Annotated in this window: 110 protein-coding genes, 1 tRNA gene and 1 pseudogene (1 of these 112 only partly in view); 48 read left to right on the forward strand and 64 right to left on the reverse strand. The window is 68.2% G+C overall.

What is annotated here, in order from left to right; all coding sequences use genetic code 11:
- The first annotated feature begins 53 nt into the window (after positions 1-53).
- Positions 54-539 carry an ArsI/CadI family heavy metal resistance metalloenzyme gene (locus B1818_RS00540; RefSeq protein ID WP_058251414.1) on the forward strand — a complete coding sequence of 162 codons (486 nt, stop codon included), beginning with the start codon at positions 54-56 and terminating at the stop codon, positions 537-539.
- Between the two features lie 61 nt (positions 540-600).
- Here B1818_RS00540 and B1818_RS00545 read toward each other — a convergent pair whose 3' ends face one another.
- Genes B1818_RS00545 through B1818_RS00560 form a run of 4 tightly spaced genes read right to left on the reverse strand, consistent with a single transcriptional unit; the run spans position 601 to position 3,699 of the window.
- Positions 601-1,011, reverse strand: coding sequence for a low molecular weight phosphatase family protein (locus B1818_RS00545; RefSeq protein ID WP_058251242.1), 411 nt, complete (start codon positions 1,009-1,011; stop codon positions 601-603).
- Positions 1,004-2,092 (reverse strand): ACR3 family arsenite efflux transporter, encoded by a 1,089-nt coding sequence (arsB, locus tag B1818_RS00550; protein ID WP_058251243.1) that lies wholly within the window; start codon positions 2,090-2,092, stop codon positions 1,004-1,006. The genes B1818_RS00545 and arsB overlap by 8 nt, the downstream gene beginning before the upstream one ends.
- Positions 2,089-2,451 (reverse strand): helix-turn-helix transcriptional regulator, encoded by a 363-nt coding sequence (locus tag B1818_RS00555; RefSeq protein WP_058251244.1) that lies wholly within the window; start codon positions 2,449-2,451, stop codon positions 2,089-2,091. Before B1818_RS00555 ends, arsB begins: the two co-directional genes overlap by 4 nt.
- A gap of 42 nt (positions 2,452-2,493) precedes the next feature.
- Complete coding sequence (locus B1818_RS00560) at positions 2,494-3,699, reverse strand: winged helix DNA-binding domain-containing protein (protein ID WP_078111680.1); 1,206 nt, start codon at positions 3,697-3,699, stop codon at positions 2,494-2,496.
- A gap of 499 nt (positions 3,700-4,198) precedes the next feature.
- On the opposite strand from B1818_RS00560, the gene B1818_RS00565 reads away from it, so the two are divergent.
- Positions 4,199-7,972 carry a PD40 domain-containing protein gene (locus tag B1818_RS00565; protein WP_078111681.1) on the forward strand — a complete coding sequence of 1,258 codons (3,774 nt, stop codon included), beginning with the start codon at positions 4,199-4,201 and terminating at the stop codon, positions 7,970-7,972.
- A 241-nt stretch (positions 7,973-8,213) separates the two neighbouring features.
- On the opposite strand, the gene B1818_RS00570 is transcribed toward B1818_RS00565, so the two are convergent.
- Positions 8,214-9,851 (reverse strand): carboxylesterase/lipase family protein, encoded by a 1,638-nt coding sequence (locus B1818_RS00570; protein ID WP_175401152.1) that lies wholly within the window; start codon positions 9,849-9,851, stop codon positions 8,214-8,216.
- A 72-nt stretch (positions 9,852-9,923) separates the two neighbouring features.
- On the opposite strand from B1818_RS00570, the gene B1818_RS00575 reads away from it, so the two are divergent.
- On the forward strand, positions 9,924-10,277 hold the full coding sequence (locus B1818_RS00575) for a Fe-S protein (RefSeq protein ID WP_065631513.1): 354 nt from the start codon (positions 9,924-9,926) through the stop codon (positions 10,275-10,277).
- A 71-nt stretch (positions 10,278-10,348) separates the two neighbouring features.
- On the opposite strand, the gene B1818_RS00580 is transcribed toward B1818_RS00575, so the two are convergent.
- Positions 10,349-10,423: transfer RNA gene (locus tag B1818_RS00580), tRNA-Thr, on the reverse strand.
- A gap of 69 nt (positions 10,424-10,492) precedes the next feature.
- Entirely contained in the window at positions 10,493-10,879 is a 387-nt protein-coding gene (locus B1818_RS00585; protein WP_078111682.1) for a RidA family protein, read from the reverse strand.
- A 190-nt stretch (positions 10,880-11,069) separates the two neighbouring features.
- Between B1818_RS00585 and B1818_RS00590 the strand changes: the two genes are divergently transcribed.
- From B1818_RS00590 to otsB, 4 genes are all read left to right on the forward strand, one after another.
- The gene (locus tag B1818_RS00590) at positions 11,070-12,566 is read left to right on the forward strand and encodes a threonine/serine exporter ThrE family protein (protein WP_078111683.1); all 1,497 of its coding nucleotides are present in this window, start codon (positions 11,070-11,072) and stop codon (positions 12,564-12,566) included.
- 164 nt (positions 12,567-12,730) lie between these two features.
- Positions 12,731-12,901 carry a hypothetical protein gene (locus tag B1818_RS24120; protein ID WP_165630609.1) on the forward strand — a complete coding sequence of 57 codons (171 nt, stop codon included), beginning with the start codon at positions 12,731-12,733 and terminating at the stop codon, positions 12,899-12,901.
- Between the two features lie 46 nt (positions 12,902-12,947).
- Positions 12,948-14,435, forward strand: coding sequence for a trehalose-6-phosphate synthase (locus tag B1818_RS00600; RefSeq protein WP_058251252.1), 1,488 nt, complete (start codon positions 12,948-12,950; stop codon positions 14,433-14,435).
- On the forward strand, positions 14,432-15,220 hold the full coding sequence (otsB, locus tag B1818_RS00605; RefSeq protein WP_058251253.1) for a trehalose-phosphatase: 789 nt from the start codon (positions 14,432-14,434) through the stop codon (positions 15,218-15,220). Before B1818_RS00600 ends, otsB begins: the two co-directional genes overlap by 4 nt.
- On the opposite strand, the gene B1818_RS00610 is transcribed toward otsB, so the two are convergent.
- Genes B1818_RS00610 through B1818_RS00620 form a run of 3 tightly spaced genes read right to left on the reverse strand, consistent with a single transcriptional unit; the run spans position 15,217 to position 18,332 of the window.
- Complete coding sequence (locus tag B1818_RS00610; RefSeq protein WP_078111685.1) at positions 15,217-16,332, reverse strand: putative zinc-binding metallopeptidase; 1,116 nt, start codon at positions 16,330-16,332, stop codon at positions 15,217-15,219. The two genes, otsB and B1818_RS00610, sit on opposite strands and share 4 nt — an antisense overlap.
- A gap of 4 nt (positions 16,333-16,336) precedes the next feature.
- Positions 16,337-17,146 carry a transglutaminase family protein gene (locus tag B1818_RS00615; protein WP_078111686.1) on the reverse strand — a complete coding sequence of 270 codons (810 nt, stop codon included), beginning with the start codon at positions 17,144-17,146 and terminating at the stop codon, positions 16,337-16,339.
- 58 nt (positions 17,147-17,204) lie between these two features.
- The gene (locus B1818_RS00620) at positions 17,205-18,332 is read right to left on the reverse strand and encodes an ROK family transcriptional regulator (RefSeq protein WP_078111687.1); all 1,128 of its coding nucleotides are present in this window, start codon (positions 18,330-18,332) and stop codon (positions 17,205-17,207) included.
- A gap of 38 nt (positions 18,333-18,370) precedes the next feature.
- Here B1818_RS00620 and B1818_RS00625 point away from each other — a divergent pair, with 38 nt between their 5' ends.
- Positions 18,371-19,135 carry an SDR family NAD(P)-dependent oxidoreductase gene (locus B1818_RS00625; RefSeq protein ID WP_078111688.1) on the forward strand — a complete coding sequence of 255 codons (765 nt, stop codon included), beginning with the start codon at positions 18,371-18,373 and terminating at the stop codon, positions 19,133-19,135.
- A 3-nt stretch (positions 19,136-19,138) separates the two neighbouring features.
- Here the strand turns inward: B1818_RS00625 and B1818_RS00630 are convergent, their stop codons facing one another.
- Positions 19,139-20,395 carry an Ig-like domain-containing protein gene (locus tag B1818_RS00630; RefSeq protein WP_068972262.1) on the reverse strand — a complete coding sequence of 419 codons (1,257 nt, stop codon included), beginning with the start codon at positions 20,393-20,395 and terminating at the stop codon, positions 19,139-19,141.
- A 63-nt stretch (positions 20,396-20,458) separates the two neighbouring features.
- Positions 20,459-21,061, reverse strand: a complete 603-nt coding sequence (locus tag B1818_RS00635) for a helix-turn-helix domain-containing protein (RefSeq protein WP_078111689.1) — start codon at positions 21,059-21,061, stop codon at positions 20,459-20,461.
- A 47-nt stretch (positions 21,062-21,108) separates the two neighbouring features.
- Here B1818_RS00635 and B1818_RS00640 point away from each other — a divergent pair, with 47 nt between their 5' ends.
- The gene (locus B1818_RS00640; RefSeq protein WP_078111690.1) at positions 21,109-22,002 is read left to right on the forward strand and encodes a trans-aconitate 2-methyltransferase; all 894 of its coding nucleotides are present in this window, start codon (positions 21,109-21,111) and stop codon (positions 22,000-22,002) included.
- Positions 21,999-22,976, forward strand: coding sequence for an NAD(P)/FAD-dependent oxidoreductase (locus B1818_RS00645; protein WP_065631523.1), 978 nt, complete (start codon positions 21,999-22,001; stop codon positions 22,974-22,976). The genes B1818_RS00640 and B1818_RS00645 overlap by 4 nt, the downstream gene beginning before the upstream one ends.
- Positions 22,977-23,008: 32 nt before the next feature.
- Here the strand turns inward: B1818_RS00645 and deoC are convergent, their stop codons facing one another.
- Positions 23,009-23,686 carry a deoxyribose-phosphate aldolase gene (deoC, locus tag B1818_RS00650; RefSeq protein ID WP_176455860.1) on the reverse strand — a complete coding sequence of 226 codons (678 nt, stop codon included), beginning with the start codon at positions 23,684-23,686 and terminating at the stop codon, positions 23,009-23,011.
- A 27-nt stretch (positions 23,687-23,713) separates the two neighbouring features.
- On the opposite strand from deoC, the gene purU reads away from it, so the two are divergent.
- Positions 23,714-24,610 carry a formyltetrahydrofolate deformylase gene (purU, locus tag B1818_RS00655; RefSeq protein ID WP_078111691.1) on the forward strand — a complete coding sequence of 299 codons (897 nt, stop codon included), beginning with the start codon at positions 23,714-23,716 and terminating at the stop codon, positions 24,608-24,610.
- A 516-nt stretch (positions 24,611-25,126) separates the two neighbouring features.
- Here purU and B1818_RS24645 read toward each other — a convergent pair.
- Positions 25,127-25,255, reverse strand: coding sequence for a hypothetical protein (locus B1818_RS24645; RefSeq protein WP_264186680.1), 129 nt, complete (start codon positions 25,253-25,255; stop codon positions 25,127-25,129).
- 221 nt (positions 25,256-25,476) lie between these two features.
- Here B1818_RS24645 and B1818_RS00660 point away from each other — a divergent pair, with 221 nt between their 5' ends.
- Positions 25,477-26,100 carry a hypothetical protein gene (locus B1818_RS00660; RefSeq protein ID WP_078111692.1) on the forward strand — a complete coding sequence of 208 codons (624 nt, stop codon included), beginning with the start codon at positions 25,477-25,479 and terminating at the stop codon, positions 26,098-26,100.
- A 7-nt stretch (positions 26,101-26,107) separates the two neighbouring features.
- Here the strand turns inward: B1818_RS00660 and B1818_RS00665 are convergent, their stop codons facing one another.
- From B1818_RS00665 to B1818_RS00685, 5 genes are all read right to left on the reverse strand, one after another.
- On the reverse strand, positions 26,108-27,289 hold the full coding sequence (locus tag B1818_RS00665; protein WP_078111693.1) for a DUF2993 domain-containing protein: 1,182 nt from the start codon (positions 27,287-27,289) through the stop codon (positions 26,108-26,110).
- Complete coding sequence (locus B1818_RS00670; protein ID WP_078111963.1) at positions 27,286-28,161, reverse strand: carbon-nitrogen hydrolase family protein; 876 nt, start codon at positions 28,159-28,161, stop codon at positions 27,286-27,288. The genes B1818_RS00665 and B1818_RS00670 overlap by 4 nt, the downstream gene beginning before the upstream one ends.
- A 10-nt stretch (positions 28,162-28,171) precedes the next feature.
- Positions 28,172-28,870 carry a class I SAM-dependent methyltransferase gene (locus tag B1818_RS00675; protein WP_249145276.1) on the reverse strand — a complete coding sequence of 233 codons (699 nt, stop codon included), beginning with the start codon at positions 28,868-28,870 and terminating at the stop codon, positions 28,172-28,174.
- Positions 28,871-28,980: 110 nt separating this feature from the next.
- Positions 28,981-29,493, reverse strand: a complete 513-nt coding sequence (locus B1818_RS00680) for a DUF2505 domain-containing protein (protein WP_058251265.1) — start codon at positions 29,491-29,493, stop codon at positions 28,981-28,983.
- A 10-nt stretch (positions 29,494-29,503) separates the two neighbouring features.
- Positions 29,504-30,010: a DUF2505 domain-containing protein gene (locus B1818_RS00685; protein ID WP_078111694.1), complete on the reverse strand. Its 507-nt coding sequence runs from the start codon at positions 30,008-30,010 to the stop codon at positions 29,504-29,506.
- A gap of 38 nt (positions 30,011-30,048) precedes the next feature.
- On the opposite strand from B1818_RS00685, the gene B1818_RS00690 reads away from it, so the two are divergent.
- Positions 30,049-31,143 carry a UDP-N-acetylmuramate dehydrogenase gene (locus B1818_RS00690; protein WP_078111695.1) on the forward strand — a complete coding sequence of 365 codons (1,095 nt, stop codon included), beginning with the start codon at positions 30,049-30,051 and terminating at the stop codon, positions 31,141-31,143.
- A gap of 13 nt (positions 31,144-31,156) precedes the next feature.
- Here B1818_RS00690 and B1818_RS00695 read toward each other — a convergent pair whose 3' ends face one another.
- The 6 genes from B1818_RS00695 to B1818_RS00720 all read right to left on the reverse strand — a co-directional run bounded on the left by B1818_RS00695 (position 31,157) and on the right by B1818_RS00720 (position 36,751).
- A complete protein-coding gene (locus B1818_RS00695; RefSeq protein ID WP_078111696.1) occupies positions 31,157-32,272 on the reverse strand; it encodes an alpha/beta fold hydrolase in 1,116 nt (371 codons plus the stop codon).
- Positions 32,273-32,330: 58 nt separating this feature from the next.
- Entirely contained in the window at positions 32,331-33,149 is an 819-nt protein-coding gene (locus tag B1818_RS00700) for a MerR family transcriptional regulator (RefSeq protein ID WP_058251269.1), read from the reverse strand.
- A 6-nt stretch (positions 33,150-33,155) separates the two neighbouring features.
- Complete coding sequence (locus B1818_RS00705) at positions 33,156-33,479, reverse strand: DUF2516 family protein (protein WP_058251270.1); 324 nt, start codon at positions 33,477-33,479, stop codon at positions 33,156-33,158.
- A gap of 68 nt (positions 33,480-33,547) precedes the next feature.
- The gene (locus B1818_RS00710) at positions 33,548-34,750 is read right to left on the reverse strand and encodes a heparin-binding hemagglutinin (RefSeq protein WP_078111697.1); all 1,203 of its coding nucleotides are present in this window, start codon (positions 34,748-34,750) and stop codon (positions 33,548-33,550) included.
- Positions 34,751-34,753: 3 nt separating this feature from the next.
- Positions 34,754-35,275, reverse strand: a complete 522-nt coding sequence (locus B1818_RS00715; protein ID WP_078111698.1) for a helix-turn-helix domain-containing protein — start codon at positions 35,273-35,275, stop codon at positions 34,754-34,756.
- A 135-nt stretch (positions 35,276-35,410) separates the two neighbouring features.
- Positions 35,411-36,751 (reverse strand): DUF445 domain-containing protein, encoded by a 1,341-nt coding sequence (locus tag B1818_RS00720; protein WP_078111699.1) that lies wholly within the window; start codon positions 36,749-36,751, stop codon positions 35,411-35,413.
- A 41-nt stretch (positions 36,752-36,792) separates the two neighbouring features.
- Here B1818_RS00720 and B1818_RS00725 point away from each other — a divergent pair, with 41 nt between their 5' ends.
- Genes B1818_RS00725 through B1818_RS00735 form a run of 3 tightly spaced genes read left to right on the forward strand, consistent with a single transcriptional unit; the run spans position 36,793 to position 39,292 of the window.
- The gene (locus tag B1818_RS00725; protein ID WP_176455861.1) at positions 36,793-37,620 is read left to right on the forward strand and encodes a TetR/AcrR family transcriptional regulator; all 828 of its coding nucleotides are present in this window, start codon (positions 36,793-36,795) and stop codon (positions 37,618-37,620) included.
- Positions 37,620-38,444, forward strand: a complete 825-nt coding sequence (locus B1818_RS00730) for an SDR family NAD(P)-dependent oxidoreductase (protein WP_058251275.1) — start codon at positions 37,620-37,622, stop codon at positions 38,442-38,444. Before B1818_RS00725 ends, B1818_RS00730 begins: the two co-directional genes overlap by 1 nt.
- Positions 38,441-39,292 (forward strand): PPK2 family polyphosphate kinase, encoded by an 852-nt coding sequence (locus B1818_RS00735; protein ID WP_058251276.1) that lies wholly within the window; start codon positions 38,441-38,443, stop codon positions 39,290-39,292. Before B1818_RS00730 ends, B1818_RS00735 begins: the two co-directional genes overlap by 4 nt.
- 195 nt (positions 39,293-39,487) lie before the next feature.
- On the opposite strand, the gene B1818_RS00740 is transcribed toward B1818_RS00735, so the two are convergent.
- A complete protein-coding gene (locus B1818_RS00740; RefSeq protein ID WP_058251277.1) occupies positions 39,488-40,681 on the reverse strand; it encodes a benzoate/H(+) symporter BenE family transporter in 1,194 nt (397 codons plus the stop codon).
- A gap of 73 nt (positions 40,682-40,754) precedes the next feature.
- Here B1818_RS00740 and B1818_RS00745 point away from each other — a divergent pair, with 73 nt between their 5' ends.
- Entirely contained in the window at positions 40,755-41,279 is a 525-nt protein-coding gene (locus tag B1818_RS00745) for a helix-turn-helix domain-containing protein (protein ID WP_058251418.1), read from the forward strand.
- 142 nt (positions 41,280-41,421) lie between these two features.
- On the forward strand, positions 41,422-42,360 hold the full coding sequence (locus B1818_RS00750) for a hypothetical protein (RefSeq protein WP_058251278.1): 939 nt from the start codon (positions 41,422-41,424) through the stop codon (positions 42,358-42,360).
- A 177-nt stretch (positions 42,361-42,537) separates the two neighbouring features.
- Here the strand turns inward: B1818_RS00750 and B1818_RS00755 are convergent, their stop codons facing one another.
- The 4 genes from B1818_RS00755 to B1818_RS00770 all read right to left on the reverse strand — a co-directional run bounded on the left by B1818_RS00755 (position 42,538) and on the right by B1818_RS00770 (position 47,174).
- Positions 42,538-43,323, reverse strand: a complete 786-nt coding sequence (locus tag B1818_RS00755; RefSeq protein ID WP_058251419.1) for a hypothetical protein — start codon at positions 43,321-43,323, stop codon at positions 42,538-42,540.
- Positions 43,324-43,611: 288 nt separating this feature from the next.
- The gene (locus tag B1818_RS00760; protein ID WP_058251279.1) at positions 43,612-44,478 is read right to left on the reverse strand and encodes a 3-hydroxybutyryl-CoA dehydrogenase; all 867 of its coding nucleotides are present in this window, start codon (positions 44,476-44,478) and stop codon (positions 43,612-43,614) included.
- Positions 44,479-44,640: 162 nt separating this feature from the next.
- Positions 44,641-45,936 (reverse strand): isocitrate lyase, encoded by a 1,296-nt coding sequence (aceA, locus tag B1818_RS00765; RefSeq protein ID WP_058251280.1) that lies wholly within the window; start codon positions 45,934-45,936, stop codon positions 44,641-44,643.
- A gap of 467 nt (positions 45,937-46,403) precedes the next feature.
- Entirely contained in the window at positions 46,404-47,174 is a 771-nt protein-coding gene (locus B1818_RS00770; RefSeq protein ID WP_058251420.1) for a hypothetical protein, read from the reverse strand.
- Between the two features lie 60 nt (positions 47,175-47,234).
- Here B1818_RS00770 and ramB point away from each other — a divergent pair, with 60 nt between their 5' ends.
- Positions 47,235-48,677: an acetate metabolism transcriptional regulator RamB gene (gene ramB, locus B1818_RS00775; protein ID WP_058251281.1), complete on the forward strand. Its 1,443-nt coding sequence runs from the start codon at positions 47,235-47,237 to the stop codon at positions 48,675-48,677.
- Between the two features lie 68 nt (positions 48,678-48,745).
- Here ramB and B1818_RS00780 read toward each other — a convergent pair whose 3' ends face one another.
- Positions 48,746-50,158 carry a lipase family protein gene (locus B1818_RS00780; protein WP_078111701.1) on the reverse strand — a complete coding sequence of 471 codons (1,413 nt, stop codon included), beginning with the start codon at positions 50,156-50,158 and terminating at the stop codon, positions 48,746-48,748.
- Between the two features lie 296 nt (positions 50,159-50,454).
- Here B1818_RS00780 and B1818_RS00785 point away from each other — a divergent pair, with 296 nt between their 5' ends.
- Positions 50,455-51,861: a lipase family protein gene (locus tag B1818_RS00785; RefSeq protein WP_078111702.1), complete on the forward strand. Its 1,407-nt coding sequence runs from the start codon at positions 50,455-50,457 to the stop codon at positions 51,859-51,861.
- 20 nt (positions 51,862-51,881) lie between these two features.
- On the opposite strand, the gene B1818_RS00790 is transcribed toward B1818_RS00785, so the two are convergent.
- Positions 51,882-52,346: a MaoC family dehydratase gene (locus B1818_RS00790; protein WP_058251282.1), complete on the reverse strand. Its 465-nt coding sequence runs from the start codon at positions 52,344-52,346 to the stop codon at positions 51,882-51,884.
- 25 nt (positions 52,347-52,371) lie between these two features.
- Between B1818_RS00790 and B1818_RS00795 the strand changes: the two genes are divergently transcribed.
- Together B1818_RS00795 and B1818_RS00800 are read left to right on the forward strand one after the other, a co-directional pair.
- The gene (locus B1818_RS00795; RefSeq protein WP_058251283.1) at positions 52,372-52,908 is read left to right on the forward strand and encodes a carboxymuconolactone decarboxylase family protein; all 537 of its coding nucleotides are present in this window, start codon (positions 52,372-52,374) and stop codon (positions 52,906-52,908) included.
- Position 52,909: 1 nt separating this feature from the next.
- Entirely contained in the window at positions 52,910-53,554 is a 645-nt protein-coding gene (locus B1818_RS00800; protein ID WP_058251284.1) for a class I SAM-dependent methyltransferase, read from the forward strand.
- A gap of 15 nt (positions 53,555-53,569) precedes the next feature.
- Here the strand turns inward: B1818_RS00800 and B1818_RS00805 are convergent, their stop codons facing one another.
- Together B1818_RS00805 and lpdA are read right to left on the reverse strand one after the other, a co-directional pair.
- The gene (locus B1818_RS00805) at positions 53,570-54,454 is read right to left on the reverse strand and encodes a DNA-3-methyladenine glycosylase (protein ID WP_058251285.1); all 885 of its coding nucleotides are present in this window, start codon (positions 54,452-54,454) and stop codon (positions 53,570-53,572) included.
- A 4-nt stretch (positions 54,455-54,458) separates the two neighbouring features.
- A complete protein-coding gene (lpdA, locus tag B1818_RS00810; protein WP_058251286.1) occupies positions 54,459-55,844 on the reverse strand; it encodes a dihydrolipoyl dehydrogenase in 1,386 nt (461 codons plus the stop codon).
- Positions 55,845-55,962: 118 nt separating this feature from the next.
- Here lpdA and B1818_RS00815 point away from each other — a divergent pair, with 118 nt between their 5' ends.
- The 3 genes from B1818_RS00815 to B1818_RS00825 are packed head-to-tail and all read left to right on the forward strand — an operon-like array spanning position 55,963 to position 58,346.
- Positions 55,963-56,565 carry a TetR/AcrR family transcriptional regulator gene (locus B1818_RS00815; protein ID WP_058251287.1) on the forward strand — a complete coding sequence of 201 codons (603 nt, stop codon included), beginning with the start codon at positions 55,963-55,965 and terminating at the stop codon, positions 56,563-56,565.
- A 22-nt stretch (positions 56,566-56,587) separates the two neighbouring features.
- The gene (locus B1818_RS00820; protein WP_078111703.1) at positions 56,588-57,847 is read left to right on the forward strand and encodes an NADH:flavin oxidoreductase; all 1,260 of its coding nucleotides are present in this window, start codon (positions 56,588-56,590) and stop codon (positions 57,845-57,847) included.
- A 10-nt stretch (positions 57,848-57,857) separates the two neighbouring features.
- Positions 57,858-58,346, forward strand: a complete 489-nt coding sequence (locus tag B1818_RS00825; RefSeq protein ID WP_058251289.1) for a DinB family protein — start codon at positions 57,858-57,860, stop codon at positions 58,344-58,346.
- A gap of 3 nt (positions 58,347-58,349) precedes the next feature.
- On the opposite strand, the gene B1818_RS00830 is transcribed toward B1818_RS00825, so the two are convergent.
- Positions 58,350-59,927 (reverse strand): serine hydrolase, encoded by a 1,578-nt coding sequence (locus tag B1818_RS00830; protein WP_058251290.1) that lies wholly within the window; start codon positions 59,925-59,927, stop codon positions 58,350-58,352.
- A gap of 212 nt (positions 59,928-60,139) precedes the next feature.
- Between B1818_RS00830 and B1818_RS00835 the strand changes: the two genes are divergently transcribed.
- Positions 60,140-62,194 (forward strand): prolyl oligopeptidase family protein, encoded by a 2,055-nt coding sequence (locus tag B1818_RS00835; protein WP_058251291.1) that lies wholly within the window; start codon positions 60,140-60,142, stop codon positions 62,192-62,194.
- Here B1818_RS00835 and grpE read toward each other — a convergent pair.
- Positions 62,155-62,664 (reverse strand): nucleotide exchange factor GrpE, encoded by a 510-nt coding sequence (gene grpE, locus B1818_RS00840; protein ID WP_058251292.1) that lies wholly within the window; start codon positions 62,662-62,664, stop codon positions 62,155-62,157. The two genes, B1818_RS00835 and grpE, sit on opposite strands and share 40 nt — an antisense overlap.
- 76 nt (positions 62,665-62,740) lie before the next feature.
- Here grpE and B1818_RS00845 point away from each other — a divergent pair, with 76 nt between their 5' ends.
- From B1818_RS00845 to B1818_RS00865, 5 genes are all read left to right on the forward strand, one after another.
- Positions 62,741-64,417, forward strand: a complete 1,677-nt coding sequence (locus B1818_RS00845; protein ID WP_058251293.1) for an Hsp70 family protein — start codon at positions 62,741-62,743, stop codon at positions 64,415-64,417.
- A 27-nt stretch (positions 64,418-64,444) separates the two neighbouring features.
- Positions 64,445-66,622: a hypothetical protein gene (locus tag B1818_RS00850; protein ID WP_078111704.1), complete on the forward strand. Its 2,178-nt coding sequence runs from the start codon at positions 64,445-64,447 to the stop codon at positions 66,620-66,622.
- Between the two features lie 104 nt (positions 66,623-66,726).
- Positions 66,727-67,461, forward strand: a complete 735-nt coding sequence (locus tag B1818_RS00855) for a tellurium resistance protein (protein WP_078111705.1) — start codon at positions 66,727-66,729, stop codon at positions 67,459-67,461.
- Positions 67,461-68,252, forward strand: coding sequence for a cyclase family protein (locus B1818_RS00860; protein WP_078111706.1), 792 nt, complete (start codon positions 67,461-67,463; stop codon positions 68,250-68,252). Before B1818_RS00855 ends, B1818_RS00860 begins: the two co-directional genes overlap by 1 nt.
- Positions 68,252-69,922, forward strand: coding sequence for a thiamine pyrophosphate-binding protein (locus B1818_RS00865; protein WP_078111707.1), 1,671 nt, complete (start codon positions 68,252-68,254; stop codon positions 69,920-69,922). The genes B1818_RS00860 and B1818_RS00865 overlap by 1 nt, the downstream gene beginning before the upstream one ends.
- A 94-nt stretch (positions 69,923-70,016) precedes the next feature.
- Here the strand turns inward: B1818_RS00865 and B1818_RS00870 are convergent, their stop codons facing one another.
- The 7 genes from B1818_RS00870 to B1818_RS00900 all read right to left on the reverse strand — a co-directional run bounded on the left by B1818_RS00870 (position 70,017) and on the right by B1818_RS00900 (position 76,492).
- A complete protein-coding gene (locus B1818_RS00870; protein WP_078111708.1) occupies positions 70,017-71,261 on the reverse strand; it encodes an HNH endonuclease signature motif containing protein in 1,245 nt (414 codons plus the stop codon).
- Positions 71,262-71,989: 728 nt separating this feature from the next.
- Entirely contained in the window at positions 71,990-72,802 is an 813-nt protein-coding gene (locus tag B1818_RS00875) for a hypothetical protein (protein WP_078111709.1), read from the reverse strand.
- A 26-nt stretch (positions 72,803-72,828) separates the two neighbouring features.
- Entirely contained in the window at positions 72,829-73,779 is a 951-nt protein-coding gene (gene ppk2 / locus B1818_RS00880) for a polyphosphate kinase 2 (protein WP_058251299.1), read from the reverse strand.
- 102 nt (positions 73,780-73,881) lie between these two features.
- Positions 73,882-74,403 (reverse strand): DUF6764 family protein, encoded by a 522-nt coding sequence (locus B1818_RS00885; protein ID WP_058251300.1) that lies wholly within the window; start codon positions 74,401-74,403, stop codon positions 73,882-73,884.
- A gap of 109 nt (positions 74,404-74,512) precedes the next feature.
- Positions 74,513-74,953: an SRPBCC family protein gene (locus B1818_RS00890; RefSeq protein ID WP_058251301.1), complete on the reverse strand. Its 441-nt coding sequence runs from the start codon at positions 74,951-74,953 to the stop codon at positions 74,513-74,515.
- A gap of 114 nt (positions 74,954-75,067) precedes the next feature.
- Positions 75,068-75,745, reverse strand: coding sequence for a DUF4166 domain-containing protein (locus B1818_RS00895; RefSeq protein ID WP_058251302.1), 678 nt, complete (start codon positions 75,743-75,745; stop codon positions 75,068-75,070).
- Positions 75,746-75,883: 138 nt separating this feature from the next.
- A complete protein-coding gene (locus tag B1818_RS00900) occupies positions 75,884-76,492 on the reverse strand; it encodes a TetR/AcrR family transcriptional regulator (RefSeq protein WP_078111710.1) in 609 nt (202 codons plus the stop codon).
- A gap of 126 nt (positions 76,493-76,618) precedes the next feature.
- Here B1818_RS00900 and B1818_RS00905 point away from each other — a divergent pair, with 126 nt between their 5' ends.
- Positions 76,619-77,101: a PaaI family thioesterase gene (locus B1818_RS00905; RefSeq protein ID WP_058251304.1), complete on the forward strand. Its 483-nt coding sequence runs from the start codon at positions 76,619-76,621 to the stop codon at positions 77,099-77,101.
- Positions 77,102-77,122: 21 nt separating this feature from the next.
- On the opposite strand, the gene B1818_RS00910 is transcribed toward B1818_RS00905, so the two are convergent.
- From B1818_RS00910 to urtA, 7 genes are all read right to left on the reverse strand, one after another.
- Positions 77,123-77,824: an urease accessory protein UreF gene (locus B1818_RS00910; protein WP_238995009.1), complete on the reverse strand. Its 702-nt coding sequence runs from the start codon at positions 77,822-77,824 to the stop codon at positions 77,123-77,125.
- A gap of 61 nt (positions 77,825-77,885) precedes the next feature.
- A complete protein-coding gene (locus tag B1818_RS00915; RefSeq protein ID WP_078111712.1) occupies positions 77,886-78,407 on the reverse strand; it encodes a hypothetical protein in 522 nt (173 codons plus the stop codon).
- Between the two features lie 11 nt (positions 78,408-78,418).
- The gene (locus tag B1818_RS00920) at positions 78,419-79,261 is read right to left on the reverse strand and encodes an urease accessory protein UreD (protein WP_078111713.1); all 843 of its coding nucleotides are present in this window, start codon (positions 79,259-79,261) and stop codon (positions 78,419-78,421) included.
- Complete coding sequence (ureG, locus tag B1818_RS00925) at positions 79,258-79,884, reverse strand: urease accessory protein UreG (RefSeq protein ID WP_078111714.1); 627 nt, start codon at positions 79,882-79,884, stop codon at positions 79,258-79,260. Before ureG ends, B1818_RS00920 begins: the two co-directional genes overlap by 4 nt.
- A gap of 9 nt (positions 79,885-79,893) precedes the next feature.
- Entirely contained in the window at positions 79,894-81,609 is a 1,716-nt protein-coding gene (gene ureC, locus B1818_RS00930) for an urease subunit alpha (protein WP_058251309.1), read from the reverse strand.
- Positions 81,587-82,357 carry an urease subunit beta gene (gene ureB / locus B1818_RS00935; protein ID WP_078111715.1) on the reverse strand — a complete coding sequence of 257 codons (771 nt, stop codon included), beginning with the start codon at positions 82,355-82,357 and terminating at the stop codon, positions 81,587-81,589. The genes ureC and ureB overlap by 23 nt, the downstream gene beginning before the upstream one ends.
- Positions 82,358-82,400: 43 nt before the next feature.
- Complete coding sequence (urtA, locus tag B1818_RS00940; RefSeq protein ID WP_368275323.1) at positions 82,401-83,633, reverse strand: urea ABC transporter substrate-binding protein; 1,233 nt, start codon at positions 83,631-83,633, stop codon at positions 82,401-82,403.
- 323 nt (positions 83,634-83,956) lie between these two features.
- On the opposite strand from urtA, the gene B1818_RS00945 reads away from it, so the two are divergent.
- Positions 83,957-84,934, forward strand: coding sequence for a LuxR C-terminal-related transcriptional regulator (locus tag B1818_RS00945; RefSeq protein WP_058251311.1), 978 nt, complete (start codon positions 83,957-83,959; stop codon positions 84,932-84,934).
- A 33-nt stretch (positions 84,935-84,967) separates the two neighbouring features.
- Here the strand turns inward: B1818_RS00945 and B1818_RS00950 are convergent, their stop codons facing one another.
- From B1818_RS00950 to B1818_RS00980, 7 genes are all read right to left on the reverse strand, one after another.
- Positions 84,968-87,166 carry a glycoside hydrolase family 3 C-terminal domain-containing protein gene (locus tag B1818_RS00950; RefSeq protein ID WP_078111716.1) on the reverse strand — a complete coding sequence of 733 codons (2,199 nt, stop codon included), beginning with the start codon at positions 87,164-87,166 and terminating at the stop codon, positions 84,968-84,970.
- A 30-nt stretch (positions 87,167-87,196) separates the two neighbouring features.
- On the reverse strand, positions 87,197-87,718 hold the full coding sequence (locus tag B1818_RS00955) for a hypothetical protein (protein ID WP_078111717.1): 522 nt from the start codon (positions 87,716-87,718) through the stop codon (positions 87,197-87,199).
- Positions 87,719-87,872: 154 nt separating this feature from the next.
- Positions 87,873-88,676 carry a tyrosine-protein phosphatase gene (locus B1818_RS00960; RefSeq protein ID WP_176455862.1) on the reverse strand — a complete coding sequence of 268 codons (804 nt, stop codon included), beginning with the start codon at positions 88,674-88,676 and terminating at the stop codon, positions 87,873-87,875.
- A gap of 28 nt (positions 88,677-88,704) precedes the next feature.
- Positions 88,705-89,730 carry an alpha/beta hydrolase family protein gene (locus tag B1818_RS00965; protein ID WP_078111719.1) on the reverse strand — a complete coding sequence of 342 codons (1,026 nt, stop codon included), beginning with the start codon at positions 89,728-89,730 and terminating at the stop codon, positions 88,705-88,707.
- 362 nt (positions 89,731-90,092) lie between these two features.
- Complete coding sequence (locus tag B1818_RS00970; protein ID WP_078111720.1) at positions 90,093-91,019, reverse strand: MSMEG_6728 family protein; 927 nt, start codon at positions 91,017-91,019, stop codon at positions 90,093-90,095.
- A 329-nt stretch (positions 91,020-91,348) separates the two neighbouring features.
- Positions 91,349-92,008, reverse strand: coding sequence for a DsbA family protein (locus B1818_RS00975; RefSeq protein ID WP_058251316.1), 660 nt, complete (start codon positions 92,006-92,008; stop codon positions 91,349-91,351).
- Between the two features lie 44 nt (positions 92,009-92,052).
- Positions 92,053-92,451, reverse strand: coding sequence for a helix-turn-helix domain-containing protein (locus B1818_RS00980; protein ID WP_078111721.1), 399 nt, complete (start codon positions 92,449-92,451; stop codon positions 92,053-92,055).
- Positions 92,452-92,477: 26 nt separating this feature from the next.
- Here B1818_RS00980 and B1818_RS00985 point away from each other — a divergent pair, with 26 nt between their 5' ends.
- Positions 92,478-92,879, forward strand: a complete 402-nt coding sequence (locus B1818_RS00985; protein ID WP_078111722.1) for a VOC family protein — start codon at positions 92,478-92,480, stop codon at positions 92,877-92,879.
- A 51-nt stretch (positions 92,880-92,930) separates the two neighbouring features.
- On the opposite strand, the gene groL is transcribed toward B1818_RS00985, so the two are convergent.
- Entirely contained in the window at positions 92,931-94,556 is a 1,626-nt protein-coding gene (gene groL, locus B1818_RS00990) for a chaperonin GroEL (RefSeq protein WP_058251318.1), read from the reverse strand.
- A gap of 232 nt (positions 94,557-94,788) precedes the next feature.
- Between groL and B1818_RS00995 the strand changes: the two genes are divergently transcribed.
- The 6 genes from B1818_RS00995 to B1818_RS01020 all read left to right on the forward strand — a co-directional run bounded on the left by B1818_RS00995 (position 94,789) and on the right by B1818_RS01020 (position 99,652).
- The gene (locus B1818_RS00995) at positions 94,789-95,694 is read left to right on the forward strand and encodes a TIGR03621 family F420-dependent LLM class oxidoreductase (protein WP_058251426.1); all 906 of its coding nucleotides are present in this window, start codon (positions 94,789-94,791) and stop codon (positions 95,692-95,694) included.
- Positions 95,695-95,765: 71 nt separating this feature from the next.
- Entirely contained in the window at positions 95,766-96,401 is a 636-nt protein-coding gene (locus tag B1818_RS01000) for a DUF4178 domain-containing protein (RefSeq protein ID WP_058251319.1), read from the forward strand.
- Positions 96,402-96,460: 59 nt separating this feature from the next.
- Positions 96,461-97,009 (forward strand): DUF2617 family protein, encoded by a 549-nt coding sequence (locus tag B1818_RS01005; protein WP_058251320.1) that lies wholly within the window; start codon positions 96,461-96,463, stop codon positions 97,007-97,009.
- A complete protein-coding gene (locus B1818_RS01010; RefSeq protein WP_058251321.1) occupies positions 97,006-97,539 on the forward strand; it encodes a DUF4247 domain-containing protein in 534 nt (177 codons plus the stop codon). The genes B1818_RS01005 and B1818_RS01010 overlap by 4 nt, the downstream gene beginning before the upstream one ends.
- A 57-nt stretch (positions 97,540-97,596) precedes the next feature.
- Positions 97,597-98,022 (forward strand): DUF350 domain-containing protein, encoded by a 426-nt coding sequence (locus B1818_RS01015; protein WP_058251322.1) that lies wholly within the window; start codon positions 97,597-97,599, stop codon positions 98,020-98,022.
- 100 nt (positions 98,023-98,122) lie between these two features.
- Positions 98,123-99,652, forward strand: coding sequence for a polyamine aminopropyltransferase (locus B1818_RS01020; protein ID WP_058251427.1), 1,530 nt, complete (start codon positions 98,123-98,125; stop codon positions 99,650-99,652).
- Positions 99,653-99,851: 199 nt separating this feature from the next.
- On the opposite strand, the gene B1818_RS01025 is transcribed toward B1818_RS01020, so the two are convergent.
- Positions 99,852-100,592 carry an SDR family NAD(P)-dependent oxidoreductase gene (locus tag B1818_RS01025; protein ID WP_247451216.1) on the reverse strand — a complete coding sequence of 247 codons (741 nt, stop codon included), beginning with the start codon at positions 100,590-100,592 and terminating at the stop codon, positions 99,852-99,854.
- Between the two features lie 81 nt (positions 100,593-100,673).
- On the opposite strand from B1818_RS01025, the gene B1818_RS01030 reads away from it, so the two are divergent.
- The 7 genes from B1818_RS01030 to B1818_RS01060 all read left to right on the forward strand — a co-directional run bounded on the left by B1818_RS01030 (position 100,674) and on the right by B1818_RS01060 (position 107,678).
- Positions 100,674-101,267 (forward strand): TetR/AcrR family transcriptional regulator, encoded by a 594-nt coding sequence (locus B1818_RS01030; protein WP_058251324.1) that lies wholly within the window; start codon positions 100,674-100,676, stop codon positions 101,265-101,267.
- Positions 101,260-102,450, forward strand: a complete 1,191-nt coding sequence (locus B1818_RS01035) for a sensor histidine kinase (protein ID WP_078111723.1) — start codon at positions 101,260-101,262, stop codon at positions 102,448-102,450. The genes B1818_RS01030 and B1818_RS01035 overlap by 8 nt, the downstream gene beginning before the upstream one ends.
- Positions 102,451-102,529: 79 nt before the next feature.
- Positions 102,530-103,345 (forward strand): LytTR family DNA-binding domain-containing protein, encoded by an 816-nt coding sequence (locus B1818_RS01040; RefSeq protein WP_065630124.1) that lies wholly within the window; start codon positions 102,530-102,532, stop codon positions 103,343-103,345.
- Positions 103,338-103,736: a hypothetical protein gene (locus tag B1818_RS01045; RefSeq protein WP_058251327.1), complete on the forward strand. Its 399-nt coding sequence runs from the start codon at positions 103,338-103,340 to the stop codon at positions 103,734-103,736. Before B1818_RS01040 ends, B1818_RS01045 begins: the two co-directional genes overlap by 8 nt.
- Positions 103,733-105,496 (forward strand): cation acetate symporter, encoded by a 1,764-nt coding sequence (locus B1818_RS01050; protein ID WP_078111724.1) that lies wholly within the window; start codon positions 103,733-103,735, stop codon positions 105,494-105,496. The genes B1818_RS01045 and B1818_RS01050 overlap by 4 nt, the downstream gene beginning before the upstream one ends.
- Before the next feature lie 173 nt (positions 105,497-105,669).
- Positions 105,670-106,026 (forward strand): DUF485 domain-containing protein, encoded by a 357-nt coding sequence (locus B1818_RS01055; RefSeq protein ID WP_068970521.1) that lies wholly within the window; start codon positions 105,670-105,672, stop codon positions 106,024-106,026.
- Positions 106,027-106,052: 26 nt separating this feature from the next.
- Positions 106,053-107,678, forward strand: a complete 1,626-nt coding sequence (locus B1818_RS01060; RefSeq protein ID WP_058251428.1) for a cation acetate symporter — start codon at positions 106,053-106,055, stop codon at positions 107,676-107,678.
- 89 nt (positions 107,679-107,767) lie between these two features.
- On the opposite strand, the gene B1818_RS24325 is transcribed toward B1818_RS01060, so the two are convergent.
- The 4 genes and pseudogenes from B1818_RS24325 to B1818_RS01075 all read right to left on the reverse strand — a co-directional run bounded on the left by B1818_RS24325 (position 107,768) and on the right by B1818_RS01075 (position 111,789).
- A complete protein-coding gene (locus B1818_RS24325) occupies positions 107,768-108,166 on the reverse strand; it encodes a hypothetical protein (protein WP_254859510.1) in 399 nt (132 codons plus the stop codon).
- 243 nt (positions 108,167-108,409) lie between these two features.
- A pseudogene (locus B1818_RS24695) lies at positions 108,410-109,588 on the reverse strand (PQQ-binding-like beta-propeller repeat protein); the annotation flags it as partial.
- 150 nt (positions 109,589-109,738) lie between these two features.
- The gene (locus B1818_RS01070) at positions 109,739-111,151 is read right to left on the reverse strand and encodes an amidase (protein WP_058251331.1); all 1,413 of its coding nucleotides are present in this window, start codon (positions 111,149-111,151) and stop codon (positions 109,739-109,741) included.
- Positions 111,152-111,174: 23 nt separating this feature from the next.
- Positions 111,175-111,789, reverse strand: coding sequence for a TetR/AcrR family transcriptional regulator (locus tag B1818_RS01075; RefSeq protein WP_068970598.1), 615 nt, complete (start codon positions 111,787-111,789; stop codon positions 111,175-111,177).
- 87 nt (positions 111,790-111,876) lie between these two features.
- Here B1818_RS01075 and B1818_RS01080 point away from each other — a divergent pair, with 87 nt between their 5' ends.
- Positions 111,877-113,130 carry an MFS transporter gene (locus tag B1818_RS01080; protein WP_058251333.1) on the forward strand — a complete coding sequence of 418 codons (1,254 nt, stop codon included), beginning with the start codon at positions 111,877-111,879 and terminating at the stop codon, positions 113,128-113,130.
- Position 113,131: 1 nt separating this feature from the next.
- Here B1818_RS01080 and B1818_RS01085 read toward each other — a convergent pair whose 3' ends face one another.
- Positions 113,132-113,647: the 3' portion of a TetR/AcrR family transcriptional regulator gene (locus B1818_RS01085; protein WP_058251334.1), read on the reverse strand. Its footprint extends 111 nt past the window's final position; the window shows 516 of its 627 coding nt (coding positions 112-627); the start codon falls outside the window, past its right edge; it ends in the stop codon at positions 113,132-113,134.

Below are 113,647 nucleotides of genomic sequence, written 5' to 3' on the forward strand. Positions count from 1 at the left end.
TGCAAGAACCAATGTTTTCGACATATGTCTCACAGGTGAAGGTGGTTCCCCTCATGTCCCGCATGCAACTCGCACTCAATGTCGATGACCTCGATACCGCGATCGAGTTCTACTCCAAGCTGTTCGACACCCCGCCGGCCAAGCGAAAGCCCGGATACGCGAACTTCGCGATCGTCGAACCGCCGCTGAAACTGGTGCTCCTGGAGAACCCGGGCCGGGGCGGCACGATCAACCATCTCGGAGTGGAGGTCGAATCGAGCGAGACGGTGCATGCCGAGATCGCCCGACTGTCCGGCGAAGGCATGTTCACACAGCAGGAGATCAACTCCACCTGTTGTTTCGCAACGCAAGACAAGGTGTGGGTCACCGGTCCGAGCGACGAAAAGTGGGAGATCTACACCGTGCTCGCGGATTCCGACACCTTCGGAACCAGCCCGAAGCTGTTGGCCGAGAGCGGTGTCGACGAATCCACCGAGGGGTCGGTGTGCTGCGGCGGTAGCGCCACCGACCCCGCCGACGCTCGCACAGCCTGCTGCTGACCGAGCGTCGTCGTTCTTGTCGGTGGGTGGAACGCCACCGACCCACCACCGTTCTGAACGCTCACCCCTCCAAGCTGTCGGCGAGGTCGCGGATACGAGTTGTGATGTCGTCGCGGATCAACCGCATCCGTTCGAGGCCGTCGATGCCTCGATCGGAGGGTTCGTCGGTGTTCCACACCTCGACACGGACCCCGTCGGGCGGGGTGACCTCGGCAGTGCCGACGACCACGACCAGGTCCGCGGCTCGCATCATCTCGTCCGTGAGCTGTCGTGGCCGGTGTCCGCCGGCGTCGGCTCCGACCTCGGCGAGCACCTGCGCGGACAGTTCGTTGACCTGCCCACCGATCTTCGCACTGGTTCCGGCGGACGACGCCGCGATCCGGTCGGTGACCGTCACCGAGAGACGTTCGGCCATCACGGATTTGCCACGGTTGCTCACGCACACGAACAGCACATTGATGAGGTCAGACATGGCGCGCGGGCTCCCCGGTCGAGTCGGGTGTTGCAGAGAACCGTTTCCGCAACGCGAGGGACACGTACACGAGGGCGACGAGGACCGGCACTTCGATGAGCGGTCCGATGACCCCGGCCAGGGCCTGGCCGGAGGTCGCACCGTAGGTGGCGATCGCGACGGCGATGGCGAGCTCGAAGTTGTTGCCGGCGGCGGTGAACGCGAGCGTGGTGGTGCGCGCATACCTCAGACCCATCGCGGCGCCGAGCACGAACCCACCGCCCCACATCACCGCGAAGTAGATCAGCAGCGGCAGAGCGATACGCGCGACGTCCCAGGGCTGCGACATGATCTGCTCACCCTGCAACGCGAACAGGATGACGATGGTGAACAGCAACCCGTAGAGGGCCCATGGTCCGAGGCGCGGCAGGAACGCGGACTCGTACCACTCACGCCCCCTGGTCCGTTCACCGATCCGGCGGGTCAGGTACCCGGCGACCAGCGGGATGCCGAGGAAGATCAGGACCGACTTCGCGATCTGCCACGGCGAGGCGTCGATGGTCGTCTGTTCGAGGCCGAGCCAGCCAGGTAACACGGAAAGGTAGAACCAGCCCAGCACGGCGAACATGATCACCTGGAATACCGAGTTCAGCGCGACCAGGACGGCAGCGGCTTCGCGGTCACCGCACGCCAGGTCGTTCCATATGATGACCATCGCGATGCACCGCGCCAGCCCGACGATGATCAGTCCGGTCCGGTACTCCGGCAGGTCCGGGAGCAGGAGCCAGGCCAGCGCGAACATCAACGCCGGTCCGATGATCCAGTTCAATGCCAGTGACCCGAGCAGCAGGCGACGGTCGGCGGTGACCGAGTCGAGCCGGTCATAGCGCACCTTGGCCAGCACCGGATACATCATGATCAGCAACCCGAGTGCGATCGGCAACGAGATGCCGTCGAGTTCGACGGCCGCCAGCGCGTTGCCCACGCCGGGAACGATGCGACCCAGAAGCAGACCCACCACCATCGCGGCACCGATCCACACCGGCAGGAACCGGTCGAGCATCGACAGCCTGCCCGCGACGGCGGTTTCCGTGACGTTCATCGTCCGGCCTCACACGAACGTGCTTCCCCCAGGACCGTGGCGAGACAGCCGAGCATCCCCGACAATTCTTGTAGCGCACCAGTGTTCACGCGGTAGTACACCCAGGTCGCGCGTCGCTCGCTCGACACCAGACCGGCTTCGCGCAGCACTCTCAGATGGTGCGAGATCGTCGGCTGCGAGAGGTCGAACGGTCCGGAGATGTCGCACACGCACGCCTCACCTCCCGGATGCGCGGCGATCTCGGACAACAACCGCAACCGGACCGGGTCCGCGAGTGCCTTCAACGCCGGAGCGACGGTCTCCGCCTCGTGGGTCGTCATGCCGCGGGAGGCCGTCGCCAGCAGGTTCTGGTTCGACATTCATCAATATTGACAGATGTCGAACCAAGCGAAAGCATCGACCTACAACCCTCGCGCATACGGCGCGGTGTAGCCGGTCTTCAGCGGTTCGTCCCCCAGCCATGCCGCGAGCTCCTCGGCCCGGGCATCGAGAGCCCGACGCGCTTCGGAGGACAACGGTTCGAGCGGAACGACGTCGATCGTCGAGTCGGCGCGGCGATACCAGCCACCGACGATACGACCATCCCACCAGGCGGTCTGGCCCCCGTTGCCCGCGGAGTCGAAGACCTGCGGCGCGTGGCCGCCGAGATAGAAGCCGCGCTCCTTGTAGCCCATGGTGGTCGGGTCGAGCTCCGGAAGGAGCACGGCCTGCGGTTCGACCGGCTCGTCCCCCGTGCCGTCGACCCCGGTGCCGTCGGGTAGATCGTCGGGCAGGACGTGGCCGACTCCGCCACCCTCCAGGTCGACCTGGACGGTCTCGAGTTCGGCGAGGGCCGCGCGGACCGCGGTCTTCGTCGACCCCAGCCACCACACCAGGTCCGTCTCGGTGCCGGGCCCGTAGGTCCGCAACCAGCGTCCGATCAGCGCGCAGTGCCCGTCGTGGACGCTCATCGGCCGCAGATCCTCGCCGAGCCAGAGCGGCATGGACGTCCACGCCGGCCGCGACAGGTGCCAGCGCAGCCGGTTGGGTCCGCGGACGATCGCCCCCTCGGCGTCGAGCATGTTGAGCACGCGCGGCCCCATCGGGGCACGTCCCGCCCATGTGGTGCCCGCGCCGTGGCTGATGTAACCGTCGAGTGCGGGCAGACGTTCGCGGAGTTCGGTGGAGGTCAGCGACTCACCACCGGCGAGTTCGGCCAGGACCGCCTGCCGGGCGGTCTCGATCCAGCCCTCCGGGTCGTCGAAGTCGGGACTGCGCCGGAGGTCGCGCAACATGTTCGTACGTTCCGACGCCGAGATCCGCGGCCCGAGCGCTCCGACGGACTCGGCCAGGATGTCCCGCGGGAAGACGAACAGCGTGCGACGCATCGCGAGGTGCTTGACGAGCGTCCGGTCGTCGTAGAGGGCGGCGTCGACCGACTCACGCGAGAGCTCCGGACCGACCCGTGCCCATGCGGCGAGGTGGACGGTCGACGGTGTGGTGGCGTGCAAACCGACCATCGTGGCGGCGGCTTCTACGGAGTCGGCGGCTCGAGACGAGACATCGAGGTGCTGCCGGCGCATGAGGCGAGTGCGGCGTTGCGAGTCGGAGATCAACAGGCGGCTCATCGCACGGGCACCCGGGGTGGTCGCATGGACAGATCGTAGTGATCGACGCCCACAGCACGGGTGACCCGGCAGGCGAGGAGGGGACGCGGGTGCCGGAAACCGCCGACCCCTGTCGACCCGGTGTCCGGCACCCGCGCGGTCGTGTGGGCCGAACGACACACAGCCCCCGACGGGCAGTGTTTCGCGACACTTTCGGTGTGTCCTTCGACCGACGCAACCTGTGCGCTTCCCGACCCCCGTCGAGTCGCGCCCCACCAGCAGACCCCACGAACGCGAACCACTCCACCCCCGTTCCGGAAACCGGCACATACGCGCAGATCAAGCGGCTAACGGACTATCCGGACCGGACAGAACCGGTTCCGGATCCGCACGCCACGTCCGGCGATCCGCGGTCCGCGGTGTGGCCGTCACCACATCGGATCGCCGATGGTGGCGCGGTGGGTTCGGCTATCGCATGATGGTGCGGTCGATCTGTCGGGGCGAGCACAAGGACAGCTGAGTGGATTTCGGTCAGGCACTCACGCGTCTGTTCGTGCAAGCCGGTCGGCCCACGCTGCGCGCCGCGGCGACACGGGCCCGGGTCTCGGCGCAGCGGATCAGTGACTGGCGCAACGGCCGTCATCTCCCCCGCGACTTCGCGACCGTCGAACCGCTGCTCGTCTGGCTGACCGCACGCGCCGTCGCCGCCGGGGCCGACGACGTCCTGACCATCCCGCAGTGGCGGGAGATGTGGGACCGCCGGACGCCCGACGAGACCCCCACCGCCGAACCGCCCGCACCGCAGCATGCCCGGCCGTTCCCCGGCCTCGCCACCCTGACCGCGGCCGACAGTCAGATGTACTTCGGCCGGGACGACGTCGTCAGCACCCTCGTCGATGCGATCCTGTCGGCCCGCTCCGGACCGCCACCGCTGTCCCCCGCGTCGCGACTGGTGGTGGTCACCGGGGTCTCGGGATCGGGCAAATCATCGCTGCTCCGTGCCGGCCTCGCCCGGGACACGCGATTGTCGTCGCCCCGACTCGGCGAGATCACCCCGAGCGGGCTCGTCATCGCCGACCCGGACGAGCCGGGCGCCACCGATGCGCCGGCCTCGACGACCGGGGACCCGGTCATCGTCATCGACCAGTTCGAGAACGTCTTCTCGCTCGAGGACCCGCTTCGGACCGAGACGCTGCGCGAGGTCGAAGAACTGGCGTCCGACGTCGTGGTCGTGGTCGGCGTGCGAGCCGACTTCTTCAGTCAGTGCGTCGAGCATCCGTTCCTCGCCGATGCGTGGCAGCACCGCTGCGTGATCGTCTCGGAGATGACCCGCACGCAGTTGCGCGAGGTGATCACCGCGCCCGTCCGGCTCGCCGGCGGCCGCATCGAGACCGGACTCGCCGACGTGATGATCACCGAGCTGTACGAGGCGTCGACCGGCGGTGACCGCGCCGGCCGCCTGCCGCTGCTGGCGCACGTTCTCCAGGCGACCTGGGCACGCCGCACCGGCAACCGCATGACGCTGTCCGGGTACCGGGCCACCGGCGGTATCGCCCGCGCGGTCGCCGACACCGCCGAGACGGCCTGGGCGGCGATCGATCCGCGTCATCGGGATCTCGCGCGTGCAGTCCTCCTCGCCCTGGTGCACGTCGGCCCGGCCGGCATCGCGCTGCGCGTGCCGCTGTCCACGGCGACCATCGCGAACCGGTTCCCGCCCGAGGTCGCGACCGTCATCGACGAATTCGCCCAGGCCAGGTTGCTCACGGTGTCCACCGACTCGGTGATGCTCGTGCACGACGTGGTGCTCACCGCCTGGCCGCGTCTGGCCGAGTGGATCGCCGACGACACCGACAACCACCTCTGGCGCCAGCAGGTCGACGCCGACACCGCGGCGTGGCTGGCCAACGGGCGCGGCCGGTCGTTCCTCTACACCGGGTCGCGCCTCGAGGACGCCAAGCGCCGGCGACGAACCCTGCGCAGCGACTACCTGCATCTGCTGAGCAACGAGAACGACGCCTTCCTCGACGCGGCGGTCGCCATGCAGCAGCGGCGCCGCATCACGCGCGTCGGCGCGGTGTCGGTGATCGTCGTGCTGGCCATCGCGGCGTCCATCACCGCCGCCATCGGCTTCCGACAGGCCCACGACCTGCGCGAACAGCGCAACGCCGCCGAACGCTCGGCGCTGTTGTCGCACATCGACAGCATCCAGTACTCCAACCCGTCGCTGGCCGCGCGACTGTTGCTCGTCGCCCACGAGGTCTATCCCGACGACCCGACCGTCCAGAGCCGTCTGCGCGGCGCCGCGACGACGCCCCTGGTGGCCCCGCTGACCGGCCACACCGGCCCGGTCTACGACCTGTCGTTCAACCGGACGGGCACGCAGCTCGCGTCGGCGAGCGGCGACCGGACCGTGCGCGTCTGGGCCCGGTCCGGCTCGTCGGACTATCGGGAGGTCGCGGTCCTGCGCGGCTTCGGCAACTACGTCACCAGCACCGACTTCCACCCGACACGGCAACTGCTGGCGAGCAGCAGCGGGGACGGTTCCGTCCGGATGTGGGACCTGACCGACGCACCGAACCCGCGGCTGGCGACGACGGTGTCCCCGGGCCACGGCACCGTCTACATGGTGCGGTTCGCCGCCGACGGGCGGACCCTGGCCGCATCGTCCGACGACGGCACGATCACGATGTACGCCGTCTCACCGACCGGAGCGATCCGGGAGACGGCCGTCCTGCGCGGCCACACCGCCGCGGCGCGCACCCTCTCCTTCAGCCCCGACGGACGCGTCCTGGCCAGCGGCGGCGACGACCGGACCGTCCGGCTGTGGACGACCGGCGAATCGCCGCAGCCGCTGGGCGGGCCGCTGACCGGCTTCCCCAGCATCACCCATGCCGTCGCGTTCAGCCCGGACAGCCGCTCGCTGGCGATCACCGGCGACAGTCCGAACACCCAGCTGTGGGACGTGGCCGACCCACTCGCACCCCGCCCGCTGAGCACGTCGCTGCCCAACAGCACGGCCGGGTCGTGGTCGATCGCCTTCGACGGTTCGGGTGCGCAGTTGGCCTCCGCCCGGGCCGACGGCCTGGTCCGGGTGTGGAACACCGCGAACCCGGCCTCGCCGATCCTGCAGTGGGCGCTGCAGACGACCTCCGAACAGGGCTCGGTGCGGACCTTCGCGGCCCGGTTCGACCCCAGCGGCCGCCAACTCGTCTCCGGCCGCTCCGACGGCACGATCGACGTCTGGAGCCTGCCCGGCCGAACCGAACCCGACCGCGGCGGGACCATCACCGGCGTGGACACCGACGACGCCCAACGAGTCCTGGCGACGGTCGGCGCCGACACCACCCTGAACCTGTGGACGATGTCCGACGGCCTCACCCTGCGATCGCGCACGCCCATCCAGCGTCGGGTCAACGACCATCCGCGGGTCAGCCTCAACGGCCCCGGCACCCTCGCCGCGACCGCCAACAACAACGGCGGGCTCGTCGAGTTGTGGGACATCACCGACACCGCGGCCCCGCGACGCGCCGCGGCCCTCGACGTCGCCACCCGCTATTCGTTCCCGGTCGCCTTCGCGCCGTCGGGCCATCTGCTCGCGACCGGAGACACCGACACCACCGTGGCCCTGTGGGACACCTCGGTGCCCGGCTCCCCGCGACGCGTGGGCGCACCGCTGCGCGGACCCACCGACCTCATCCGCAACGTCGCCTTCAGCTCCGACGGCTTGCGGCTCGCGGTCACCTCCGACGACAAACGCGTCTACCTGTACGACCTGACGTCGCCGGGCGCGGACCCGGTCGACGTCATCACCACCGAGGCGCCGGCCGCCCAGGCCGTATTCGACGGCGATGTGCTGGTGGTCGCCTCCCGCGACCTCTCCACGTGGCGGCTCCCGCCGGCCGGCACGGACGCCGAACCCGAACTGATCGACCGGGAGGAGGACATGTTCGCCTCGACGGTGTCCGTCGCGCCGAACCGCCTCACGGTGGGTACCGCGACGCACGAGCTGATCAGTTTCGCCCTCGACGACGACGGCCGGCTCACCGACCCGCAACCGGTCGGGACGCTGCTCGCGACCACCGACACGACCACCACCTGGCAACTACCCGCCCGACTCCCCACCGACGAGCGCATCATCTCCGGCGGCGACACCACCGGGAACGTCTACCTGCACACGCTCGATCTCGACGAGGCCCGCGACTGGATCTGCGCCAGCACCGCACCCGTCACCGACGCCCAGCGCGACGCCTATCTCCCGCACATCGACGCTCGCGCGGACTGCCGTCGGGACTGAGGCTTGTTGCGAGACAGGTGACCTCGACACACGGCGTCCTCGCTGCGCTCGGTCCACGCTGCTCGGCCAGCGGAGGGGCCCGACCCCGCTCCGCCTGCGAAAGCCCCCACCCGCTGGTTGAGCCGGCACCGAGCGCAGCCGCCGGGCCGAGCAAGCGACGAAGGAGCGCGTCGAGGTCGAGGAGCCGTGTCGAAGCCACTTGGTGACATCGACGACGCTGCTCGGCCAGCGGAGGGGCCCATCAACGGAAGCCGAGCACCTCGTCGCCCCACGCCTCCCAGATGTCGCCGTCGAGGTTCTGCACGACCCGGTCCTCGGCGTCGATGCGCAACACCGGGCGATGGCCGGTGTCGTAGGTCGGCCAGGGATCCCCGAGCGCCCCGGCGTCCGGCTCCTGACCGTGTGCGAATGCGGTCCATCGTCGGATCATTCTCTCCGACACCGCTTCTCCCTGCTTACGTCCGCCGAGCAAGAACGTGATGTCCTTCGGCCCGTTGCCCAGATTCCCCCACACGTACGGGACCTCGGTCGCATGGGCGGCCCCCAGACCGAGCAGCCGGAACATTCGCGTCGTCCAGTCGTAGCGGTAGACATAGACCGGCGCCGAACGCGCATGCGCCTCCGCGAGCCACAGCGTGGGCATGCGGAACGCCACGTCACGCGCGACGCCGAGTCCGGTGACCTTCGGGCGCAGACCGGAATACGCGGAGAGCACCTGCGCACGTTCGGGCAGGACGACGTCCGGATACTCCTTCGCCATCCCGGCGAACATGCGCTCGATGTCGGCGGTGGTGATCGGCATCAGCGGCGACTTCATGTATTTGAAGAGATTCGCCTCGTCGCGGTTGGTCCCGATGATCAGCGGCACCGGATGCGCCCGACCCGCGCGATATACGTCGAGGGGATGTTCGGGCAGCAGATCGCCGTCGATGACCGGTGCGAACGCGATGGTCCCCGGCACCTCGGTGGGGACCTTCTCGAACAGGGTGGTGGTGATCGCCGAACAGGTCATGCCGTCGAGTTGTTCGAGACGCCCGACGATCTCGCCGGTGTCGAGTCCACCGGCGTCGATGCCGGCGGCCTCGAGCAGTTGGTCGGCGACCCGCGCGGCCCGGTCGGCACCGTACATCGACGTCACGGGCGAACTCTGCGCGATGGCCCGGCCGAAGAGCCCGGCCGCGGCCGGCATGGTGAGCAGCGCGGTGACCAGTCCCGCGCCCGCCGACTCGCCGAACACCGTCACCTTGTCGGGATCACCGCCGAAGGCGGCGATGTGGTCGCGGACCCAGCCTAACGCGGTGAGCACGTCACTGAGGCCGGCATTCGACTCGAACCGCGGGTCGATCGACGACAGGTCGGCGAACCCGAGCACACCGAGCCGATAGTTCAGCGTCACGACAACCACGTCGCCGGTGGCGGCGAGGTTCGAGCCCTCGTAGAACGGCTGGGCCCCCGACCCCAGCACGTAGGCGCCGCCGTGCAGCCACACCATGACCGGGAGTCCGACGGCGTCGTCGGCGTGCTCCGCGGCCCCCGGCGGGGTCCAGACGTTGAGGAACAGGCAGTCCTCGTCCATGACCACATCGGGACCGAGACGTACGGCGGGGTTGAGTTGTTGCGGGCAGACCGCGCCGAAGGTCGAGGCATCCACCACATCCTCGGGCGCATCGGCCTCCTCGAGGGGAATCGCACGGCGCCAGCGCAACTCCCCCACGGGCGGGCGGGCGTACCGGATGCCCCGCCACACGTCGGCCCGTTCCCCGGCGACCCCGCGGAAGGTGCCGACCCGGGTCTGGGCCGTTGGGCGGGTCCCGTCCGGAGCCACGCCGTCGGTCGGGGACGTCGAGTTGGCGGAGGTGCCCGGTTCGTCGTGCTTCATCCGTCCATCGTGCACCGTGAACCCGTTCTCGTAATCCAGAACTCGGCCGTGTCTGCTGGGTATGGTGACCGCATGGAGCTACTACGCAACGTCGTAATCTTCCTGCACATCATCGGCTTCGCCGTGACCTTCGGCGGCTGGGTCACCCAACTCGTGGCTCGCGAGTTCCGGTTCACCCGCGTGATGGACTACGGACTGCTGCTGTCCCTGCTGACCGGGCTCGCGCTCGCGGCGCCGTGGCCGGCCGGTATCGAGCTGAACTACCCGAAGATCGGCATCAAGCTGGTGATCCTGCTCGTCCTCGGCGGAATCCTCGGCATGGGCAGTGCTCGGCAGAAGCGCACCGGCGAACCCGTACCGCGCGCCCTGTTCTGGTCCGTCGGCGCCCTGTCCCTGCTGGCCGCGGGCCTCGCCGTCATCTGGTAGCCCGGGCCCGCGAGCCGAACCCGCGAGACGACAGACGCCGCGCACCGGAACAGGTGCGCGGCGTTCGTGCGTGGAGCCCCCTGTCGGGATTGAACCGACGACCGCTCGCTTACAAGGCGAGTGCTCTACCACTGAGCTAAGGAGGCGCGCGGGGCGAGTATATCGGCCGGACCGCTCCCGCTTCATCCGCACCCGGCGGACCGGCCGTGCCGCGATCAGCCCCGGAGGGCCGCGACCGCTTCGATCTCCACCAGCTGATCGTCGTAGGCGAGGACCGAGACGCCCAGCAGGCTGCCGGCCGGCTTGTGATCGCCGAAGGCCTCGGTCACCGCGTCCCACGCGACCACCAGATCGGCCTGCAGGTGTTCGGCGACGAAGACGGTGACCTTCGCGACGTCGCGCAGCGTCGCGCCGGACTCGATCAGCGCGGCCTCGAGGTTTCTCATGCACTGCACGGCCTGTTCGCGAACGTTCCCGGGTGCGACGGTGGCGCCGTCGTCGTCGATGGGGGCCGCACCGGCGGTGAAGACGAGACTCCCGGGACTCACCGTGGCACTGCGGGTGTGGCCGTCTCGCGGACCGTTGATCTGCACCGAGGACATGCCGCGATCGTAGACGAGTGGTCGCCGTCGTCACCCCGGTCACCGGCGCTCACCGCCGCTCCCGGCTCCTCCGCCGACCCTGCCGGAGTCGTCCGGACGGACGAGGTGTATCCAGTCTCCTGTCAGGGTTGAACCGGCCGGGCCCCGGTCACCCCGCGAGCACCCCACCATCGACCCGAGGAGGCCTGCTGTGCGCGAACAGATCGGCCGTGCTCTACGTCGTCTCACGGGCAGCCGTCAGGCGACGATCGACACGATCGAACCCGGCAGCATCATGGTGTCGCCGCGCAGGCCGATCGAACCGTTCGACGTCGCGGCGATCACGGAGGTGCTCGACCTCGCCACGAAGATCGGTGCGGTCCTGCTCGACTCGGGCACGGGCGCCATCGACACCCAGACGCAGATCAAGTTCGTCGCAGGTGTGTACGGCCTCGAGGACGTCGACGTCGATGTCACCTACAACACGATCGTCGTCAGTGCGCGGCGCGGCGCGACGCTCCCGCCGATCACCACGATGGAGCAGGTCTACTACCGGTCGATGGACTTCACGCGGCTCGCGCAGGTCGACCGGCTCGTCCGCCGCATCCGTGACTCGTTCATCAGTCCGTCGACCGCGCATCAGATGGTCGACGAGATCATCACGGCACCGCACCCCTATCCCCACTGGCTGGCCACGACCGCCTGGGGAATCATGGCGTCGGGCATCTCGGTGCTACTCGGTGGCGAGTACCTCGTCGCCGCGCTCGCCTTCCTGACGACCGTGGTGACGGTCACCGTCAACCGCTGGCTCAACCGCATCGGGACACCGGTCTTCTTCCAGCAGCTGACCGGCGGTTTCATCGCGGTGGTCCCGGCCGCCCTGGTCTTCGCCGCGGCCGAACGACTCGGTGTGCAGATCGCGCCGTCGCAGGTCATCGCGGCCGGCATCGTCGTGTTGCTCTCGGGGTTGTCCCTCGTCGGCTCGGTCCAGGACGCGATCACCGGCGCACCGATCACCGGTGTCGCCCGGTTCTTCGAGTTGCTGCTGATGACCGGCGGCATCATCGCCGGTGTCGGCGTCGCGATCCGAATCCTGGAGGCGGGCGGCATCTTCCTGCCCACGATCACCACGACCACCAGCTTCGAGGTCGTCGAACTGCCGATCCGGGTGGTCGCCGGCGCGGTCGCCGCCTGCGCCTACGCGCTGGCCAGCTACGCCGAGACGCGCGCCCTCGGCGTGGCGTTCCTCGGCGGTTTCATCGGCACCGCGGTCGCGGCGGCCTCGACGTTCACCGACATCGGCGACGTCATCGCCAACGGTCTCGCGGCGGCGTTCGTCGGACTGATCGGCGGCCTGCTGGCACGCCGCGCGTTGACCCCGCCGCTGGTCGTCGCGGTGGCCGGCATCACCCCGCTGCTGCCCGGTCTCGCGGTGTATCGCGGCCTCTACGGCATCCTCGGCGACCAGACGCTCGACGGATTCACCTGGATCGCGAACGCGCTGGCCATCGGCTGCGCCCTCGCTGCGGGGGTCACGCTGGGCGAGTTCGTCGCCCGGTCGCTGCGTCGCCCTCAGCTACCACCCCGTCCGGACTGGCGTCTCCGCCGCCGGATCGCCCTGCGCGAAGCCCGTGAGGCGCGGCAGGCCGACGCGGCCGCACGCCGGGTCCGGGCGAACCGGTGGCGGCCGCCACCGCCACGACGCTGACGCCGGACGGGTGGCCGTGAGCACCACCGATGTCCGGGTAGAATGCGGAGTCGGGCGTGTCATCGGACGGCCGCTCCAGTCAGCAACGGACCGAGACACCGCACGGCTGCGCCTCGTCACCGCGCACCGAACCGCACACCATGCCGCACAACGAGGGGACTCACATGCCCGCGAAGACCACCGACGCGACCGACATCACCGACGACGAACTGGAGCCGGTGGCCGACGAGACCGCCAACTCGGCGCGCCGAGTCGTCGCCGCGTACGCCACCGACGCCGACGAGTGCCGAATGCTGTTCGCCATGCTGGGGATCGCGCCGGGCGAGAACGCCTGAGCAGGTGGCTCCGCGAGCAGGAGAAACCAACCCCGACACCGGCGGAGTGACCGGCACCGACCGGTCCACCCATGACGGGGCCGAGTTCGTGGTCGTCGCGAACCGCCTGCCCGTCGACAAAGAGGTCCTTCCCGACGGCACGGTCAACTGGAAGCAGAGTCCCGGCGGACTCGTGACCGCGCTCGAGCCGATCCTGCGCGCCAACACCGGGGCCTGGGTCGGCTGGTCGGGCATCCCCGACTCCGATGACAACCCCGACATCGAGGGCATCGACATCCACGCGGTCCCGCTGTCGGCGCAAGAGATCGCCGAGTACTACGAGGGCTTCTCCAACGCCACCCTGTGGCCGCTCTACCACGACGTCATCGTCAAGCCCGAGTACCACCGCGAGTGGTGGAACACCTACGTCGAGGTGAACCGGCGCTTCGCCGAGGCGGCCTCGCGAGCCGCGGGCGAGGGGGCCGTCGTCTGGGTGCAGGATTACCAGCTCCAACTGGTGCCGAAGATGCTGCGCATGCTGCGGCCCGACGTCAAGATCGGCTTCTTCCTGCACATCCCGTTCCCGCCGGTCGAGCTGTTCATGCAGATGCCGTGGCGGACCGAGATCGTCGAAGGTCTGCTCGGCGCCGACCTCATCGGATTCCACCTGCCGGGTGGGGCACAGAACTTCCTCTTCCTCGCCCGACGCCTCGCCGGGCAGGCCACCAGCAAGGGCACCGTCGGCGTGCGCTCGCGCTTCGGCGTGGTGCAGGTCGGTTTCCGCACCGTGCGCGTCGGCGCGTTCCCCATCTCGATCGACTCCGGGGAGCTCGACGCACTGTCCAAGACCCGCAAGATCCGGGAGCGCGCCGCCGAGATCCGCCGTGAGCTGGGCAATCCGAAGACGATCATGCTCGGCGTCGACCGGCTCGACTACACCAAGGGCATCGACGTCCGGCTCAAGGCCATCTCCGAGTTGCTGGCCGAGAAGCGACTCGATCCCGCCGACACGGTGATGCTGCAACTCGCGACGCCGAGCCGCGAGCGCGTCGAGAGCTACAAGCAGATGCGCGCCGGTATCGAGCAACTCGTCGGGAACATCAACGGCACCCACGCGACCGTGGGCCAGCCGGTGGTGCAGTACCTGCACCGACCGGTGCCGCGTGAGGAACTCGTCGCCTTCTTCGTCGCGGCCGACGTCATGCTGGTCACGCCCCTGCGCGACGGCATGAACCTCGTCGCCAAGGAGTACGTGGCCTGCCGGGGCGACCTGGGCGGCGCACTCGTCCTCAGCGAGTTCACCGGCGCGGCAGCCGAACTGCGCTCGGCGTACCAGGCCAACCCGTACGACCTCGACGGCGTCAAGGACGCGATCGAGGCCGCGGTCGAACAGAGCGAACACGAGGGCAGGCGGCGCATGCGCGCGCTGCGCAGGCAGGTCCTCGCCCACGACGTCGCGAAGTGGGCGGAAAGCTTCCTCGGCACCCTCGGCGCCGACTCCGACACCGAACTGTCGCCCAACCGGGGTGTTCATCTGGTGGACGAGCCCGAGTGAACCACACCGGGATTCCCGCCGAACTCACCGACGCGCTGGTCCGGGCCGCCGGCGTGGGGGTGCTGCTCGTGGCCAGCGATTACGACGGATGTGTCTCGCCGATCGTCGCGCGTCCCGAGGACGCCGTCCCCGAACCCGCGTCGATCGACGCGCTCGTCGCCGCCGCGGCACTTCCCGACACCGTCGTCGCCGTGGTGTCCGGCCGCGAACGGGCCGTGCTCGCGGAACTGTCCGGCCTCACCGCCCCAGTCGTGCTGGTAGGTAGTCACGGCAGTGAGTTCGAGTCCGGGTTCGCGGTCGAGGTCACCGACGAAGCGCGCGCGCTGTTGACCCGCCTGATCGACGAGTTGCGCGCCATCGCCGCGGAATTCCCGGGCAGCACCGTCGAGGTCAAACCGGCGAGCACGGTGTTGCACGTGCGCAACGCGTCGGCGTCCGACGCCGTCGCCGCGCTCGATCGCGCCCGCACCGGTCCGGCCTCCTGGCCGGGGGTGCACACCACCGAGGGCAAGGCCGTCCTCGAACTCGCGGTGATCGAGACCAGCAAGGGCCACGCCCTCGACACCCTGCGCGCGGCCGTCGGCGCCGACGCGGTCATCTATCTCGGCGACGACGTGACCGACGAGAAGGCCTTCGCGCACCTGCGTCCCCAGACCGGTGACATCGGCATCAAGGTCGGCGAAGGTGACACCGCCGCCGACTATCGCATCGCCGACACCGACGATGTGGCAACGGTTCTCGCGTTCGTGGCCGAGCAGCGGGCGCGGACGGCCTCGGCCGGTTAGGCCGGCTGCGCCGGGGCCGCGACGAGCGGGTCCGTCGTCACCGCCCGCCGGGCGCTCTCCCGAATCACCTCGTGCACGAAGCCGAGTTTGCGCACGACGGGTTCGGGGATGGTGAACGGATAGAGCGGGCGGCGTCCCATGGCCACGTTCACCCGGTTCAGCATGAGCGACAACCACTTCCAGTCGTACAGCAGCCGTTCGATCGGCTCGTCGGCGTACGACCGGAGCGGCACGATGTCACGGTCCATGGTGAACCGGACCTGCTGCGCGTCGAGATTCAGCCCGGATTCCCGGGCGGTGTCGATGGTCCCGGTGATGTGGAGGTAGTGCGCGAAGCACTCCGCGAAGTCCTCCCACGGATGCATCGTGGCGTACTCGGAGATGTACGACTCGCGCCAGTTCTCCGGTGACCCGAACCGATAGTGGCGGTTGATCGCGTCGGCGTAGCTCGCGCGTTCGTCGCCGAACAGGTCCCGACACCGGTCGAGGTAGCGTTCCGCGCCCGGGCCGGTCTCGACGAGGACGTGTTCGTAGTAGTGCCCGGTCTCGTGGCGGAAATGACCCAGCATGGTGCGGTACTGCTCGCCGAGGTCGACCCGGAGGCGCTCCCGATAGGCGTCCTGGGTCTCGGCGAGGTCGATGGTCACCACCCCACCCGCGTGCCCGATCATCACCGGCCGGCCGAGGGTCTGACTCGACAACAGGTCGAAGGCCAGGCCGCCCTCGGTGCGCCAGAACGGCTCCACCGGCAGACCCAGATCGACGAGTTGGTACACCAGCAGCCGCAGGTCGAACGATGCCGGCGCGAGCTTCTCGAGCGCGATGGTGTCCTCGGCGTCGGGCTGACGCCGGATCAGCGACTCGGGGAGACACCGACCCCGCAGGCCGATGCTGTCCTCGGTGACCTCGGCGAGCGTCAGCCAGTTGCAGTGCGTCCGATCCCGATTCACACACCACACCCACAGGGCGCCGTCGATCTCGACCCCCTCCTCGCCGACCGCGTACAGCGACCGCGACGGCAGGTGCACGCCCACGGTCGTCGCACAGTTCGGGCAGGTCTGACGATCGAAGCCCGACAACGCATTGCAGACCGGACAGGTTAGCGCATGCACGCGCTCACCCTATCCGGACGCGCGCATTCCCGTCGTCGATCGGAAGCTCGCCGCGCACCGTCGCCGTCACCTCGTAGGAGTTGAGGTTGATCGACCCGCGATGGTTGTCGAGGAACGCGGTGTCGGCGGCATCGCGGCCGGTCGAGATCCGCACCAGGCTCTGGCGTGGGGCGAGCCCGGTCGCGTCGACCACCACCCACTCACCGTCGACGATCGCCTCGGCGACGGCGTGGAAATCCATCGGCGAACATCCCGGGGCGTACACCGCGACGAGGCGGGCCGGGATGTTCAGCGCCCGCAGCAGCGCGACGACGAGGTGTGCGTAGTCGCGGCACACCCCCGCCCCGGCCAGCAGGGTGTCGGCGGCACCGTCGATGGGATCACTCGTCCCGGGGATGTAGCTGAGCCGGTCCGACACGTACTCCGCGACCTGGGTCAGGATCTCCCCGTCGGGCAGCGACGCGTCGAACTGTCCCGCGGCGAAGCCGAAGAACTTGTCGCACTCGGCATATCGACTCGGGCGCAGATAGGTCGAGCGGTCGGTGATGTCGACGGGCAGCGGATCGGCCGGGGTGAGGACCGACGCCCAGTAGTCGATGTTCAGGACACCCCGCTCCAGCTGGAGCCGGTGAATCCGGGAACCGTGCGGACCGATGATCTCTTCCGGCGTCACCCACTGGCCGTCGAACTCGACCTTGAGTTCTTCCTCCAATTGGAGGCCGGGCAATCGGGCGACGGTGATCTGCATCTCCAGTTCGGTGGGGTCGTCGACCCGCAGCTCGAGCCGTGCGGACACATCGCGGGGCAGCGTCATGGACACACCGTAGGGGATACCGGCGCGGACGGCAGCGGCAGGCGGGCCGACGGCCTGTCTACAGCGTCGCCATCGCCGCGATCGGATCCGCGTAGATGACGCTGAGCGCCACCACCACCGCTGCGCTCTCCTGCACGCGCACACCGAATCTCGACGGCGCGATCTCCAGCGGCCAGGTCAGGGTGGTCGCCTCGTCGAAGGCCGCCTGCACCGGCGCGAGCCCGTGCGGGTGTGCGGCGAAGGCATCACCGGCCACGACGATGGCATCGGGGTTGATCACATCCCGGATGAGCGCGACCGATTCGCCGAGCACGCGGGCCCGTTCGTCGACGATCCGGGCGGCCGTGGGGCTGATCCCCAGCCGACGCGCCGCGGCCTCCGCGGCGTCGTTGCCGATGACGTTCTGCAACCGGACCCGGGTGAGACCGGGAGCGAGGACCGGAGCCGTGACCGGCAGGTGCGCGATGGTGCCGGCCCCGCGTTCGGGTACGTGTATCCGGCCGTCGAGAGTCATTGCCATTCCCGCGGTTTCGCGAGCGTAGAAGAACAACCCGGAGCCCCCGTCGTCACGCGGGTGGGACAGGAGCAGTTCCGCCGCCGCCATCGCCTCGACGTGCTCACAGACCGATACCGGTGTGTCGAGGCGCCCGGCAAGTGTTGCGCCCACGGCGAGTTGATGCCAGCCCAGGACCCGGTGGTTCACCACCCCGGTCTCGGCGTCGACCGCGCCACCGACCGCGACACCTCCCCACAGCACCCGCCGCCCGCTGAACCGGGCGGCGAGTTCGGCGAGCAGTCCGCTGAGGTGCGCGAGCGCGTCCTCCTGATCGCCGGTCGGCGTCAGCACGGCGTGACTGTGCAGTGTGCGGCCGCCGAGGTCGGCGATGACGAGCACGGTCCGGCGGGCGCCGATGTGCATACCCGCGACGCACAGCGAGTCGCGGTCGATGGTCAGCGGATTCTTGGGCCGGCCAATCGCTTTCGGCCCGGCGAGATCGGGGCGTTCGACGACCAGACCGTGAGCGGCCAGCGCGTGCACCTGACGGTTGATGGTGGCCGGCGACAGACCCGTCGTCGCGGCGAGCTGATCCCGCGTCACCGGTCCGCCGACCCGGATCGCGTGCAGTACCGCCGCCGCCGGGGTGGAGGTCAGTTGCAGCGCCGCCGGGATCACTCCCCCACTCATGCGACGAATGTAGCAGCGCGGTCCGTAAGGTTGAGCCCATGAGCACCGACACCGCCTCCCAGTCGACGGACAACCGACCGATCGCCGTGGTCACCGGCGCGAGTTCGGGGATCGGCGCGTCCACCGCGCGTCAGCTCGCCTCGCAGGGCTTCCACGTGGTGCTGGGGGCGCGCCGGGTCGATCGGGTGACCGCGCTGGCCGACGAGATCGGCGGCACCGGAAGACAACTCGACGTCACCGACGAGCAGTCCGTGGCCGCCTTTGTCGACGGCCTCGACACGGTGCACGTGCTGGTGAACAACGCCGGTGGCGCCAAGGGTCTCGACCCGGTGTCGACCGCCGACCTCGACGACTGGCGCTGGATGTGGGAGACCAACGTGCTGGGGAGCCTGCGGGTCACCAAGGCGTTGCTCCCCGCACTCATCGCGTCGGGTGACGGCCTGATCGTCTCCGTCACCTCGATCGCGGCGTTCGAGGCCTACGACAACGGCGCCGGGTACACCTCGGCGAAGCACGCGCAGGGTGTCACCCACCGGACCCTGCGCTATGAACTCCTCGGGAAGCCGGTCCGGCTCACCGAGATCGCGCCGGGCATGGTCGAGACCGACTTCTCCCTCGTCCGCTTCGAAGGCGACCAGGAACGCGCCGACAAGGTCTATGAGGGCCTGACACCGCTCGTCGCCGAGGACGTGGCCGAGGTCATCGGGTTCGTCGCGTCCCGGCCGCCGCACGTCAACCTGGACCAGATCATCCTCAAGCCGCGCGATCAGGCCTCGGCCCGGCGGAACATCAAGACCGGCTAGCGGCTAGCGCGGGGCCGGGGCGTTCGAGGTGGGCGCCCCGCTGGGCGTGGCCGGGACCGAGGTCTCGCGGACCTCGCCCTTGATGGCCGACATGCCCTGCCAGGTCTCCCAGTCGTAGATCCAGTCGTAGATGTCGCCGTCGGCCTCCGACAACGCGATCCGCGTCCCGGTCACCTCCACCGGGTCGCCGTAGACCGCGACCCGGAAGTAGCGTTCGGCGTCGGCCTCCGACAGGTTGATGCATCCGTTGGTGACGTTCGCCGATCCCTGCACGTTCACGGTCGCCGGGTTCGCGTGGATGAACTCGCCGTTGTTGGAGATCCGCACGGCCCAGCGTTCGCGGATGTTGAAGTAACCCGCGGCCGGGTTGCTCATGAAGAACTCTTCGTACTTCTCGGTGACCACGTGGATGCCCGAGCGCGTGACGTTCCGGTCGAGGTCGCCGCCGCCGTAGCTGCACGGCAGCGCCATGAGTTCGACACCGTCGCGGAGCACCACGATCCGGTGCGAGGATTCCTCGGCCTTCACCACCTGGGCCCGCCCGATGGCGAAGTCGCTGGTCACGTCGGCCGCGCCGTACGCGCCGCCGCCGTGGTCGAGGCCGTACAGCTTGGCTGCCATGCTGACCTTCGTGCCGGGTGCGTAGTACTCGCGGGGGCGCCAGTGCACGCGGGAGCCGTTGTCCTCGCCGAGCCACGCCCACGACCCCTCGGTGGGTGGTGTGGTGGTGACGGTCAGCGCCCGCTCCACGGCCTCCTTGTCCTCGACCGTCCCGTTGAACTTCAGGATGATCGGCGCCGCTATGCCGACCTCCTGACCGTCGCCGATGTTCACGACGACGTTCACCTGACTCGACGGCTGCAGCGTGGTGAACGTCCCGGCGACCGGCACGACCTTGCGATCGAGACCCACCGCCGTTCCGCTCCAGGTGTATTCGGTGCCGTAACCGAGGGGCTCGCCGATCGTGTAGGTCGTCCGGTCCTCCGACAACTGACCCTTCACCACGACGCCGCGCGGGTTGGTCAGCTTCACGTCGGGGTTGAGGGAACCGTCGGTCGCCTTGACCGAGAACTCGGCGGTCGGGGTGGCCGGCTCGGCATCGAGGGCCGGGGTGAAAGTCAGGGTGACCGGCGGGTCGGCCGGTGTGTCGTCTCCGGGGCCGAGGCCGGAGCCGGAGCAGGCCGCCACCGCGACCCCGAGCGCTCCGACCCCGGCCGCGGCGAGCACGGAGCGTCGGTTCACCGAGGTCTGGGGAGTCATCACCGCAACAACAGTACCGATGCGCCGCCTCGCATCGGTGGTGTGCGGCCGCGGGGCAGGTGGTCAGGCGTCCGGGGCGTCGTCGTCGCGGGCCGCGCGTCCGGTTCGCACGGACGGCAGGTGCGCGCGCTCGCCGGCGTGGTCCATCATCGACAGCACCTCCGCCGGGCCCTGATACGCGCAGATGGCGTGCGGGATCATCGTCGAGAACTCCGCGGCGTCACCTTCGGGCACGAGGATCGTACGGTCGCCCAGCCACAGCCTCACGGTTCCCGACAGCACCGTGAACCACTCGTAGCCCGGATGGACGCGCAGGTCACCGACGGGTTGCTCGCGGTCGAACCGCATCTTCGCCACGGTGACACCCTGTGGGGCGTTCTCCCGCGAGAGCAGCCACATCGTCATGCCCTCCACCGTGTGCGGCTGGGGCCGGATCACGACATCGGTGTCGTCCGCGGGTTCGACCAGCTGATCCAGGGTCGTGCCCAGCGCGCGGGCGATCGGTACGAGCTGGTCGAGCGCCACCCGCCGATGCCCGGTCTCGATCCGACTCAGTGTGGACGGCGACAGATAGCACCGGGCGGCGAGCGCGTCGAGCGTCCAGCCCCTGGCGATGCGGAGGCCGCGGATGCGCTGGCGGACGACCGCGTCGAGTTCTTGCGTCATTGGCAAGATGCTATGCCATCCGGGCATGGCGGCGCTACCGTGGGGTCATGACCAGCACGCACCATCCCCATCCGACCGCCGGACATCACGAGCACCCGAACCACACCGACCACCACAACCACGCCCGGCTCGCCGCGGTCCTCGACCTCGACGCCGAGCTCATGGCCGACTACCTCGAGGACGCCGCCCGCCTCGTCGCCGAGGTCCTGGGGCGCGTACCCGCGCGCATTGCCGATCTCGGGGCGGGGACCGGGACCGGCACCGAGGCACTCGCCCGCCGCTTCCCGCACGCCTCGATCCTGGCGGTGGACGGGTCGTCCGACATGGTCGCGCTCGTCGAACGACGCGCACGGGAGGGCGGTTTCGACGATCGGGTGACCGCCGTCGTCGCCGATCTCGACGACGGACTGCCGCCGCTCGGAACGCCCGACGTCGTGTGGGCGGCGATGTCGCTGCATCACGTCGCCGATCCGCGGCGCCTGTTGCGGGAGGCCGCGACCTCGCTCGGACCGGAGGGCATCGTCGTGATCACCGAGATGGCGGGCGTCCCGCGTTTCGTCCCCGCCCACGAGGACGCCGAACTGCTCGGGCTGCAGGACCGCTGCCAGACCGCGGCCGCCGGGGCCGGGTGGGAGGCGCTCGTGGACTGGACCGACGCGTTTCACGACGTCGACTACGAGGTACTCCGCGCCGAGACCGTCCACGTCCGGCGCAGCGACCCGAGCCCTTCGGTCGCGCGGTACGCCCGGCACTGGTTCGCCCAGTTCCGGCACCGTTTGGCCGACGCCCTCGATCCCGCCGACCTCGCCCTGCTCGACGACCTGACCGAGGCAGACGCGCGGAATCGTCTCGATGACCTGACCCTCGCCGCCGGACGACTCCTCTGGGTCGCCCGGCCGCGCACCTCCCCCATTCCCACCTCCGAGAGCGAGCAACGATGACCAACTCCTCATCCGCCCAGAAAGACTCCCTCACAACCGAATACGACGTCGCCATCGTCGGCGGCGGAGCTGCCGGACTCAGCGCCGCGACCGTCCTCGCGCGATCACTGCGCAAGGTCGTGGTCATCGACGCGGGGCAACCGCGCAACGCACCGGCGGCCGGCGCCCACAATGTGCTGGGGCAGGACGGGATCGCACCCCTGGAGCTACTCGCCCGCGGTCGGGCGGAGGCGACGGGATACGGCGCCGAGATCCGTTCCGGCACAGTCGTCGACGCGGCCGGCACCGTCGACGACTTCACCCTGCGGCTGTCCTCCGGCGAGGTCGTCGCGGCCCGTCGCCTCATCCTGGCGACCGGCCTGGTCGACGAACTCCCCGACCTCCCCGGCGTCGCGGAGTTGTGGGGACACGATGTGCTGCACTGCCCGTACTGCCACGGCTACGAGGTCCGCGGAACACGCATCGTGCAGATCGCGACGAGCCCGATGTCGGCGCATCAGGCACTGATGTTCCGCCAGCTCAGCGACCGGGTGACCGTGGTCGCGCACGATCCCGACGCCCTGTCGGACGACGACCGGTCGCACTTCGCCGCGGTCGGCATCGACATCGTCGACGCCCGCGTCGAGCGCGTCCGGACGCGCGCGGAGAACGGTTCTGCCCACCTCGACGGCGTGCTCCTGACCGACGGCACCGTGGTCGAGGCCGACGCGGTGGTCGTCTCGCCGCGATTCATCGTCCGCGGCGACCTCTACGAGCGACTCGGCGGCACCCTCGACGACGGCCCGATGGGCGGGTTGGTCGGGACCGGCCCGATGGGCGAGACCGCGTTGCCGGGCGTATGGGCGGTGGGCAACACCACCACCGTGCACGCGATGGTGACCGTCGCCATGGGCGAGGGCGTGTCCGCCGGTGCCGCGGTCAACGCCAGCCTGGTCATGGCCGACCTCGACGCCAAGGTCTCCGCCCTGGCGTGACCGATGCCGGTACGCAGATCCGCGGCCGCCGCCTACTCGGGGAATCCGTCGAGCACGGCGGCCGACGCGGACAGCCCGAGCCGGGTCGCCCCCGCGGCGATGAGCTCAGCGGTCGCCTCGGCGGTCCGGATGCCACCGCTCGCCTTGACTCCCACCCGGTCGCTCACCGCGGCGCGCATCAGTTGCACCGCCTCGACGCTCGCGCCGCCCGCCGGATGGAACCCGGTCGACGTCTTCACCATCGACGCACCGGCCCGCTCGGCGCGGCGGCACACCTCGGTGACGGTGTCAGGCCCGGCGAACTGCAGCAGCGCGGCCGATTCGATGATCACCTTCAGGAGGGTGTCGTCGCCGACGGCCTCCCGGACGGTCAGGACGTCGGCGAACACCTCGTCGAACCGGCCGTCGACGGCCGCACCCACATCGATCACCATGTCGATCTCGTCGGCCCCGGAGTCGACGGCCAGACGCGCCTCGGCCGCCTTGACCAGCGAGTGGTGTTTCCCTGACGGGAACCCGGCCACGACACAGGTCCGCAGTTCCCCGGTGTCGATCGGCAACATCGACGGCGAGAGGCAGACGGCGAGCACCCCGAGTCGTGCGGCCTCGGCGACCGTGGCCTCCGCGTCGGCCCGGGTCGCCTCGGGTTTGAGCAAGGTGTGGTCGATGATGGCGGCGACGTCGCCGCGTCGCAGGTCCTTGTTCGTCACACCGACGAGCTTGGCACACTGACTGTCGTGGCCCCCGCACAGACGATCCCGACAGACCAGACCGAGCGCCGCTACGTGCTGACGCTCGGCTGCCCCGACCGCACCGGCATCGTGGCGCGGATCTCGACCTTCCTCACCGATGTCGGGGGCTGGATCACCGAGGCGGCCTACCACTCCGACGAGGAGACCGGGTGGTTCTTCACCCGCCAGGCCATCCGCGCGGATTCGGTGTCGTCGACCGCGGACGAACTGCGCGCGCGCTTCGCGTCGGAGGTGGCCGCCGAACTCGGACCCGAAACGGATTGGCGCCTCACCGATTCGCGAGAGACGAAGTCCGTGGTCCTCCTGGTGAGCAAGGAGACCCACTGCCTCATCGACCTGCTCGGACGTGCACATCGTGGAGAACTGCCGGCGGCCATCCGGGCGGTCGTCGGCAACCACCGCGAACTGGAAGACCTGGCCACTCGGTTCGGCATCCCGTTCCACCATGTTCCGTTCGAGAGTGAGCGCAAGGCCGAGGCCTTCGGCGAACTGGGGCGGATCGTCGAGGGTTACGACCCCGACGCCGTGGTGCTCGCGCGCTTCATGCAGATCCTGCCGCCGCAGCTCTGTGACGCATGGGCCGGGCGGGCCATCAACATCCACCACAGCTTCCTGCCCAGCTTCGTCGGTGCGCGGCCCTACCACCAGGCCTTCGCGCGCGGGGTCAAGCTGATCGGAGCCACCTGCCACTACGTCACCGCCGACCTGGACGCCGGACCCATCATCGAACAAGACGTCGTCCGCGTGGACCACAGCGACTCGGTCGCCGACATGGTCCGCCAGGGTCGCGACATCGAGACGCTGGTGCTCAGCCGAGGCCTGCGGTGGCATCTCGAGGACCGGGTGCTCGTCCACGGACGTAAGACCGTCGTCTTCAATTGAGGGCCCCACACAGCGAACCGCCCCGCGACTTCCGTCGCGGGGCGGTGCCAAAGTCTGGGCACTCAGCCGGCGGGGGTCTCTTCCTCGCCACCGAGCGAACCGGTGACCAGGTTGCCGATGATCTCCTCGATAGCGCCGGAGATGCCACCCTCGATTGCGTCAGACATATCTGCTCCCTTCGTCATCGGTGAGATTGTTCGTCGATCACCGTCCGCTCTCACCCGTGCGTCGGCTCGACGCCGACGTTACATATACATTTCGGGAATGTCTCCCCTATCAGCGAAACCCGCCTTCGCATATCGCAACAATCGGACCCACGAAAACAGCGTCATCCCAGCTGAAAGCGCAACATTGCCCGAATTGAAATCATGGGAAATCGAATGTGAACACCCTTGAAATGCATCGAAAATGCAACGTGCGGGTGCCTGCGTCGAATCTCGACTCGGCCCAGAAACAGTTCAGCAGTTGATGCCGTCGGGGCCATCAACTGCTGAACCGGTGGTGAGTCGGGCCGATTCAGGTCTCCGAATCGCTGCCGCCGAGCGAACCGCCGCCGATCGAACCCGCGTCACCGAGCCCGCCGATGATCGCCTCGACGGCACCTCCGATCGCACCCGCGAGACCGCCCTCGACTATGCCTGCCATATCCGTCTCCTCTGATGATGGTGAGATGCCAGAGTGTCGGTCGCGCGTCTCACCTGGTCACACGACTCGGGGGCGACGTTACAGACCGATCACGGTATCGTCCTGCGATATGAATAATTCTTGGTTTGGGTTCTCAAATGCCGTTCTAAACAACACATGAATCTCGCGCGGAATTCACCCGACCGGGAACATTCGCGGGGATTTCATGGTGGCATGGATCAATGGTCAGCATTCACGCGACCGGGACTCGATCACGGTCGTTGACGGCCGCCGACCGCCCGCTAGCACTCGACCTTCTCGCGGGGGGAATGCAGGAGGTCCCGGTCTATCGATGGCTTCTGGGCGAGAATTCCCCGCCCGAAGTGTTCCGGTGGTACGGCGACGTCCTCTTCACCGATCTGCTGCCGGGCCTGCGCGGCCTGTTCGCCACCACCGGGGAATTGACCGGACTGATCGCGGTGGCGGGCCCCGATCATCGGACCCAACCGGTCGACGACGAACTGGCGAACCGTACACGCCATTTCGTGGCCGCCCTGGATGGTTTGATTCCACGATTCCGTGAACTCCAGGAGAAATCGCGTGCGCTCGCGATCGATTCCGCCCACAGCATCGTGTTCGCGCTCGTCCACCCGGCCCATCGAAGGAACGGCACTCTCGCGGCAATGCTCGAACCCGTCCTGCAAGAGGCCCTCGGCGCGGGGTCGCCGGTCACCGCCAGCACGGCCGACGCCCACATGGTCGACGTGTACGCACGGAAATGGGGCGGCCGGGTCTACGGCGAGTTCACGCTGACCGACGGTCCGACGGTCTGGTTCCTGACCGTCGACCCGCCGCCGGCGGTCTGAGTCCCGGTCAGACCGAGCAACCGCCCGACTGGCTCTGCGACGAGGTGCCGGTCATCTCACTGGTCAGCTGCACGTCCGAACCGCTGATGGCGAACTCGAGCCCGCTGTCGGTCACCTCGAGCGAGTCGACCTGCACCTCGTCGAAGAACGGGCCGAGCGACGACGTCGTGATCTGGTCGACGATCTGCTGCGCGAAGTCCGGCGGGATGCCGAAGACCAGGGCGCTGGCCTTCACGACCTCGAAGTCGACCCGGCCGTCGTTCAGCACCGGTTTGATGGTCGCCGACACCGGCACCTGGAAGACCATGACCGGGAAGGCGGCCTGCACCTCGAAGGTGCCGTCGGCCGCATTGCCGGTGATCTGCTCGACCGCGCCGACGCCACCGGTCGGGGTGCCGGTGCTCTGACCGGACGCCCCGGCCTGCTCCTTGCTGAGTTCGACGATCCGCTCGTAGGGGATGAAACCCGTGCCGTCGAGACTCTGGATGTCGGTGGAGTTCTCGGTGCCCGAGATTCCGTCCGCACGCATGTGCAGACGGACGCCCCCGGCACTGTCATCGGTGTCGACCTGTACGAACGGGATGTCGCCGCTGCCCTGCAGGAGGATCGGCTTACGGCTGAGCGACACCTCGGTCGGCACGCCGGTCAGCCCGCTGAAGGATTCCTCGAGACAGTTGGTGACCTTGTTGCGCAGGTACAGCTCGCTGCCGACCGCGGCGATGACCGCGAGGAGCAGCACACCGACGACGCTGAGGGCGACGATCTTGCGGGTGCTCCGCTTCTTGCGCGGGGAGGTGAGGACCGGTCCGCTGCCGGTGGAGTCGGCGGGTCCCGGAGGAATCGGTCCCGAGGCGGCCGTCCCGGCCCCGTACGGGTCTTCGCCGGGCGCGAACTGCGAGGTGGGGGGCTTGGCACCGCCGATGGTGCCGGTGTCGGCGTCGGACGGCGGGATGGCCGAGTAGGCCTGTGCTCCCGGGACGATCGGTTCGGTCGCGAACTGCTCGGTCGCGGGCGGCTCGCCCTGTTCGGTGCCGGACACCGGACGCCATTCGTCGCCCTGGCCCGTCGACGTCGGCTCACCGGTCGTACCGGGCTGGGAGGGGTCGCCGGCATGCGGATCGATCTTCGCGGTCTCGTCGGCGTTGTCCCCGGATGAGGAATCGGGGCGGGGCGTGTTGCTGTCGCTCATGGGTTCCGTCCTGGGTCGTCTGACTCGCGGAGCCGCGTGTGGGCCGGCGTCACGTCGTTGTCCGTCTCGCCGCCGACCGGCAGTGGGCGCTCGTTGGCGAGGACTGCCAGTTGCGTACGGGCTTGGTCGACCAGTGCTAGGTCGAGGTCGTGCACGTCCACCCGGATGCTATCCGGATACGCGGCGACCAACGTACCGAATGGGTCTGTGATTTGGCTGTGTCCGATTCCGGTCGGCGCACTCGACGACGCGGCCGCCTCGTCGGTGGGAAACGCCTGGTCGACGGCCACGACGAAGGTCGTCGAGTCCAGCGCTCGGGCCGCGGCGAGCACCTCCCACTGACGCAGTTTGCCCGGTCCTGAGCCCCAGGACGTGGGTACCACGATCACCTGGGCGCCCTTCCGTGCGAGGTGGGTGAACAATGCGGGGAATCGGATGTCGTAGCAGGTGGCCACGCCGACGGTGACGTCGCCGACCGCGAAGGTCAGCGGCTCCGCTCCGGCGGCCACGTTCTTCGACTCGGTGAATCCGAAGGCGTCGTAGAGATGGATCTTGTGGTACCCGCGGCGTGTCCCGTCCGGGTGTGCGACGACGACGGTGTTGCGGACCCGGCCGTCGCCGGCAGGCGTGAACATCCCGGCCACCACCGTGACCCCTGACGCCGCGGCGACGTCGGACACCCCGCGCGCCCACGGACCGTCGAGATCCTCGGCGACGGGCTTCAGCGGCACCCCGAACCGGCACATCGTGGCCTCCGGGAAGACGACGAGCTCGGCGCCGCGCGACGCCGCGTCCGCGGTGACCGCACGCACCGTCTCGAGGTTGGCGGTGGGGTCGTCGGTCGAACTGATCTGGGCCATCGCGACACGCATGACGGCCACACTATCCAGCCGGTGCGACGGTCTCCCACGGAACCGTGAGCACGTTGTCGGACAGGCGGCGCCGCGGCATCTCGCAGTCGACCCCACGGTCGCGCAGCAGACCCAGTGCATGCACCCATCGGGCGCGCGGGCCGTACGGCGCCAACGGCGCGGCGATGTCCCAGCACTGATCGGCCAGGGTCAGCAGGGTGTGGATCCGCTCGCCCGGCACGTTGCGATGGATCAGCGCCTTGGGCAGACGCTCGGCCAGGTCCGACGGACGGTCCGAATGCTCCGGCGCCCAGCTGAGGGTCATGCTCACCGGCCCGTCGACGTCTAGCAGCACCCAGCTGCACCGTCGGCCGATCTCGTCGCACGTCCCCTCGACGATCACTCCGCCCGGCGAGAGTGCACCACGGATCCGGGCCCACGCGTCGTCGACCTCGTTCTCGTCGTACTGACGCAGCACGTTGAACGCGCGCACCACCCGGGGTCGCAGGCCGCCCAGCTCGAAGCCGCCGAGCCCGAACCGCACGCCGGCACGGGGCTCGACCACGCGGGCGGGGTCGATCTCGAGACCGACCATCTCCAGATCCGGGGCGACCGCGCGGAGCCGTTCGGCCATCTCGACGGTCGTGTCCGGACGCGCACCGTAGCCGAGGTCGACGACCAGCGGCCGGGGCACGTCCAGGGCGGCACGCACCCGCGGGGAGTGGACCATCCACCTGTCCACCCGCCGGAGCCGGTTGATGTTCGTCGTGCCCAGGGTGACCCGGCCCTGCGGTCTGTGCTCGATGCGCTCGGACCTGACGGACGGGCGGCCGGCTCGGATCACAAGTTCTTGTCGACCCAGTCCTTGGCGTACTCGGCCTCGGCGCGGAACAGGTCGACGAGGTTGATCAGGATCATCTGCTCGAGCTTGCCGTTGACGAACGGGACGAAGACCTTCGCCTCACTGGTCCGGCGGATCGTGCAGCCACCGTTCTCGGTGGGGAAGAGTTCCTGCCAACCGTTGAGGCTGCCCGGTCCCGCCGGGATCGAGGCGTTGTAGGTGCCCTTGGTGTTGTCCGGGTCGAACGGGCCCAGGGTCTCCTCGCGGGTGATGACCATGTCCTTCTTCATCACCGTCTGCGCGAGCGCGGGCAGCTGGTCGCGCCCGATCGTCTGCTTGAGGACCACCCGGATACCCGTCTCGTCGGAGACGAAGGAGTCGACCTCGCAGTGCGGGGAGATCATCTGGAAGCCCGCCATCATGTCGTCCCAGTACTGCTTGATGCTCTGGGCCTGGTAGAGCTTCTCCGCGGACTGCGTGTACCGAGCGGAGTAGCTGAGCCGTCGTGCCATGCAGACCAGGCTACGTCAGCGGATTCTCGGTCTCCCACTCGACGGTGTGTCCGCGCTCGGCGTCGAGCAGCGCCGACAGCTCGCTGACCACCGCCTTCTCGATCTTCCCGCCGAACAGCGGGAGATTCACCGACACCTCGGCGCGGTTGTCGGTGGTCGCCGGGTCACCCGACGTCACGGTGGTGCCGGTGATGTCGACCGGCACCGGCGCCCCGTCGACCGTGGCATGTGTCTCCCCCTCGATCCGGTCGCCGACCAGGCGGTATGTGTTCTTGCGCGGGATTCGGAGGTCGCCCGGCATGACCTTGGTGACCGCGGACGGCAGCTTGTCGGCGGGAATGCCCTGCTGGATCTCGACGGTGACCGTGTCGCCGGTGATCGTCACCTTCTCGACATGCCCGTGCCCGGAGTTCATGCGCTCGACGAGGTCGTGCCAGTACTTCTCGGTGGTGTAGATCGCCCACAGACGCGCGGTGGAGAAGGGATAGGACACCGTGTGCTGCAGCTTGCTCGCCATGATGAGAACGCTACCGCCCGCCGGTTAACGTTGAGGACGTGACCAACACGCAGGCGCCGCTGAGCGCGCCCCTCGCCGAGCTGACCACCCTGCGTCTGGGTGGGCCCGCGCGCGAGATCATCCGCTGCGAAGACACCCGCACCATCGTGGAGACCATCCTCGACCTCGATGCACGGTCCGAGCCGGTCCTCGTCGTCGGCGGCGGTTCGAACCTCGTCATCGGCGACGCCGGGTTCGACGGGACGGCGGTCGTACTCGGCAGCCGACGCCTCGAGTTCGGATCGGGCCGTGAGTCGGGACGGCCGCACGTGGTCGCCGACGCTGGCGTGGGCTGGGACGAGCTGGTCGCCGCGACGGTCGACGCCGGTTTCGGCGGACTCGAGTGCCTCTCCGGGATCCCCGGCGCGGCCGGGGCGACCCCGGTGCAGAACGTCGGGGCCTACGGCGTCGAGGTGGCCGACATCCTCCGATCGGTTCAGGTCCTCGATCGACGCTCCGGCAACCTGCGGTGGGTCTCCCCCACCGAGCTCGGTCTCGGCTACCGGACCAGCAATCTCAAGCACCGGCACGACTTCGTGGTCGTCGCGGTCTCGTTCTGGCTCAACGACGATCGCGTGAGCCAGCCGATCCGCTACCGCGAACTCGCGACCCGCGTGGGGGTCGAACCGGACGATCGGGTCGACGCCGCCACGGTGCGCGCAGCCGTGCTCGACCTGCGCGCGGGCAAGGGCATGGTGCTCGACGCGACGGACTTCGACACCTGGAGCGCCGGCTCGTTCTTCACCAACCCGATCGTGCCGGGCGATGACGCCCCGGCGGTGCTCGACCGGATCGCGGCGCGCGTCGGCGACGACGTCGCGATCCCCACCTATCGCGCGGGCACCGATGACACCGACGCGGCGATCAAACTGTCGGCCGGGTGGCTGATCGAACGGGCGGGCTTCCGCCGTGGACACCCGGGCCCGGACGCGGCGGTCCGACTCTCGACGAAACACACTCTGGCGCTGACCAATCGGGGCGCCGCGACCACCGCCCAGCTCCTCGATCTGGCTCGCGAGGTCCGCGACGGCGTCGACGAGGCGTTCGGGGTGACATTGCGGCCCGAGCCGGTCCTGGTCAACTGCAGTCTGTGACGGGAAAGACCGGTCAGACCGCCTGGGTGTCCTTCAGATCCGCTGTCTCCCGGGAACTCTCGGCGACGACGTCGTCGAGCAGGGCGTTGAAGCGTTCGGCGGCCTCGATGCTCGACATGTGTCCGACGCCGTCGTAGACGACCATCTCTCGCAGCGAACCGTTGCGGCGCAACACCTCGGCGATCTGCTCGGCGTGTACCTGCGGGGTGAGCCGGTCCTCGGTGCCGACGACCACGGTGGTCGGCACCGTCAACGCCTCGAGTCCGGCGGTCACATCGAGCTTCCCCATCGCCGAACCCCATCCGGCCCGAGCGCGCGGCGGGCACGAGCCGATCATCTCGTCGACGAACTCGACGTGCGCCCGGCGGGCGTGCGGCCCGAGGGCGATGTAGTGCGAGAAGCGGACGCCGTAGGACGTCTTCGGGATCGGAACCGGGACCGAGGTGATCATCTTCGCGGCGGCCGGCGCGAACGGTTTGGCGTACGCCGGCAGATCGACCGGGATCAGCAGGTGGTTGTCCATGACCGCCTTGGCGGCGGTCGAGACCAGCACCACCGACGACACCAGCGACCCGACCTTGTCGGGGTATTGGGCCGCCCACGACATGATGGTCATGCCGCCCATGCTGTGTCCCACCAGGATCGCGCGGCGCCCGGCCGGCACTGCCGCCTCGAGCACCGCGTCGAGGTCCTCACCGAGCATGGCGACGGTCGGTCGGCGGTGGCCGCGCTCACTGCCACCGTGGCCGCGCTGGTCGTAGGTGACGACCCGGCGGGAGCCGCCCTCGGAGGCGGCCAGGTGGTTGATCTGCGGGTACCAGTAGGCGGTGTTGCAGGTCCAGCCGTGGACCATCACGATGACGTCGCCGGTGTCGTCGGCGCCGGGGTCGTCGGGGTCACCGTAGACCTCGACATTGAGCCGGGCCCCGTCCGCGGTCGGGACCTCGAGACGTTGCGGGGCGTTGTCCGGGCGGGTGAGGAGATCGTCCGGGCCGTCGTCGACGGCGAATTCGGCCTGCAGTGCCTCGCGCGCGAGTCGCGCGAAGACGGTTCCGATTCCCAGCGCGACCACGCCCGCCCCGATCGCGGTGGCAACGCTGCCCGCACTGGCCACTGACTTCGTGTTCATCCGGCACTCCTCACCTGTCGAGGACCTCACTGGTCCTCTGCAAGGCACCGAATCCGGCTCAGCGCCCCGTCTCGGGGTTCAATGTACCAACGTCCGTTGTCTCATAGTCCGCCTGTGCCGGCTCCGACTCCTCGCCGGCGGGCAGGACCGGCGGGGGCACCTCGGCGTCGAAGTAGGTCGCCGCCTCCCCGATCGCCTTGGAGATCTGCTCGTCGAGCGCCTTGCGGAACGTCGTCTCGACGATCTCGTGGGCGATGGGCCGAACCGTCTGGATGAGGTCGGCCATCTCGCTGACGCCGGCCTCGCCCAGGTCGGGGAGGTTCTCGTCGAAGTACTTGTCGGTGATGATCGAGACGAAGCTGGTGGCGACATCTTCGAGGTCTTCCTGGACGCGGACCCACCGGTCGAGCAGGACATCGATGTCGACCCCGCTCTTGACCAGGATCTCGGCCCCCTCGAGCAATTCCGGGTTGCGAATCGCGTAGTGCGCGCCGTCCTTCGCCAGCAGTCCGAGCTTCTGGCTGAGCGCGATCGACCGGTCGCTGGCGTTCAGCGTCTTGCGCAACTCGGTGATGGTGATCGTCGCCGCGCGCTTGAAGTTGCGGAACCGGCCGCCCTTCGGTGTGCCGCGCAGGATCTGCTCCACCCGCATGCCGTGATGCGCCGCGTGCAGCAGCTCACTGATGGTGGCGAAGGTGTAACCGCGCTCGAGCATGCGCGAGATCAGGTTCAGCCGGACGAGGTGCTGGTCGGAATACCAACCGGCGCGTCCGCGAATGGTGGGCGGCGGCAACAGTCCGCGGTCCTGATAGACCCGGATGTTGCGAACGCTGACCCCGGATGCCTCCGCCAGGTCGTTGATCCGATACTCCGCCACGATGCGTCAGGCCCTTTTGCTGAACCAGGACTTGCCCTGGATGTCGTCGACCCGTTTGCGTACGTCGACGAGGTAGACGAGCATCGCGACCACTCCGATGATGCCCAGGAAGTTCACCGCACCGAAGAACCAGATGAACAGGGTCGCGGCGGCGAGGATCGAGACCCAGATGACCTTGCTCTGCCGATCCACCGCCGGGAAGGCGTCGGGCCGCTGGATGGCGGCGTGGATGAGCGCGACGGTCGAGGCGATGCCCGCGACCACCGTGAGCGTCAGCATGATCAGACTCTGGCCGTAGGCCATTACGCTGAAGAAGTCCACGTCGAACACTGTAGTCGCGCGAGTGCCGTTTGCTGCGACACCCTACGACGCGGTGCGGTCACCCGGCCCGTCGACGATCATTCGGCGCCGGGTGACGCCTTCTTCGCCGGGGCCTTCTCGGCAGCAGCCTTCTTGGCCGGGGTCTGCTTCGCGGCGGCCTTTTTCGCCGGGGTCTTCTTGGCCGCGGTCTGTGTGGTCGCAGCCTTCTTCGCCGGAGCCTTCTTCGCCGGGGTCTTCTTGGCCGGTGCCTTCTTGGCGGCGGTCTTCGCGGCAGCCCGCTCGGCCGGGCCCTTGACGGCGGCGGCCTTCTTGGCGGGCGCCTTGGCCGGCGCCGCCTTCTTCGTCGCCGACTCCTTTGCCGCCGCCTTCTTCGCCGGAGCGCTCTTGGCCTGCGTCTTCTTGGCCGGCGCACTCTTGGCCGGGACCTTGGTCGCCGAAGTCTTTGTCGCCGGGGCCTTCTTCGCCACTTCTTTCGCCGGCGATGCCTTCTTCGCCGCTTCCTTGGCCGGCGCCGTCGTGACCGCGGCTTTCTCGGCGGGTGCCGCCTTCTTCGCCGGTGCCGCCTTCGTCGCGGCCTTCGCCGGCGGAACGATGTCGCCTTCCGACTTCACCGGCGGCTCGATGCGTGGCTTCTCGTCGCGGGGCGCATCGTCGGCCCGGTTCGCCAGCTTCAGCGCACGTTCGCCGACCGCCCGGGTCTGCTCGGAGATCGTCCCCAGCGCGTCTTCGGTGAGACCGACGGCGTCGTTGTACACCTTCTCGAGCTTCGGCAGGTTCTCGCCGACGAGCGGTTGTGACTTGAGCTTCTCCACCGCCTCGTCGCGTCGTTCCGCCAGCGCGGTCAGCAGTCCCGCGGCCACCGCGAGGTACGCCTCGGCCACCTTGCGCAGCTCCTCCGGGGAGAACCGCGCCTTCAGATCCTCGATCTCGGCGGGCAATTCGACCGGCAGCGCCGACAGTTTGGTCCTCGCGTCCTCGAAGATGGCCAGTGCCGTGGCGAGCGCCTCGTCGATCCGGGCCTGGGCGTCGTCCCGCGAACCGGTGATCCGCGCCTCGAGCTTGGACTGTGTCGAACCGACCGTCTCGGCGAGTTTGGACTGGGTGTTCTCGACGGTCTCGGCGATCTTGGATTGCGCGTCGGCGACCTTCGCCTGGGTCGACCCGACGGTCTCGACGAGCTTCGATTGGGCTTGCTCGCTCGCGGCCTCGCCGCGCTCACGCACGTCTGCGAGCAAGGCAGCCACCTGCCCCACGGCTGTGGTCAACGGGTTCTCGCTCATCAACTACTCCTTGCCGGTCGACTCGATCGTGTTCTCTTTCCGGAACGACTCGTAGATCTCCAGCAACATCTGCTTCTGACGTTCGTTGATGGAGTCATCTGCGATGAGAGCATCACGGACCGGGCTCGCGGGCCGTTCTTCGAGTATCCCCGCCCGCACGTACAGGACCTCGGCCGACACGCGGAGACCCTTGGCGATCTGGGCGAGCACTTCCGCCGACGGTTTCCGCAGGCCGCGTTCGATCTGGCTCAGGTAGGGGTTGCTCACGCCCGCCCGCTCGGCGAGCTGGCGCAGCGAGACCTTGCCCGCGACCCGCTGGGACCGGATGAACGCACCGATGTCCTGGGCCGCGTTGGCGACGGCCTCGACCGCCTCCACCGCGATGGGGGTCGTCGAATCAGGGTCGTCGCCGGCCACCTCGACGCCGGAAACGCGGTCAGCAGTGGAGCTTTCACCCGGTGCGGCGGAGTCGGCGGCCGAGGCGCGGTCCGCGTCGGGGGACGCTTCATCCTTCTCGGACTGCATCAACGCTCCGTTCTCATGGTGGGGCCCGACGTTCGGCGATGTGTCCGACTTTCGGCCCGTTCTCCCAGTATCAACACCAGTGCTAGCCCGTGCAAGCACACAGCAAACTCCCGGTTCGACGCCGCGGACGATGCGTCAGGAGAAGATCAGCACCGAGGTGGAGTAGATGACGAGCCCGGCGAGTGCGCCGACGACGGTGCCGTTGATCCGGATGAACTGCAGGTCGCGGCCGACCTGTAGTTCGATCTTGCGACTCGTGTCATCGGCATCCCAACCACGCACGGTCTCGGTGATGACCGAGATGATCTCCTGTGAGTAGTTCGCGGCGACGTGGTGTGCGACCCGCGCCACCCAACCGTTCATCTTCTCCTGCAGCGGCCGGTCGTCGCGGACACGTTCCGCGAGTTGGATGATGGAGTCCGACAACGTGTTCCGCAGCGTGCTGTTCGGGTCCGACAGCATCTCCTCGATGACGGCCTTGCCGGTCTGCCACGCCGTCGACGCGGCACCGGTCACCTCGTCGCGCCCGACCAGTTCGAGCTTGAGAGCCTCGAACTTGGCGATCATCTCGGGGTCGTGCTGCAGATCATCGGCGAACTTCTCCACGAATTCGTGCATGGCACGCCGCAATTCGTGATCGGGATCCACCCGCACCTTGTAGGTGAAGTCGACGAGCTCGCGATAGATCCGGTCCCCCACCAGACTGTTGACGAACTTCGGCGTCCACTGGGGTCCGTCCCGGTCCACGACCCGATCGATCAGATCCTGGCTGCCGACCGCCCATTCATGAGCCCGGTCACACAGCAGCTGGAACACCGGCTCCAGACGATCCTCGGCGATCAGCTGTTCGAGGATGCGGCCGGTGGGCGGCGCCCACTGGGGTTCGGCCGCCCACTTCAACGCGGCCTGGATGAGTTGTTCGACATCCTCGTCGCGCAGCATCTCCGCGGCGAGCTTGATCGCTCGGGCGGCTTCGCCACTCACCCGCGGCGCGTTGCGCGGGTCGGCCACCCACGTCGACAACCGTCGGGGCAGATCCAGCTGCTCGGCTCGGTACACCACCACATCGGGCGTCATGAAGTTCTCTTCGATGAAGCCGCCGAGTTGTTCGCCGATGTCGTCCTTCTTCTTGCGGATCAGGGCCGTGTGCGGGATCGGGATGCCCAGCGGGTGGCGGAACAGGGCGGTCACCGCGAACCAGTCGGCCAGCGCGCCGACCATCCCGGCTTCGGAGGCCGCGCGGACGTAGCCGACCCAGGCCGCGACGTCGGCGCCGTCGCGATGCTCGAGGTAGCGGGTGAACAGATACACGATCGCGGCGAAGACCAAGAAGCCGGTGGCCACCGCTTTCATCTTGCGAAGGTCCCTGCGTCTGCCCTCGTCGCCGGCGCTGTTCCCGCCGAATCCGGGCGCGGACGCCGTGGCCGGCGGACCGTCGTGCTGAACGGCGACTCCTGGGATGACTGTCGATGCCATGGAACCAGTGTCACCCATCGAGCGACTACGCTGGCTGCGTGATGGCCAACCGCCCGAATCCCGCCGCGGCCGCGCGCGCCGCAGTGGCGGCCGCGGCCAACGTGACGCGCGGGCTGGAACAGGTCCTGACGACGGTCACCGAGTCGGTCGCCGAGACCGGCGCCAAACCCGACGGTCGCAAACAGCGGTGGGAGAAGCACAAGCTCGCCCGACGCACCGAACTCACCGACGGTGTCATCGCCGCGGTCCGTGAACTGGGCGCCGACGTCGGCATGGACGAGATCGCCACCCACATCGGCGTCTCCAAGACCGTCCTGTACCGCTACTTCGCCGACAAGAGCGACCTCGGCGTCGCGACGACGGTGCGGTTCTTCGAGACGACGATCTACCCGCGGCTGACCGAGGCGATCGCCGACGATCTCGACGAGTACACGCTCACCCACACCATCATCGGGGTGTACGTGCACGCCGTCGACGACGAACCGCAGCTGTACCGGTTCGCCCTGGCCAGTTCGCCCACCTCGTCACCGGCGCCCGCCGATTCGGTGCGACTTGTCACCCAGTTGGTGATGGGGAACATCCAGCTGCGGATGGCCGAACGCGGCGCGGACACCACCGGCGCCGAGCTCTGGTCGCACGCGCTCGTGGGCGGTATCCAGCACGTCGTGGACTGGTGGATGACCAAACGCACCCTCAGCGCCGACGAAGTCGTGGATTATCTGACCATGATGGTCTGGAGCGCGGTCGTGGGTGTCTGGCAGGTCAACGGGTCCCGGGAGAAGTTCCTGGCGGCGCCGCCTGCGCTCTTCGATCCCCCACCCGCCGACCCCCTGCCCGCCGATCCCGCCTCCGGGACCCCCGGCGCCTGATGACGCGCGTCGCTCTCGTCACCGGCGGCAGTCGCGGCGTCGGGTACGGCATCGCTCGTGCGCTCATCGACGACGGGTGGACGACGTATGTCACGTCGCGACAGGGAACCGGCCCCGACGGCGCCCGCGCGTTGCCCTGCGATCACACCGACGACGCCGCGGTGGCCGCGGTGTTCGACGAGATCGCCACCGGCGCAGGCGGTCTGGATCTTCTCGTCAACAACGCGTGGGCCGCGCCGAAGGGTTTCGGCGGGTTCTCCGACCCGTTCTGGAAGCGACCGGTCGACGACTGGGACACCCTGATCGGCGTCGGACTGCGAGCGCATTACGTGGCCTCGGTGCACGCGGCCCGGCTCATGACCGACGCCGGCCGCGGTCTCATCGTCAACATCTCGTCGTTCGGCTCGCGCGGTCATCTGCACTCGGTCCTGTACGGGATGAGCAAGACCGCCCTGGACAAGATGGCCGCGGACATGGCGGTGGAGCTGCGGGGCACCGGCGTCAGCTCGATCTCGTTGTGGCTCGGCCTGATCCGCACCGAGCTGTTGCTGTCGCTGGGCGTCGACGAATTCGCCGGTTTCTCGCTCGCCCGCGCGGAGGACCCCGAGTTCGTCGGCCGGGTCATCTCCCGGCTGGCGGGCGATCCCGGGCTGTCCGACCTCAGCGGCCGCACGCTCGTCACCGCCGAACTCGGTTCCGCCTATGGGATCGTGAACAACGATGGCACGCCGCCGGATTCACACCGCACGGCGTTCGGTGGCGGGCCGCTGTTCCCACCCCCGGCCGATCCGGCGCCCGCATCCGACCCCGAGAGGACCCCATGACCGCTGGTTGGACCACTCCCGCCGCCGATGCCCTGCGCGTCGGGGCCATCGGGCCGATCGCGTCGTTCGACCCGGAGACGACGCCGGGCTTCGACGGCGACAAGGCCTCCGGCACGGAGTTGCTCGCGCAGCGCGGCGAGGTTCTCGCCGATCTCCAGGAGTTGTTGTACGCCAACGGGCGGGCCGGTGACCACCGCTCGGTTCTGCTCGTGCTGCAGGGCATGGACACCGCCGGCAAGGGCGGCATCGTGCGCCACGTGGGCGGGATGATGGACCCTCAGGGTCTGTCGATCAAAGGGTTCGGCAAACCCACCAAAGAGGAGTTGCAGCACGACTTCCTGTGGCGTATCCACCGCGCCCTGCCGCCCGCGGGCCGGATCGGGATCTTCGACCGGTCGCACTACGAGGACGTCCTCCCCGTCCGGGTGCACAACCTCGTCCCGCAGTCGGTGTGGGAGAAACGCTACGACCTGATCAACCAGTTCGAGTCCGAACTCGTCGCCGGCGGGACCACCGTCGTCAAGTGTTGCCTCGTGGTGTCGAAGGACGAGCAGAAGAGCCGCCTCGCCGCGCGCCTCGAAAGACCGGACAAGTACTGGAAGTACAACCCGGGCGATGTCGACGAACGCGGCCACTGGGATGACTACCTCGAGGCGTATCAGGCCATCTTCGACCTGACCGATCGTGACTCCGCGCCGTGGTTCGTCATCCCGTCGAACCGCAAGTGGTTCGCGCGCCTCGCGGTGTGCGAACTACTCATCGACGCGCTCACTCGCCTCGACCTCGACTGGCCTGCCGCCGATTTCGACGTCGAGGCCGAGAAGAGACGACTCGCCGCCGCGGACTGAATTTCCGCTCCCCAATCCGAAAGAGCCGCACACCAAGTGGTCCCTGATCCGAAAGAGCCACACACTTATTGGTCCCTGAGGTGCGAGCGAAGCGAGCCACGAAGGGTCTTCGCAACTCGCCTCGCCAGGCCCTTCGTGGCTCGTCGCTTGCGCTCCTCGCACCTCAGGGACCAGGGGTTATGCGGTTCTTTCGGATCAGGGAGCAGGAACCGGGCGCCGACTGAGCACCCCGTGCGCCGCCAGCCCGACGACAAGCGCCCAGAACGCGCCACCGATCCCCCCGAAGGTGACGCCCGCGGCCGCGGTCACGAACGCCAGTGCCGCGGGAATGCGGAACTCCGGCTTCTCGAACGCCCCCATGATCGCGGCCACGAACGTGGCCAGGAGCGCAAGTCCCGCAACGGCTTCGAGCAGTCCGTCCGGCGCGATCGCCGTGACGACGACCAGCGCACCCGACAGCACCGCTAGTACGAGGCTCGTCGACCCCGTCGCCACACCGGCGATCCATCGCCGTGATCGGTCGGCGCCCGCCTCCGGACCCGCGGCCAGTGCCGCGGACAGAGCCGCGAGGTTGATGGCGTGTCCGCCGAGCGGCGCTCCGAGTACGGTTCCCGTGCCGGTCACGAACATCGCCGGACGCCAGGGCGTCTCATAGCCGAAGGACTTGAGCACGGCCACCCCGGGAACGTTCTGCGAGGCCATGGTGACGATGTAGAGCGGGACCGCCAGTCCGACGATCGCCGTCGCGTCGAAAGTCGGTGTCGTCCAGACCAACTGCGGCCACCACGTCTCACCCTCCCAGCCGTCGTATCCGTCGACGGCGAGGTTCACCCCGATCACGACCAGCGCGGTGACCAAGGCCAGTGGCAGCGCCCACCGGGGCAGCCACCGCATTGCGAGGAGCCACACGACGAGGATCGGAAGTGTCGACCACGGTTGTGCGGCCAGCGACGTCATCGGCGCGAGGCAGAGGGTGAGCAGCACGCCGGCCAGCATGGCCTGGGCGATCGGCGTCGGAATCCGGCCGATGAGTTCGCCGAGTGCGGGGACCAGTCCGGTCGCGAGGATCAGCAACCCCACCACCAGGAACGCCCCGACCGCCGCCGCCCACCCGGCGTCGTAGGACGCACCCGCCGACACGAGGAGTGCCGCGCCCGGGGTCGACCACGCCAGTGTCACCGGTCGGCGGGTGCGCAGCGACAGCGCAATCGATCCGAGTCCGAACAGAATCGTCAGCACGAGCAGACCCGACGCGGCTTGTGCCGGACTGGCGCCCACGGCCCGCAAGCCGGTGACCACCACGACGAACGACGAGGTGAAACCGACCAGGGAAGTGACGACTCCGGCGATGATCGGCTCACTGCGAGCCCGCGGCGCGGGACTGGTCATGTCGCGAGCATAGCGGTATCGTTCCGTAAACAGAACAGTGGATGTCGGCAGCGACGCGAACGAGACGAGGACGATGACACCCGGCGAGGATCGACGACGCGCGGTCGGGGCCCGGATCTCCGCCATCCGAAAGCAGCGGGGCCTGAGCTTGTCAGGCCTCGCCCGGGAAGCGCGGATCGGCAAGGGTTCGTTGTCCGAACTCGAAGGTGGACAACGAAATCCGACCCTCGACACGCTGTACGCCATTGCCGGTCCGCTCGGCGTGCCGCTGTCCGCCCTCCTGGGCGAGGAATCCGGAGTCGAGGGCGCCGGCCCCCACCTCGCCGCCCGGGTGCTGCACGTCGAGCATCACGACGACGGCTCGGTCACCGAGGTCTTCTGGTTGCGCGTCAGCCCGGGCGGGACCAGGGAGTCGCCCGCGCACGGGCCCGGCGTCGTCGAGCACGTACATGTCGTCAGCGGCCATCTCCGGGCCGGTCGCGCCGGCGAGGAACGCGCGGCGGGGCCGGGCGAATCCCTGCACTGGCTGTCCGATGTTGCGCACACCTACCGCAGCGACGACGGCGCGCTCGCGGTCCTCACCATCCGGACGCCCTGACCGGCGCCGTCGCGGAGTCTCGCTCCAGCGGTGCTGTTTCCGTCCCGCTGATCGGATCTCATCAGCGGGACGGAAGCGGGACCGCGGGAAGGTTGGGGAAAACCCGATGGAGCCGAGACGCCCTCCGCTGCGTCGAATAGAGATGACCAGCTACCCACTGGACCGCTACGGTCTGATCCGTCGCGGCGCCGCACTCGATGCGGCCTTCTCCGACAACCTGCTTGCTGCAGCGGTATCCGCCGGGGACCTGATCCGGCTCATCCCCGGCGTCTACGTGCCGGCATCCGACGACTTCGCCGGGCACGAAGGCGACCAGGAGTTGCACCGCCTCAAGTCTGTCGCGATCGCCACGTCACAGCCGGCGAGCGCACCACAGTTGCCACTGAGTCACGTCTCGGCCGCCGCGGTGCTCGGCATTCCGCTGCTGAAGCCCGCCACCGAACGCGTTCACGTCACCAACGGCAAGAAGGCCGGCGGATTCATCGCGACGCATCGTCACGTTCACGCCGCCGCCCTGACGGCAGACGAGCTCGCCGTCGTCGACGGAATACCCGTCACCAGAATCGAGCGAACCGCTGTCGATGTAGCGGCCGGGGGCGACTTCGCACAGGCCCTCACCGCCTTCGACCAGGCACTTCGAGCAGGCGCCGATCGTGAGCTCATGGGCCGGATGCTCGCCTCTCGTCGTCGGCGCGGAGGTCGAGTGGCTCGGCGTGCGCTGGCACTGGCCGATGGGGCGGCCGAAAGCGTCGGCGAATCGTGGAGTCGGGCGCAGATGATCGAGGCCGGCCTGCCTGCTCCACGACTGCAACGCGAGTACTGTGCGCGGAGCGGCGTCTACCGTGTCGACTTCGACTGGGGGGCGAAGCTCGTCGGGGAGTTCGACGGCATGGTCAAATACGGCCGCCTTCGGCCATCAGGGATGACGGTGGCCGACGTCGTGCTGCAGGAGAAGCTGCGCGAGGACGAGATCCGCGCGCTGGGCCCCGTCGTCGTGCGCTGGACCTGGTCGATGCTCGAGGACGGGTCCTTCATCGGCCTGCTCCGGCCATGGCTGGAGAAGTTCGAGTTGATGAGCTGAGTCCCGCGGTCCCATTTCCCTCCCGCTGATCAGATCTCATCAGCGGGACGGAAAGACCACCGCGGGACGGAAACACCACCGCAGGTCAGGGACCTCGTCCCGAGTCGAAGGCGCCCCCCACACACGACAACGCCCCCGCCGGAAGCGGGGGCGTTGCCGAATGCGACTGTGTGCGAGTTACTTCGCGGTGGTCGGCTTCTTGACCGGGGCCTTCTTGGCCGGCGCCTTCTTGGCGGCGGTCTTCTTCACGGCCGGCACCGGGGTGTCCTTGGCCTCGGCGACCTTCTTGGCCGGCGAAGCCTTGGCGGCACGGCCCTTGGCCTCGACAGTGCCTGCGGCGCCGTCGATCTCCTTGGCCGCGTCGTCGGCCTGCTCCTTGACGCTGCTGCCGGCCTCTTCGATCGCGACGGCGACGTCCTCGACCTGCTCGCTCGCACGGCCGGCGAGCTTCGCCGCACGATCACCGACGAGGCGGGTCTGGGTCGACACGACGCCGAGGGCGTCCTCGGTCAGGTCGACGGCGTCGTTGTAGACCTTCTCGGCGCGCGACAGGTTCTCCTGGACGAGCGGCTTGGTGCGCAGGCGCTCGAGGGTGGCCTCGCCGCGCTCGGCGAGCGAGGTGTAGAAGCCGTAGGCCTTCTCGACGTAGGGGTCGGCGAGGCGCTTGAGCTCCTCGGCGGTCAGCTTGCCGCGCAGCTCGTCGAGGTCGCTCGGGACCTCCTCGGACAGCGAGCCGATGCGGGTCTTGGCCTCGTCGAAACGCGTCTGGGCGGTCTCGGGCAGATCCGTGATCAGGGTCTTGGTCTCGGCGTAGCGGGCCTCGAGACGCGACTGGGCGGTCTCGGCAGCAGCCTCGGTGCGCTCACGCAGTTCGGTCAGCTTCTCGGTCACCTGGGCGAAGGCGTAGTCGCCGGCGCCGACGGCGGCATAGAGGGGGGCGTAGTTACGTTCGGTGGTGGTCACAGTGGACTCCTTCGGTCGGGTCACCAATCGCGCTGCAGCACATGCGGTCTCGTTGATCTCGGCGACTTCGCCGGGCGCATGTCGGAACAATCCGTCGCCTGCCGCCTCGAAACGGTCGGTGTTGCAAGCCAATTCGATTCGGCTCACACCGCGCGAGATAAGGGAACCGCGGCGCCATCGGTATTGGTGTTTCCGATAACCAGTATCCACGCTGTGCTAACAAATGCAAGCATCTTGCTAACACTCGTGACACACGTCACCCCAGAGGGCCCGCCGGACCGGCGTCGATCAGGCGTACCGGTAGAAGCCGTGGTCGGCCTTCTTGCCCAGTCGCCCCGCCTCGACCATGCGCAAGAGCAGCGGAGGCGGTGCGTAGAGCGGCTCCTTGAACTCCTCGTACATCCGGTCGGCGATGGCCTTGATCGTGTCGAGTCCGACCAGATCGGCCAGCTTGAGGGGACCCATCGGGTGCGCACACCCGAGGACCATGGCCTTGTCGATGTCGTCGACGGTCGCGACACCGCTCTCCACCATCCTGATGGATGAGAGCAGATACGGGATCAGCAAAGCGTTCACGACGAATCCGGATCGATCGGCCGACCGGACCACCTGCTTGCCCAACACGTCGTGGGCGAAGGTCTCGGCGCGCTCGACGATCTCCGGAGCGGTCGTCAGGGTGGTGACGAGTTCGACCAGCGGGAGAACCGGTACGGGGTTGAAGAAGTGCATGCCGATGACGCGGGCGGTGTTCTGGGTTGCCATGCCCAGCTTCATGATCGGGATGGACGATGTGTTCGACGCCAGGACTGCCCCGGGGTCGGTCACGACCTTGTCCAGTTGGGCGAAGATCTCGGTCTTGACCGCCTCGTCTTCGACGACGGCCTCGCACACGAGGTGGCGATCGGCGAAGTCGCCCAGGTCAGTGGTGAAGCGGAGTCGCATCGACGCCTGGTCGCGTTCGCGTTCGGTCAGTTTGCCGCTCGACACACCGCGATCGAGTGACCGGAGAATCCGGGCGCGACCGGCGACGACGAGTTCTCGGCTGTGCTCGTAGACGAGCACGTCGGCGTGGGCCCGCGCGCACACCTCGGCGATCCCCGCGCCCATCTGTCCTGCCCCCACCACGCCGACGCGGGAGATCTTCTGGTTTGTCATGTCGGCTCCTCGGGTGGAAACGTCCTCGGCAAGAACCGATTTCGCAAGAACATGGGTGACCCTCCGGGCACGCGCCGAGCCCGGGATACGCCAACAGGCGGCCCGCAGCGAAAGCCGCGGACCGCCTGCCTGGTTCGCCTAGATCACGACGGTGGCGAGTTCCTAGTGGAACTGGCCTTCCTCGGTCGAGCCCTTGAGAGCAGCGGTCGAGGTGTTGGGGTCGACGGTGGTGGCGATGTTGTCGAAGTAGCCGGCGCCGACCTCACGCTGGTGCTTGACGGCGGTGAAGCCGCGCTCCTCGGCAGCCTTGAACTCGCGGTTCTGCAGGTCGACGAACGCCGACATCTGCTCGCGGGCGTAGCCGTAGGCCAGGTCAAACATGCCGTAGTTCAGCGAGTGGAAGCCGGCCAGCGTGATGAACTGGAAGGTGAAGCCCATGGCGCCCAGCTCGTTCTGGAACTTCGCGATGGTGCTGTCGTCGAGGTGCTTGCTCCAGTTGAACGACGGGCTGCAGTTGTAGGACAGCAGCTGGTCGGGGTACTCGGCCTTGACGGCCTCGGCGAACTTGCGGGCCAGCTCGAGATCCGGGGTACCGGTCTCCATCCAGATCATGTCGGCGTAGGGCGCGTAGGACTTCGCACGCTCAATACACGGCTCGATGCCGTTCTTCACGTGGTAGTAGCCCTCGGCGGTGCGCTCACCGGTGACGAACTGCTTGTCGCGGTCGTCGACGTCGGAGGTGATCAGCGTCGCGGCCTCGGCATCGGTGCGGGCGATCACGACGGTGGGGACACCGGCGACGTCGGCGGCGAGACGAGCCGAGTTCAGGGTGCGGACGTGCTGCTGGGTGGGGATGAGCACCTTGCCACCGAGGTGGCCGCACTTCTTCTCCGACGCGAGCTGATCTTCCCAGTGGGTACCGGCGGCACCCGCGGCGATCATGGCCTTCTGCAGTTCGTAGACGTTGAGGGCGCCGCCGAAGCCGGCCTCACCGTCGGCCACGATCGGCACGACCCAGTTGTCGACCGAGTTGTCACCCTCGACGCGGGCGATCTCGTCGGCACGCAGCAGCGCGTTGTTGATGCGACGCACGACGCTCGGGACCGAGTTGGCCGGGTAGAGCGACTGGTCGGGGTAGGTGTGGCCGGACAGGTTCGCGTCACCGGCGACCTGCCAACCCGAGAGGTACACGGCCTTCAGGCCGGCGCGGACCTGCTGCACGGCCTGGTTACCGGTGAGAGCGCCCAGGGCGTTGATGTAGCTGCCGTCACCCTTGGTCACGCCGTCCCACAGGATCTCGGCGCCGCGGCGGGCGAGGGTGTGCTCCTCGACGACCGAGCCCTGGAGCTCGGCGACCTGCTCGGCGGTGTAATCGCGCTTGATGCCCTTCCAGCGCGGGTTGGTGTCCCAGTCCTGCTGGATCTCCGCGGCGGTACGGGGCTTTCCGACGTTGCTCATTGGCTGCTTCGCTTTCGTTGTCCTGCTCGTCCCGACCGGGGACCGGATCGGGGCGACGGCCCGGCGCGCCGCCGGAACCTCTCTGCTGACAGACAGCCGATGTCCTCGTCTGGGGTGTGTGATCGCGATCGGCGTCAGTCTCGGCCGAGGTTTGCGAACCCGTCGACGTGGTATCGGTGGTGCCTGCAGCAAGGGTGCCACAACACAAACCCGCAGGTCCAACCCTCGAAGCGTGTAAATATGGGTTATTTTTCGCCACCTGTTTGCAAAGTTTGCAAATATAGTTCTGTGAACGCAGGGTCTACTTCCGCCAAAAAGTACGTCCGTACTGGGATTTTCTACTCACGAGTAGTCGAGCCGATCCGTGGTCTCGGAGGCCCTCGGACCCCGACCTCGACGGCCGGATACCCGAAAGTGATGTCCATCACACCAGTGCGGCACGGTCCGCGGACAGCGGACGGCGGCCGTCAGGGTGTGGTGACGCGCTCGACGGCGGTCTCGAAGAGATCCGCGAACACCGACGGTTCGATCGGCTCCACCGGGATGGCCGGCGGATCGCTCGCACGGGTGGTCGCACCCGACACCGTCAGCTGCATCGTCACCGGCCCGGATGCCGGCCGGTCGAGCACGGCGTACCCGGCGAACCCGATCTGCCGCCGGACACCGCCATCGGGCAGGGTCGTCGTGACGTCGGATCGCGTGAGCAGCATCTGCTCCCCTGGCAGCAACCCGCCGTCGATCTCCGGCTGGGGCAGTTCGGTGTACACCGTGAGCACCCGACTGCCCGCGAGGTTGCCGGTGGTGATCTCCGTCGTGGTCCGAGAGCAGCGGCCGGTCGTGGTGAGCCGGTCGGCGTCGATGTCGCGCGATGCGGTGGTGACCAGTTCGACGAGGGTGCCCGTCGCTCCGTCACGGGCGGCCAGCACCGCCGAGTTGTCGGCGGTCAGCTGGTCGTTGAGCGCGGCGTCGGAGGTGGGCCGGCAGTACTCGGGCGTGACGCGCACCGATCGGGAGGCGTCGATGGCGGCCCGGTTCCCGGCGACGAGATCCACCACCGACAGCGGGGCGGAGGTGTACCCCGGCGGCAGCTGGGCTTCGGACAGCACGAGATCGGCGGGACCGCGGGGAGCCGTCGTTTCCCCCGGGTCGCCCGCGCACCCCGCGAGGCCGAGCGCCACTGCCACGATCGACGCGGCCAGCGCTACCGGCGGGCGGCGTCGGCCGAGGAGGGGTAGCACGCGGTCACCGTACCCTGGGAACGACGCGCGACGCGGCAGCACCTGTCCGGGAGGTGGACGATGAGCAGGACCTACGTGGGCTCGCGGTTGCGCCAGTTGCGTTCCGAGCGCGGCCTGTCGCAGGTTGCCCTCGCGCAGACCCTGTCGATCTCGGCGTCGTACCTGAACCAGATCGAACACGATGCCCGTCCGCTGACCGCGTCGGTGCTGTCCAAGATCACCGAGGCCTTCGGCGTCGACGCCGGGTTCTTCGACAGCCAGGACGATGTCCGGCTGGTCGCCGAGCTGCGTGAGGCGCTGCTCGACGACGACCTCGAGGCCTCCCCCGGCGCACTCGACGCCCAAGGGCTCAGCGCGATGGTCGCGTCGCATCCCGAGATGGCCCAGGCGATGGTGAACCTGCACCGCCGCTACCGGGTCGCCACCGATCAGCTCGCGGCGGCGACCGACGAGCGGGGCGACCGCAGCATGCGGGGCACCATCAGCGCGCCGCACGAGGAGGTGCGGGACTATTTCTACCAGCGCCGCAACTACATTCACGAACTCGATGTCGTCGCCGAGGAGATGACGACCCGGATGCGGATGCACTCCGCCGACATCCGGCGCGAGATCATGAACCGCATCGAGAGCGTCCACGGCATCAGCATCGTGCGCCGCGTCGACCTCGGGGACTACACCCTGCACCGGTTCGACCGCGAGGCCCGGCGTCTGGAGTTCTCCGCGTCGCTCTCGGCAGGTCAGCGGACGTTCAAACTCGCCAGCGAGCTCTGCTATCTCGAGTACCAGGACCTCCTGGACAAACTGGTCGACGAGGCGAACTTCAGCGGTGAGGACGCCCGGGCGCTGGGACTTCTCGGTCTGGCGAACTACTTCGCCGCCGCAGTCGTCCTTCCCTACAGCCAATTCCACGGCGCCGCAGAGGATTTCCGGTACGACATCGAACGCCTCTCGGCCTTCTACGCCGTCTCCTACGAGACGATCTGCCACCGCCTCTCGACGCTGCAGCGGCCCAACCTGCGGGGCATCCCCTGGTCGTTCGTGCGCGTGGACCGAGCCGGGAACATGTCGAAACGTCAGTCCGCCACCGGTTTCCACTTCTCTTCCAGTGGCGGCACCTGTCCGCTGTGGAACGTCTACGAGACATTCGCCTACCCCGGCAAGATCATCACCCAGATCGCCGAGATGCCCGACGGCCGGAACTACTTCTGGGTTGCGCGCACCGTCGAACGCCGCGCCACCCGCTACGGACAGCCCGGCAAGACCTTCGCGATCGGCATGGGATGCGAACTGCGCCACGCCGCGCGGGTGATCTACTCCGACGGTCTGGAGATCGGACCGCAGGCGCATGTCACCCCGATCGGCGCCGGTTGCCGGGTGTGCGAGCGGACCAACTGCGCCCAGCGCGCGTTCCCCGCGGTCGGAGCGTCACTTCGCATCGACGAACACACCAGCAGCGTCTCGCCGTACATGAGCCTCACCGAAACGCGCCCCGCCGCGCCCTGATCCACCCCCCTCTGCTCCCTGAGGTGCGAGGAGCGATAGCGACGAGCCACGAAGGGCCGCAGCACAACTCATCGACACTCGTCCCGAGCGGGCACTCCGCGCAGACGTTCGTCGAGCCAGGTCGCGGTGTCCGGGAACCCGACCGCAGCCGCCGTCACGTGTTCGGCCTCGTACTCCCGGTACGTCACCGTCGCACCGAGATCGCACTGCTGGGCGGCGAGCGCCCGTGCCTGGGTTGCGGGAACCCACCACTCGTAGCGCCCGTGGTAGATCAGCAATGGCATCGACGCCTTCAGATCCGACATGGACGTGACCTCGAAGAGCTCTTCGGCGATCGCGGAGTGGAACGGATCGGGGTCGGTCGACAGGAGCTGCGTCGGCAGGTGAGCGATCCCGAGGTTGCCCATGTCATCGGTGCAGATGTTGCGGATCTCCGACGTCGCAAGCCATCTCGCCAGATGGTTCGACATCTGGAGGACCTCGGGCCGTTCTCGGGCGACGCCGAGCATCGCGGCGTGGAAGACCCCGGACGCGAGGTTCGCGTTCATGGCGCCGGCGAGTGTCCGGTAGTCGGCGGGCACCCCGCCGATGGCCGCCCCCACGAACCGCCCGGCGATGTCGGGCGCATACTTCGCGGCCAGCTTGGCCGCGCCGTGGGTGGCGATCGCCCCGCCGGAGTAGCCGACCATGGCGACCGGTCCGCGGGCGAAGTTCGCCGGGTCGAGAGCGCCGGCCGCGCGCAACGAGTCGAGGATCACGTGGCCCGCGACATACGGCTCGGCGTAGGCCATCCGGGGCCCGGTGTGGTCGGGCACGAGCACCGCATAACCCCGGTCCAACGCGAGCTGGGTGAACGGCGGGATGAGATCGGTCTCGTTCGTGTTGTTGGTGAAACCGTGCGCGTAGGTGAAGCCCGTCGTGCACTTGGTGCCCAGCGCGACGATCGGCGAGTTGTTGACCAGGACGGGGCGGTCTCCCCGCCCGGTCCAGGCCTTGGCCGGCACCAGCAGGGTGGCCGTGCCGAACATCGGGGCACCGTTAGCGTCGGTCGTCCGGAACTTGACCTGCCGCGCCGATCGCAGCGGGACGAAGACCAGGGGCTGTGCCACCCGGGTCACCGACCGCGTGGTCAGGACCTCACCGGGTGTCCGCGCGGCCAGACCGGCCGGCCAGTGGTCGAAGAACCGGTCGCCACTGGGCGACGGCATGATCGCCTCACGCAGTTCTTGCAGTTCATGGGAGGCGCCGGGAATCCGGGACCGTTCCGGGATGCGCGACAGCTTCTCGACCGGCGGCGCCGGGATCAGGCCGTCGACGTCCGCCGGCAACTGTGGCGGGACCGCGGTGAGATTGGGCGGCTCGGCGTCGGCATAACCACTCGTCCCGGTCGGGACCGCGAGGAGCGCCACGGCGGCACACGTCGCCGTCACCGCGACCGCTGCGCGTCGGACCGATCGTCGGAGAACACCCCTGGCCGGCATCGCCAACCTCCCGTCTCACCTCGGCCATCGTCGAGTCGCCCGCCCCCGGCAGCACCTCTGACGACTCGAACCGCGATGACCTCCGCCAATGCTAGTCGGTGACGACGGCCCACGCGGGAGCGACCATCCATGGCGGCACCCATGTAGTCCGGTCGGGTGACACGCGAAACCGCCTATCGCGCCGCACATCACGGTTACATCTCGGCGCGGCGACCATCGATGCGCAACGGGCGTCCGCGCCGGGTCGACTGTCCTAAGGTCACCGACGAAGCGCTCTTCGACGCGGAGGCACCGCCATGACGAGAACCCGGCACGCGCTTCGATGCCGGGCGGTGTGGGCGGCCACCGTGCTGGTGGTCGCCGTGCTGCTGGTGGCCGCCGTCGGCTCGCTGTCCGCCGGACCATCGGCCGCGGACCCGCCGAACATGATGCCGCTGCCGCCGCCCGTCGCAGGCGCCATCGACCGCGCGGTGCCGCCGCCGCCGATTCCTCGACTTCGCACGATCCCGCCTCGTGCGCAGGCTGACGGATTCGACCACCGCGCACTCGAATTGCGCGAAGCGATTCTGCCGTCCCCCACGGGTGACCCGATGTTCGACCGCTGGCCGACCGACCTGGATTCACGCCCGCCGGGAGACGTGATCGCCACCCGCGACGTCACCGCCGCCGCCGGGCCGGTGGTGACGGTACCGCTCCGATCGGCGACGCTGATCAAGTTCCGCAGCACCGATGCCGTCGGGGCGCCGATCTTCGGCACCGCGACCCTGCTGGTCCCGCGTCGAACGGCCAGAGCACCGACGCCGATGCTCGTGAACAACCTGCCGATCGACTCACTCGGCGCCGCCTGCACACCGGGACACACACTCGCGCATGGGTTTTCCATCGCGACGGGCGTCACCGACCTGATCCCGCCGACGACCCAGCTGGCGCTGCAAGAGGGCTATGCGGTGCTCGTGCCCGACCACCAGGGACCCCGGATGGCCTACGCGGAGCCGGTACTCGCCGGGCACGTGATCCTCGACGCCGTCCGCGCGGCCCTCCGCACGCGCCCGGAGTTGTTGCGCCGCAGTCGGATCGCCATGACCGGATACTCGGGCGGTGCCATCGCCACCCACGGAGCGGCGAAACTACTGGGCGAGTACGCACCCGAGCTCACCGACCGTGTCGTCGGCGCGGCTCTCGGCGGCGTCCCGGCCGACTTCCGCATGCTGGTCGGGAGCATGAACGCGAACCTCGCGACCGGCCTGTTCCACGCGGCCACCGTCGGCATCGCGCGCGAGCGCCCGGAGATCCTGGCCCTCGCGAACCGGCCCGCGCGTTGGCTCGCGTCGTCGCCGTTGAAGAACGTGTGCGTGATCCCCGAGGCGGTGGCCGGTGGCACCTTCCTGCCGATGCAGTTGCTCTCGAGTGATCCCGACCCGTTCCGGTCGCCGACCGCCGAGCGGATCTATCGGCTGACCGCGATGGCCGACCGCGCCTCGGTGATCCCGCTGCTGATCTACCACGGGACCCACGAGTGGTGGATACCCGCGGCCGGCGCCCGCGCCCTCTACCGCGAACAGTGCGCCCTCGGTGCGGTCATGGCCTACCGCGAGGTTTTCGGTGAACACGTCAGCGCGGCGCTGCTCGGCTTCCCCGTCGCCCTCGACTGGCTCGACCGCCGGCTACGCGGCGAACCGGCCGTCGACGAGTGCCGCCGCTGAGCGTCGAGGAGCCGCCCTGGTCAGAAGACGAGGACGCGAAGGTTCTCGGCGACGCACGCGGGCTTCGCCTCGCCCTCGATCTCGACGGTGTTGGTGACGACCATGTTCACGCCCTTGGGGGTCTCCTCGATCGAGGTGATCACCGCGTTCGAGCGGATGCGGGCGCCGACCTTCACCGGATTCGGGAAGCGCAGCTTGTTCATGCCGTAGTTCAGGACCAGCTTGGGGCCCTCGACGGTGAAGATCTTCCCCGCGATCATCGGCAGCAGCGACACCGTCAGGTACCCGTGGGCGATGGTCGTCCCGAACGGACCGGACTTCGCACGCTCGGGGTCGACGTGAATCCACTGGTGATCGCCGGTCGCATCGGCGAAGGCGTCGACTCGTTCCTGGGTGATCTCGAGCCACTCGCCCGAGCCGAGGTCCTCGCCGATCGCGGCCTTCAGTTCGTCGACACTGGTGAACGTCCGTGTGGTGTGCGTCATAGTCCGCGTAGTCTACCGTGGGCCCATGGGCACACCTCGCGTTGCACCGGGTGGTTTCCGGGAGCTCGGGCCGGTCAATTTCGTCTTCGCGCGGGGGGCTGCACGCGTCATGGGTGTCGACGACGCGCACATCTTCTCCACCCTCGGGCGCGCGAAGGGGTTGTTCCGCGGCTGGCTCCACTTCAGCAGTCGCCTCATGCCATTCGGCGTGTTGTCGCGCAAGGACTCCGAGATGGTGATCATCCGGGTGGCCCACCTGCGACATTGCGACTACGAACTCGACCATCACCGGCGCCTCGGACGACGCGCCGGGATCACCGCCGACGAGTTCGACCGGATCCTGGCGGGTCCCGACGCCGGGTGGGGTGATCGTGAACGGGCGATCCTGCGGGCCGTCGACGAACTCGTCGAGACCAAGGACGTCTCCGACATCGCATGGCAGGCGCTGTCCCGGCACCTCGACGAGCGCAAACTCATCGGGTTCACCCTGCTCGTCGGTCAATACGACAGCCTCGCGACCACCATCCACACGCTGCGCGTCCAGCGCGACACCCGGTCCTGAGATGGAGTCGATCGCGCAGCGACTGATGCGCAACGAGTACTTCGCCGAGATCTACGAACACATGTGGCGGCCGACCTTCACCCGGCTCTTCAGCCTCGGTGGCCGTTCCACCGCCGACTTCGACCGCGCACTACGCGCCTACCTCGCCCGCCCCGGTGACCGGTTGGTCCTCGATGTCGCCTGCGGCCCCGGCAATTACACACGCGAGATCGCCGACGGACTCACCGGCGACGGTCGCTGCATCGGCATCGACTTCTCCGCGCCGATGCTGGCGCGGGCCGCGCAGACCAACGCGGTGGGGCGGGCCGCGTTCCTGCGGGGTGATGCCCACGCATTGCCGTTCGCCGACAACACCTTCGACGTGGTGACCTGCCTGGCGGCGCTCTATCTGATCCCCGACCCGCTACCGGTCGTCGACGAGCTGGTGCGGGTGACCGCACCAGGTGGCGAGATCGTGGTCTTCACCTCGGTGACGACGCCGCTCACCTCGTTCCCGGGCGTCCGGCCGCTCGCCGGGGCGAGCGGGTACCGGATCTTCGACGACCACGAGATCGTCGAACGCCTCCGACGCGCCGGCCTGGACGACGTCGAGCAGACGATCACTGGCCAGGGGCAGTTCGTGCTGGCGCGCAAGTCGGCGTCGTAGACGGCCCGAGGCGCCTCAGAACTCCCGGTAGTCGCGGACCGTCATCCGCGGCCCCCGCCGTTCGGGCCGGACGCCCCGCCGCGCGACCAGCCTGATGATTCGTTGCCGTTGCCCCGCATAGGGTTCGAGTAGTTCGAGCATGCCCGCGTCGTCGACGGCCTCGCCGATCAACGTGAGTCCCACCAGTTTCGGGATGTGGTAGTCGCCGACGTTGACCACGTCGGGGTCGCCGAGTGACCGCGACAGCGTCTCGGCCTCGGTCCACTGGCCGACACCGCGGAGCACGGTGAGCTTCCGCGCATGACGTTCGACGTCGATGGTGGTGGCGCCGCGAATGGTCCGCATGCGGACCGGTTCGATGCCGCTGCGGTGCCACTCCCAGCTCGGGATGCGCACCCAATCCTGCCGGGCGGGCGGCACACGCATTGTCTCCGGGACCGGTCCGGGCGCGGGAGAGCCGAAGCGGCGCAACAGATATCGCCAGGCACGGAACGCCTCCGCGCCGACGACCTTCTGTTCCAGGATCGCCGGGACGAGCGCCTCCCAGACCCGGTCGGTGCGTGAGAGTCGCAGGCCCTCGGCGCGGCGCACCAGTTCTCGCACAACGGGATCGCGGGGGACGAGGGCGTCGGGATCGTCACGCGCACCGAGGAAATCCGGCATCTGGTCGAGCAACCAGTCCGCGCCGGGACCCCATGCGCGACCGACGACGACGCCGGACCGCACGGCGATCGTCAGGGTGCCCGGTCCGTCGGGGGTGTGCACCGCCCGCCAGACCGAACCGTCCCTGGCGTAGACGAACGCCGGGTCGCCCGCCCCGCGCCGGTGCAGGCCGACCGTGGCCCGCAAATCGAGCGGCCACGGGAGCGTCCACTCCCGGACCCGCTCGTCTGCACTCACACGTCTACAGGTTGATCATGTGCCCGAGAGCGCCGTGGAACGTCTCCTGCAGTGCTTCCGACATGGTCGGGTGCGTGTGCACGTTCCGCGCCAACTCCTTGGCCGTGAGATCCCACTTGTGGGCCAGCGTCATCTCCGGGAGCATCTCGGAGACGTTGTCGCCCACCAGGTGTCCGCCGAGCAGTTCGTCGGTGTCGGCATTGGTGACGAGCTTGGCGAAGCCCGCGGTCTCGCCGAGCCCCTGGGCCTTGCCGTTGGCCGAGAACGGGAACGTGGTCGCCTTGACGTTGTAACCCTCGTCCTTGGCCTGCGCCTCGGTGAGGCCGAACGATGCGACCTGCGGCTGACAGAAGGTGGCGCGCGGCATGAACCGGTAGTCACCGAGGGTCATGGTCTCGACGCCGGCGATGGTCTCGGCGGCCACCACGCCCTGTGCCTCGGCGACGTGCGCGAGCTGCAGTTTGGCGGTGACGTCGCCGATCGCGTAGATGCCGTCGACGTTGGTGCGCATGTAGTCGTCGATCGCGATGGCGCCGCGGTCGGTGAGCTGGACACCGGTCTTGTCGAGGCCGAAGCCCTCGACGCGCGGGGCGAATCCGACGGACATCAGGACCTTGTCGACGGTGAGCTCACCCTCTTTGTCCTTGGCGTCGGTGTAGGCGACGGTGACGCTGTCACCGTTGTCGGTCACCTTCTGGACCCGGGTGGAGGTCAGCAGCTTGATGCCGAGCTTCTTGTACTCCTTGGCGAGGGCCTTCGAGGAGTCGGCGTCCTCGTTGGGGAGCACGCGATCGAGGAACTCGACGATCGTGACGTCGACGCCGTAGTTGGCCATGACGTAACCGAACTCCATACCGATGGCGCCCGCACCGACGATGACGATGGACTCGGGCAGCTCACGGGTCAGGATCTGCTCTTCGTAGGTGACCACGTTCTCCGACAGTTCGACGCCGGGGAGCAGCTTGACGGTCGACCCGGTGTCGATGATGACGTTGTCGAACGTGATCTCCCGATCGCCCACCTTGATGGTCTTGGCGTCGGTGAACACCCCGTAACCGTCGATCTCGGTGATCTTGTTCTTCTTCATCAGGTAGTGGACGCCCTTGACGATGCCGTCCGAGACCTTGCGGCTGCGGTCGAATGCCGCGCCGAAGTCGAAGGACACGTCCCCACTCATGCCGAAGGTCTTGGCCTGATGGTTGAAGATGTGTGCGAGCTCCGCATTGCGCAGCAGAGCCTTGGACGGGATACATCCGACGTTCAGACACACACCGCCCCAGTACTTCTCCTCGATGACGGCGGTTTTCATGCCCAGTTGAGCCGACCGGATCGCGGCTACGTACCCACCTGGACCTGCACCCAATACAACTGTTTGAAAGTGTTCAGCCACGACTGCCAGCCTACGTCGCGCCCGACCGTCGCCGCAGAGTGTCCCACTACTCGCCGGTAGCAACTTACGTATTCAATCATTGATTGAAACATCGACTGAACTGTGCTTTCCTCGACGTGTGACCCAGACCACGCGCGCCGGACGCGGTGAGCGCCGCGATTCGACGTCGCTGCCCACCCGCGACGCCCTGCTGGCCGTCGCCGAACGTCTCTTTCTCGCCGAGGGATACGACAAGGTGTCCGTCCGGGCGATCTGCGCGGCCGCCGAGGCGAACCCGGCGGCGGTGCACTATCACTTCGGCACCAAGGACGACCTCACCATCGCGCTCCTGGAGTCTCGCCTGGGTCCGCTGTGGGCCGACCCGCTGGCCTCCCTCGACCCGGCCGGTACGCCGATCGCGCATGTCGTCGACGTTGTGGTGGCCCCCTTCGTCGACCTGCAGTCCGACCCGACCGGACATCTGCACCTACAGCTGCTCGCACGGTTTGTGTTCGCCCATCCCACCGCGAGCTGGACGTCGCGCTGGTTCGATCTCGATCCGTTCGCCGACATGCTCGCCGAGGCCGTCCCCGGCCTGACCGCGAGCGAGGCGCGCCGACGCTGGGCACTCGCCTTCCAGTTGATCCTCCTGCGGTTCGGGGGCACCGAGACCTCGAGCCCCGCCGCGGTGACGGCCCTGGCCGGCTTCGTCACCGCCGGACTGACCGCACCCGCCACGTGAGACACGAGTGAGAGGAACCGTTGTGGACAGCCCCACCACCGGACCGTTCAGCCCCGCCCGGCTGGGACCGCTGCACCTGCGGAACCGCCTGATCAAATGCGCCACCTTCGAGGGGATGACGCCCGACGCCCTGGTGACCGACGAACTCATCGAGTTCCATCGCGAGGTCGCCGCCGGCGGGGTGGCCATGAGCACGGTCGCCTACTGCGCGATCTCACCTGAGGGCCGCACCGACCGCCACCAGATCTGGATGCGCCCCGAGGCGGTTCCCGGATTGCGGAGACTCACCGACGCCATCCACGCCGAGGGCGCACTTGCGGCGGCCCAACTGGGGCACGCGGGCGCGGTCGCGAACTCGGCGTCGAACCGGGCCGCCTCCCTGGGACCGTCACGGATACCCGCGCCGATGGGGATGTCGGTGACCCGTGCGATCAGCGTCGACGACATCGCCGACCTGCGGACCACGTTCCGCCGGGCCGCACGGCTTGCGGTGGACTCCGGCTTCGACGGACTCGAGATCCACTGCGGCCACAACTATCTCATCTCCAGCTTCCTGTCCCCGCTGCTGAACCGGCGTCGTGACGCCTACGGCGGGAGCCTCGTCAACCGCGCCCGCCTCGCCCGTGAGGTGGTCGAGAGCGTGCGCGACGAGGTCGGGGACGAGACTGCGATCTGGGTGAAGCTCAACACCTTCGACGGCGTCGGCCGGGTCGACCTCGAGCGCTCCCCCGCGGCGCGCGCCCGGGGCCGGGCGAGGCTGAGTGGCTTCAACGTCGACGAGGCATGCCAGGTGGCACAGCTGCTGGAATCCGACGGCCACCTCGACGCCATCGAACCCACCGCGGGAAGTTCACTGCTCAACCCGATGTACCTCTTCCACGGCGAGGCACCCCGCAAAGAGTTCGCCGATGCGTTCTCCGGTGTCATGAAGTACGGACTGAAGGCCTTCGCACCGGTCTTCCTCAAGCACTACCGCTATCACGACGCCTATCTGCTGCCTCTCGCGCGCGAACTCCGCAAGGCCGTCGACCTGCCGCTCATCCTCCTGGGCGGCGTCACCGATCGCGCCTCGATGGACCTCGCGCTCGCCGAGGGCTTCGACTTCATGGCCATGGGGCGCGCGCTCCTGCGTGAACCCGACCTACCGCTGCGCCTCGCCGCCGACCCGTCGACGACGTCGAAGTGCGTCCACTGCAATCTCTGCATGCCGACGATCTACTCCCACACCCGATGCCCGGTCCGGACCGGCGAGGTCCCCGACCCGGTGGCCGCCCACCATTAGGGTGGGGGCCATGCCTCCCCGCCGTCGCAAGGACACCCCGCCACCGGCGACCGGCGGTTCGGAGAAGGAGGTGCTGGTCGGTTTCCTCGACTATCTGCGCGCCTCCGCGGTGGCCAAACTCGACGGCGTCTCCGAGGTCGACGCCCGTGCGGCCGCGGTGCCGTCGGGCACCAGCCTGTTGGGGGTGGTCCGCCACCTGACGTTCGTCGAACGGTTCTTCTTCCTGGGCGAGGACGCGGACGACTGGCAGGCGACGTTCACCTGCCCCGACGACGAGACCGTGGCATCGGTGCAGGCGGCATACCGCCGCGCGGTGTCCGAGGCGGGCGAGGTCATCGACGCCTACACCGATCTCGCCGAGGCGGCGCCCAGGGCGAGCGGACGTCGCTCCTCCCCGTCGATGCGGTGGGCGTTGACCCACATGATCGAGGAGACCGCCCGTCACGCCGGCCATCTCGACATCATCCGCGAGGGCGTCGACGGCCGGACGGGCCGCTGACCGTCAGCGCCGGATGAACTCGCCGTTGCTCTCCTCGTCGTCGTAGTACTCGATCGTCATACGCGGGCCGTCGAACGTGACCTGCGAGATCGAGCCAGGTTCGGCGTTCTCGTTGAGCAGGGTGAAGGTGAAGGTGTTGCCGTCCCAGTGAGTGAGTTCGTGCTTACGGACGCCGCCCGGCCCCATCTCCAGGACGAGCTTCCCGTCGCGTTCGACGACCTCCACCGGTCCGTACACCGCGTTGGCGTAGGTACCCACATACGACGGCAGTGGTTGCGACGGTGCGGGATTCGACGGCGGTTCCTTGCCGACGAGTTCGCCGCTCGGCACGCTCAGGGGCGCATACGCCTTGGCGTAGAGGTCGCGCCAGTCGTTGCGGATCTCGCCGAACTGCACGAGGTCCATGAACTCGGCGGCGATCGAGTCCACCGCACCGAGGGGCGCGGCGTTGGACAGGACGACGATCGCGGTGTCGGCCGACGGCAGGATCGAGAACACCGTGCCGGCGCCCGACGCGAACGCGCCGGCATGGTTGAACTGCGTCCGGGCGTCCTCGGTCACCCCGACGTTGAAACCGTAACCGTACGATCCGGCGCGATTGTCCGGCGTCTGGGGCGGGCTCGACACGATCTGCGGTGAGAGGGCCGGGAGCAGCGCGTCGGGGGCCACGACCTCCTGGCCGTTGTGCTTGCCCTGCGCCAGCACCATCTTCAGCCAGGTCGCCATGTCGTTGACGTTCGAGCTCACACCGCCGGCGGGTGACTGCGCATCGGGATCGCGCGGGATCGGGGTCTTGACCCACTTGTCGTCTTCCTTGATGTGCCCCACCGCGCGGTCGGCCCGGCGCTCGAAGTCGACGTAGCGGGAGCTGGTGCTGGTCATGCCCAGCGGACCGTAGATGAGGTCCTGCGACAGCGTCGCCCAGTCCGTCCCGGCCTTCACCGCCACCGCCTCGCCACCGGTCGTCACCCCGAAGTTGGTGTAGGCGTAGCTGATCCGGAACGGGTCGAGCGGCATGAAGCGCATGCGCTGCATGATCTCCTGCTGCGAGTACCCCATGTCCTCCAGTTTGTCGCCCGCGTGGTCCGGCAGACCGGATCGGTGCGAGTACATGTCGCCGACGGTCACGGTGCGCGTGACGTACGGTTCGGCGAGCGCGAACCACGGCAGCGATTCCACGATCGGCATCTCCCACGTCACCGTCTTGTCGGTGACGGCGGCCGCGACCACCGTCGATCCCACCGACTTCGACACCGACGCCAGCTGGAAGACGGTGTTCGGGTCGACGGCCTCACCGGTCGTGATGTCCTTGACGCCGAACCCCTTGGCGTACTTGGTCTCCCCACCGGACACGACCGCCACGGCCACACCCGGGATCTTGGTCGACTCCATCATCGAGTTGACCAGGTCGTCGAGTTGCCCGACCGCCTTGTCGACCGCATCGGCCGGCAGCGGTTCGGCGGCGACGGCATTCGGGTTCTCCAGAGACTCCGATGCAGACGGTGGCGCCCCGGTGCCCGACGACCCGCTGTCGCAAGCCGCGACGAGCGCAACCACGGCGACGACGGAACAGGTGGCCATCGAGAGGCGGGCCCATCGCGACGTCCGTGGGGGTTCATGGCCGGGACAGCGGGCGGGAACGGAATGGGCAGTGGCCATGGGGGTCTCCTCGACGTCGCTGCGTCACGATACCCCGCGCGGACAACCTGTAGTGGGCGTTTTGCCGGGGCCGACACCGTGAGCGCTCCTGCGCGGAGCACGGTCGCGACGGCCGCCCGCGTAGTTTGGACGCCATGACCGAGCACGGCTACGACGCCCCCACGTCCGACACCGACCCGTACCTGTGGCTGGAGGACGTCACCGGCGACGACGCGCTGTCCTGGGTGCGCGCGCACAACGAGCCCACGGTGGCGGCGCTGACGTCGTCGGAACGCTTCCGCGAGTTGGAGGCCGCAACGCTTGCCGCCCTGGACACCGACGACCGCATCCCCTACGCGCGTCGCCGCGGGGAGTACCTGTACAACTTCTGGCGCGACGCGACCAACCCGCGTGGTCTCTGGCGTCGTACGACGTACGACTCCTACGTGACCGACACCCCCGACTGGGATGTCCTCATCGACGTCGACGAACTCGCACGCGCCGAGGACGAGAACTGGGTGTGGGCCGGCGCCTCCGTACTGCGCCCCGAGTACGAGCGCGCGCTGATCTCCCTCTCGCGCGGCGGCGCCGACGCCTCCGTGGTCCGTGAGTTCGACATCCCGTCGCGCACCTGGGTCGCCGACGGCTTCGAGCTGGCGGAGAACAAATCCGACGTCGGGTGGATCGATCGTGACACCGTCTACGTCGGAACGGATTTCGGCGTGCAACCGGACGGGCTGAGCTCGCTGACCGACTCCGGCTACCCCCGCATCGTCAAGCGCTGGACGCGCGGCACCCCGCTGTCGGATGCCGTGACGGTCTTCGCGGGCGAGACCGGGGACGTGTCGGTGCGGGCGAGCTACGACAGCACACCGGGATTCGAACGCCACTTCGTCGGTCGCGCCACCGACTTCTTCAACTCACTCGACTACGAACTGCGCGACGGCCGCCCCGAGTTGCTCGACGTGCCCACCGACGCGCACGCCGGGGTCCGGATGAACTGGCTGCTGGTGCTCACGCGATCGGAGTGGGAGATCGACGGCACCGCGCACGCACCGGGCACACTGCTGGCCTTCGACTACGAGGCCTACCGGGCGGGCGACCGCGACGCGGCCGTGCTCTTCGCGCCCGATGCGCACACGAGCCTCGTCGACTACGCCTACACGCGTACGCATCTCATCATCGTGAAGCTGCATGACGTGCACACCCGGGTCGAGGTACTCGAACTCGGCACCTGGCAGGCCGTGGACATGCCGGGTCTGCCCGACCTCGCCACGGTCTCGGTCCTCGACACCGATCCCGACGAGAGCGACGAGGTGTTCTGGTCGGCGACGTCGTTCACCGATCCGCCGAGTCTGCTCCACGGCCAGAGCGGCCGGGCTCCGGAGGTCATCAAACACAGCCCCGCGTTCTTCGACTCCGACGCGGTGACCGCCGAGCAGCACTTCGCGACGTCCGACGACGGCACGCAGGTGCCGTACTTCGTGGTGCGTCGGCGCGACGTGTCCCAGGGACCGACGCTGCTCTACGGCTACGGCGGATTCGAGAACGCCCTCACCCCGAGCTATCTCGCGATCGCCGGGCAGAGCTGGATCGAGCGCGGCGGGATCTACGTCATCGCCAACATCCGGGGCGGCGGCGAATACGGCCCGTCGTGGCACACCCAGGCGCAGAAAGCGGGACGGCACAAGGTGTACGAGGATTTCGCCGCCGTCGCGCGTGCCCTCGTCGACACCGGACTCACCACTGCGTCACAGCTGGGCGCCCAGGGCGGTTCCAACGGCGGGTTGCTCATGGGAGTGATGCTGACGCGCTATCCCGAGCTGTTCGGCGCTCTGGTCTGCCAGGTCCCGCTCATCGACATGAAGCGCTACCACCTCCTGCTGGCCGGGGCGTCGTGGATGGCCGAGTACGGCGACCCCGACGACCCCGAACAGTGGGAGTTCATGAAGCCGTTCTCGCCCTATCAGAACGTCGACGCGGACGCGACATACCCGCCCATCCTGGTCACGACGTCGACCCGCGACGATCGCGTCCACCCCGGTCACGCGCGCAAACTCGTTGCCCGCCTGGAGGAAACCGGTCACGACGTGCAGTACTACGAGAACATCGAGGGCGGCCACGGCGGCGCGGCGGACAACAAGCAGGCCGCGTTCAAATCGGCCCTGGCCTACGAGTTCCTCTGGCGGACACTGTCTCCCGAGGACTGACCGCTCCGGAAGACCACCACTGCCGCCGGCCGGACCGAGCGCTCGCCGACGACCAGCCCGGGACGGAGCAGCTCGGCGACGGTGCGGTCCGCGGAGGTGTCGTCGGTCGGATGGACGTCGACCGCCTCCATGGTGCGGGCATCGAAGTCGGTCCCGGCCGGCGGTGCGACGACCGCTCCCCCGCGGCCGACGATGAGGCGTTCCAGTCCGGCGCGCAGCAGCTCGAACGCCGGCCGGTCGGCCTCCGACGCCGAGACCGCACACGTCGCCGCGTCGGTGTGGAGTGCGAAGAGGTCGACCAGCAGGGCGGTGTCCGCCCCGGCCGCGGCGGCCGGGGATCTGGCGGCGTCGACGAGCCGCTCGATCGTCCTGGTCTGCCGCGCAACCACGAGGGCGAGGTCGGACACCTGCTCGCCCAACTGCGCGAGCCCGTCGATTCGCTCGGGCACATCACCCTCCGGAGACGTCATTCCGCCAGCGTAATCAACTCCACCGGCCGATCGTCCGGCACCGGCGAGACCGTCTGCGCTGCTAGCATCCCCGGTCGTGGGCGTAATCGGGATCGACCTCGGAACCACCAACTCGGCGCTGGCGAAGATCGACGCCAACGGCCGCCCGGAGGTGATCGTCGGACTGACCGGCGCACCGACCACCCCGTCGACGGTGTTGCTGACGTCGCCGACGGATCACGTCGTCGGCGAGGGGGCCCGCCGGCAGGCCAGGCTCGACCCGGAGAACGTCTGCAGCCTGGTGAAGCGGCGGATGGGCGATGCCCAGTGGCGTTTCGTCGCGCACGGCCAGACGTGGTCGGCGCCGGCGATCTCGGCACTCATCCTCAAGTCGCTGATCTCCGACGCCGCGTTCGCCGGCGAGCAGGTCGAGCGCGCCGTGATCACGGTGCCCGCCTATTTCGGCGACGAGGAGCGGCGCGCGACGATCCAGGCCGGCACGTACGCCGGCCTCGAGGTCGCGGGGGTCCTGTCCGAGCCGATCGCCGCCGCTCTGTCCTACGGCTTCAGCCGCCTGACCGACCCGCTGGCCAAGGGCACACCCGACGAGACGGTCCTGGTCTACGACCTCGGCGGCGGGACCTTCGATGCGACGGTCATCGAACTCGCCGACCGCCGGATCACCGTGCTCGCCGTCGACGGCGATCACCAGCTCGGCGGTGCCGACTGGGACGAGCGGTTGGCGCTGCACCTCTCGCGCACGTTCTGCGCCGAACACCCCGACGCCGAGGACCCGCTCGACGACTCGGCCGGCTCGCAGTCGCTCATCCTCGCCGCGGAGCGCGCCAAACACGAACTGACCGAGTCGGATTCGACCTCGGTCATCGTCGCCCACGACGGCGCCCGGTCGGTCATCACGCTCACCCGGGCCGAACTCGAGGAACTCACCCGTCCGCTGCTGGCCCGGACCGTCGAACTCACCCGGTCATGCCTGGCCGCCGCCGAACGCCGAGGCGTGTCAGCCGTCGACCGTGTCCTGCTGGTCGGCGGTTCGTCGCGGATGCCGATGGTCGCGCGGGAACTCGCCGCCGCACTGGGCACGACACCGGAACTGAACGACCCCGACCTCGCTGTCGCCCGCGGGGCAGCGATCTACGGCGAGAAGCTGGAGATCGAACGACTCGTCCGCGCCGACCTCACGACCCGCGGACGCCTGCGCGAGGACCGCGGTCTCGACGGCGTCGCACCGGCCGACCTCGACGAGTCCTGCACCCGGGTCGCCCACGCGTTCGCGCTGCCCGTCAGCAGTGTCCGCCGCATGCTCGAGGTCGTCGTGGACACAGTGGTCTCCCGCGGTTTCGGGGTGCTGGCGGTCAACGGCCACAACGGCGAACTGGAGGCCAGCTGGCTGGTCCAGCGGAATTCGACGCTCCCGATCCGGGTGCGACGGTCGTTCGGGACCATGCGACGCGACCAGTCCCGCATCGAGCTGGTCGTGCTGGAACAGCAGGGGCAGGCCGCCTCCCCGCGACCGGAGGACGCCAAGGTCCTCATCGAAGGAGCGATCACCGACATCCCGCCCGGATACGACGAGGGCAGCGAGGTGTCGGTGACCTTCGAGATGGCCTTCGACGGCGTCCTGCACGTCACCGCTTTCCACGTCGATGCGCAGATTCCGCTCACATTGTCGGCCAAAACCGGTGCCTCGCTGTCGAAATCGGAGGTCGAGCGCGAACTCGATCAGGTCCACCGCTCCCGGCGCCGCGACCACTGACGGCCTCCGCCGGAGGAGAGAGACCTGATGGAACCGTTTGTCGGCAACGACTATCGCAAACGTGTGCTCGCCGCGGTCGAGAAGCGCGGAGGCCCGAGCGAATCGGATTCGTTCGAACTGTATGACCTCCCGATCGAGGAGGCCGAGCGACTCGACGACGCCGCGGTGGCCGCCCGACTCGACGAGGTGTGGGCCTTCTGGCAGAAGCAACGCGACCACCCGAAGTACCGCATCCTGGTGGCCCGGTTGGTTGCCGAACACGACGAGCGGTCGGCGCCGTTGCGGCACAAGACCGGTCGGATCGCCGAGGCTCGTGCGGTGAGCACCCGACGCGAACTGCGCGATCAGCAGCGATTCGAACTCCTCGACAACGCGATCGCGCGGCTCAACGAGCGCTACGGCGGAATCCCGAGATCCAAGCGCGCCGGGCTCGACGAGATCGGCGCCATGGGCGGCCTCGATCCGGCCGAGATCGACACCCGACTGCGGCGTCATCGCATCGTCGACGACGCCCCGCCCGCGTCGGCCGAACCCGCGCCGCCGCGGGTGTCCTTGTCGGCGCAGCAACGCGGTCAGATCGCCGACCTGCTCGCCGAGTTCGACCGACTCCGCGACGGCGATCCCACCCCGACGCTCCTGACCCTGCTACACCTCGACACCGACGCCGCCGCCGATCGCGGCGTCATCGAGTCGCGGGCCGTCGCGCTCAACGAACGAGCCCGTGAGCTCGCCGCCGGCCGCTTCCGCGCGGTCCTCGACGAGCTGCTGGTCCACGTCCACGACGTCCTGCTCTCCGATCCCGTGCTGGCGCAGGAGTATCGGCAATCGGTCGTTGACGCCGTGACCGACCATCTCCGACCACGGGTCCGGGCCGCGGTCCTGGTCGAGGACGAACTGGGTGCGCAGGACCATGAGTTCCTGCTCGACGAGGCCCGCACCCGCGGACTCGGCACACGCGATGCGCGCACCGTGATCGCCGGACTCGCCGCCGAATTCGGAGCAGCCGTGAGCCCACCGGCCGGCCCCCCGCCGTCGGCCGAGTCACCCCCGCCGTCGGCCGAGCCACCCACGCCGCCGGCCGAGCCTGTCGAGGTCCCCCCGCCGAAGCGGCTGTGGGAGAACGATCTCCGCGCCGCCCGCGCTGCCCTGCGCGACGGCCTGCCCGTCCGGGCGCGTGCGGCCATCGCCGATGCGCGTGCCGGAGCCGGCGACGATGCCGCTGCGCTCCGGCAGATCGCGGCGGTCGCCGACGAGGTCGAACGGGTCATCGCGCAGGCGGTGGCGGACTCCCGCCGGGCTCGGGACCTCGCGGACGAGATGCGCCACGTCGCGGCGCTCGAACTGCTGGAGGACGTGTTCCGGCGAGCCCGGGACATCGACCGTCTTCCCGACTCGGGCGGGTCGCTCCAGGCCCGCCTCGAGGCGTCGCGAGACATCGTCGCCCAGGCGGGCGAGATCGCGCGGTCGGCATCCGCGAGCAACCCGGCGAGCCTCACCGCCGCTGCCGTGATGCGACGTCGGATCACCGATCACGAGGGCCTCAACTCGGCGGCAACGGTGCTGACCGTGGAGCCGCCGCGCAACGTCCGGTTCGTCGCCGAGAGTGGTGCGATCACCGTCTCCTGGGATCCGTCCGCGACGGAGTCGGTGACCTACCGCGTCGTGCGCATCGGGTTCGACGGGTCGACCCGGACGCTCGGCCGCACCGCAGGGACCGAACTCTCCGACGGCAGTCGGCCCGACCCGGTGCCGCCGGTGTACGAGGTCACCGCCGTGCTGGCCGGAAGCCAGTCCGCCCCCGCCCGCTCCGACGCCACCCCCGTCCCGGCCGCCCCCGCTCCGGCGACCACAGCGCCGCAGCCGCCGGCGACCCCCCATCCGGATGACCCGCCGCCGATCACCGCGGTCCGCGTCGACGCCGACACCATGCGCTTCGAGTGGCCGGCCGGTGTCACCGAAGCGATGGTGGTCATTCGGGCGGATGCCGCTCCGGAACACCCCGCCGACCCGGCGGCGGTCGCGTCGAAGATCACCAACACCCGGTACCAGATCGACGACGGCTACCCGATCCCCGCGAACGTCCCACGTCCGTGCCATGTCGCCGTGGCCAGCTGCCGCCGGAATCCGCAGGGGCAGCTCGACGTCGCATCGAGTTTCGGTCCGTCCGCGCGGGCTCACGCCCCGGCAACGGACACCGGCCGCTGACGATGGTCCACTACGCTGGGCGCCAACACCTGCGGCGAGTGTGTGTTCGCCGTCCGATCATCGCACCCGACGACGATGTCACCACGACGAGATGAGGAACCGAGATGGGGATCGACTACACGAAGCGTCCGAAGGCCCAGCCGCCGCAGCCGCCCGCCCAACCCCCGGCCGCTCCCGCGGGTTACGGCCAGCAACCGCCCACCCCCGCGGGCTACGGTCAGCAGCCGCCCGCGCCGCCGGTCTCGCTGTCGAAGATCACCCTCACGAAGTCGGCGCCGAGCATCTCGCTGAGCAAGCAGGGTGCGACCTCCGGTCAGGTGCGTGTCAATCTGAGCTGGACGTCGAACTCCAAGGGCGGCGGGCTCTTCCGCAAGGCGCAGGGTATCGACCTCGACCTCGCCTGCCTGTGGGAGTTCACCGACGGGAGCAAGGGCATCGTGCAGGCCCTGGGCAACTCGTTCCGGGCGCCCCGTGACGGACAACCGATCATCTACCTCGACGGCGACGACCGGTCGGGTTCCGGCGGCGAGAACATGTACATCGACCTCTCCGCGACCGACCGGATCCGCCGGATCCTGATCTTCGCCTACATCTACGAGGGCACCCCGAACTGGGCCGGCGCCAACGGCGTCGTCACCCTGTTCCCGGCCAACGGCCCGGAGATCGAGGTCCGGCTCGACGAAGCGGATCAGTCGGCGCTCTCGTGCGCGATCGCCTTGTTCGAGAACCGTGGTGGCGAGCTGGTTCTCAACCGCGAGGTGCGCTACATCCGCGGGGCACAGGACAAGGTCGACGAGGCGTACGGCTGGGGCATGAACTGGCGCGGAGCGCGCAAGTAGTGGCCGACTCCACGACGTCCGACCGGTTGGCCAGCTTTGTCGCCGGTCTGGCCGATGGCTCCCTGCGAGTCATCGACCTGACGACCCCGCTCAGTGCGGCGACGCCCGCGCTGCGACTGCCCGCCCCGTTCGCGAACCTGATCGACTTCAGACTCGAAGAGGTGAGCGCCTACAACGAGCCGGGACCGTACTGGCGGCACAACAACATTCACACCGGCGAGCACATCGGCACCCATCTCGACGCACCGATCCACTGGATCAGCGGACGCGACGGGGACGACGTCTCGCAGATCCCGGTGCAACGGCTGATCGGCCCGGCGGCCGTCCTCGACCTGACCGATGAGGTCGCCGACGAGCCGGATCATCTCCTGAGCGTCGCCGAGGTCGAGGCCTGGGAGACCGAACACGGTCGCCTCACCGCCGGCACCTGGTTGCTGTTGCGGACCGGCTGGGAGTCGCGGGGCGGCTCCGAAGCCGAGTTCCTCAACGCCGACGACACCGGGTCGCACACCCCCGGGGTGTCGGTGGAGTGCGCGCAGTGGCTGGCCACCGAGCGCGAGATCACCGGCCTCGGCGTCGAGACCGTCGGCGTCGACGCAGGGCTGGCGGGCGGCTTCGATCCCGCCTTCCCCGTGCACTACCACTTCCTCGGCAACGACAAGTACGGGCTCACCTCCTTGCGCAACCTGGGCTCGCTCCCGCCCACCGGCGCGGTGATCGTCGTGAGTCCTTTGCCGATCGTCGGCGGCACCGGCAGTCCGTCGCGCGTGCTGGCGATCGTCGAGAGTTGATGGCGGCACCCGGCCGCTACGGCCCGACGGTCGCCGACGTGGCGGGCCGCGTTCTCGCCGATCTCGGCGTCGGCCATGCCTTCGGTGTGGTCGGCAGCGGGAACTTCGTGCTGACCAACGCCCTTCGGGCCGGCGGTGTCCCGTTCACGGCCGCCCGCCATGAGGGCGGCGCGGCCAGCATGGCCGACGCCTACTCGCGGATGTCGGGACGGGTGGGCGTGCTGTCGGTCCATCAGGGCTGTGGCCTCACCAACGCGATGACCGGTATCGCCGAGGCCGCCAAGAGCCGTACGCCGATGATCGTGCTCACCGCGGATGCGCCCGCGTCGGCATTGCGGTCGAACTTCCGCATCGACCAGGAGGCCCTCGCCGCGAGCGTCGGCGCCGTGAACGACCGCGTCTACGGACCGGGCACGGTGGTGACGGATGTGATCCGCGCCTTCCGCACCGCGGTGACGCAGCGCCGGACCGTCGTGCTCCATGTCGCCATCGACATCGCCGCCGCCGCAGCGGATTTCGAAGGACCTGTCGAGCTCTCCGCCGAACCGCCGCGGCCGCGTCCCGACACCCGGTCGGCGGCCAGCCTCGCCGATGCGATCCGCGGTGCGCGGCGTCCCGTCTTCGTCGCGGGCCGAGGGGCGCGCTCCGCGGGTCCGGAGATCGCGGCCCTGGCCGAGGCCGCCGGTGCGCTGGTGGCGACGTCGGCGGTCGCGAACGGCCTGTTCGCGGGAAACCCGTTCTCGTTGGGCATTTCCGGCGGCTTCTCCTCCCCCACCACCGCCGAGCTGATCGCCGACGCCGACCTCATCGTCGGATGGGGTTGCGCCCTGAACATGTGGACGATGCGGCACGGCCGACTCATCGGCACGGACACAACCGTCGCCCAGGTCGACGTCGACATCGACGCCATCGGCGCGCATCGCCCGATCGACCTCGGAGTCGTCGGCGACTGCGGCGCGACGGCGACGGACGTGCACACGATCCTCGCGGCCGACGGCAGCACCACCGGTTATCGCACCGACGAAGTCAGGGAACGGATCTCGGTGTCATCGAGGTGGCAGGACGTCCCCGTCACCGGCCAGGTGACCGCCGGCCGGGTCGATCCGAGGGCACTGACCATCGCGCTCGACAAGATCCTGCCCGCTGACCGCATCGTCTCCATCGACTCCGGCAACTTCATGGGTTATCCGTCGACGCACTTGTCCGTGCCAGACGAATTCGGCTTCTGTTTCACGCAGGCCTTCCAGTCGATCGGACTGGGCCTCGGCACAGCCATCGGCGCGGCGTTCGCGCAACTGGACCGGGTCCCGGTGCTAGGAACCGGCGACGGCGGATTCCTCATGGCCATCGCCGAATTGGAGACCGCCGTACGTCTGGCACTGCCGTTGGTCGTGATCGTCTACAACGACTCCGCCTATGGTGCCGAAGTGCATCACTTCGGCGACGCCGACATGACGACGGTGACGTTCCCCGAGGTCGACATAGCCGCGATCGCCCGTGGACACGGCGCGACGGGCGTGACGGTCACCGGCCTCGACGACCTGCACGAGGTACGGGCCTGGGTTGCCTCGCTGCCCTCACCCGAACCTTCCGGGCCTCTCGTCATCGACGCCAAGATCACCGACGACGGCGGCGCCTGGTGGCTCGCGGAGGCCTTTGCCGGGCACTGACCCCGCCGGGATCGCCTCACACTGTGGAGTTGTCAAAGGTCGTGTGGCGCCGGGGTCGACGCCGGAGGGTCTGTGGAGTGTTCGCGTGGACTGACTATACGAGGGCGTCGTCAAGTCGCATGGTGCGCCGGTTGTAGGCGGGTCGGGGTAGGCGCCGCGGGTCGATATCGGCGGGTGGGATCAACCACGGGTGCCGGTCGGGCCCCATCACCACCTGCCAGCCGTGATGATGAACCTGGGTGTGACAGCGTTGACAAAGCAGGCACCCGTTGTCCAGATCTGTGGGACCACCATCGACCCAATGGACCAGATGGTGAACTTGCGTATGCGCTGCTGGCGCCCCGCATTTCACACAACACCGATCGCGCACGATGATCGCCTGCCGCAGGTGATGCGGGAACAGTCGCTTCGTGGTGCCCATCCGCAACGGCACACCCTCGGCGTCGAGGACGATCTCGGCCACCCCACCATCACACGACAGCCGGCGCGCCGACGATGCCGACACCGCCCCCATCCACGGCAGCCGTGCCGGATCAGCGCCGTCGGCAGGGATGGTCACCAACAGTTGGGTGCGGGGTGCGCCGGCAGAGGTCATCGCCGCGCCGATCGCCGCTTGATCCAACAACAACTCCAGCGCATCGGCACGGCGCTCGGCCGCACCTCGACGATCGGCAGCGCCGTCGGGTTCGGGACGCGGACAGGACCGTTCGTCGATCATGGACACGAACTTCTCTCCGATCACCGCGGTCACATCTCCGGCGATCGCGACCCGCCCGTCTTCGGTGATCCTGGTGTGCACGGTGTTCAGCGATGCGTCATCGGCCGCCGCCACGGTGCTGGGATCGGTGGGGGCGACCCGGATGGCGATCCCGCGGGCGTGGTCGTCGATCTCGGTCGGGGTGGCTCCGGAGAACGCCTGCGCAAGCAACTCGCTCTCATATCCGCTGCGCTCGTCGTCGAACAGCGGTGACGCGGATCGCTTGTTCACCAAGGTGATTCCACGGATCACCGCGTCGACACACTCGGCAGACAGATAGCCCTCGGCAGCACAGTCGGCGACCTTCGCCACCGACTCCAGCCCGCCGGCGATCCGCACATAGCGGTACGCGGCCGCGGGTGGCATGCCCATCTCGATCAGTGAGTTCCGTGTGGTCGACCCCGCCCGCGCTGCCGCACCCGTGGCGTCGAAAAGTGCTGTATGTACGGCGATCTGGTGATCGAGCACGTTACGCAGCATCCGCAGCTCGTCGAGCCGCTCGTGCAGAGCACGGCCACTGCCGTCGTCGGGTGGCTGTTGCAGTGAGATGAGGGTGTCGCGTAGTTCGGTGATCGAGGGCATGACACCAAGCTACTCGCAATCACGTTCGACGACGAGATTTCTCCACAGCCCTCATTGTCGCGAATCCTGTTGCACAGCAATCGCCGTCACTCACGTCTCAGCGGTGAACGGTGATGAACTGTGGTGAACAAAAACCCCACCAGTCACATAGCGTCAGCGTCTGCGACCCAACAACCACCGTGGTAGAGCTCAGACGAACTGCTTCAGCGAGCCGGCCCGACCTCGCACTGCATCCGGCTCCGACCGATAAACTCGAACTCGACGGATGCACTTCGATCGAAGTCCATCGGTCGAGTTGAGGTCCATCAGCCGGGGGTGCTCGGCGGACCCTGCGTGACGCGCCCTCCGCAAGCTCCGGGCACTCCTCAGGGAACGGGCGTGACGCACACTCCGGGCAATCCTCAGTATCCGAGGCCTGGCGACCCGTCGTGGAGACGAAAGAACTCCGCTCCCTGAGGAGGCCGGAGCTTGCGGGGGCCGTCACGAAGGGTCCTGGCGAGATGCGTCGCCAACCCTTCGAGGCTCGTCGCTATCGCTCCTCGCGCCTCAGGGAGCAGAGGGAAGGCATCGCCGGCGCTCCTCGCGCCTCAGGGAGCAGAGGGAAGGCATCGCCGGCGCTCCTCGCACCTCAGGGAGCAGAGGGAAGGCATCGCCGGCGCTCCTCGCACCTCAGGGACCAATGGTCATGTCGTTCTTCGGATCTGGGAGCAGGGTTGACGCACCCTCCCTCAGCGCCGCCCGATGATCAGCCGTCCCAGGATCCCGACGGCGAACATCGCGACGCCCACGCCGCCGACGATCAGTGCGACCCGGGTGACGTCGTCGTAGGCGCCGTCGATGATGAGCTCGGCGACCTGGCGGCCCGAGCGCTCTGCGCCGGCCACCTCCTGCTTGGCGCGGTCGGCGAAGAACAGGCCCATGGCCCAGGTCGAGACGCCGGCTGCAAGCACGCCGAGCCCGAGCCACGCGAAGACGGTTCCGCGTCGTCGGGCGATCAGCAGCGCGAGCACGGCTGCGATCACGGCCACCGCCGCCGAGCCCCAGGCGAGCAGCGTGATCTGGCCACCCACCTCCGCGTACCGGCCCGCCTCGAGGCCCGAGGAGCCGTTGGTCAACTCGACGACCACCGGCCCCTGGATCGCGTTGCCACCGGTCAGGTTCAGGGAGCGGTTGATCATGTTCGTGATGTCGAGTTGCATCACCGAGGTGTCCGAACCGGGTGCCGGCTCCTCGAACAGGAACGCGTGCTGCTGGCCGACGACATCGGCGAAGTCCTGCTGGAACTGTTCACTCTCGGTGTAGCGGCCCGCCAGCGGCCGTACCAGGACGCCGGCGATCGGCAGGTCTGTCCGCGCGGTCGCCTGCGCGGCGATCTCATCTGCGAGGTAGTCCTTGACCTGCTGGTTCTCGGCCATCGGCGCGACCGTGGCGACGAACCCCGCCTGGTCGACGATGCGTTGATCCAGCCAGAAAGACGGTACGGCGAGAACGGTCGCCGCGATCGCGACAAGTGTCAACAGGGCACTCAGGAAGCTACGCACAGCCACGAGGCTACCGAGCCGGGGAACTACTCCCCGATCACATCCGCGGCGCGGCCGACGATCAGCGGGTCGGGCGTGCCCACGAAGGACTCGTTCTTGCCGTCGTAGTCGAAGAGACTCAGCACGTGACGCATGGCGTTGATGCGCGCCCGCTTCTTGTCGTTGGACTTCACCACCGTCCAGGGTGCGTGGTCGGTGTCGGTGGTGGCGAACATCGCCTCTTTCGCCTCGGTGTAGGCATCCCACTTGTCCAGCGACGCCAGGTCCATGGGCGACAGCTTCCACTGGCGCACCGGGTCGATCTGACGGATCGCGAACCGGGTCCGCTGCTCGAGCGGGGTGACCGAGAACCAGAACTTGACCAGGTTGATCCCGTCGTCGACGAGCATCTTCTCGAACGCCGGGACCTGGGCGACGAACTGCGTGTACTGCTGCGGACTGCAGAACCCCATGACCCGTTCGACGCCGGCGCGGTTGTACCAGGAGCGATCGAAGAACACCATCTCCCCGCCGGCGGGCAGGTGCTGCACATACCGCTGGAAGTACCACTCGGTGGCCTCGCGTTCGCTGGGCTTCTCCAGGGCGATCGTGCGTGCGCCGCGCGGGTTGAGGTGCTCGTTGAATCGTTTGATGGTGCCGCCCTTGCCCGCCGCGTCTCGGCCCTCGAAGACCAGCAGATGCCGCTGCCCGGTCTGCTTGGACCACTTCTGCAGCTTCAGCAGTTCGATCTGCAGCCGCCGCTTGGTGACCTCGTACTCGCGGCGGCTCATGCGCTCCTCGTACGGGTAGTCCTCGCGCCAGGTGTCGACGACATTCCGTTCGGGCAGGGTCAGCAGGACCGGGTCGTCGTCATCGTCGTCGTTGACCGTGAAGTGCGTGGTGTCGTGGAGGTCGACGAGTTGCTGAAGTGCTTCGCGGCCGTTGAGCACGCTGAAGTCGGGGCCGATCTGTGTCTCGGGATCGTGGAGGTCGGTCACTCCACAACGATAGGTCGAAGCGGCGAACGACGCCCGACGCTCCGGTGAACTACCGTCGCGCCGGGCGTGTTCTGTCTCTCAGGTGTCGTGAGGTGGAGCCGCTCAGTTCCGCAGGTCGATCGAACCGGCGTGCAGACATGCCTTACCCGTGCTGGTGTCGAACGCGGTCGCGAAACCGCCACTGCAGCGGGCACCTTCGGGACCGGCGTAGGCCTCGCCGCCCCAACCGCCGATCGCGACCGTCGTACCGCCGCGACGCGCCTGCGCGACGGACAGCGCGCTCGGGCCGGTCGTGACCGAATAGGCGTTGCCCCGGCTGTTGGCGCCGGCGAGCGCCGTCGAACCGGGCTGCAGGTTGTAGGCCGCGGCGTTGCCGCCGTTGTCCGAGACCGAGACCGCGGTGCCCCGACCGCTGTATTCGTCGGCACTCGCGCGACTGCCGACTCCGGCCTTGGCGCCGCAACCGCTGCGCCCCTCGACACGCTCGACCTGATGACCGTTCGACACCGAGCAACGCGTGTCCGCCGCGGCGACCCCTTCGCCCGACAACCCGGCGAAACCAACACATCCGGCGAGCCCCGCCGCCAGGACCAGGCCGCGAACGGCAAACTTCTTGATTCTCAACTGCTTTGGCCTCCATAGCTCGGGCGCCCGGTAAGGAACGCCCTCAGCGTACAGGGGCCGGCGCCGTGGAGGAGACGATCGACTCGTCACGTCCCGGTCACGATCGTCCTCAGGCCGCCGCGCGCTTCTCCACTTCCGCGGTGAGTCCCTTGCGCGCGGTGTCCACGGCCATCTTCTGGGCGCGTTTCACGATGAGTCCGGGCAGCTTGATCTTCAGCTCGACGGCCAGGTCGAAGCGGACATGGGCACCCTTGTCGGATTCGGTGACGGTGTACTTGCCGTGCTGCTCGCTCAACTGATTCGACTCGATGAGGTGCCATTCGCACGAGTTCTCGGTCCAGTCATAGGTGCAGGTCTGCTCGTCGGAGATACCCGCGGCGGTGACGACCATCCGCACCTTCTGCGGCGTGCCGTCGTCGTAGCTGGACAGGATCTCGGCTTCCTTGTGCGGGCCCGACCAGTCCGGTAGGGACTCGATGTCCATGAGCACTTCCATCACCACCGAGACCGGGGCGGCGACGTCGAATTCGATGTTCGCTGAGACAGCCATGCGCTGAACCTACCGCGCGCCCGTTCCGCCTATGCAACGAACTGTCGAGGCTGTGTCGAGCCGCGACGGAGTCGCCCTGGATTGCCGCGACGGAGTCGCCCTGGATCGAACCGTTCAGCTCTCGCGGTCGACCAGGTTGACCGGCCACGCCTCGTCCGGGATGTCACGCAACGAGCACGCCTGGTCGACGGCGGTGAACCAGCCGCGGAAGTGCATGATCTCGCCGATGACCGGGTTGCGGACGGTCGCGTCGCAGCGGAATCGATCCCGTTTCTCGTCCCACCCCTCGATGTACTTCATCTGAGCGGTGAACAGCCCCTTCATCCCGACCTTGGGTCCGCGTCCGAGCCAGCGCATCGGTCCGCTCTCGAGCAGCAGTTCGCCGGATCGCGTCACCGACGGTTCGATCGGATACAGGAACTCGGGGCCGTCGCCGAAATAGTCGACCAGACCCGTGCGCCCGGCCACCAGCAGGGAATTCAGCTTGCGCGGGCCGGTCGTGTACTGGAAGTTCCGCAGCACCGCGAGCGACTCGCGCCCCAGCTCGTCGGAGTAGCAGTAGTAACCCTGGGTGAACGGAACCATGCGACTGGTCTTCGAGGGCAGCGCATTGCGCTTGGCGTAATGCCACAGGGCGGGCGGCGGCAGCGCCGACGACACGTAGACCGACTCGTAGATCCCGCTACAGACCTGCGCGACACCGGAAGTCGAGTCGATGCCGTAGCGCCATGCGACGTTGGGATGCAGACGGTCGAAGTCCGAACCCAGCGCATGCCGGAAGACCGGCGTCATGGCGCAACCTCCCCGAGCTCACCCACCGATTCGAGCCCGCCCCGACGATGAACGGATGCAGGCCAGACGCCACCACGGCGGTGACGACATGGTGAACCTACTAACGGAGCACACCTGTGTCCAACGTCTCGCCCCGGATCAGACCCGATCGACGGCCGCGTCGCAGAGGCTCGCCAGTTCGGCTATGACGCGATCGAGGGGTTCGACGCTGCGCCGCGTCTGGCACAGTCCGACCGCTCCCTCGACCGCCGCGATGATGAGGTTGGCCAGTGAGTCGGCACGGTCGCTGTCGACGCCGTCGACCACCAGCCGCGCGGTGACCAGGTCGGCCCAGCGCTGCAGGATCTCGGCGGATGCGTCCGCCACCGCGGGTTCGCTGCGGCGGGCGAGTCCGCCGGCCAGCACGGGGCAGCCGAACTGGAAGTCGGTGTTGACCAGCAGTCGCCGCCACACCCCGCCGATCTCGCGCACCGTGTCGGCCGGGGTCATCGTGGTCGGACGCCCGATGCGTTCGGCGATGAACTCACCGGCGTACCGGACGGCTTCGGTCATCAGTTGGGTCTTACCGCCCGGGAAATGGTGGTAGATCGATCCCCGTGGTGCGGAACTCGCCGAGATCACGTCGCCGATGGAGGTGGCGGCGACCCCGTCGCGGCCGATCAGATCGGCCGCGTGCACGACCATGCGTTCGCGGGGGCCGCGGTCGTCCGCGCCGGTGACCACGGACTCGGCGGGATGTGACGCCATGCAGCAACAACTCCTATGCCGACCCTCATACAACCGATTGTGGCCAGCATACATAGCATCGGCCGAGGTCATCCCATATGCGGCGCGGCCTCACCGATATGCAGACCTTCATAATCACGGCGGAGTATGCAACCATGCATAGTCATGACGACCACGACTGACGCACCCACCGACCCCACCGCCATGTCCGGACTCGAGCTGCTGCGAGCCTGGCAGGCGGGCGGCGCCGGCTCCGACCGCCCGAGCATCGGCCGCCTCCTGGGCATGGTGCCCAAGCAGATCGACGAGGGCGCGGTCACCTTCGCCGTGACTCCGCAGCCCGACTTCGCCAACCCTCTCGGCACCGTTCACGGCGGCATCTGCGCCACGCTGCTGGACTCGGTGATGGGGTGCGCCGTCCACACCACCCTGCCCGCCGGGGTCGGCTACACGACGCTGGAGCTGAAGGTGAACTACATCCGCTCGGTCGCCGTGGACGCCGGGGAGCTGACCGGCGTGGGTACCGTCATCCACGCCGGCCGCACCACCGCGACCGCCGAGGGCAAGGTGTTCTCCGCCGACGGCAAGCTCGTCGCCCACGGGACCACCACCTGCATCGTGTTCCGGTAGCCGGATCCAAGTCCGGCTGCATCAGCTGGCGAAGAGCCGAGGCGACATCTGTGCATGTCGCATGCCGAACAGCTCGAGCGCGAAGCTGCTGGAGCTCAGGGCGTCGAGCGGAGCCCGCTCGACGTCGGCGGCAAGGTCGACGAGAGCGGGTGTCGCCGCGACCAGTGCACGCTGTGCGCCCAGCGAACCGAGCCTGCCGAGACGTACGCACGCGCTGAACGCGGATGCCATCGACGAACGCAGCGTCCCCAGGGCCGCGGTGCGCCGGTCGATCCCGAGTCCCGCCTGGACTACGGCTTCGACGACGGCCAGATTGCCCGGTGCATTCGCCGACGACACCGCGCGAAGGTAATCCGCGCGAGCACAGTCCGGCACTCCGCAGATCATCCCGACACGAGCTGCGGTGTCGGCGAGCTGACGCCCCGGCTTGAGCGACGCGTCTCGCGCGTTCTCCGAGGTCTTGTAGCTGAGCAACTCCCGATCGAGGCCCGTGAGCATCGCGAGATCGTCACTCGCCCAAGCGTGGACACCGACAACCGCATCGAGTGTCGCGACCGAGGTCGCCACGTAATCCACGACGAGCTCGACGATCTGATCGGGCCCGGCGTCGGGAAACGCACGCAGCCAGCTCTCGATGCCGTTGCTGTGGACCAGACGGCCCGCGGGAAAAGCGCTGTCGTGCAGGTTCAGCCAGCCGACGGCCGCCGCGAAGGAATCGGGCACAGAGCAATCGGACACAGCGGAGTCGATCGCGGTCCTCGGGCAGCAACTGATGACGGGTCGATCAGTCATGATGGTGATGATGGTGATGATCGGCCGACGTGTTCGACCATCCGTGTGAGGCGAGCGGGACGTCGGCCACCACACCCTGCAGACGCAGTGCGGCGAGGGTGTCCTTCGCGGTCGTCGCGCTCGTCATCAGCGGCGTCGACACCTGGTGCGCCGAGACATCCAGCGGGGCATGCTGGTTGCCCAGCAGATAACCCAGCAACAGCATTCGCCGCGCACCGTCGGGTCCGCCGTTGGCATCGAAGTCGACGACGATGGCGGGCTCGGCAGCACGACGTACCACGGTGATGGTCTCGCCGTCGTCGGCCAGGACCGCGCCGTCGTCGAGAAAGGAACCTCGTGGGAGGCGGAGCCGCACCGTCGATCCCGATGCGGTCGTGAGCATCTGTCGGTGCTTACGCGCGTCCCCCCAACCGATCTCGACGAGGTCGAGTCGACGTCCGTGGAACTCTTCATCACACTCACGTCCCAGGAGGTGGGTCACTTCCCGCGCCTGCTCGGTGGATTCAGTGGTCATGGGGTGTCCTCTCAGATCAATCGCCTTGGGGGCGGTGCCAGCATCAACAGTTCGGACCGGATTGACGCCAGACACACGGCGAGCGCCTCACGCATCGCGGGTGCTCTCGTGCCGAGCACGCGCACGATCGCACCACTCTCGCCCGGCAGTGCGCTGACGCCGCTGACCACATCCAACGCGTCCAGGGCCGATTGCAGTGCATTCTGTAATGCACCGGTGCTTCTCGTGGGAGCTACTACCAGCAACGTAGCGCAGTAGTTCGCGCCGATCAGCCGCTCCGGCAGCGAACCGGCGTCGTCGACCCGCCCTTCGGGTCGACTGAACCGAAGCGCGTCCCGCGCAACGACCTCACCGTCGACCCGCACCGTGGTCCGGCAGACGAGAGACCGGTACCGGAACCGCTCCCCACGGCCGATCCGCCCGGAAGCGAGCATCTCCCATCCGACGAAGAGCCCCGAACCCCGGACGTCGATCTCGGTGTACTGAGCGAACCGGGAGTCGGCCTGCGGAATGATCTCGCGCGGTACGAACTCGACCACCGATCGATCTGTGACCCGGATCCGTTGGTGGTGGGTTGCCCCCGGTCCGTCGTGCCCGTCGAACACCTGGGTTGCCGCCTGGGACGTGAACAGGAGATGGCTGCCGGGGCCGGCCGCCACAGTCGTGTGCAACGAGTCGTCGGCGAAGATCCCCCCGGACGGATTCTGTACGCAGAGATAGGCGATCCGTGGGTCGACGTCGACATACAGCGGTGTGGTGACCCGTTGCGGGTAGGCCTGCCGCAGATGCCGCACCCGAGTCCTTCCGCAGATATCGGCGACCACGTCGACATCGAGAACCCCCGGCTCGATCATGCCTTCGGTGGCGTGGGAAGCATTGCTCCCTTGACTATCTCGTCGGCCACCTCGACGACGCCCACCTGATGCCGTAGGTCTGTGAACAGTGTGGGTTTACTCGGCCGGGCAACCGAACAGTCGTGTCGCATGCGATCCAGGTCGGCTCCGACCATCTCGGCGAGATCGATCTTGTTCACCAGGAGCAGGTCAGCCTGCAGAAGGCCGATACCCTGCTTCCGCGGGATGTCGTCGCCGGCGGCGGTGTCGATGACGAAGATCCAGTAGTCGACGAGATCACTGCTGAACGTGGCAGCGAGATTGTCTCCGCCGGACTCGATCAGCACCGCGTCGAGGCCTGGGTAGGCAGCCGCCAGGTCATCCACGGCGGCCAGATTGACCGATGGGTCCTCGCGGATCGCGGTGTGCGGGCACGCACCGGTCTCGACGGCTCGGACCCGCGCGGGGTCGATGATGCCGCTGCGTCGTACACGCTGGGCGTCCTCGTCGGTCACCAGGTCATTGGTGATCACTGCGAGATCGACCCCGCGTTCTGTGAGGACGGGGACCAACGACTCGACCAGCCTGGTCTTGCCGGAGCCGACCGGTCCGCCGATTCCGATACGGATCGGATCCGAACTCATGCTCTCCTCCTATTTGAGCGTGTACCGGCGTCCGAGCGGGACGCTCGACATCGGTGTGCTCGTGCAGATCTCCCCGTTCACCACCACCCGGTAGGTATCGGGTTCGATGGAGATCTCGGGCAGGTGGTCGTTGTGGACGAAGTCCGCCTTGGTCAAGGCCCTCGATCCCGTGCAGCCGATCAGCGGGGTGTCGAGGCCGAGTCGTTCCCCGAGGCCCGAGTCGAGGGCCGCACGTCCGACGAAGTTGACCGACACGTCAACCGGCGACTTGCCGAAAGCCGCCCATTGCGGGCGATACTTCAGCGGTTCGCAGGTCATCAGCGAGGCGTTCGATTCGCCCATCACCGACCACGCCGGGAAGCCACCTTTGAACACCACTTCTGGACGGATACCGAAGAACTTCGGCTCCCACAGCACGATGTCGGCGAGCTTGCCGGGCTCCAGCGAGCCGACCTCGTGGTCGATGCCGAACATCTTCGCCGGATTCAACGTCAGCTTGGCGATGTAACGCAAGATGCGCTGATTGTCCGCGCCGGTACCGGCGTCGTCCGGCAACGGCCCACGCGTGGCGCGCATGTGCGAGGCGAGTTGCCACGTACGGGCGATGGTTTCGCCGATGCGGCCCATCCCTTGCGAGTCCGAGCCGATCGCGGAGATGGCGCCAAGATCGTGCAGGACGTCCTCGGCGGCGATCGTCTCTCGCCGGATACGCGACTCGGCGAAAGCCACATCCTCCGGTATCCGCGCATTGAGGTGATGGCACACCATGACCATGTCGAGATGCTCGTCGAAGGTGTTGAGCGTATACGGGTTGGTCGGATTCGTGGACGACGGAAGGCAATTCGGCTCACCCACGACCCGCATGATGTCCGGGGCGTGTCCACCGCCCGCACCTTCGGCGTGATAGGTGTGGATCGTGCGGCCACCGATTGCGCGCATGGTGTCCTCATAGAAGCCCGACTCGTTCAGGGTGTCACTGTGGATCTGCACCTGTAGGTCGAGTTCGTCGCCCGCGTCGAGCGAGGCGCGGATCGATGCCGGCGTCGCACCCCAGTCCTCGTGGATCTTGTATCCGATCGCACCGGCGAGTCCCTGCTCGATCAACGGTGCTGTGGATGCGGCACTTCCGTTCGCGATGAATCCGAAGTTCATCGGGAATGCCTCTGCTGCCCGAAGCATCCTTGCCAGATTATGTGGCCCCGAGCTGGTGATCCCCACCGTGACCGGACCCAGGCCCCCACCGATCATGGTGGTGATACCGCTCGAGATGGCTTCCTCGACCAGTCCGGCGCTGTCGAAGTGCACGTGGACGTCGATGGCTCCCGCGGTCGCGATCATGCCTTCACCCGAACGGATGTCGGTGCCGGCTCCGATCACCAGCTCGGCATCGACCCCATCCATGGTGGCGGGGTTGCCGGACTTGCCGATGCCGGCAATGCGCCCGTCCTTGATCCCGATGTCGGCCTTACGGATCCCCAGCACAGCATCGATGATGAGGACGTTCGTGATCACGAAGTCCAGTGCGCCTTCGGCATTCGTGATCGCATTGTGCACGGCCATGCCCTCACGCATGGTCTTGCCGCCGCCGAACACCGACTCGTCGCCGTATACGGTGGCGTCGGACTCCACGCGCGCCAGGAGTTCGGTGTCGGCCAGACGCACCCTGTCGCCGGTCGTCGGCCCGAACAGCTCCGCATAGTGCCTACGCGTCAGTCTCTGCACCATAGTCCCCTCCTGAAGTGGTCCTCCCGGTTACGTCTCCCGCGGACGTGTCCAGGAATCCCGCTGCGCGCAGGTCGCGTAGCGTCGCGGCGGGCAGCGCACCATCGGTTGGGCCGTTGGTCATGTCGTTGAGGCCGGTGATGACGCGCTCGCCGCCGAAGGCGACGAGTTCGACATCGTGCTCGGCCCCGGGCTCGAACCGGACGGCGGTGCCCGACGGGATGTCCAGACGCATCCCGAAGGCTTCCCGTCGATCGAACAGCAGCGCCCGGTTGGCCTCGAAAAAGTGGAAGTGCGAGCCGACCTGGACCGGTCGATCACCGGTGTTGACCACCGTGATCGCTGCTGTGTCCCGCCCGTCGTTGATCACGACGTCTTCGTCGACGAGCAGATACTCCCCGGGCGTGTGCTCGTCACCGGCCAGTCGCGTCGGCGCAGGGCCGGTTCCCGGCCGGATCGGGTCGTGAACGGTCACGAGCTTCTGGCCGTCGTCGAAAAATCCCTCCACCTGCACCGACCCCAGGAGGGCTGCGACCCCGGGGGCCACGTCGTCATCGGTGAGGAGCGACGCACCGAGTGCCGCCGCCTCCGAGACGCTGGCTCCCCCACGAGCGGCTTCCGCCACCTCGTCGGCGATGAGCGCACGCGCTTCCGGATACGTCAGTCGCAGTCCGCGCGACCGGCGTCTGCGTGAGAGTTCAGCTGCGAGGAAGAGCAGCAGCCGGTCCTCGTCCTTCGGTGTGAGATGCACAGGTGTTCCCTCTCAGATGGCCGACACGTCTGGGGTTCGCAGGTCAGGCCCCGACACCCTCAGCCCACGGATAGCTGTCGAGGAAAGGGTCGGGTTCGATCGGTCCGTCAGAACTCCACACCACGTCGAACTGACCGTCTGCGGTCACTCGGCCGATCCGCGCCGTCTTGGTGACATGGTGGTTCTCGCCGTCGACGGTGACCAGTCCCTCGGGCGCTTCGTAACTGACGCCGGCCGCAGCAGCGGACACCTCTTCCGGTGTGAACGTATCCGCCTTCTCGACCATCTGCTTCCACAGGTGCACAGCGGTGTAGGCCGACTCCATCGGGTCCGAGGTCACACTCGACGACCCGAACCGCTCCTTGAAGGCGACAACGAACTCGTCGTTCACCGGATTGTCCAGTGACTGGTAGTAATTCCACGACGACAACTGACCGACGAGATTCTGGGCTCCGATGCTCCTGACCTCTTCCTCGCCGACGCACATCGACATGACCGGCATCGTCGATGCGTTCAGGCCGACGTTGTTGTACTCGCGGAAGAATGCGGCCAACGAGTCGCCGACAACCACATTGAACACGGCATCGGCGTCGGATCGACGGATCTTGTTGACGATCGTGGAGAAGTCGGTGGAGCCGAGCGGAGCGTAATCCTCACCGACGATGGTCATTCCGTTCTCCTCCGCATAAGCACGCACAATCGCGTTCGAGGTGCGGGGGAAGACGTAGTCACTGCCCACGAGGTAGATCGACTTCACTCCTTGTTCGCGGAGGTAGTCCAGTGAGGGGATGATCTGCTGATTGGTCGTGGCACCCGTGTAGAAGATGTTCGGAGAGCTCTCCAGCCCCTCGTACTGCTGGCCGTAGTAGAGCAGCGCACCGGTGTCCTCGAACACGGGGAGCATCGCCTTCCGGCTGGCAGAGGTGTATCCGCCGAAAACTGCTGCGACACAGTCGCTCGCTACGAGCTTCTGGGCCTTCTGGGCGAAGATCGCGGGATCGGAGGCACCGTCCTCGGAGATCTGCCGCAGTTGCTTTCCGAGCACACCTCCGTCCGCGTTGATCTGCTCCACGGCGAGCGTGATGGCGTCATGGATCACGACTTCGCTCACTGCGGTACCACCGCTGAGCGAGTTGATCGATCCCACCGCGACCGAATCTCCGCTCGTATCGAGACAGTCGACGCGGCCTGCGGCGCTGTCACTGTCGGAAGCCGCACTCCCGCACGCGGACAGCATGACACCGGCCACCGCCACAGCGGTGATCGACATCGTCATGCGCCATCGGGAACGTTCACGTGAAGAGTCCGTAGTCATCGGTAACTCCTGGCTTGTCGGCCGGAGTTGCTGCTCCGGGCCGTCTGAGATCAATCGGTCACCGGCCGCACAGCGGTGTGCGACCCGTGCCTCGAATCTAAGGACCGAGACCTGCCGCGCGAATCGGGAGAATTCCCCATCTTTCCCACTTCGATTGTTAACTGCTGGTTTCTAGATCGACAACGAGTGTTGCGTCGCCGGCCTGATGTGAAACATCGCCGAAACGCGCTTGCGCAACAATGCAACCCATCGAATGATCATCGTCGGGGGGTTACGGAGAGCGCATGAGATCGTCGACCACCGGGCCCTATCATGAGGCACTGGGGAGCGCGGCCGACCTCAACACGCGTGCCGACGAACTGCTGTGCGCGCTCGGTGAGCGCGTGTCGTCGTCGGCAAGCGCGATCAGTCTGTGGGATCCGGTCGCGGGCCGGCACCTGACCCTCGCCAATCACGACTATCCCGATTCAGTCATGAGCCATTTCAACAGCTGGTTCGTCTCGAACGACCCGCTGTTCAAAGAGATGGAGAGAACCCGCTCCGGCGCGTTGCGCTGGCGTGACTTCCCTGGGTACCGACGGACCCACTCGGTCACCAACGTGTTCACCCCGGCCGGATTCGACGAGGGACTGTCCGCCCGCCTGGTCACCGCACAAGGCACTTATGCCGGGACCTTGCACGTCAATTCCGACGACCGCCGCTACCCCCGCGACGTGGACGTCACCGAGATCAACGAGCTCCGCAGCAGTGTCGCGTCGCTTCTCGACACGACGATGCGTCCGGTGATGGTGGCTGACTTCCTCTCTCCAGGGAGCCCCGCGTGGCTCATCGACAGGTCGGGAAACTGCCGGGCCCTACACGATCAGCTCATACCAGATGTCGACCCCGAACTGCTCTCGATCGTCGCACGACTCGCCGGTACCGAGCGCAAGTTCCGATGGTGCGACCCCGGGGGAACCTGGCATCTGGTCCGGCTGCTCCCGGCGACGCCGCGATATCGGGCCGCCACCCCCGTGGCCCTGACCTTCGCCACGCCCGAGCCGCTCCCATTCGACCTCACCGGACGGGAGCTGGAGGTCCTCACCCTGGTGGCGAACGGTCTGACCTCGGCGCAGATCGCCGTTGCGCTCGTCATCAGCGCCAAAACAGTCGGCCGCCACATAGAGCATCTACTCGGCAAGACCGGGGTCGCCAACCGCGTCGGACTCGCAACGCTGGCGCATCAGCACGGTCTCCTCAGCGGACTCCAGATGCAACCTTGAATCGCCGGCGTGGTGTCGGAGGTACCCGGCCGGTCAGTCCGCGCGTGCCGCCGCGATGATCGCGGCGATGTCCTCGTCCCGCATCCCGAACCCGGCGAGGCGTCCGAGCGGTATCGACGCCATCATCCGTGCCATGTCGACGCCCAGGGCGTCGTCGGAGCTCGTCAGCGGGTTGTCCTCGAATCTGGACGCGAGCGCTTGCGCCGCAGCAGGATTCGCCAGGACCTCGCCGAGGGTCGAGTTCTCGTCGATCGCGAGGCGAACCTCGTCGCCCGCGATCTCGACGGTGGTGGTCAGCCGGATGTCCCGACTCGACGCGCCGACCTCGACGCCGTACCCACCCGGTTCGACGATCCAGCGGTCGACGCGGGTGTCCCAGTAGGCCAGGTCGTTGCGGTCGATTGCGATCGAGATGGTCTGCGACTCACCTGGTTCGAGGTCGCGGGTGGTCGCGAAGCCCGTCAGCTCGCGCGGCGGTCGTCCGACTCGTGAGTCCGGCTTCGACGTGTAGACCTGGACGATGTCACGTCCGGCCCGAGATCCGGTGTTGGTCACCGTCACCCCGACGACCACTCCGTCGACGCCCGGATCATCCGATGCGACGGACAGATCCGAGTACTCGAAGGTCGTGTAGGACAATCCGTGCCCGAACGGGTAGGCGACCTCGATGTCCCGGGCGTCGTACCAGCGGTAGCCGACGAAGATGCCCTCGCCGTAGCGGATGTGCGAGTTCTCGTTCGGGAAACTCAGATACGCCGGGGTGTCCTGCAACCTGACCGGCACGGTCTCGGTGAGCCGACCCGACGGGTTGACCGCCCCGAAGAGCACGTCGGCGATGGCCCCGCCCCCGGCCTGGCCGAGGAGCGCGCCGTCGAGGATTGCAGGGGCCGCGGCGATCGATCCGAGGCGGAGGACGCCTCCGTGAGCGAGCACGACGACCGTTCGCGGTTGCACCGCCAGGATCGCGGTCAGCAACTCGACCTGGTCCGCCGGCAGTTCGATGTCGTCGCGGTCGAAGCCCTCCGACTCCTGTGCGGCCGCCAGTCCCAGGAACAGCACGGCGGCATCGGCGTCCGTCGCTGCGGCGATCGCGCCCGCCGTATCCACCCGCAAGCCGTCGGTGCTGAAACCCGGGGCGTAGGTCACCGTGCCGCCGGCTGCCCGGATCTCGTTCTCCGGTACGTCGAGGCGCGTCGGGTTCACGTGCGAACTGCCGCCGCCCTGATAACGGGGGTCGTGCGCGAACGAGCCGATGACCGCGACGGAGCGTCCGGGGCTCAACGGGAGGAGATCGCCGTCGTTCTTGAGCAGGACGATGGACCGAGCCGCGGCCTCGCGCGCTAGGCGATGGTGGAGATCGAAGTCGACGACGGACCGGTTCGTCCGGCCCGCGGCGGCCCGCTCCGCGAGTTCCCGGACCGCCCGGGCCGACCGGTCCAGCGCCGCCTCGCAGAGGGTTCCGTTCCGGACCGCGTCCACGACCTGCGCGTCGGTGCAGTCTCCCGGGCCGGGCATCTCGAGATCCAGGCCGGCGGCGACCGCCCGAACGCGGTCGGCGACCGCACCCCAGTCGGAGACCACCACGCCGTCGTAGCCCCACTCACCCCGCAACAAGTCGGTGAGGAGCCACCGGTTCTCCGCCGCGTACGTGCCGTTGATGCGGTTGTAGGAGCACATCACGGTCCACGGGTTCGCCGTGCGGATGATGTGCGCGAAGGCGCGGAGGTAGATCTCCCGCGTCGGGCGCGGGTCGACATCCGAACTCGACCGCATCCGGTCGTCCTCGGCGTTGTTCAGCGCGAAGTGTTTGAGCGACGTGCCGACCCCGATGCTCTGTACGCCGCTCACCCACGCCGCGCCGAGCCGGCCCGTGACGAACGGATCCTCGGAGAAGTACTCGAAGTTGCGGCCGCACCGGGGATCTCGCTTGATGTTCACGCCCGGGCCGAGCAGTACGTCGACGTCGAGACCGCGTGCCTCGCGGCCGAGCGCTTCGCCGACACGACGGATCAGCTCGGTGTCCCAACTCTGGCCGAGTCCGACCGCGGGCGGGAAGCAGGTGGCGGGTTCGCTGCCGGCGAGGCCGAGGTGGTCGGTGGCGCCGGTCTGTTTCCGGACCCCGTGCGGACCGTCGGTGAGTGTCAGCGCGGGAACGGAACCGACCGATTTGGTGGTCCAGAAATCGGCGCCGCTGCCCAGCGCGGCCTTCTCGGTCAAGCTGAATTCACTCACTCCAAGACACTACCGACGATCGTCGGGCGATCAGCTGGCTCCCGGGCAGTACACGGTGTAGTCCCACTCCGTGTTCCGGTCCGGCCCGGTCACGCGCACCACGACCGAGGTGTCGCCACCGGGTGGCACGGTGACCCGGACACTGCCGGTTCCCTGGTTGATGTCGTCTCCGACGTAACCGGTGTTGTAGATCTGCCGGCCACCGTAGAACACGCGGATCTCGTCCGGGATGTCGTAGGTGTCGTAGTTCAGCGTGAAGCTCGTCGGGCCTCGCAGGCCGAGGATGTGCCGGGTCTCGGTGACTCCGTAGCCGCCGGACTTGGTCTCGGAGTTGCACCGCTGGGTCGACGGCGGAGCCTGATTGCCCCCGAGACTCCCGAAATAGTCGAGGCCGCCCAGACCGTATTCCTCGAGACTGCCCCCGTCGACGCTTCCGCCGTCGAGGCTCCCGGACTCGAATGGCGCGGCATCGGCGATCGCGGCCGGGACGACCGCAGCGGTCGCCGTCGCGGCCAGGATGAGGGCAGCTCGAACGAAAGTGGTTGTGCGCATCGATTTCTCCGGCAGTCGAGTCGTTTCGGGGGTGGTTCCGACGCTAACGCGACCTGCCATCCGCGGATATCCCCTCATCGGGTGAAAGCACGACGACCAGATGACACCCGTGCGGGTGACACCTCGCTGCCACAGCGTCTCGGGCGGCCAGCCCCTACGTCAGATATCGGTCCCGGAGCGCCTTCTGGTCGGCGGCACCCAGACCCAACGCCTCGCCGAAGTAACCCTCGATTCCGCCGTACCGCTTGTCCACCTCGTCGAACGCGGCGTCGAGATAGCCGGAGTCGACGCCCAGCACGCCGACGAGGAGCTCGGGATCGCCCCCGGCGGCGGCGAACCCGTCGAAGATGGGTGTGAGCGACGGGATCAGACGTTCATTGGTGAGCAGGTAGTCGCGGTAGACGTCGTCCTTCGGCACCCCGAACAGTGTCAGCAGAGATGCTGCGGCCCAACCTGTTCGGTCCTTGCCGGTGGTGCAGTGCATGAGGGCCGGCGTCGAGCCGTCGATCAGTCCACGAAACAACTGCGTGTACGACGCCGTCGCACTGGGCAGGGTGATCATCTCGCGATAGGTCCCACAGATCATCTCGCGCGCCTTGCCGCCGGACAGCATTTCATCGGCCTGCGCGACGACGGCGGGGTCGGCGAGGACAGCACCGATGTTGGCGGGAATCGACATCTGCGCATCGGCGAGGACATCGAGTGCGATGTTCGACGCGCCGGGCAGGACGGGGTCGGGGATGGCCTCGCTCTCGTGCGCCGATCTCAGGTCGTAGACGGTCTTCAGACCGAGTGACTCGAGCGCGGAGACGTCGGCGGTGTCGAGCGCGGAGAAATCCGTCGACCGGTACAGGACACCGGATCGGACCGTCTGCCCGTCCCCGGTCCGCCAGCCGCCGAGATCGCGGAGGTTGGGCAGGCTGGAGATGGGGCTGGGCGCACCGGGGGTCGCAGTCACGGTCACATCGTGACAGATTGTGCGGCGGTCAGTCGGTGAGCGCGCTTTCGAGCATCGGCCACGACTTCACGAGCTGGTCCTGCCAGTAGGGCCAGGCGTGCGTCCCCGGTGCGTAGTCGACGGTCGCGGGGATGCCGAGTTGCTTGAGTCGACGATCGAGATTGAGCGTGCACTGGTGGGTGGCGGCCTCGATGGCGCCGCCGACCGCGATCTGGTCGATGTAGATCGTGGTCTTCCCGTCGATTCCCTGGCCATGCAACTGGTCGTGCGGTCCGGGGACCCCCGTGCCGGTACTGATGTAGATCGCCTTGCCGCGCAGCTTGTAGGTGTTGACGACCGGGTCGTGCGCCCGCCACCCCGGGGAGCCGACCGGACCCCAGATGTTGGCGATGTCGCCACCGCCGCGTCCTTCGACGACCGCGCGGATGGCGAGTCGGCCGAGATTCGTACTCGTCTCGGCACAACCGCTGTAGGAGGCGACCGCGCGGTAGAGCTGAGGTGCGGCTTCGGCAAGACTCAACGACGACGTTCCCGCCATGGAGATCCCCGCGATCGCGTTTACGCCGGTGGTGTTCAGCTCCCGATCGATGAGCGGCGGTAATTCGCTGGTCAGAAACGTTGTCCATTTGTTTCGCCCCAGCACCGGGTCGACTTTCACCCAGTCGGTGTAATAGCTGTACGCGCCGCGCATCGGCACGACGACATTCACATTCTTGTCGGCGACGAAATCGACGATGTCGGTTTGCTCGAACCAGTGTCCGGTGCCCTCGCCGCCACCCGCGCCATTCAGCAGATACAGCGTCGGTCGGGGCACCGAGCGGTCGGCGGGCACGAGAACCCGGACCGGTACGTGACGTTTCATGGACGGCGAATACACCGACAGGTCCAGGACCCGGCCATCGGCGACAGCGCGGGCCAGCGCCTTCGCCCGGGACGACGAATCTCCCGGCTCGGCGCCGGCGAACGACGGAACCGCAAGCGCGACAACGAGTACAACGATCGAGACCGTTGTGGCGACCAGGCGTCGGCGGAACTGACCACCCACTGCGGACATCACAGTCCCTTCACATCACTACATGCTCACATCGCTACCGCGCCGCCGTCTCGACAACGGAATTCACACACGCAGATATCGATCCGAATACGTTTCACCATACGCACCGGAGACGGCCCCGTCCGGATTACCACGGCCGGGGCCATCGCTGTTCACCTCGCGATTGCGCACACCATGGTCATTATTGGAGGCGATTTCACGATGACTGATCCCGGCCGGTCGAGGCGTCGTGCTCCTGAACAGCTGATCTCGTGCGAGTGCGCCGGCCGTGATCGTCTCTGCCGTCGAAAAACGACCGGCCACTTCGAAAGGCGCAGGGAACGCATTCACCGACCACCCGGTGCCAGATTCGGCCGATCGGACTAAAGCCGGACCGCCTCTGATCGCACCGAAACCGGAAACATCATGCGTGGATTCTGGAGCAGCGCCGGCGGGGCGACGGCCGACCGCTCGAGGGTGCCAGTCCAGCGGACCCGACGCCGATGCGGGGTGAGCGCCCTGCCCCGGCGGGAGAACTCGTACTCGCCGATCAACGTCCCCAGGGGCAGCACGTCCGGATCGGTGGGGTCGACGACGGCGACCTCGTCCCCCACCCGCAGATCGGAGACGAACGACGCGAGCACGCGGAGGTCCTTGCCCGGCCGCCGCCCGGGGCTACGCTCCTTCAGCAAGGCGCGCAGGCCGGCCTCGGTGCCCATCGAGGCGTCGGCGTCGATGCCGGATTCGACGCCCAATCCGACGATCTGCCGCTGTCGGAACTGTGCGTACTGTTCGTCGGATCCGGCCCGGATGATCCACACGGTGCGGGTCGGTTCGTCCAGATCGTGCGCGTCGGTGGCCGGCGGCTCCGGCCAGAAGTACGGCATCTCGTCGTCGAGGTCGACGTCGTCGAACACGGAGCCGTAGAAGTCCGGCGCCTTGCGGAGCAGCGCCGAACGGTGACTGCGATGGAGTCGGTCGTCGCCGAGCCACGCGGGCATCAGACCCTGCGCGGTCAGCTCGGCTTGGGACGCACCCACCACCTCGGGCGCGAACTCGGCGATCATCGGAGCAGTGGTGTCCGCACGACCGCCGCTGGTCCACACGTCGACGAAAGCGAGCCCATAGGCGACCAGCGCCGGAGTGTGCCCACGCCACATCGTGACCGCGGGATGGCTGGCCCAGCCGTAATCGAAGAGTTCGAGCGCCCGCAGGATCTGCAGCGTCTCCACGCGCTGCTTACCGAGGCGCGCGGGGTCCAGGACCTCGGCAGCGCGTCGAAAGTCCGGGTAGGGCAGGAACGTCTGCATGGCGCTCGCATACCCACTTCGGACGGGCGCTCACACCCGGCGGAGCCGCGCGGCGCCGAACTCAGAGTTGTCAGCTGCTACCGAAGATCGGCGATCCCGGCCCCGGCGTCACACCCGGACCGGCTCAACCAGCGGCGGGTGCGATCTACTGCCGCGCAGCGTCAGCCGAAGCCTGCGGGTGACCTCGAAGAGGTGATCGACGCGCGGACTTCGGGGCTCAGTCGGATGCGGAGTCCGACGCGTCGGTCCCGACCTCGGGCACCGCACACACGCCGTCGACGCAGACCGCCGCGTCGTCGTCGCCGATCATCTCGAAGGGCACCACCGGGTCAGACACGATCGGGCTCCTCGGCGCGGACCTTGTCGAGGGCCTGCGCGAAGGTTTCCGGCGCCTGGGCTCCGGAGATGCCGTACTTGCCGTTGATCACGAAGAAGGGAACCCCGCTGATCCCGTATGCACGGGCTTGGTCGATGTCGGCTTCGACGGCCGCGGCGTACTCGCCCGACTCGAGCGCGGCCAGCACGGCGTCGCGATCGAGACCGACATCGGCCGCCAGATCGGCGAGTTCGTCGGCGCGGCCGACGTGGCGCCCCTGCTCGAAGTACGCCTGGAACAGACGCTCGGCCAGATCCGCCTGTCGGCCATGCGCTTTCGCGAAGTGCAGGGCCTCATGCGCTTTCAGGGTCTTGGTGTGCTGCAGCCGGTCGAAGTCGTAGTCGAGACCGACCTCGGCGGCGATCCCGCGGACCTGGTCGAGCATCCCCCGGACCTGATCGGCCGGCATGCCCTTGTGCCGGACGAGGAAGTCGACCTCTGAACCGTCGAAGTCGACCGGCGTATCCGGTGCGAGCTCGAAGCTGTGGTAGGTCACTTCGACGTCGTCGCGTCCGTCGAACTCGGCGAGGCCCGCCTCGAACTTGCGTTTGCCGATGTAGCACCAGGGGCAGGCGATGTCGGACCAGATGTCGACGGTGATGGGAGCGCTCATTGCCCTCTCAACACCTCGCGGATCGAGAACGTTCCCGGAGTGCGTCAGACCCGATCAGCCGCCCCAGGCGCGTCGAGCAGGTCGTCGAGATGCGTTCGCGACCAGTCGCACAGGCCGTGGACCGTCGAGACGAGGTCGCGGCCGGCGTCCGTCAGGGTGTAGTCCACCCGCGGATTCGCGCTGCGATGGTCGTGCCGATGGATCAGGCCGTGCGCCTCGAGATCGCGCAGCGTCTGGGTGAGCACCTTGTCGCTGATCGTCCCGATCGATCGCTTCAACTCACGAAACCGGCGGGGTCGCTGCCGGATCTCCTCGAGGACGGTCAGACCCCATTTCGTCGACACGACGGTGAACACCGACCGCGCGAGGTGCCGGGCGCGCTCTTCGGCCTCGGACGACGGCGCGGCGTCCCCGCTCACCTCGAAGTGCGTACTGCCGCTCATCCGCCTGCGCTCCTAGCGTGGGGTCGATGCGAGTGCTGAAGACCTACGCCAGGATATTCGTCGCCGACCTCGACGAGTCGCTTCCGCTGTACGAGACGATCGTCGGTGCATCGGCCGATCTCCGATTCGCTTTCGAGAGGGCCGAACTCGCCGCCGTCGGCGACTTCCTCCTCATCGCGGGAGCCGACGACGACGTCGAGGCCTACCGGTCGACCGTCGGACCGGTCATCGTCGACGATCTCGACGCCTTGATCTCGCAGGTCAGCGGCGGAGCCGCCGCCGAGGTCATCGGCGAATCCGAGAGCGCGACTGGACGATTCGCCTACCTTCGCCATCCCGACGGTGCGGTCCTCGAGTATGTCCAGTGGTCGCAGGAAGTCGCCGAAGCCGTGCTCGGAACGCCGAAGGCCGGCCACCCGCTTGGGTGACCGGCCTTCGGTTGGTGCTGCGTGAGTGGACGCAGGGATCTGATCAGGAGATCAGAAGCCCATCCCGCCCATCTCGTCGCCACCCGGCATGGCCGGTGCGGCGTTCTTCTCGGGCTTGTCGGCGACGACGGCCTCGGTGGTGAGGAACAGAGCCGCGATCGAGGCTGCGTTCTGCAGCGCCGAGCGGGTGACCTTCACCGGGTCGTTGATGCCGGCCTTGAGCAGGTCCTCGTACACACCGGTGGCGGCGTTGAGGCCGGTGCCGGTGGGCGAGTTGAGGACCTTGTCGGCGACGACGCCCGGCTCGAGGCCGGCGTTGATCGCGATCTGCTTGGCCGGAGCCGACAGGGCGACCTTGACGATGTTGGCGCCGGTGGCCTCGTCACCCTCGAGCGAGAGTGCGTCGATGGCCGGCTCCGACTGCAGCAGGGCCACGCCACCGCCGGCGACGATGCCCTCTTCGACGGCAGCCTTCGCGTTGCGGACGGCGTCCTCGATGCGGTGCTTGCGCTCCTTGAGCTCGACCTCGGTGGCCGCGCCCGCCTTGATGACCGCAACACCGCCGGCCAGCTTGGCCAGACGCTCCTGCAGCTTCTCACGGTCGTAGTCGGAGTCGCTGTTCTCGATCTCGCCGCGGATCTGGGCGACACGACCGGCGATGGCGTCGGGATCGCCCGCGCCCTCGACGATGGTGGTCTCGTCCTTGGTCACGACGACCTTGCGAGCGGTACCGAGCAGCTCGATGCCCGCGCCCTCGAGCGAGAGGCCGACCTCTTCGCTGATGACCTCGCCACCGGTGAGGATGGCGATGTCGGCCAGCATGGCCTTGCGGCGGTCACCGAAGCCCGGGGCCTTGACGGCGACGGACTTGAAGGTGCCCTTGAGCTTGTTGACGACGAGGGTCGAGAGAGCTTCGCCCTCGACGTCCTCGGCGATGATCAGCAGCGGCTTGCCGGCCTGGATGACCTTCTCCAGCAGCGGCAGCAGGTCCTTGATGGTCGAGACCTTGCCCGAGACCAGCAGGATGTACGGGTCGTCGAGGACGGCTTCCTGGCGGTCGGCGTCGGTGACGAAGTAACCCGAGATGTAGCCCTTGTCGAAGCGCATGCCCTCGGTGAGCTCGAGCTGCAGGCCGAAGGTGTTGGACTCCTCGACCGTGATGACGCCTTCCTTGCCGACCTTGTCCATCGCCTCGGCGATGAGCTCGCCGATCGAGGCGTCGCCGGCCGAGATACCGGCGGTGGCAGCGATCTGCTCCTTGGTCTCGACCTCCTTGGCGCTCTTCAGCAGCGACTCGGTGACGGCCTCGACGGCCTTCTCGATGCCGCGCTTCAGACCCAGCGGGTTGGCGCCGGCGGCGACGTTGCGCAGACCCTCACGGACGAGAGCCTGGGCGAGAACGGTGGCGGTGGTGGTGCCGTCGCCCGCGACATCGTCGGTCTTCTTGGCGACTTCCTTGACCAGCTCGGCGCCGATCTTCTCGTACGGGTCCTCCAGCTCGATCTCCTTGGCGATGGACACACCATCGTTGGTGATCGTGGGGGCGCCCCACTTCTTCTCCAGGACGACGTTGCGACCCTTGGGTCCCAACGTCACCTTGACGGCGTCGGCAAGGCTGTTGAGGCCCCGCTCGAGGCCGCGACGGGCCTCTTCGTCGAACGCAATTTGCTTGGCCATGGGTAAGTGATCCTCCGAAGGGGGTGACACTAGGTTCGTATGGCCGGAACTCGGTGCCCGCGACGGACGACCGGTGTGTCATTCGGTACCGGCCTCACCGTCCCGACCTGGCACTCACAGCTCGCGAGTGCCAACCTCGTTTTTAGCACTCGACCAGTGCGAGTGCAAGGCTGGATCAGGTGTCCCGGTCGGCTGCGTGGTCGGCCGCCGCGACGCTGACTACGTTGAGGACATGTCACTCGCCTCCAGGGAGTTCAGGTTCGGGGTCAACATGCTCGCGGCCGACACCGCGTCGTCGTGGCAGACGCGTGCCCGATCGGTCGAGGAACTCGGCTACGACGTCCTGCTCGTCCCCGACCACCTGGGCATCCCGAGCCCGTGGCCGGCACTGGCCGTCGCGGCCACCGCGACGCAACGCCTGCGCGTCGGCCCGTTCGTCCTCAACGCCGCGTTCACCAACCCCGCGCTGCTCGCCCGGGACGCCGCCACCGTCGACCGGTTGTCCGACGGCCGCGTGGAACTCGGACTGGGCACCGGCTACGCCCGGGAGGAGTTCGACGCAGCGGGGATCGAATACCGGTCCGCGGGCCGGCGCGTCGATCACCTGTCGGCGACCGCCGCCCGCGTGACAGAGCTGCTCGCCGACGAGGATCATCAGCCCCGACCCGTGCAGCCGAGGATTCCGCTCCTGCTCGCCGGCAACGGCGACCGCGTGCTGACGATGGCCGCCGAACACGCCGACATCGTCGGGTTCACCGCGGCCCGAACGGGACCCGACGGCGATCTGGAACCGCTGTCCGCCGGCGATTTCGACGAACGGGTGGGCTTCGCACGCGCCGCGGCCGGGGACCGCGCCGTCGAGGTGGAGTGGAACCTCCTGCTACAGATCGTCACCGTGACCGATGATCCGACGGCGGTGGCCGACGAGCTCATCGCGAATCACGAACTGTCGATGAGCGCTCAGGAGTTCCTGGGCCTGCCGTCGGTGCTCATCGGATCGGTCTCCGACATCGCCGCCCGCCTCGTCGACCTCCGGGAGCGGACCGGGATCAGCTATCTCACCGTGCTCGAACCCGCGCTCGAGGGTTTCGCCCCGGTGATCGCGGAGCTGCACGCCGTCGACGCCGGAGGGCGGTGAGGCGGTCACGGTCATTCGCACCCCCGACGACCGACGTCCCGCAAGCCGCCGGTCGACTAGGGTCTACAACCGTGGAATTCCTGCTGATCATCATCGTGGCGCTGCTGGCGATCATCGCGGTGGTCGTCATCTTCAACTTCCTGGGCAATCGGCGGGCCCGGCAGGCCGAGCAGGACGCCCTGCGTGAGCGGACCTATCGCCCCGGCGATCCTTTCTCGTCTGCTGACGACGACTCCGTCTACGGCGACCCCCGCGATCTCAAACCCGGCGACCTCGTCGAACTGCGCGGTCAGACCTACGCGGTCCGGGGCACCCTGCGCCTGACGCAGGACGGCTACACCTGGACCGAGAACTTCCTCGACACCGGTGTCGGGTCCAAGGCCTGGGTCTCGGTCGAGGACGATCCCGACCTCGAGGTCGTGCTGTGGCACGAGGTACCCGGTGCCGCCGTCACCCCCGGCCCCGACACCGTGGAGCTCGAGGGGCGTCGATACCAGTCGGAGGAGGCGGGCTCGGCGCGTTTCACCTCCGCGGGGACCACCGGCGTCGCGACCTCGGGCCGGATGGCCTATCACGACTACCAGGCCGGCGACGACCGTCTGTCCTTCGAGGACTACGGCAGCGGCTGGGAATGCGCCCGCGGCGAACTGTTGTCCCGCGCGGACTACCGCATCTACCCCACCAACCCGGCTCCGGAAACACCCTGACGGCGGCCCCGACGCCCGCCCATCCACACGACGCCCTGAGCACGGAGACCCCACACCGCATGACCGAGAATTCCGAACATCCCGGCGACCCCGCCGCGCAACTCGCGGTGGCCTACGCCGACACCAGCGCGAGCCAGCTCGGCTTCTCGCTGAGCGCACCCTTGCAGGAGCCCCTGGCACAAGAGGATCGCGAGATCGACGGCATCAGGGTGTCGGTGCGGCTGCTCGGCGCGAGCCATCAGGTACTCGTCGAGGACGGGGTGCAGCGGATCTGCGAGACCGTCGCCTGCCTGCCGGAGGTGACCTCGGCACTGCCGGAGAGTTTCCAGGAGAGCGGTTACTACTTCAGTTCCCGTGTCGAACATGTCAATCCCGACCAGCTCGCCGCACTCGTCGAACAGCTGAGCGTTCGCGTCACCGAACAGCTGGCCACCGGACATCCGTGCGTGATGGGTCGCTTCCCGGGGGAGCCGCACGCCGTCACCGCGATCGTGTCGGAGTCCACCGATGACTCCATCAGCTGGCGCACCTGGCACACCTATCCCGAGGCCGCCGAGGTCGTGATCACCTCCAGCAGGATCGACCGCGGTCCGGTGGCCCGCCCATGACCGGGCAACCACCGCCCGGCGGCCCACCGGACCCGCGCCGCCGTCTGAACAAGACCCGCAACATCATCATCGGCGTGATCGTCGTGCTCACCATCTTCGCGCTGATCGGTGCTTGCACCGCGCGAGTTGCCCGTGGCGGCGGCATCGGGGGGTCGGCGCGCGACTACATCACGCAGAACTACGAGCGCGACACCTCCCTCGACGAGGGCGACGTCGACGCCTATGTCGCCAACGGGACCCCGGAGCAGGTGGCGGCCGAGATCCGCGACGCCGAACGTCCCAGCGACCAGCGGAGCGGCGCCACCGGCACGGGCAACATCGCCGGCACGCAGTTCCTCCAATACCCCGACTACCTCGTCGGCCTGTTCCCGCTGGCGGCCGGCGCCACCCGGGTGATGCTCAGCCGGGATTACCGGTCGGGGTATCACCACTACCACCCCTACGTCGGCGCGTTCTGGGTCCCGACCCCCCGCTACGCGGGTAGCGGCAGCGGAAACCGCGGCGGCGGGAGCGGTGGTGGCGGTAAATGATCGTCGTCCGTCCGGCACGTGCCATCGAATTCGTCCGACCAATCAACGGAGAAGACCATGCTCGCTGATATCGCTGAGAACGCCTACGCTGCAGGCGCTTACGCCGGTGTCGGCGTGATCCTGATGATCATCTCGTTCGGCATCCTCGACCTGCTCACGCCCGGGAAGCTCCGTTCGCAGCTGTGGACGGACCGCAACCGCAACGCCGGCATCCTGGTGGGTTCCAACATGCTCGCCGTCGCCGTGATCGTCACCGCCGCCATCGTCGCGAGCGAGGGACGACTGCTCGAGGGGCTCACCTACACCGCGGTGTACTCGGCGATCGGCCTGGTCGTGATGGCGGTGACCTTCCTCGTCATCGACCTGCTGACCCCCGGCAATCTCGGCGAGTTGCTGGTCCACCCGGAGAGCCACCCGGCGGTGTGGGTGCAGGGCGTCGCACACATCGGGGTGTCGATCATCGTGGCCGCCTCCATCCTGTGACCGGGTTCCCGCACTCCCCCGCTTGTCCGTGACCGGTCACGACTCCGCTGCCGCCGACGCCGAACCGGTGACGACCGAACCCGTTCCGGACGCGCTGGCGATGCGACCGCGATTCGCCCGCGCCGGACTGCTGGCCGTCGTCTTCGTCTGCGCCGCCTGCGGGTTGGTGTACGAGCTCGCGCTGGTCTCGCTCGGCTCGTTCCTGATCGGCAACACCGCGACGCAGGCGTCGATCGTCCTCGCGGTCATGGTCTTCGCGATGGGCATCGGGTCACTCGCCGCGAAACCGCTCCAGCCACAATCGGTCACGGCCTTCGCGGTCATCGAACTGCTGCTCGCCCTCATCGGCGGACTGTCGGTGATGGCGCTCTACGCGGCGTTCGCCTACCTGGAGTTGTACACGCCCGCCCTCGTCCTGGTGGCCTTCGTGCTCGGCATCCTGATCGGTGCCGAGATCCCGCTGCTGATGGTTCTGCTGCAACGGATTCGACGCCAGGAGGCGGGTTCGGCGGTCGCCGACATGTTCGCGGTCGACTACATCGGCGCCCTCATCGGCGGCCTGTGCTTCCCGTTCCTGTTGCTGCCGTTCTTCGGCCAATTGCGGGGTGCTCTGGTGGTCGGGCTGGTCAACGCCGCGGCCGGCTGCTTCCTCGTCTTCGTCATCTTCCGCAAGTCGTTGTCGCGCACCCAGATGGGTGTCCTCTCCGCGTCGGCCGTCGCCGTCGTCGCCGTCCTGATCGCCGGCATGCTGCTGTCCGGCCGCTTCGAGATCACCGCACGCCAAGCGCTGTACCGCGATCCCATCGTCGCCGCCGAACGTAGTGCGTACCAGGACATCGTCATCACCGAGAACCGTTTCGGCGCAACGGCCGACACCCGCCTGTACCTGAACGGCGACCTGCAGTTCTCCTCGGTCGACGAGCATCGCTACCACGAGACGCTGGTGCATCCGGCGATGTCCGGGAACCACGACTCCGTGCTGATCCTCGGCGGCGGTGACGGACTCGCGCTCCGCGAGGTGCTCACCTACCCCGACGCCCGCGACGTCACGCTCGTCGAACTCGACCCGGAGATGATCCGACTCGCCCGGACCGACGAGCGTCTCACCACCTTGAACCGGGGATCGATGACCGACCCCCGAGCCGAGGTGATCGCCGCCGACGCCTTCTCCTGGCTGCGCGGCACCGACCGCCGGTTCGACGTCATCATCGTCGACATGCCCGACCCCGACGACTCGGCCACCGCGAAGCTGTACTCCACCGAGTTCTACGCGATGGTCCGGGCGCATCTCGCCGAGGCGGGCCGCACCGTGGTCCAGGCCGGGTCCCCGTACTTCGCGCCGAAGTCGTTCTGGTGCGTGGCCTCGACCATGCGCGCGGCCGGACTGGACCCGACCCCGTACCACGTCGACGTACCGGCCTTCGGCGACTGGGGATTCCACCTGGCCGGCGCCGGGGGCAGGGTGACCCCGACCGTGGCGGCACCCGGACCCCTCCGGTTCCTCAGTCCTGAACAGTTGGCAGCAGCAACGGTTTTCCCACTGGATCGGCAGCGACTGGATCTGCCGCCGTCGACCCTCATGGACCCGCGTATTCTCCGGTACGCACAGGGCGAGTGGGCGACCTACTGACGCCGGAACGTCTCCACGCGCAGATACTCCAGGTGATCCCACAGGTCGCGCTCACGATCGGGGTCACGACTGTCCGCGGATGACTCCGACACCCGTCCGCGATCGATGTAGGCACCGGTGTCCGCCTGCGGTACAACGAGAATCGTTTCGGCGAGGCGTCGACCGGCCGTCGGCACCCGATCGAACGGGCCGACCAGGGTCAGACCCGGCAGGACCCATCTGTTCGCGAGACGCTGCGGTGCGCTCGCCGCCCGGGCCAGGTCCGTACCGGGCACGTAACCCGGTACGAGACGATCTCGACGCCGTCGGGGAGCCGGCGTGCCCACTCGTGGACGAGATGGATGGCCGCCAGTTTGCTGGTCGAGTACGCGGTGCGGCCGGCGGCCGGACTCGAACGCCCGAACGCACCCGGGCGGGACATGCGTGCCGGGCTCGTCCACCGCGGCGCGGGTACCATCCCGAGGTTGTGCCGGAGATCGCCGAAGTGCGTGTCGCTCACCGTGATGGTGATCCGGGAGCCACGGGTCAGATGTCGGACGAGCTCACCGATCAGCAGGTGGTTCGCGAGTACGTTGACCGCGAAGGTCGCCTCCAGTCCGTCGGCGGTGACGTGCTCGTCGTCGAGGTACTGGATGCCCGCGTTGCCCGCCAGCCCGCGCAGCGGCGGCAACGTCGCGTCGTCGAGCATCTGCCGGATCTCCGCCGCCGCCCTCATCGTCCCGGCGGTGTCGGCGAGATCGGTGTCGACGGCGATGACGCGCCCGGCGCCCTCGCCGAAGCCGTCGACGAATCCCGCGGGTCCGCCGCCGCGAGCGAGTACCACGAGATGACATGACCGGTCCGTCGACACGATGGACCGGGCGGCGACCAGACCGAGCCCGCGGGTGGCTCCCGTCATGACCAGCGTCCAGTCCGGATTCGGGGTGAGTGGTCGAGTCATAGCGGCTCCCGCCGTTTGAGTTGACGTTGTCAACACAAGAAGACGCCATTCGGTTGACGATGTCAACTGTAGGGTCGGGTGATGACCACGAGAGCGGAGAGCGCGGCACACACCAGGCAGGCACTACTGGCCGCGGCGTCGGCACTTCTCGACCACGGCGGGCCGGAGGCGGTGACCCTACGCGAAGTCGGCAGTGGCGCCGGGGTTTCCCGCTCGGCCGCCTACCGCCACTTCATCGGGAAAGAGGAGTTGCTGGCGGCCCTCGCCACCGACGCATGGGCGGTCGTCGCGGACGGTCTCGACGCCATCGCCGCCGACCCGAAACCGTCGCCCGAGGATGCCGTCCGATCGGCCCTGCACGCGCTGTCCGACCTCGGCGTGCACCGGCCACACCTGTACCGGCTCATGTTCGCAACCCCGGCAGGCGCGCCGGCGATCCCCGCAGCGGCACGCGCTCAGGACGGCCTGGTGTCCCTCGTGAGTCGCATCGTCGGTGCCGATGCCGCGCGACACCACGCAGCGCTGCTCTTCGCGGCGGCCCACGGCCTCACCGACCTCGACACCCACGGCCATCTGCCGCCCGACAAGTGGCACGCCGACCGGCACACCCTCATCGACCTCGCCGTGTCGTCGTTGCCGCACACCACGGACGCCGATCGGGGCATCGATGTCTAGCGGCGTGACCATCGCTCTCGTTCTCCTCGGCGTGCTCGCGTGCGTCGGCGCAGTCGCGCTGATCCGCACCCGTCGCGTCGTGCGGACCCCGGCCGAGCGGGCAGTTCATCTGGCCCTGCACACCGCTTCGCTCGCCGCCCGCTCACTGCGCACCGGACTGTCGGCGGAGTCGGCTCGCGAAGCACTGCCGCACCTGCACACCCTGACCGGCGCCGAAGCGGTCGCACTGTACGACGGCGAACCGAGCCGCCTGGCCCACGAGCCGGACGGCGAGGCCATCTGGGACGTCGAGATGCTCGGTCACGCCGACCGTGCGGCGTCGTCCGCGCTGGGTGACCTCCGGCGCGTCCTGCTCACCGACCCCAGCGGCGCCGAGTCGCCCGTGCGCGCGCTGGTGGCCCAGCCGCTCCTCGCCGACGACGTCGGAGTCGGGGTCCTCGTGGTCGCCACCACGCGACGCCCCGGACCCGGGATGCTCGGCGCCATCGCCGAAGTCGCGCGGTACGCGTCGAGCCAGATCGAACTCGCCGACCTCGACGCCTCTCGCGCACGGCTCAACCGCGCCGAGGTCCTCGCCCTGCGCGCGCAGATCAGTCCGCACTTCATCTACAACGCGCTCAACACCATCGCCTCGTTCGTGCGGACCGACCCCGACCGGGCGCGCGATCTCGTCCTCGACTTCGCCGACTTCACCCGGTACTCCTTCCGGGCCGCCGGCGAATACACCGTGCTGGCCGACGAGCTACGGAACATCGACCGCTACCTCACCCTCGAACGCGCCCGTTTCGGCAATGCCCTGGACGTCAAACTGCATGTCGCACCGGAGGTCCTGAACGTCGTCGTGCCGTTCCTCGCGTTGCAGCCGCTCGTCGAGAACGCCGTCCGGCACGGCCTGGCGTCGAAGGGCGGCGGGACCATCACCATCGTCGCGGCCGACGAGGGCACCGACTGTGTCATCACGGTCGAGGACGACGGCGTGGGCATGGAACCGGAGCTCCTGCGCAGCGGCGCTCTCGACGCCCTCGACCACAGCGAGGGTGCCCACGTTGGCCTGACCAACGTCGACCACCGGCTCCGCGCCGCGTTCGGCAACGACTACGGACTCGTCGTCGAGACGGCGGTCGGCGCCGGCACCAAGGTGGGGATGCGTGTCCCGAAGTTCCGCGCGGGCATCCGGGCGTGAAACGCAACGCCCGAGTTCCGGCGGTGCCCGAACTCCCAGGCGGTAAACTGCGGGCTGTCGTCGAGGCGGGAGGTGTTCCATGACCGCACTGGTCGTACTCGCGGTCGACGACGAACCACCAGCTCTCGACGAGCTCGGCTACCTGTTGAACCGGCAGGACGACGTCGCCGAGGTCCGCTCCGCGTCCGACGCCACCGGCGCCCTGCGCGAACTCAACGAGCACCGCATCGACGCGATCTTCCTCGACATCAACATGCCCGGCCTGTCGGGACTCGAACTCGCCGGCGTCCTCGCGAAATACGCCTCGCCCCCGGCGATCGTGTTCGTCACCGCCCACGACGACCGGGCCGTCGACGCCTTCGAGGTCGGAGCGGTCGACTACCTGCTCAAACCCCTACGCGAACAACGTCTCACCCAGGCGGTCGACCGGGTCCGCGCGAGCCTCGACAGTCGAGAGCGTGCACCCGAGCCCGCGCAACCGACCGTTCGACCGGAGCGCCGCGCCGCATCGGACGAGGTCATCCCGGTGGAGATGAGCGGCGTGACCTCGCTCGTCCGGCGCGATTCGATCTCCTGGGTCGAGGCCGTCGGCGACTACGCCCGACTGCACGCCGACTCGGGCGCACATCTCGTCCGCATCCCGTTGTCGACGCTCGAATCCCGCTGGCAGGAAACCGGATTCGCCCGGGTACACCGGTCCTACCTCGTCGCGCTGCCGATGGTCACCGGATTGCGGACGGTCGGCGGCGGCACGGTGGTGTGTGTCCGCGCGAACGGCGCATCCGAGGCCGTCGAGCTGCCCGTGAGCCGCCGACAGGTCCGCGAACTCAAGGATCGTCTCATTCGGGACCCGCTCCGCCAGTACCGTTCCCCCACCGCACGGGACGATGGCTGAGCACCCGCCCCAGCGCGAACGGGTGGTGCTCGCCTCCCGCCGCGGGGCGCGAATGGTCCGCACCCGCGTCGAGGTCCAGGAACAGACCGAGGTCGGCGACGCGCTCGTCCGCGGTCTCATGCGCGCCCAACTCGGTCTCGGCCTCCGGCTCGGGGGTGCCCTGCTCACCGTTGCTGCCGCCATACCCGTTGCCGCCTGGGCGTTTCCGGGGATCGCCGACGCCGACGTCTTCGGGATTCGACTCATCTGGCTGATGCTGGGAGTACTCGCCTTCCCACTCCTGTATCTGACCGGACGGCTCTACGTCCATCTCGCCGAGCAGGCCGAACGCGACTTCATGGGCCTCGTGGATGACGATCTGTCCGACGCGCCCGAACCGGGTCCGCCGTGACGACCGACGTCCACGTCCTCACCGCGATCGGCCTGTTCGCCGCGGCCATCGCCACGATCGCGGTCGGCGCGTGGGGTGGGCGCTTCTCACGGACCACGTCGGACTTCCTGGTGGCGTCCCGGTCGGTCGGCTCACGCTGGAACGCCGCCGCGGTGTCCGGTGAATACCTGTCGGCAGCATCGTTTCTCGGCGTGGCGGGCCTCATCGCGAAGTACGGCGCCGACGCACTCTGGTACCCCGTCGGGTTCACCGCCGGCTACCTGGGCCTGTTGCTGTTCGTGGCCGCGCCCCTGCGTCGTTCCGGGGCCTACACGGTGCCCGACTTCGCCGAGTTCCGCCTCGCCTCGCCGGCGGCACGGAAGACCGCGATGCTCGTCGTGGTCGTCGTCTGCGTGCTGTACCTGATCCCGCAGTTCCAGGGCGCTGGACTCACCCTCAACATCCTTCTCGGCGCACCGGTGTGGGCAGGCGTGGTCGGCGTCGGACTGATCGTGATCGTGAACGTGGTGGGCGGCGGCATGCGGTCGATCACCTTCGTGCAGGCCTTCCAGTACTGGCTCAAGCTGACCGCGATCGCGGTTCCCGCGCTCGTCCTGATCGGCGTCTTCGCCCAGGACCCCACGCCCGTCGGCGAACCCGCGCCGCCGCGCATCACCACCGCGACGACCGTCGACGTGACCACCGACGTCTCGGTCACCGTCGCCGAGACCACCGGCGTGCGGGTCACGGGGACGCTGGACGGGGTCGTCGTCGACGACGCGCCGGTGGACACCACCGGACCCCACGTCATCTCCGCGGGCTCGACGATCTTCCTCGACGCCGGTGCGGCCACCCCGGTCGTCGCGGGCGCGCCGGCACAGAACGCGGACTGGATCGCCCCCGGCGGGGGCTTCGGCGGCAGTCACCCGCTGTACCAGGTGCTGTCGCTCATCATCGCGATGTTCCTCGGCGTGATGGGTCTGCCCCACGTGCTGGTGCGCTTCTACACCAACCCCGACGGGCGATCGGCGCGGCGAACCGCGCTGGCCGTCATCGCACTGCTGTCGTTGTTCTACCTGTTCCCCATCCTGCTGGGGGTGTTCGCACGGCTCTATGTCCCCGAACTGCTGATCACCGGCACCGCCGACGCCGCGGTCCTGTTGCTGCCGAGCGCGGCGGTCGGCGGGATCGCCGGTCAGATCCTGGCCGCGCTCGTCGCCGCCGGGGCGATCGCCGCCTTCCTCGCCACGTCGTCGGGACTGCTGGTGTCGGTCGCCGGGGCGCTCGCCACCGACCTGCTGCGCGGCCGGGTGCGCGACTTCCGGGTGGCCGCGGTCATCGGCGGACTGATCCCGATCGGCTTGTCGCTGGCCGCCGCGTCCCTGGAACTGTCCCGGACCGTCGGGTTGGTGTTCGCCGTCGCCGCGTCGACGCTGTGCCCGCTGCTGGTCCTCGGGATCTGGTGGCGTGGACTCACGGCCGTCGGCGCGATCGCCGGACTCGTCGTCGGCGGCGCGTCGTCGGGGTCGGCGACGATGCTGGCGATCGCCGGGGTCGTCGACGACGACGTGCTGGGCGGGTGGCTTGCGGTCGTGATCGGCTACCCGGCCGCCGTGACGGTCCCACTCGCGTTCGGCACGATGGTGCTGGTCAGCAAGGCAACCCGGGGACGGGTACCCGTCGACCTCGCACGGACCTTTGCCCGGATGCACGTCCCGGAACGAGTCGGGATGGGGCTCGATCGCACCCCGGGACGGGCCCCGGACGAGCGGACGACCTGACCGTTCGGACAGGTGACCGTTCGCCGTTCGTCGGATCTCACCGACCGTCCGGCGCACGGACGGCGGGTTTCGGCGTGTGACCCAGGCCACCCGATTGTCTGTGATCTGCACCTCATCCAGGCTGAGTTCCGTAGAGCCATCACACATGTGGCCACGTCACCCTGGGAGGAAACGTGTCGACCGTCGACCAACCACCACCGGCGCCACACGCGCCGACCGGCGAAAAGTTCATCGAGATGCAGGCCAGTCCGGAGTTCCAGGAGCTGCGGCGGACGCTGCGGAAGTTCGTCTTCCCGCTGACCGCGTTCTTCCTGATCTGGTACGCCCTCTACGTGCTGCTCGGCGCCTTCGCCCATGACTTCATGGCGACCCAGGTCTGGGGCAACATCAACCTCGGCCTGATCCTCGGTCTGTTGCAGTTCGTCAGCACCTTCGTCATCACCGGCATGTACGTACGCTTCGCCAATCGCAATCTCGACCCGAAGGCCGAGGCGATCCGCAACGAGATGGAAGGCGGGCCCGCACTGTGAACACCACTGCCGTACCCACCACCGACGTGACCGTCCTCGCGGCGACCGTCGGCAGCCCGGCCGCCAACATCGCCATCTTCGCCGCGTTCGTCGCGGTCACGATGTTCGTGGTCATCAAGGCCAGCAAGAACAACAGCACCGCCGCCGACTTCTTCACCGGCGGCCGCGGCTTCTCCGGACCGCAGAACGGCGTCGCCATTGCCGGCGACTACCTGTCGGCGGCCAGCTTCCTCGGTATCGCGGGCGCCATCGCGGTCTACGGCTACGACGGCTTCCTCTACTCCATCGGCTTCCTCGTCGCGTGGCTGGTCGCGCTGCTGCTCGTGGCGGAATTGCTGCGCAACACCGGCAAGTTCACGATGGCCGACGTCCTCAGCTTCCGTCTCAAGCAACGCCCGGTGCGTCTGGCCGCGGCGATCTCCACCCTCGCGGTGTCGCTGTTCTACCTGCTCGCCCAGATGGCCGGCGCCGGCGGCCTGGTCGCGTTGCTCCTCGACATCGAGGGGCGCCTCGGCCAGTCCATCGTCATCGCCGTCGTCGGTGCGCTGATGATCGTCTACGTGCTCATCGGCGGCATGAAGGGCACCACCTGGGTGCAGATCATCAAGGCCGTCCTGCTCATCGCGGGCGCCGGCATCATGACCGTCATCGTGCTGGCCAAGTTCGGCATGAACCTGTCGTCGATCCTCGGTGCGGCGCAGGACGCGGTGACCGACTCGACCAGCGAAAAGGTCGCCGCGCGTGACGTTCTCGCTCCCGGCGCCCAGTACGGCGGGTCACTGACGAGCCAGATCAACTTCATCTCGCTCGCCATCGCGCTCGTCCTCGGCACCGCGGGCCTCCCGCACGTGCTGATGCGGTTCTACACCGTGCCGACCGCGAAAGAGGCTCGCAAGTCGGTGGTCTGGGCCATCGCCCTCATCGGCGCCTTCTACCTGTTCACCCTGGTCCTCGGTTACGGAGCGGCCGCCCTGGTCGGACCGGACAAGATCCTCGACGCCGCCGGCGGACAGAACTCGGCCGCACCGTTGCTCGCGTTCGAACTCGGTGGCGTGGTCCTGCTGGGCATCATCTCGGCGGTCGCCTTCGCGACGATCCTCGCCGTGGTCGCCGGCCTCGCCATCACCGCGTCGGCGTCGTTCGCCCACGACATCTATGCCTCGGTGATCAAGCGCAACAAGGCGAGTGAGGCCGACCAGGTCCGCGTCTCGCGATACACCGTCGTGGTCCTCGGCATCGTCAGCATCGTGCTCGGCATCCTCGCCAACGGCCAGAACATCGCCTTCCTGGTGGCGCTGGCCTTCGCGATCGCCGCGGCGGCGAACCTGCCGACGATCGTCTACTCGCTCTACTGGAAGCGGTTCAACACCCGCGGCGCCCTGTGGAGCATGTACGGCGGCCTGATCTCGACGATCGTGCTGATCGTCTTCTCCCCCGCCGTCTCCGGGTCGTCGACCGCCATGATCTCCGGCGCCGACTTCGCCTGGTTCCCGCTGGCCAACCCGGGCATCATCTCGATCCCGCTGGCCTTCGTCCTCGGCATCGTCGGCACGCTGACCAGCCCGTCGGACAACGGCACCCCGGAACGCAACGCCGAGATGGAGGTTCGCTCCCTCACCGGCATCGGGGCCGAGAAGGCCGTGCAGCACTAGGTCATTCGCAAACCCACCCCTGTTCCGTGAACCCACTGCCTTGCAAGGCGGTGGGTGTGCGGAACAGGGGTGGATTTGTGGGGGCACGCTCAGCTATCCGGGCGAAGTGCCGCCACACTCACCGGTGAGCTGAGATCACCGGGATCGCCGAAGCATGTGACCAGCACGGCTCCCGGAACGGGTACGACGCCACCCAACGTCTGCCCGCACGGCGACGGTACGGACGCGATCGAACCGCCCGGGTGGATCGTCGTCAGGTCGTACCGCCCCTGGTTCTCGAGAGGTCGCTTCAGTTGGGCCGTCACCACGGAGTCGTGCAGAAGAACCCAGCTCTGCGACTCCGGGATCGGATCGCGTGGCCAGTCGGTACCTTTCGGGATCGTGACGCGGGTCGACGAGCGAGAATCCAGATGTCCGATGACTACCGCCCCGGGCTGGTCGAAGTACATACCCCAGGACGGCTGCGCGTTCACATGGATCCCCGTCATCCGGCGCCCTCGAGCATCTGAACCCCACCACCATCTGTCCACCGGCTCGTGTCCGCCGTTCGCTATGGAGACCACCAATGCCCGGGGGACGTCATCGAGGTCCCACAGGTGAGCCACGAACTCGGAGTCGCCTGTCTCGCCGACGCTGACGTCGAACCGCTCGTCCGCCGCCGTGATTGCGATGCGATGGGTCCGATCCGCTCCGGTCAGGGCGTCGAAGACAACGACCTTCACATGACCCCTGTCAGGAGTCACATAGACCACATGATGACCGGCAGCGAAGACCGAGCGCGGATGCGGGTTCGGTTCATCACGTCCGGTCGGCGGCGACACACGTCGCTGCCATCTGACCTCTCCGCTCCGAGGTTCGAGAACTGCCATCTCGCCGTCACGGATCACAGCCACTGGCTGATCGACGCGTCCGGCGCGTGGTACGTCGGAAATCAGAATCCACGGCGAATCGTTGGTCCAGAGGACCTGTCCTGTCATCGCATCGATCCCGGTCGTGAAATACCCCACCCGCCCTGCGCGGGCGTAGTCACAACCGACCACGACCACTGAATCGGTTCCCGTTCCGGTACTGGTGACGCGATCGAACCCTCGCTCAGCGCAATTCGCCGCTCCGACGCCATCGGGAGTGAGGCTCCACCGTGGTCGGCCCGTCGTGCCGTCGTAGGCGACCAGGATGTCATCGACGACTGCGGCGAAGCCCGGGCCGGCCGGGGTGATCGACCAGGGATCGACATCATCCACTCGGTAGGCTGGTTCCCCGGTGACCGAAGGCGGCACTTCGGGAATCCGAATGGCGTCGGCCCCCGTCGCTCCACTGCGCTCGAACGGCATGAGACCGATCGCCAGTGTCACGACGAGAGCGACAACGGCGATTGCGCCGACCTCTCTTAGAGACAATCGATCTCGTCGAAACGTCGCCGCGACCGCGGCGACGAGCAGGCACGCCCACGCCGCCAGGACCGTTCGTACCACGTCATGTCCGCCCGGGCCTCCCGTCAGCGCCGCGATGGTATCGACCGCCTCGGATCGGACCGAATAGGCGAGGCAGACCCCCGAGACCAGGGCCGACCCGATTGCCGGACCGCGACCGACGAAGCTGAGCAGTACGACACCAATCACGAGCGACAACCCGAGTGATACTCCGAGCACGAGTGTTGTTGCGGCCCATTGTGGTCCGGTCCAGAATCCGTCAGACACCCGACCCGACGGAGCCCGTTGAACAAACGCCAGCCCGGAGAGGACGATTCCGGCAACCGCGGAAACAGTAGTCACGTAGCCGGCGAAGCGGGATGCGGCGGACGACCTTCGATAACTTCCGCCCACCGTGACGCCACAATGTCCGGCGCTGATCGTCTCGGACTCTTGCGCCATCCCATGACCGTTCATCCCACCCCCGTCGACTGAACTCATTCGGTGCTGCCGGGCAGACTATCGGAGTTCGGCATCTCGGTCAGTCGCGCGTCCCCAGGCCGACCAACACTCCCGCGGCGCAGTTTCCGTCGTGCTTATAGGATCCAATAAGCGCGACGGAAACGTCACCGCGGGAACGAATTACGTATCTCAGGCGTCCTGAATCCGCGCGAACGGCCGGGCCGCCTCGAGTTCGAAGGCCAACTCGAGGAGGGTGCGTTCCTGGCCGAGGTCGGCCGCGAAGTGGATGCCCACGGGCATGCCCGATTCCGTCTGTCCCAGCGGCAGACTGATCGCCGGGGTGCCCGCGGTGTTGTTGGCCGGGGTGAAGGCGATGAACCGGGTCAGCCGGCCCATCGCCTCGTCGAAGTCGAGTGCGGGATCGAGGTATCCGATTTCCGGGGTCGCGTGGACGACGGTCGGGTTGAGGACCACGTCGAAGGTGTCGTGCAGTCCGCGGATCGCGGCCGTGGACCTCCGCAGCCCGCGGACCGCCCCGGGCAGCCGGTAGAAGTGCCGGAGCGCGCCGCGCGAGAGCCCACGGGTGAACGAGTCCACCTGGGAACGGTCGAAGCCCTTGTCGACCACCCGTTTTCCGAATCGGTCCAGCGCCAGTGCGAGCAGTGACCAGTAGTCGATGAAGTCCCGGACGTAGTCCCGGTCCACCGGCAGCGGCACCATCTCGGTGCGATGTCCGAGGGACTCGACCAGCTCGGCGGCCTCGGTGACACACCGTTGTGTGTCCCGGTCGAGCAGCGAGCCGGTCAGCGGCTCGGTGATCAGCGCGATCTTGAGCCGTTTGGTCCCCGGCCCCTCGACCAGCCCGACCGGCGGCATCCCGGGCGCGGGCCGGAAACCCTGTGTGTCGGCGAGGAATCGGGCGGTGTCGCGCACCGATCGGCTGACGATCCCGTTCGACACGAGGTCAATCGGCGCGTCCCGTGTCTCTTTCGACGCCTCGACGCGCCCGCGACTCGGCTTCAGTCCGACCAGCCCACAGATGGCGGCGGGGATGCGAATCGATCCGCCACCGTCGTTGGCGTGGGCGATCGGCAGTGCACCGGCCGCGACGAGCGCCGCGGAACCACCGGACGAGCCGCCCGACGAGTAGTCGGTGTCCCACGGGTTGCGGGTCGGCTCGCGGTCGACGAACTCCGTCGTCGAGGTCAGCCCGAAGGCCGGCATCGTCGACGCGCCGACCACATTGACGCCGCTCGCCAGGAACTGATTGGTGAACGCCTCGTTGGCCTTCGCCGGTCGTTGGGGCACCGCAGCCGAACCGTGACAGGTCGGCAGCCCCGCGAGGTCGGTGTTGTTCTTGATGATCGACGGCACCCCGATGAACGATCCCAGCGGGAAGTCGTTGTCGACCGCGCGTTTGCGCGCACGCTCGCGATCGTCGAAGGCGATGGCGTTGAGGTGCGGGTTGACGGCATCGATCCGCGCGATCGCGGCCTCGACCGCCTCGGAAGCGGAGATCTCTCCGGATGCGATGGCCTGGGCGACGCCGACCGCGTCGTGCTCGCCGAGTGCGTCGTCGGTGAACGCGTGAACGTGTTTCATTCCCGGGACCCTATCGTCTCGGCCTACCTTCTCGGCGCAGCTCCGATCATCGACAAGACGTCATCGACCAGGCCGGCGGCATGATCGGCGTCGAGCTCGAGTCCGAAGACCGCATGGTGATACAGCGGGGCGATCACGTGGTCGAGCACCTGTCGGACCGACGGCGTGGGTTCGCCGCGGTCCCGCGCCCGCGCGATCATCTGTTCGGCGTGCCCACGCCGGATCTCCCAGCAGGGGCAGACCTCGACGATGTCCTCGCGCGCGGCGACCATGGCCCGAAGGTAGGCGCGGCGCTTCGGGCGTGCGATGTCGGCGGCGATGATCTGCGCCCACTCGGACAGGTCCTCGGCGAGAGTGCCGGTGTCGGGCAGGGGTTCGCCCTGCGTCAACGCCGCAACGGCGACCTCCCCGAGAAGCGCGTCGATCGTTCCCCAGCGTCGATAGATGCTGGTCGGATTCACCCCGGCGAGTTCGGCGACCTCGGGGATCGTCATCGTCTCGCGGCGTCCGGCCCCGACGAGCTGACCGACTGCCGTGTAGACCGCCGATTGCACGCGCGCGCTACGACCACCTGGACGACGGGTCGGCGAGGCGGGAGCACCAGAAATCGGGCTGTCGGGGGTGCGGGCCGTCGTCATGGAAGCCATTATTGCAAAGCTGATTGCTTTTGGAACGCAGTCCGGGCTAGTTTCTGAATGCAAACCTGTTTGCTTTAAGGAGACCTCGTGGCGCCACTGCACCCACATCGCGCGTTCTGGCTGATCGCGGCGACGTACATGATGGTCCTGTTCGCGTCCGCGGCACCGTCGCCGCTGTACCCCGTGTATCAGGAACTGTGGGGATTCTCCGCGCTCACACTGACGCTCGTGTTCGCGGTGTACGTGGTGACCATGCTGGTGAGCCTCCTGACGGTCGGGTCTCTGTCCGATCATGTCGGCCGGCGGCCTGTCCTCGCCGTCGCGCTCGTCCTGCTCATCGCGAGCATGGTGCTGTTCGTCGTAGCCGAGGACGTCGGCACCCTACTCGCCGCGCGCGCCCTGCAAGGCCTGGCCACCGGCGCGGCGATGGGCACCTTGACCGCGACGACGGTCGATCTGCAGCCCTCGGCCCGTGCCGGATCGACGATCGTCGGCGCAGCCCCGGCGGTCGGCCTGGCGAGCGGCGTCGCCGTGGCCGGGGTGCTCGTCGAGTACGCACCCGCACCCCGCGTGCTGATCTACGAGATCATCCTCGGCCTGTTCGCCGCACTGCTGATCGCACTTCTCGTCGTCCCGGAGACCCGCGAGCGAATCGGCTTCGATTCTCGACGGCACCTGGCCGGCACGCTCGCGCCGCAGGTGCGCGTGCCTCGCGAGGTCCGCACGGTGTTCCTGGCGTCAGTTCCCGCGCTCGTCGCCACCTGGTCGCTCGGCGGCCTGTATCTCTCGCTCGGGTCGTCGGTGGTCTCCCGTGTGTTCGGTGTGGGCAACCACGGCGCGGCGGGCGCGATCCTGTTCGTCTTCTTCGCCTGCGCGGCCGTCACGTCCCTGTTCATCACCGATCGCTCGTCGACGATCAAGGCTGCGTACGGATTTCCCGCACTCGCCGCCGGCGTGGTGATCTCACTGGCCGGGGTCCTCATCGAATCCCTGCCCTTCTACATCGTCGGTTCGATCGTGGCCGGCTCGGGCTGGGCCGCCACCTTCCTCTCCGCGATGGACAACATCACCGCCGCGACACCTCCCGCGATGCGCGGTCAGGTCTTCTCGTCGGTGTTCGTGGCGAGCTACCTCGCATTCAGCGTCCCGGCCGTGATCGCCGGGATCGTCGTCTCGCACATCGGTTTGCGCGACACCATCATCGGCTACGTCGGTTACGTTCTCGCGATGGTGATGATTGCGGCGGTATTCGCGGTGACAGTGCGCCGCCGGGCAGCATCCGCAGCCCGGAACGCAGTCGAAGTCTCTCCGTCGCAACCGGAACCGGCATGCAGGGGCTGAGTCACCCGCCGACGGGCGGTCGCCATCCCACCATCCGCGTGGCCAGCTCCGCGTAGAAGCCCCCCATCTCCTCGGGCGAGAGTGACCCCCCGTCGCGATACCAGCGCGCGACATCGATCCCCATGGACAGCATCGCGTTGGTGGTGGCGAGCGAGTCAGCGACATCGAAGTCCCCGCATGCGATCCCGGCTTCGATGATCTCGCGCACCCGTCTGGTGATCTCGCGACGCATGGCCATCACCGTGTCCAGATGGTCGGGCGCGAGGGCGTTGAGTTCGTAGTTCACCACCCGACCCCCCACGTGCTCGCGCGCGTGGTGCTCGGTGAAGGCGTGGAAGATCGCCCGCAGCCGGTCGCCGGGGGACGCCGACGGATCGTCGGCGTCGTCGATCGCCGCGAGAATCGCGCGATGCCCGGCGTCGGAGATCTCGAACAGCAGCTCCTCCTTGGAGCGGAAGTGCACGTAGACCGCCGCCGAACTCATCTGCGCGCCGTTGGCGATGTCTCTCGTGGTCGT

Origin of the sequence: Gordonia sp. IITR100, from assembly GCF_002009645.1 — a bacterium.
Classification (GTDB): domain Bacteria; phylum Actinomycetota; class Actinomycetes; order Mycobacteriales; family Mycobacteriaceae; genus Gordonia; species Gordonia hongkongensis.

What these genes read in the sequence shown, in the direction of transcription:
- B1818_RS00540 (WP_058251414.1), top strand. Translation starts at nt 54, where the DNA reads ATGTCCCGCATGCAACTCGCACTCAATGTCGATGACCTCGATACCGCG.
- B1818_RS00545 (WP_058251242.1), bottom strand. Translation starts at nt 1,011, where the DNA reads ATGTCTGACCTCATCAATGTGCTGTTCGTGTGCGTGAGCAACCGTGGC.
- arsB (WP_058251243.1), bottom strand. Translation starts at nt 2,092, where the DNA reads ATGAACGTCACGGAAACCGCCGTCGCGGGCAGGCTGTCGATGCTCGAC.
- B1818_RS00555 (WP_058251244.1), bottom strand. Translation starts at nt 2,451, where the DNA reads ATGTCGAACCAGAACCTGCTGGCGACGGCCTCCCGCGGCATGACGACC.
- B1818_RS00560 (WP_078111680.1), bottom strand. Translation starts at nt 3,699, where the DNA reads ATGAGCCGCCTGTTGATCTCCGACTCGCAACGCCGCACTCGCCTCATG.
- B1818_RS00570 (WP_175401152.1), bottom strand. Translation starts at nt 9,851, where the DNA reads ATGAAGCACGACGAACCGGGCACCTCCGCCAACTCGACGTCCCCGACC.
- B1818_RS00575 (WP_065631513.1), top strand. Translation starts at nt 9,924, where the DNA reads ATGGAGCTACTACGCAACGTCGTAATCTTCCTGCACATCATCGGCTTC.
- B1818_RS00585 (WP_078111682.1), bottom strand. Translation starts at nt 10,879, where the DNA reads ATGTCCTCGGTGCAGATCAACGGTCCGCGAGACGGCCACACCCGCAGT.
- B1818_RS24120 (WP_165630609.1), top strand. Translation starts at nt 12,731, where the DNA reads ATGCCCGCGAAGACCACCGACGCGACCGACATCACCGACGACGAACTG.
- B1818_RS00615 (WP_078111686.1), bottom strand. Translation starts at nt 17,146, where the DNA reads ATGACGCTGCCCCGCGATGTGTCCGCACGGCTCGAGCTGCGGGTCGAC.
- B1818_RS00620 (WP_078111687.1), bottom strand. Translation starts at nt 18,332, where the DNA reads ATGAGTGGGGGAGTGATCCCGGCGGCGCTGCAACTGACCTCCACCCCG.
- B1818_RS00625 (WP_078111688.1), top strand. Translation starts at nt 18,371, where the DNA reads ATGAGCACCGACACCGCCTCCCAGTCGACGGACAACCGACCGATCGCC.
- B1818_RS00630 (WP_068972262.1), bottom strand. Translation starts at nt 20,395, where the DNA reads ATGACTCCCCAGACCTCGGTGAACCGACGCTCCGTGCTCGCCGCGGCC.
- B1818_RS00635 (WP_078111689.1), bottom strand. Translation starts at nt 21,061, where the DNA reads ATGACGCAAGAACTCGACGCGGTCGTCCGCCAGCGCATCCGCGGCCTC.
- B1818_RS00640 (WP_078111690.1), top strand. Translation starts at nt 21,109, where the DNA reads ATGACCAGCACGCACCATCCCCATCCGACCGCCGGACATCACGAGCAC.
- B1818_RS00645 (WP_065631523.1), top strand. Translation starts at nt 21,999, where the DNA reads ATGACCAACTCCTCATCCGCCCAGAAAGACTCCCTCACAACCGAATAC.
- B1818_RS24645 (WP_264186680.1), bottom strand. Translation starts at nt 25,255, where the DNA reads ATGGCAGGCATAGTCGAGGGCGGTCTCGCGGGTGCGATCGGAGGTGCC.
- B1818_RS00660 (WP_078111692.1), top strand. Translation starts at nt 25,477, where the DNA reads ATGGTCAGCATTCACGCGACCGGGACTCGATCACGGTCGTTGACGGCC.
- B1818_RS00665 (WP_078111693.1), bottom strand. Translation starts at nt 27,289, where the DNA reads ATGAGCGACAGCAACACGCCCCGCCCCGATTCCTCATCCGGGGACAAC.
- B1818_RS00670 (WP_078111963.1), bottom strand. Translation starts at nt 28,161, where the DNA reads ATGCGTGTCGCGATGGCCCAGATCAGTTCGACCGACGACCCCACCGCC.
- B1818_RS00675 (WP_249145276.1), bottom strand. Translation starts at nt 28,870, where the DNA reads ATGGTCCACTCCCCGCGGGTGCGTGCCGCCCTGGACGTGCCCCGGCCG.
- B1818_RS00680 (WP_058251265.1), bottom strand. Translation starts at nt 29,493, where the DNA reads ATGGCACGACGGCTCAGCTACTCCGCTCGGTACACGCAGTCCGCGGAG.
- B1818_RS00685 (WP_078111694.1), bottom strand. Translation starts at nt 30,010, where the DNA reads ATGGCGAGCAAGCTGCAGCACACGGTGTCCTATCCCTTCTCCACCGCG.
- B1818_RS00695 (WP_078111696.1), bottom strand. Translation starts at nt 32,272, where the DNA reads ATGAACACGAAGTCAGTGGCCAGTGCGGGCAGCGTTGCCACCGCGATC.
- B1818_RS00710 (WP_078111697.1), bottom strand. Translation starts at nt 34,750, where the DNA reads ATGAGCGAGAACCCGTTGACCACAGCCGTGGGGCAGGTGGCTGCCTTG.
- B1818_RS00715 (WP_078111698.1), bottom strand. Translation starts at nt 35,275, where the DNA reads ATGCAGTCCGAGAAGGATGAAGCGTCCCCCGACGCGGACCGCGCCTCG.
- B1818_RS00720 (WP_078111699.1), bottom strand. Translation starts at nt 36,751, where the DNA reads ATGGCATCGACAGTCATCCCAGGAGTCGCCGTTCAGCACGACGGTCCG.
- B1818_RS00725 (WP_176455861.1), top strand. Translation starts at nt 36,793, where the DNA reads ATGGCCAACCGCCCGAATCCCGCCGCGGCCGCGCGCGCCGCAGTGGCG.
- B1818_RS00730 (WP_058251275.1), top strand. Translation starts at nt 37,620, where the DNA reads ATGACGCGCGTCGCTCTCGTCACCGGCGGCAGTCGCGGCGTCGGGTAC.
- B1818_RS00735 (WP_058251276.1), top strand. Translation starts at nt 38,441, where the DNA reads ATGACCGCTGGTTGGACCACTCCCGCCGCCGATGCCCTGCGCGTCGGG.
- B1818_RS00740 (WP_058251277.1), bottom strand. Translation starts at nt 40,681, where the DNA reads ATGACCAGTCCCGCGCCGCGGGCTCGCAGTGAGCCGATCATCGCCGGA.
- B1818_RS00745 (WP_058251418.1), top strand. Translation starts at nt 40,755, where the DNA reads ATGACACCCGGCGAGGATCGACGACGCGCGGTCGGGGCCCGGATCTCC.
- B1818_RS00750 (WP_058251278.1), top strand. Translation starts at nt 41,422, where the DNA reads ATGACCAGCTACCCACTGGACCGCTACGGTCTGATCCGTCGCGGCGCC.
- B1818_RS00760 (WP_058251279.1), bottom strand. Translation starts at nt 44,478, where the DNA reads ATGACAAACCAGAAGATCTCCCGCGTCGGCGTGGTGGGGGCAGGACAG.
- aceA (WP_058251280.1), bottom strand. Translation starts at nt 45,936, where the DNA reads ATGAGCAACGTCGGAAAGCCCCGTACCGCCGCGGAGATCCAGCAGGAC.
- ramB (WP_058251281.1), top strand. Translation starts at nt 47,235, where the DNA reads ATGAGCAGGACCTACGTGGGCTCGCGGTTGCGCCAGTTGCGTTCCGAG.
- B1818_RS00780 (WP_078111701.1), bottom strand. Translation starts at nt 50,158, where the DNA reads ATGCCGGCCAGGGGTGTTCTCCGACGATCGGTCCGACGCGCAGCGGTC.
- B1818_RS00785 (WP_078111702.1), top strand. Translation starts at nt 50,455, where the DNA reads ATGACGAGAACCCGGCACGCGCTTCGATGCCGGGCGGTGTGGGCGGCC.
- B1818_RS00790 (WP_058251282.1), bottom strand. Translation starts at nt 52,346, where the DNA reads ATGACGCACACCACACGGACGTTCACCAGTGTCGACGAACTGAAGGCC.
- B1818_RS00795 (WP_058251283.1), top strand. Translation starts at nt 52,372, where the DNA reads ATGGGCACACCTCGCGTTGCACCGGGTGGTTTCCGGGAGCTCGGGCCG.
- B1818_RS00800 (WP_058251284.1), top strand. Translation starts at nt 52,910, where the DNA reads ATGGAGTCGATCGCGCAGCGACTGATGCGCAACGAGTACTTCGCCGAG.
- B1818_RS00825 (WP_058251289.1), top strand. Translation starts at nt 57,858, where the DNA reads ATGCCTCCCCGCCGTCGCAAGGACACCCCGCCACCGGCGACCGGCGGT.
- B1818_RS00830 (WP_058251290.1), bottom strand. Translation starts at nt 59,927, where the DNA reads ATGGCCACCTGTTCCGTCGTCGCCGTGGTTGCGCTCGTCGCGGCTTGC.
- B1818_RS00835 (WP_058251291.1), top strand. Translation starts at nt 60,140, where the DNA reads ATGACCGAGCACGGCTACGACGCCCCCACGTCCGACACCGACCCGTAC.
- grpE (WP_058251292.1), bottom strand. Translation starts at nt 62,664, where the DNA reads ATGACGTCTCCGGAGGGTGATGTGCCCGAGCGAATCGACGGGCTCGCG.
- B1818_RS00850 (WP_078111704.1), top strand. Translation starts at nt 64,445, where the DNA reads ATGGAACCGTTTGTCGGCAACGACTATCGCAAACGTGTGCTCGCCGCG.
- B1818_RS00855 (WP_078111705.1), top strand. Translation starts at nt 66,727, where the DNA reads ATGGGGATCGACTACACGAAGCGTCCGAAGGCCCAGCCGCCGCAGCCG.
- B1818_RS00865 (WP_078111707.1), top strand. Translation starts at nt 68,252, where the DNA reads ATGGCGGCACCCGGCCGCTACGGCCCGACGGTCGCCGACGTGGCGGGC.
- B1818_RS00870 (WP_078111708.1), bottom strand. Translation starts at nt 71,261, where the DNA reads ATGCCCTCGATCACCGAACTACGCGACACCCTCATCTCACTGCAACAG.
- B1818_RS00890 (WP_058251301.1), bottom strand. Translation starts at nt 74,953, where the DNA reads ATGGCTGTCTCAGCGAACATCGAATTCGACGTCGCCGCCCCGGTCTCG.
- B1818_RS00895 (WP_058251302.1), bottom strand. Translation starts at nt 75,745, where the DNA reads ATGACGCCGGTCTTCCGGCATGCGCTGGGTTCGGACTTCGACCGTCTG.
- B1818_RS00900 (WP_078111710.1), bottom strand. Translation starts at nt 76,492, where the DNA reads ATGGCGTCACATCCCGCCGAGTCCGTGGTCACCGGCGCGGACGACCGC.
- B1818_RS00905 (WP_058251304.1), top strand. Translation starts at nt 76,619, where the DNA reads ATGCAACCATGCATAGTCATGACGACCACGACTGACGCACCCACCGAC.
- B1818_RS00915 (WP_078111712.1), bottom strand. Translation starts at nt 78,407, where the DNA reads ATGACCACTGAATCCACCGAGCAGGCGCGGGAAGTGACCCACCTCCTG.
- B1818_RS00920 (WP_078111713.1), bottom strand. Translation starts at nt 79,261, where the DNA reads ATGATCGAGCCGGGGGTTCTCGATGTCGACGTGGTCGCCGATATCTGC.
- ureG (WP_078111714.1), bottom strand. Translation starts at nt 79,884, where the DNA reads ATGAGTTCGGATCCGATCCGTATCGGAATCGGCGGACCGGTCGGCTCC.
- ureC (WP_058251309.1), bottom strand. Translation starts at nt 81,609, where the DNA reads ATGGTGCAGAGACTGACGCGTAGGCACTATGCGGAGCTGTTCGGGCCG.
- urtA (WP_368275323.1), bottom strand. Translation starts at nt 83,633, where the DNA reads ATGACGATGTCGATCACCGCTGTGGCGGTGGCCGGTGTCATGCTGTCC.
- B1818_RS00945 (WP_058251311.1), top strand. Translation starts at nt 83,957, where the DNA reads ATGAGATCGTCGACCACCGGGCCCTATCATGAGGCACTGGGGAGCGCG.
- B1818_RS00955 (WP_078111717.1), bottom strand. Translation starts at nt 87,718, where the DNA reads ATGCGCACAACCACTTTCGTTCGAGCTGCCCTCATCCTGGCCGCGACG.
- B1818_RS00965 (WP_078111719.1), bottom strand. Translation starts at nt 89,730, where the DNA reads ATGTCCGCAGTGGGTGGTCAGTTCCGCCGACGCCTGGTCGCCACAACG.
- B1818_RS00970 (WP_078111720.1), bottom strand. Translation starts at nt 91,019, where the DNA reads ATGCAGACGTTCCTGCCCTACCCGGACTTTCGACGCGCTGCCGAGGTC.
- B1818_RS00975 (WP_058251316.1), bottom strand. Translation starts at nt 92,008, where the DNA reads ATGAGCGCTCCCATCACCGTCGACATCTGGTCCGACATCGCCTGCCCC.
- B1818_RS00980 (WP_078111721.1), bottom strand. Translation starts at nt 92,451, where the DNA reads ATGAGCGGCAGTACGCACTTCGAGGTGAGCGGGGACGCCGCGCCGTCG.
- B1818_RS00985 (WP_078111722.1), top strand. Translation starts at nt 92,478, where the DNA reads ATGCGAGTGCTGAAGACCTACGCCAGGATATTCGTCGCCGACCTCGAC.
- groL (WP_058251318.1), bottom strand. Translation starts at nt 94,556, where the DNA reads ATGGCCAAGCAAATTGCGTTCGACGAAGAGGCCCGTCGCGGCCTCGAG.
- B1818_RS00995 (WP_058251426.1), top strand. Translation starts at nt 94,789, where the DNA reads ATGTCACTCGCCTCCAGGGAGTTCAGGTTCGGGGTCAACATGCTCGCG.
- B1818_RS01005 (WP_058251320.1), top strand. Translation starts at nt 96,461, where the DNA reads ATGACCGAGAATTCCGAACATCCCGGCGACCCCGCCGCGCAACTCGCG.
- B1818_RS01010 (WP_058251321.1), top strand. Translation starts at nt 97,006, where the DNA reads ATGACCGGGCAACCACCGCCCGGCGGCCCACCGGACCCGCGCCGCCGT.
- B1818_RS01015 (WP_058251322.1), top strand. Translation starts at nt 97,597, where the DNA reads ATGCTCGCTGATATCGCTGAGAACGCCTACGCTGCAGGCGCTTACGCC.
- B1818_RS01020 (WP_058251427.1), top strand. Translation starts at nt 98,123, where the DNA reads ATGCGACCGCGATTCGCCCGCGCCGGACTGCTGGCCGTCGTCTTCGTC.
- B1818_RS01025 (WP_247451216.1), bottom strand. Translation starts at nt 100,592, where the DNA reads ATGACTCGACCACTCACCCCGAATCCGGACTGGACGCTGGTCATGACG.
- B1818_RS01030 (WP_058251324.1), top strand. Translation starts at nt 100,674, where the DNA reads ATGACCACGAGAGCGGAGAGCGCGGCACACACCAGGCAGGCACTACTG.
- B1818_RS01035 (WP_078111723.1), top strand. Translation starts at nt 101,260, where the DNA reads ATGTCTAGCGGCGTGACCATCGCTCTCGTTCTCCTCGGCGTGCTCGCG.
- B1818_RS01040 (WP_065630124.1), top strand. Translation starts at nt 102,530, where the DNA reads ATGACCGCACTGGTCGTACTCGCGGTCGACGACGAACCACCAGCTCTC.
- B1818_RS01045 (WP_058251327.1), top strand. Translation starts at nt 103,338, where the DNA reads ATGGCTGAGCACCCGCCCCAGCGCGAACGGGTGGTGCTCGCCTCCCGC.
- B1818_RS24325 (WP_254859510.1), bottom strand. Translation starts at nt 108,166, where the DNA reads ATGACGGGGATCCATGTGAACGCGCAGCCGTCCTGGGGTATGTACTTC.
- B1818_RS01070 (WP_058251331.1), bottom strand. Translation starts at nt 111,151, where the DNA reads ATGAAACACGTTCACGCGTTCACCGACGACGCACTCGGCGAGCACGAC.
- B1818_RS01075 (WP_068970598.1), bottom strand. Translation starts at nt 111,789, where the DNA reads ATGACGACGGCCCGCACCCCCGACAGCCCGATTTCTGGTGCTCCCGCC.